Origin of the sequence: Mycoplasma sp. P36-A1, assembly GCF_049478495.1 — a bacterium.
In the GTDB taxonomy this organism is placed as follows: domain Bacteria; phylum Bacillota_I; class Bacilli_A; order JAJDGJ01; family JAJDGJ01; genus P36-A1.
The window spans coordinates 1095759-1211101 of sequence record NZ_CP168083.1 but is presented as its reverse complement, the minus strand read 5'-3'; the positions used below and the strand labels follow the sequence as shown (position 1 = coordinate 1211101).

119 protein-coding genes, 1 pseudogene and 2 other annotated features (1 of these 122 only partly in view) are annotated in these 115343 nt (G+C 28.4%); of the genes and pseudogenes, 100 read left to right on the top strand and 20 right to left on the bottom strand.

Annotation, left to right across the window (positions count from 1 at the left end):
* Together ACD762_RS05815 and ACD762_RS05810 are read right to left on the bottom strand one after the other, a co-directional pair.
* Positions 1-39, bottom strand: partial view of an undecaprenyl-diphosphatase gene (locus tag ACD762_RS05815; RefSeq protein ID WP_423363052.1) — the start only. 549 nt of this gene lie to the left of the window's left edge; 39 of the gene's 588 nt are visible here — the first part of the coding sequence; the start codon lies at positions 37-39; its stop codon lies beyond the left edge, outside the window.
* A 64-nt stretch (positions 40-103) separates the two neighbouring features.
* Positions 104-607 (bottom strand): hypothetical protein, encoded by a 504-nt coding sequence (locus ACD762_RS05810; RefSeq protein ID WP_423363051.1) that lies wholly within the window; start codon positions 605-607, stop codon positions 104-106.
* 160 nt (positions 608-767) lie between these two features.
* Between ACD762_RS05810 and ACD762_RS05805 the strand changes: the two genes are divergently transcribed.
* From ACD762_RS05805 to ACD762_RS05760, 10 genes are all read left to right on the top strand, one after another.
* Complete coding sequence (locus tag ACD762_RS05805) at positions 768-1988, top strand: MFS transporter (protein WP_423363050.1); 1221 nt, start codon at positions 768-770, stop codon at positions 1986-1988.
* Positions 1989-2519: 531 nt separating this feature from the next.
* Positions 2520-3986 carry a DEAD/DEAH box helicase gene (locus ACD762_RS05800; protein ID WP_423363049.1) on the top strand — a complete coding sequence of 489 codons (1467 nt, stop codon included), beginning with the start codon at positions 2520-2522 and terminating at the stop codon, positions 3984-3986.
* 27 nt (positions 3987-4013) lie between these two features.
* Positions 4014-4208: a YwbE family protein gene (locus ACD762_RS05795; RefSeq protein ID WP_423363048.1), complete on the top strand. Its 195-nt coding sequence runs from the start codon at positions 4014-4016 to the stop codon at positions 4206-4208.
* A gap of 28 nt (positions 4209-4236) precedes the next feature.
* Entirely contained in the window at positions 4237-5592 is a 1356-nt protein-coding gene (gene rlmD, locus ACD762_RS05790; protein ID WP_423363047.1) for a 23S rRNA (uracil(1939)-C(5))-methyltransferase RlmD, read from the top strand.
* 613 nt (positions 5593-6205) lie between these two features.
* The gene (locus tag ACD762_RS05785) at positions 6206-8038 is read left to right on the top strand and encodes an N-6 DNA methylase (RefSeq protein WP_423363046.1); all 1833 of its coding nucleotides are present in this window, start codon (positions 6206-6208) and stop codon (positions 8036-8038) included.
* A gap of 5 nt (positions 8039-8043) precedes the next feature.
* Complete coding sequence (locus ACD762_RS05780; protein WP_423363045.1) at positions 8044-9546, top strand: type I restriction-modification system subunit M; 1503 nt, start codon at positions 8044-8046, stop codon at positions 9544-9546.
* Positions 9536-9808: a hypothetical protein gene (locus tag ACD762_RS05775; protein WP_423363044.1), complete on the top strand. Its 273-nt coding sequence runs from the start codon at positions 9536-9538 to the stop codon at positions 9806-9808. The genes ACD762_RS05780 and ACD762_RS05775 overlap by 11 nt, the downstream gene beginning before the upstream one ends.
* Complete coding sequence (locus ACD762_RS05770) at positions 9792-10502, top strand: helix-turn-helix domain-containing protein (RefSeq protein WP_423363043.1); 711 nt, start codon at positions 9792-9794, stop codon at positions 10500-10502. The genes ACD762_RS05775 and ACD762_RS05770 overlap by 17 nt, the downstream gene beginning before the upstream one ends.
* Complete coding sequence (locus ACD762_RS05765) at positions 10499-11479, top strand: IS3 family transposase (RefSeq protein WP_423364714.1); 981 nt, start codon at positions 10499-10501, stop codon at positions 11477-11479. The genes ACD762_RS05770 and ACD762_RS05765 overlap by 4 nt, the downstream gene beginning before the upstream one ends.
* Entirely contained in the window at positions 11472-11864 is a 393-nt protein-coding gene (locus tag ACD762_RS05760; RefSeq protein WP_423363042.1) for a restriction endonuclease subunit S, read from the top strand. The genes ACD762_RS05765 and ACD762_RS05760 overlap by 8 nt, the downstream gene beginning before the upstream one ends.
* Here the strand turns inward: ACD762_RS05760 and ACD762_RS05755 are convergent.
* Positions 11861-12481, bottom strand: a complete 621-nt coding sequence (locus tag ACD762_RS05755) for a restriction endonuclease subunit S (protein WP_423363041.1) — start codon at positions 12479-12481, stop codon at positions 11861-11863. The two genes, ACD762_RS05760 and ACD762_RS05755, sit on opposite strands and share 4 nt — an antisense overlap.
* Positions 12482-12556: 75 nt before the next feature.
* Here ACD762_RS05755 and xerA point away from each other — a divergent pair, with 75 nt between their 5' ends.
* From xerA to ACD762_RS05695, 12 genes are all read left to right on the top strand, one after another.
* Entirely contained in the window at positions 12557-13546 is a 990-nt protein-coding gene (gene xerA / locus ACD762_RS05750) for a site-specific tyrosine recombinase/integron integrase (RefSeq protein ID WP_423363040.1), read from the top strand.
* A gap of 9 nt (positions 13547-13555) precedes the next feature.
* Positions 13556-14827: a restriction endonuclease subunit S gene (locus tag ACD762_RS05745; RefSeq protein ID WP_423363039.1), complete on the top strand. Its 1272-nt coding sequence runs from the start codon at positions 13556-13558 to the stop codon at positions 14825-14827.
* Positions 14794-15381, top strand: a complete 588-nt coding sequence (locus ACD762_RS05740; RefSeq protein WP_423363038.1) for a hypothetical protein — start codon at positions 14794-14796, stop codon at positions 15379-15381. Before ACD762_RS05745 ends, ACD762_RS05740 begins: the two co-directional genes overlap by 34 nt.
* The gene (locus ACD762_RS05735) at positions 15362-18376 is read left to right on the top strand and encodes a type I restriction endonuclease subunit R (RefSeq protein ID WP_423363037.1); all 3015 of its coding nucleotides are present in this window, start codon (positions 15362-15364) and stop codon (positions 18374-18376) included. Before ACD762_RS05740 ends, ACD762_RS05735 begins: the two co-directional genes overlap by 20 nt.
* A 47-nt stretch (positions 18377-18423) precedes the next feature.
* Positions 18424-18921, top strand: a complete 498-nt coding sequence (locus ACD762_RS05730) for a hypothetical protein (protein ID WP_423363036.1) — start codon at positions 18424-18426, stop codon at positions 18919-18921.
* Between the two features lie 40 nt (positions 18922-18961).
* Entirely contained in the window at positions 18962-19798 is an 837-nt protein-coding gene (locus ACD762_RS05725; RefSeq protein ID WP_423363035.1) for an ImmA/IrrE family metallo-endopeptidase, read from the top strand.
* Positions 19799-20651: 853 nt separating this feature from the next.
* Positions 20652-21080, top strand: a complete 429-nt coding sequence (locus ACD762_RS05720; RefSeq protein WP_423363034.1) for a hypothetical protein — start codon at positions 20652-20654, stop codon at positions 21078-21080.
* Positions 21081-21233: 153 nt separating this feature from the next.
* On the top strand, positions 21234-21563 hold the full coding sequence (locus ACD762_RS05715; protein WP_423363033.1) for a hypothetical protein: 330 nt from the start codon (positions 21234-21236) through the stop codon (positions 21561-21563).
* Between the two features lie 30 nt (positions 21564-21593).
* Positions 21594-21779: a hypothetical protein gene (locus ACD762_RS05710; RefSeq protein ID WP_423363032.1), complete on the top strand. Its 186-nt coding sequence runs from the start codon at positions 21594-21596 to the stop codon at positions 21777-21779.
* Between the two features lie 125 nt (positions 21780-21904).
* Positions 21905-22129: a helix-turn-helix domain-containing protein gene (locus ACD762_RS05705; RefSeq protein ID WP_423363031.1), complete on the top strand. Its 225-nt coding sequence runs from the start codon at positions 21905-21907 to the stop codon at positions 22127-22129.
* A 12-nt stretch (positions 22130-22141) separates the two neighbouring features.
* Entirely contained in the window at positions 22142-23761 is a 1620-nt protein-coding gene (locus ACD762_RS05700; RefSeq protein ID WP_423363030.1) for a PD-(D/E)XK nuclease family protein, read from the top strand.
* The gene (locus tag ACD762_RS05695; RefSeq protein ID WP_423363029.1) at positions 23761-24573 is read left to right on the top strand and encodes a hypothetical protein; all 813 of its coding nucleotides are present in this window, start codon (positions 23761-23763) and stop codon (positions 24571-24573) included. Before ACD762_RS05700 ends, ACD762_RS05695 begins: the two co-directional genes overlap by 1 nt.
* A gap of 218 nt (positions 24574-24791) precedes the next feature.
* Here ACD762_RS05695 and ACD762_RS05690 read toward each other — a convergent pair whose 3' ends face one another.
* Positions 24792-25517: a TetR/AcrR family transcriptional regulator gene (locus ACD762_RS05690; protein WP_423363028.1), complete on the bottom strand. Its 726-nt coding sequence runs from the start codon at positions 25515-25517 to the stop codon at positions 24792-24794.
* 177 nt (positions 25518-25694) lie between these two features.
* Between ACD762_RS05690 and ACD762_RS05685 the strand changes: the two genes are divergently transcribed.
* From ACD762_RS05685 to ACD762_RS05630, 12 genes and pseudogenes are all read left to right on the top strand, one after another.
* Positions 25695-26108, top strand: a complete 414-nt coding sequence (locus ACD762_RS05685) for an SDR family NAD(P)-dependent oxidoreductase (protein WP_423363027.1) — start codon at positions 25695-25697, stop codon at positions 26106-26108.
* 383 nt (positions 26109-26491) lie between these two features.
* On the top strand, positions 26492-27259 hold the full coding sequence (locus ACD762_RS05680; protein WP_423363026.1) for an EFR1 family ferrodoxin: 768 nt from the start codon (positions 26492-26494) through the stop codon (positions 27257-27259).
* A gap of 154 nt (positions 27260-27413) precedes the next feature.
* Positions 27414-27560: a hypothetical protein gene (locus ACD762_RS05675; protein ID WP_423363025.1), complete on the top strand. Its 147-nt coding sequence runs from the start codon at positions 27414-27416 to the stop codon at positions 27558-27560.
* Between the two features lie 75 nt (positions 27561-27635).
* Positions 27636-27812, top strand: a complete 177-nt coding sequence (locus tag ACD762_RS05670; RefSeq protein ID WP_423363024.1) for a hypothetical protein — start codon at positions 27636-27638, stop codon at positions 27810-27812.
* 115 nt (positions 27813-27927) lie between these two features.
* Positions 27928-28131: pseudogene (locus tag ACD762_RS05665) on the top strand (terminase TerL endonuclease subunit); the annotation flags it as partial.
* 86 nt (positions 28132-28217) lie between these two features.
* Entirely contained in the window at positions 28218-28547 is a 330-nt protein-coding gene (locus ACD762_RS05660; RefSeq protein ID WP_423363023.1) for a hypothetical protein, read from the top strand.
* Between the two features lie 30 nt (positions 28548-28577).
* Positions 28578-28796 (top strand): hypothetical protein, encoded by a 219-nt coding sequence (locus ACD762_RS05655; protein ID WP_423363022.1) that lies wholly within the window; start codon positions 28578-28580, stop codon positions 28794-28796.
* Positions 28797-28952: 156 nt separating this feature from the next.
* Complete coding sequence (locus tag ACD762_RS05650; protein WP_423363021.1) at positions 28953-29348, top strand: hypothetical protein; 396 nt, start codon at positions 28953-28955, stop codon at positions 29346-29348.
* Positions 29349-29755: 407 nt separating this feature from the next.
* The gene (locus ACD762_RS05645; protein WP_423363020.1) at positions 29756-30235 is read left to right on the top strand and encodes a DUF7000 family protein; all 480 of its coding nucleotides are present in this window, start codon (positions 29756-29758) and stop codon (positions 30233-30235) included.
* Positions 30236-30402: 167 nt separating this feature from the next.
* A complete protein-coding gene (locus ACD762_RS05640; protein ID WP_423363019.1) occupies positions 30403-30849 on the top strand; it encodes a helix-turn-helix transcriptional regulator in 447 nt (148 codons plus the stop codon).
* A 16-nt stretch (positions 30850-30865) separates the two neighbouring features.
* Positions 30866-31627 carry a CPBP family intramembrane glutamic endopeptidase gene (locus ACD762_RS05635; protein WP_423363018.1) on the top strand — a complete coding sequence of 254 codons (762 nt, stop codon included), beginning with the start codon at positions 30866-30868 and terminating at the stop codon, positions 31625-31627.
* Positions 31628-32241: 614 nt separating this feature from the next.
* Positions 32242-32919 carry a GNAT family N-acetyltransferase gene (locus ACD762_RS05630; RefSeq protein ID WP_423363017.1) on the top strand — a complete coding sequence of 226 codons (678 nt, stop codon included), beginning with the start codon at positions 32242-32244 and terminating at the stop codon, positions 32917-32919.
* 48 nt (positions 32920-32967) lie between these two features.
* Here the strand turns inward: ACD762_RS05630 and ACD762_RS05625 are convergent, their stop codons facing one another.
* Both ACD762_RS05625 and ACD762_RS05620 read right to left on the bottom strand, forming a co-directional pair.
* Positions 32968-34110 carry a hypothetical protein gene (locus ACD762_RS05625; protein ID WP_423363016.1) on the bottom strand — a complete coding sequence of 381 codons (1143 nt, stop codon included), beginning with the start codon at positions 34108-34110 and terminating at the stop codon, positions 32968-32970.
* The gene (locus ACD762_RS05620) at positions 34095-34322 is read right to left on the bottom strand and encodes a hypothetical protein (RefSeq protein ID WP_423363015.1); all 228 of its coding nucleotides are present in this window, start codon (positions 34320-34322) and stop codon (positions 34095-34097) included. Before ACD762_RS05620 ends, ACD762_RS05625 begins: the two co-directional genes overlap by 16 nt.
* Before the next feature lie 302 nt (positions 34323-34624).
* Here ACD762_RS05620 and ACD762_RS05615 point away from each other — a divergent pair, with 302 nt between their 5' ends.
* From ACD762_RS05615 to ACD762_RS05595, 5 genes are all read left to right on the top strand, one after another.
* Positions 34625-35110, top strand: a complete 486-nt coding sequence (locus tag ACD762_RS05615) for a hypothetical protein (RefSeq protein WP_423363014.1) — start codon at positions 34625-34627, stop codon at positions 35108-35110.
* 108 nt (positions 35111-35218) lie between these two features.
* Entirely contained in the window at positions 35219-35938 is a 720-nt protein-coding gene (locus ACD762_RS05610) for a dihydrofolate reductase family protein (RefSeq protein ID WP_423363013.1), read from the top strand.
* Positions 35939-36036: 98 nt separating this feature from the next.
* The gene (gene ybaK, locus ACD762_RS05605) at positions 36037-36504 is read left to right on the top strand and encodes a Cys-tRNA(Pro) deacylase (RefSeq protein ID WP_423363012.1); all 468 of its coding nucleotides are present in this window, start codon (positions 36037-36039) and stop codon (positions 36502-36504) included.
* A gap of 158 nt (positions 36505-36662) precedes the next feature.
* A complete protein-coding gene (locus ACD762_RS05600; RefSeq protein WP_423363011.1) occupies positions 36663-37037 on the top strand; it encodes a DUF134 domain-containing protein in 375 nt (124 codons plus the stop codon).
* Between the two features lie 21 nt (positions 37038-37058).
* Positions 37059-37895 carry a P-loop NTPase gene (locus tag ACD762_RS05595; protein ID WP_423363010.1) on the top strand — a complete coding sequence of 279 codons (837 nt, stop codon included), beginning with the start codon at positions 37059-37061 and terminating at the stop codon, positions 37893-37895.
* Positions 37896-38050: 155 nt separating this feature from the next.
* On the opposite strand, the gene ACD762_RS05590 is transcribed toward ACD762_RS05595, so the two are convergent.
* Positions 38051-39094, bottom strand: a complete 1044-nt coding sequence (locus tag ACD762_RS05590; protein ID WP_423363009.1) for an FUSC family protein — start codon at positions 39092-39094, stop codon at positions 38051-38053.
* Positions 39095-39249: 155 nt separating this feature from the next.
* Here ACD762_RS05590 and ACD762_RS05585 point away from each other — a divergent pair, with 155 nt between their 5' ends.
* The gene (locus ACD762_RS05585) at positions 39250-39693 is read left to right on the top strand and encodes a GNAT family N-acetyltransferase (protein WP_423363008.1); all 444 of its coding nucleotides are present in this window, start codon (positions 39250-39252) and stop codon (positions 39691-39693) included.
* A 42-nt stretch (positions 39694-39735) separates the two neighbouring features.
* Here the strand turns inward: ACD762_RS05585 and ACD762_RS05580 are convergent, their stop codons facing one another.
* From ACD762_RS05580 to ACD762_RS05560, 5 genes are all read right to left on the bottom strand, one after another.
* Positions 39736-40095 (bottom strand): glyoxalase, encoded by a 360-nt coding sequence (locus tag ACD762_RS05580; protein WP_423363007.1) that lies wholly within the window; start codon positions 40093-40095, stop codon positions 39736-39738.
* A 73-nt stretch (positions 40096-40168) separates the two neighbouring features.
* Positions 40169-41362, bottom strand: coding sequence for a chorismate synthase (aroC, locus tag ACD762_RS05575; RefSeq protein WP_423363006.1), 1194 nt, complete (start codon positions 41360-41362; stop codon positions 40169-40171).
* Positions 41352-43637 (bottom strand): iron-containing alcohol dehydrogenase, encoded by a 2286-nt coding sequence (locus ACD762_RS05570; protein WP_423363005.1) that lies wholly within the window; start codon positions 43635-43637, stop codon positions 41352-41354. Before ACD762_RS05570 ends, aroC begins: the two co-directional genes overlap by 11 nt.
* A 12-nt stretch (positions 43638-43649) precedes the next feature.
* Positions 43650-44612, bottom strand: coding sequence for a 3-deoxy-7-phosphoheptulonate synthase (gene aroF / locus ACD762_RS05565; RefSeq protein WP_423363004.1), 963 nt, complete (start codon positions 44610-44612; stop codon positions 43650-43652).
* A 123-nt stretch (positions 44613-44735) separates the two neighbouring features.
* Positions 44736-45275: a hypothetical protein gene (locus ACD762_RS05560; protein WP_423363003.1), complete on the bottom strand. Its 540-nt coding sequence runs from the start codon at positions 45273-45275 to the stop codon at positions 44736-44738.
* 175 nt (positions 45276-45450) lie between these two features.
* Here ACD762_RS05560 and ACD762_RS05555 point away from each other — a divergent pair, with 175 nt between their 5' ends.
* The 5 genes from ACD762_RS05555 to ACD762_RS05535 all read left to right on the top strand — a co-directional run bounded on the left by ACD762_RS05555 (position 45451) and on the right by ACD762_RS05535 (position 49845).
* Entirely contained in the window at positions 45451-46302 is an 852-nt protein-coding gene (locus tag ACD762_RS05555; protein ID WP_423363002.1) for a patatin family protein, read from the top strand.
* A gap of 2 nt (positions 46303-46304) precedes the next feature.
* Complete coding sequence (gene proC / locus ACD762_RS05550) at positions 46305-47102, top strand: pyrroline-5-carboxylate reductase (RefSeq protein WP_423363001.1); 798 nt, start codon at positions 46305-46307, stop codon at positions 47100-47102.
* Positions 47086-47643: a DUF402 domain-containing protein gene (locus ACD762_RS05545; RefSeq protein ID WP_423363000.1), complete on the top strand. Its 558-nt coding sequence runs from the start codon at positions 47086-47088 to the stop codon at positions 47641-47643. Before proC ends, ACD762_RS05545 begins: the two co-directional genes overlap by 17 nt.
* A 74-nt stretch (positions 47644-47717) precedes the next feature.
* Complete coding sequence (locus ACD762_RS05540; protein WP_423362999.1) at positions 47718-48167, top strand: DUF523 domain-containing protein; 450 nt, start codon at positions 47718-47720, stop codon at positions 48165-48167.
* A gap of 22 nt (positions 48168-48189) precedes the next feature.
* Positions 48190-49845 (top strand): FAD-dependent oxidoreductase, encoded by a 1656-nt coding sequence (locus tag ACD762_RS05535; RefSeq protein WP_423362998.1) that lies wholly within the window; start codon positions 48190-48192, stop codon positions 49843-49845.
* Positions 49846-49928: 83 nt separating this feature from the next.
* Here the strand turns inward: ACD762_RS05535 and ACD762_RS05530 are convergent, their stop codons facing one another.
* A complete protein-coding gene (locus ACD762_RS05530; protein ID WP_423362997.1) occupies positions 49929-50717 on the bottom strand; it encodes a Cof-type HAD-IIB family hydrolase in 789 nt (262 codons plus the stop codon).
* Positions 50718-50866: 149 nt separating this feature from the next.
* On the opposite strand from ACD762_RS05530, the gene ACD762_RS05525 reads away from it, so the two are divergent.
* Positions 50867-51508, top strand: a complete 642-nt coding sequence (locus ACD762_RS05525; RefSeq protein WP_423362996.1) for a YggS family pyridoxal phosphate-dependent enzyme — start codon at positions 50867-50869, stop codon at positions 51506-51508.
* Between the two features lie 29 nt (positions 51509-51537).
* Positions 51538-52176, top strand: a complete 639-nt coding sequence (locus ACD762_RS05520; protein WP_423362995.1) for a CatB-related O-acetyltransferase — start codon at positions 51538-51540, stop codon at positions 52174-52176.
* A 58-nt stretch (positions 52177-52234) separates the two neighbouring features.
* Here the strand turns inward: ACD762_RS05520 and ACD762_RS05515 are convergent, their stop codons facing one another.
* From ACD762_RS05515 to ACD762_RS05505, 3 genes are read right to left on the bottom strand one after another with little or no spacing between them, the layout of a single operon-like run.
* Positions 52235-52576 carry a hypothetical protein gene (locus ACD762_RS05515; protein ID WP_423362994.1) on the bottom strand — a complete coding sequence of 114 codons (342 nt, stop codon included), beginning with the start codon at positions 52574-52576 and terminating at the stop codon, positions 52235-52237.
* Between the two features lie 29 nt (positions 52577-52605).
* Complete coding sequence (locus ACD762_RS05510; RefSeq protein ID WP_423362993.1) at positions 52606-54054, bottom strand: sensor histidine kinase; 1449 nt, start codon at positions 54052-54054, stop codon at positions 52606-52608.
* Positions 54038-54724, bottom strand: a complete 687-nt coding sequence (locus tag ACD762_RS05505; protein WP_423362991.1) for a response regulator transcription factor — start codon at positions 54722-54724, stop codon at positions 54038-54040. The genes ACD762_RS05510 and ACD762_RS05505 overlap by 17 nt, the downstream gene beginning before the upstream one ends.
* A 359-nt stretch (positions 54725-55083) precedes the next feature.
* On the opposite strand from ACD762_RS05505, the gene ACD762_RS05500 reads away from it, so the two are divergent.
* Positions 55084-55794: a YebC/PmpR family DNA-binding transcriptional regulator gene (locus tag ACD762_RS05500; protein ID WP_423362990.1), complete on the top strand. Its 711-nt coding sequence runs from the start codon at positions 55084-55086 to the stop codon at positions 55792-55794.
* Between the two features lie 117 nt (positions 55795-55911).
* Here ACD762_RS05500 and ACD762_RS05495 read toward each other — a convergent pair whose 3' ends face one another.
* The gene (locus ACD762_RS05495) at positions 55912-56643 is read right to left on the bottom strand and encodes a pirin family protein (protein WP_423362989.1); all 732 of its coding nucleotides are present in this window, start codon (positions 56641-56643) and stop codon (positions 55912-55914) included.
* A 96-nt stretch (positions 56644-56739) separates the two neighbouring features.
* The gene (locus tag ACD762_RS05490; RefSeq protein WP_423362988.1) at positions 56740-57441 is read right to left on the bottom strand and encodes a pirin family protein; all 702 of its coding nucleotides are present in this window, start codon (positions 57439-57441) and stop codon (positions 56740-56742) included.
* A gap of 206 nt (positions 57442-57647) precedes the next feature.
* Between ACD762_RS05490 and ACD762_RS05485 the strand changes: the two genes are divergently transcribed.
* The 5 genes from ACD762_RS05485 to ACD762_RS05465 all read left to right on the top strand — a co-directional run bounded on the left by ACD762_RS05485 (position 57648) and on the right by ACD762_RS05465 (position 62657).
* Positions 57648-59126 (top strand): potassium/proton antiporter, encoded by a 1479-nt coding sequence (locus ACD762_RS05485; protein WP_423362987.1) that lies wholly within the window; start codon positions 57648-57650, stop codon positions 59124-59126.
* 121 nt (positions 59127-59247) lie between these two features.
* Positions 59248-59514: a 30S ribosomal protein S15 gene (gene rpsO / locus ACD762_RS05480; protein WP_423362986.1), complete on the top strand. Its 267-nt coding sequence runs from the start codon at positions 59248-59250 to the stop codon at positions 59512-59514.
* 52 nt (positions 59515-59566) lie between these two features.
* The gene (locus ACD762_RS05475) at positions 59567-60553 is read left to right on the top strand and encodes an NAD(P)/FAD-dependent oxidoreductase (RefSeq protein WP_423362985.1); all 987 of its coding nucleotides are present in this window, start codon (positions 59567-59569) and stop codon (positions 60551-60553) included.
* Positions 60554-60681: 128 nt separating this feature from the next.
* The gene (locus ACD762_RS05470; RefSeq protein ID WP_423362984.1) at positions 60682-61704 is read left to right on the top strand and encodes a BMP family lipoprotein; all 1023 of its coding nucleotides are present in this window, start codon (positions 60682-60684) and stop codon (positions 61702-61704) included.
* A 92-nt stretch (positions 61705-61796) separates the two neighbouring features.
* Entirely contained in the window at positions 61797-62657 is an 861-nt protein-coding gene (locus tag ACD762_RS05465; RefSeq protein WP_423362983.1) for a DUF1963 domain-containing protein, read from the top strand.
* 81 nt (positions 62658-62738) lie between these two features.
* On the opposite strand, the gene ACD762_RS05460 is transcribed toward ACD762_RS05465, so the two are convergent.
* Positions 62739-64412 (bottom strand): ribonuclease J, encoded by a 1674-nt coding sequence (locus ACD762_RS05460; RefSeq protein ID WP_423362981.1) that lies wholly within the window; start codon positions 64410-64412, stop codon positions 62739-62741.
* Positions 64413-64693: 281 nt separating this feature from the next.
* Between ACD762_RS05460 and ACD762_RS05455 the strand changes: the two genes are divergently transcribed.
* The 7 genes from ACD762_RS05455 to pfkA all read left to right on the top strand — a co-directional run bounded on the left by ACD762_RS05455 (position 64694) and on the right by pfkA (position 75834).
* Positions 64694-65485, top strand: coding sequence for an HAD family hydrolase (locus ACD762_RS05455; protein WP_423362980.1), 792 nt, complete (start codon positions 64694-64696; stop codon positions 65483-65485).
* Between the two features lie 114 nt (positions 65486-65599).
* Positions 65600-65947 (top strand): ArsR/SmtB family transcription factor, encoded by a 348-nt coding sequence (locus tag ACD762_RS05450; protein ID WP_423362979.1) that lies wholly within the window; start codon positions 65600-65602, stop codon positions 65945-65947.
* Between the two features lie 12 nt (positions 65948-65959).
* Positions 65960-68599 carry a heavy metal translocating P-type ATPase gene (locus tag ACD762_RS05445; RefSeq protein ID WP_423362978.1) on the top strand — a complete coding sequence of 880 codons (2640 nt, stop codon included), beginning with the start codon at positions 65960-65962 and terminating at the stop codon, positions 68597-68599.
* Positions 68600-68858: 259 nt separating this feature from the next.
* Complete coding sequence (locus ACD762_RS05440; RefSeq protein WP_423362977.1) at positions 68859-71183, top strand: MSCRAMM family protein; 2325 nt, start codon at positions 68859-68861, stop codon at positions 71181-71183.
* A 66-nt stretch (positions 71184-71249) separates the two neighbouring features.
* Positions 71250-72665 carry a pyruvate kinase gene (pyk, locus tag ACD762_RS05435; RefSeq protein ID WP_423362976.1) on the top strand — a complete coding sequence of 472 codons (1416 nt, stop codon included), beginning with the start codon at positions 71250-71252 and terminating at the stop codon, positions 72663-72665.
* A 309-nt stretch (positions 72666-72974) separates the two neighbouring features.
* On the top strand, positions 72975-74876 hold the full coding sequence (gene thrS / locus ACD762_RS05430; protein ID WP_423362975.1) for a threonine--tRNA ligase: 1902 nt from the start codon (positions 72975-72977) through the stop codon (positions 74874-74876).
* 1 nt (position 74877) lies between these two features.
* Positions 74878-75834 carry a 6-phosphofructokinase gene (gene pfkA / locus ACD762_RS05425; protein WP_423362974.1) on the top strand — a complete coding sequence of 319 codons (957 nt, stop codon included), beginning with the start codon at positions 74878-74880 and terminating at the stop codon, positions 75832-75834.
* Positions 75835-75875: 41 nt separating this feature from the next.
* On the opposite strand, the gene ACD762_RS05420 is transcribed toward pfkA, so the two are convergent.
* The gene (locus ACD762_RS05420; RefSeq protein ID WP_423362973.1) at positions 75876-76208 is read right to left on the bottom strand and encodes a hypothetical protein; all 333 of its coding nucleotides are present in this window, start codon (positions 76206-76208) and stop codon (positions 75876-75878) included.
* 271 nt (positions 76209-76479) lie between these two features.
* On the opposite strand from ACD762_RS05420, the gene ACD762_RS05415 reads away from it, so the two are divergent.
* The 40 genes from ACD762_RS05415 (at position 76480) to ACD762_RS05220 (ending at position 115083) form a co-directional block, all read left to right on the top strand.
* Positions 76480-77037 carry a cob(I)yrinic acid a,c-diamide adenosyltransferase gene (locus tag ACD762_RS05415; RefSeq protein WP_423362972.1) on the top strand — a complete coding sequence of 186 codons (558 nt, stop codon included), beginning with the start codon at positions 76480-76482 and terminating at the stop codon, positions 77035-77037.
* Positions 77038-77303: 266 nt separating this feature from the next.
* Positions 77304-79229: an OPT/YSL family transporter gene (locus ACD762_RS05410; RefSeq protein WP_423362971.1), complete on the top strand. Its 1926-nt coding sequence runs from the start codon at positions 77304-77306 to the stop codon at positions 79227-79229.
* A gap of 3 nt (positions 79230-79232) precedes the next feature.
* Entirely contained in the window at positions 79233-79598 is a 366-nt protein-coding gene (locus ACD762_RS05405) for a PqqD family peptide modification chaperone (protein WP_423362970.1), read from the top strand.
* A gap of 168 nt (positions 79599-79766) precedes the next feature.
* Positions 79767-80144, top strand: coding sequence for an HsmA family protein (locus ACD762_RS05400; protein WP_423362969.1), 378 nt, complete (start codon positions 79767-79769; stop codon positions 80142-80144).
* Positions 80145-80315: 171 nt separating this feature from the next.
* Positions 80316-80531 (top strand) — a binding site (T-box leader).
* Between the two features lie 36 nt (positions 80532-80567).
* Positions 80568-83147: a valine--tRNA ligase gene (locus tag ACD762_RS05395; protein WP_423362968.1), complete on the top strand. Its 2580-nt coding sequence runs from the start codon at positions 80568-80570 to the stop codon at positions 83145-83147.
* A gap of 48 nt (positions 83148-83195) precedes the next feature.
* Positions 83196-83395: a binding site (T-box leader), on the top strand.
* Positions 83396-83436: 41 nt separating this feature from the next.
* Positions 83437-86046, top strand: a complete 2610-nt coding sequence (gene alaS, locus ACD762_RS05390; protein ID WP_423362967.1) for an alanine--tRNA ligase — start codon at positions 83437-83439, stop codon at positions 86044-86046.
* Between the two features lie 62 nt (positions 86047-86108).
* Complete coding sequence (locus ACD762_RS05385; RefSeq protein ID WP_423362966.1) at positions 86109-86372, top strand: IreB family regulatory phosphoprotein; 264 nt, start codon at positions 86109-86111, stop codon at positions 86370-86372.
* On the top strand, positions 86369-86803 hold the full coding sequence (gene ruvX, locus ACD762_RS05380) for a Holliday junction resolvase RuvX (RefSeq protein ID WP_423364713.1): 435 nt from the start codon (positions 86369-86371) through the stop codon (positions 86801-86803). The genes ACD762_RS05385 and ruvX overlap by 4 nt, the downstream gene beginning before the upstream one ends.
* Positions 86804-86814: 11 nt before the next feature.
* On the top strand, positions 86815-87126 hold the full coding sequence (locus ACD762_RS05375) for a DUF1292 domain-containing protein (protein WP_423362965.1): 312 nt from the start codon (positions 86815-86817) through the stop codon (positions 87124-87126).
* Positions 87119-88177: an endolytic transglycosylase MltG gene (gene mltG / locus ACD762_RS05370; protein ID WP_423362964.1), complete on the top strand. Its 1059-nt coding sequence runs from the start codon at positions 87119-87121 to the stop codon at positions 88175-88177. The genes ACD762_RS05375 and mltG overlap by 8 nt, the downstream gene beginning before the upstream one ends.
* Positions 88178-88302: 125 nt before the next feature.
* Positions 88303-88887 (top strand): O-methyltransferase, encoded by a 585-nt coding sequence (locus ACD762_RS05365; RefSeq protein ID WP_423362963.1) that lies wholly within the window; start codon positions 88303-88305, stop codon positions 88885-88887.
* A gap of 4 nt (positions 88888-88891) precedes the next feature.
* The gene (locus ACD762_RS05360; protein WP_423362962.1) at positions 88892-89815 is read left to right on the top strand and encodes a U32 family peptidase; all 924 of its coding nucleotides are present in this window, start codon (positions 88892-88894) and stop codon (positions 89813-89815) included.
* 2 nt (positions 89816-89817) lie between these two features.
* Positions 89818-91026 (top strand): peptidase U32 family protein, encoded by a 1209-nt coding sequence (locus ACD762_RS05355; protein ID WP_423362961.1) that lies wholly within the window; start codon positions 89818-89820, stop codon positions 91024-91026.
* Between the two features lie 2 nt (positions 91027-91028).
* Complete coding sequence (udk, locus tag ACD762_RS05350) at positions 91029-91664, top strand: uridine kinase (RefSeq protein ID WP_423362960.1); 636 nt, start codon at positions 91029-91031, stop codon at positions 91662-91664.
* Positions 91665-91698: 34 nt separating this feature from the next.
* Positions 91699-92181, top strand: coding sequence for a transcription elongation factor GreA (greA, locus tag ACD762_RS05345; RefSeq protein ID WP_423362959.1), 483 nt, complete (start codon positions 91699-91701; stop codon positions 92179-92181).
* Between the two features lie 71 nt (positions 92182-92252).
* The gene (locus ACD762_RS05340; RefSeq protein ID WP_423362958.1) at positions 92253-92714 is read left to right on the top strand and encodes a helix-hairpin-helix domain-containing protein; all 462 of its coding nucleotides are present in this window, start codon (positions 92253-92255) and stop codon (positions 92712-92714) included.
* 74 nt (positions 92715-92788) lie between these two features.
* Positions 92789-94690, top strand: a complete 1902-nt coding sequence (locus tag ACD762_RS05335) for a ComEC/Rec2 family competence protein (RefSeq protein ID WP_423362957.1) — start codon at positions 92789-92791, stop codon at positions 94688-94690.
* Between the two features lie 248 nt (positions 94691-94938).
* The gene (gene holA, locus ACD762_RS05330; protein WP_423362955.1) at positions 94939-95892 is read left to right on the top strand and encodes a DNA polymerase III subunit delta; all 954 of its coding nucleotides are present in this window, start codon (positions 94939-94941) and stop codon (positions 95890-95892) included.
* A gap of 21 nt (positions 95893-95913) precedes the next feature.
* On the top strand, positions 95914-97140 hold the full coding sequence (locus ACD762_RS05325; protein WP_423362953.1) for an L-serine ammonia-lyase, iron-sulfur-dependent, subunit alpha: 1227 nt from the start codon (positions 95914-95916) through the stop codon (positions 97138-97140).
* A 38-nt stretch (positions 97141-97178) separates the two neighbouring features.
* Positions 97179-97973 (top strand): DMP19 family protein, encoded by a 795-nt coding sequence (locus ACD762_RS05320; protein ID WP_423362951.1) that lies wholly within the window; start codon positions 97179-97181, stop codon positions 97971-97973.
* The gene (locus ACD762_RS05315) at positions 97966-98655 is read left to right on the top strand and encodes a hypothetical protein (protein ID WP_423362949.1); all 690 of its coding nucleotides are present in this window, start codon (positions 97966-97968) and stop codon (positions 98653-98655) included. Before ACD762_RS05320 ends, ACD762_RS05315 begins: the two co-directional genes overlap by 8 nt.
* A gap of 2 nt (positions 98656-98657) precedes the next feature.
* On the top strand, positions 98658-99155 hold the full coding sequence (locus ACD762_RS05310) for a hypothetical protein (protein ID WP_423362947.1): 498 nt from the start codon (positions 98658-98660) through the stop codon (positions 99153-99155).
* Positions 99156-99731: 576 nt separating this feature from the next.
* The gene (locus ACD762_RS05305) at positions 99732-99953 is read left to right on the top strand and encodes a FeoA family protein (RefSeq protein WP_423362945.1); all 222 of its coding nucleotides are present in this window, start codon (positions 99732-99734) and stop codon (positions 99951-99953) included.
* Complete coding sequence (feoB, locus tag ACD762_RS05300) at positions 99953-102112, top strand: ferrous iron transport protein B (protein WP_423362943.1); 2160 nt, start codon at positions 99953-99955, stop codon at positions 102110-102112. Before ACD762_RS05305 ends, feoB begins: the two co-directional genes overlap by 1 nt.
* A gap of 273 nt (positions 102113-102385) precedes the next feature.
* The gene (locus ACD762_RS05295) at positions 102386-103291 is read left to right on the top strand and encodes a LacI family DNA-binding transcriptional regulator (protein ID WP_423362941.1); all 906 of its coding nucleotides are present in this window, start codon (positions 102386-102388) and stop codon (positions 103289-103291) included.
* A gap of 12 nt (positions 103292-103303) precedes the next feature.
* Entirely contained in the window at positions 103304-104191 is an 888-nt protein-coding gene (locus ACD762_RS05290) for a ribokinase (protein ID WP_423362940.1), read from the top strand.
* Positions 104166-104555 (top strand): D-ribose pyranase, encoded by a 390-nt coding sequence (gene rbsD, locus ACD762_RS05285; protein ID WP_423362938.1) that lies wholly within the window; start codon positions 104166-104168, stop codon positions 104553-104555. Before ACD762_RS05290 ends, rbsD begins: the two co-directional genes overlap by 26 nt.
* Positions 104555-106033 carry a sugar ABC transporter ATP-binding protein gene (locus ACD762_RS05280; protein WP_423362936.1) on the top strand — a complete coding sequence of 493 codons (1479 nt, stop codon included), beginning with the start codon at positions 104555-104557 and terminating at the stop codon, positions 106031-106033. The genes rbsD and ACD762_RS05280 overlap by 1 nt, the downstream gene beginning before the upstream one ends.
* Complete coding sequence (locus ACD762_RS05275; RefSeq protein WP_423362934.1) at positions 106033-106965, top strand: ABC transporter permease; 933 nt, start codon at positions 106033-106035, stop codon at positions 106963-106965. The genes ACD762_RS05280 and ACD762_RS05275 overlap by 1 nt, the downstream gene beginning before the upstream one ends.
* 26 nt (positions 106966-106991) lie before the next feature.
* Positions 106992-107915, top strand: a complete 924-nt coding sequence (locus ACD762_RS05270) for a substrate-binding domain-containing protein (RefSeq protein ID WP_423362933.1) — start codon at positions 106992-106994, stop codon at positions 107913-107915.
* A 241-nt stretch (positions 107916-108156) separates the two neighbouring features.
* Complete coding sequence (locus tag ACD762_RS05265; RefSeq protein WP_423362931.1) at positions 108157-108888, top strand: segregation/condensation protein A; 732 nt, start codon at positions 108157-108159, stop codon at positions 108886-108888.
* Positions 108889-109449, top strand: coding sequence for an SMC-Scp complex subunit ScpB (gene scpB / locus ACD762_RS05260; RefSeq protein WP_423362929.1), 561 nt, complete (start codon positions 108889-108891; stop codon positions 109447-109449).
* Between the two features lie 3 nt (positions 109450-109452).
* A complete protein-coding gene (locus tag ACD762_RS05255; RefSeq protein ID WP_423362927.1) occupies positions 109453-110193 on the top strand; it encodes a pseudouridine synthase in 741 nt (246 codons plus the stop codon).
* A gap of 185 nt (positions 110194-110378) precedes the next feature.
* The gene (locus tag ACD762_RS05250; RefSeq protein WP_423362926.1) at positions 110379-111680 is read left to right on the top strand and encodes an RnfABCDGE type electron transport complex subunit C; all 1302 of its coding nucleotides are present in this window, start codon (positions 110379-110381) and stop codon (positions 111678-111680) included.
* A 12-nt stretch (positions 111681-111692) separates the two neighbouring features.
* The gene (locus ACD762_RS05245; protein WP_423362924.1) at positions 111693-112766 is read left to right on the top strand and encodes an RnfABCDGE type electron transport complex subunit D; all 1074 of its coding nucleotides are present in this window, start codon (positions 111693-111695) and stop codon (positions 112764-112766) included.
* A gap of 15 nt (positions 112767-112781) precedes the next feature.
* Positions 112782-113294: an FMN-binding protein gene (locus ACD762_RS05240; RefSeq protein WP_423362922.1), complete on the top strand. Its 513-nt coding sequence runs from the start codon at positions 112782-112784 to the stop codon at positions 113292-113294.
* Positions 113295-113309: 15 nt separating this feature from the next.
* Positions 113310-114014 carry an electron transport complex subunit RsxE gene (rsxE, locus tag ACD762_RS05235; RefSeq protein WP_423362920.1) on the top strand — a complete coding sequence of 235 codons (705 nt, stop codon included), beginning with the start codon at positions 113310-113312 and terminating at the stop codon, positions 114012-114014.
* Between the two features lies 1 nt (position 114015).
* Complete coding sequence (locus ACD762_RS05230; RefSeq protein ID WP_423362918.1) at positions 114016-114588, top strand: electron transport complex protein RnfA; 573 nt, start codon at positions 114016-114018, stop codon at positions 114586-114588.
* Positions 114575-114772 (top strand): hypothetical protein, encoded by a 198-nt coding sequence (locus ACD762_RS05225; protein WP_423362916.1) that lies wholly within the window; start codon positions 114575-114577, stop codon positions 114770-114772. Before ACD762_RS05230 ends, ACD762_RS05225 begins: the two co-directional genes overlap by 14 nt.
* A gap of 2 nt (positions 114773-114774) precedes the next feature.
* Positions 114775-115083, top strand: a complete 309-nt coding sequence (locus ACD762_RS05220) for an RnfABCDGE type electron transport complex subunit B (protein ID WP_423362914.1) — start codon at positions 114775-114777, stop codon at positions 115081-115083.
* Positions 115084-115343: the final 260 nt, after the last annotated feature.

Below are 115343 nucleotides of genomic sequence, written 5' to 3'. Positions count from 1 at the left end.
ATTAATTGCTCTAAATATACTAATATCAATACTATTCATAATTTCACCTCTATTTATAAAATACATCTTTTATTCTAACAAAAAAGACACATCTAACTTGTGTCTATTTGATAACTTTTTTAGCTAAAAGATTACCTTTGTAGTTACCATCTACTACAGTATCAATATATTCAAATCCTAAATCATGATAATAACTATTTAATTTATCATTACCAACAATTGCATCTAACCTAATATATGATTTATGTTTAGTAACAGCTTCATTCAAAGCATAGTTAAGTAACATCTTACCACCATTTTTTAATTCTTTTTTGGTAACTAGATTATGAACAAATAAAGCATCACTGTAACCAGGCCAACGTGCATCTAACTCTAATAGAGTCATAGCTCCCCATATAACATTAGCTTCATCTTTTAAAACATAAAGTAACTTATCATCTACTAAATCTTCAAAATAACTATAAGTATATTTAGCTAAATAACCACTCTTATTCCATTGATCAATTCCAACTTCATCCATCCAATCAATTCGATGTTTTATTAAATCTATTATAGGATAAATATCTCTTTTTCTAGCATACTTTAACTTATATAAAACTTCACTCATTATCATCACCTCTTAAAATAATAATAGCATAATTATTTACACTAGAGATAGCTAAAATACGTTTTAATAGAACAATAACTATAAATAAACAATCTTAAATAAAAAAAGATTAGTAGCTATAAATAAAATAATAATTTATAATATAAAAAGGAGTGATAACATGCAAAATTTCAAAAAAACATTCATTAAAGTATATAGTGGACAAGCTTTTTCAATCGTATCAAGCTCAGTAGTTCAGTTTGCTTTAATATGGTATATAACATTACAAACAAAATCAGGATTATATGTCTCATTAGCAACCTTAGCTGCCTTTTTACCACAAGGTATTATTGGTATATATGCTGGAAGTGTAGTTGATAAATACAATCGTAAAAACATAATGATATATGCTGATATGTTTGTAGCAATTATGAGTTTATTATTACTAATCTTATCTAATATTTACACACTAAGCATTCCAATGATACTAATTTTTTTAATGTTAAGATCTATAGGAACCGCTTTTCATGAACCAGCCTTACAAGCGAGTGTTCCATTAATAGTACCAACAGAGAAACTATTAAAATATAACAGCTATGTTAATATGATTAACTCAACATCAAATATTATAAGTCCAATGATAGCATCTTTTTTATTAGCAGTAGCTAATATCAACTTCATTATAGCTTTTGATATACTAGGAGCCATTATAGCAATAAGTATGATAAAAATAAGTGACATACCTAATGTAGTACATGAGCACTTTAAAAAAGAATCATACATAGACAGTATGAAACAAGGATTAAGTATAGTAAAAAACAACAAAGTATTAAAAGTAATCTTTATAAATGGATTATGTTTTACAATCCTATACATGCCAATTACATCATTATTTCCATTACTTATTAATCAACAATTTTTAAAAGATGAATCAGGTATTGCAATTGTTCAAGCAAGTTATGGTATAGGGATGTTACTAGGAGCTATAGTAGTGACAAAGTTAAAAATATTTAGAATATTACTAAGAAACTTAAGTATTGCTACAATACTAATAAGTATTTCTTTATTTATAAGTTATTTCTTGAATGTAGATCAATTTTATATTTTTATAGTAGTGTGTCTACTACTTGGTATGGGTGCTCCTATTATAAATACCTCAGTAGTAACAATGATTGCAAAAAATGTTAATAAAGAATATTTAGGTAGAATATATGCTAATTTAAGTACTATTACTATAATAGTAATGCCAATTGGTTTATTAATATCAGGTAATGTAGCTGATATTATTGGAGTAAGTAATTGGTATTTAATATCTAGTATATTATTTTTAGGATTAGTAATCTTTCAGTATACGGCTTATAAAATTATTTCAAAAGATAAAACTAGTAAAATATATAAATAAATTACAAGTTAGCTATATAGAATAGCATTAATAAAATTATTGATGGAGTGATTTATATCGCTTCATTTTTATTTTATTTATAAATATAAAGTGCTATAAGCATTACTTTAGTGTATTTACTAATAAATATAATAATATATTATACGTTTTATGTGTAATATTAAAATAATAATAAACATAGTTTACCATTTGTGCTATAATATAAATTGTATAATATTGAAGTTATTTCAATACATACAATAAATAAGAAAGACATGATTATAGATAATAAAGTAATAATACTTAAATATCTAAACAACTAATAGGTTGCATCAAGTAAAGAATCTTGATAAAACCTTGTTTTTATGTTTAATAAAAACACATGATCACTTACTTACAATACAAAATTACAGTTAGATATAAATATTTAACTATCTATATATTAGAGATAATAACAAAAAACCTATTTGTTACAAGAGTATTTTATTGTGAGTAAACTATTTATACTAAATAAAAGTAGAATAAAATACAAGTAAAAGATAAGGAAACTCTATGAAATTTGAACAACTTGGGATTAGTGCGCCTATACTAAAAGTACTAGCAGAAGAACATTATGAAAAGCCAACACCAATACAAGAAAAAACAATACCAAGTGCTCTTGAGAAAAGAGATATACTAGGTTTGGCACAAACAGGAACAGGTAAAACAGCTGCCTTTTCAGTACCAACATTACAAATTTTAGCAAATCAAGATATTAATTTTGATAAAAGAAAATTAAAAGCCTTAATATTAACACCAACAAGAGAATTAGCAATCCAAATACAAGAAAGTATGTCAACTTATGGTAAATACTTGCCATTAAAATCAACTGTTATTTTTGGTGGTGTGAAACAAGGTAGACAAGTAACAGCTTTAAAAAAAGGTGTTGAAATATTAATCGCAACACCTGGAAGATTGATGGATTTAATGAATCAAGGTTATGTAAAATTAAATGATATTGAAATATTTATATTAGATGAAGCTGATAGAATGTTAGACATGGGCTTTATAAATGATATAAAAAAAGTCATGGCAAAATTACCTAAAAAGAAACAAACTATGTTATTTTCAGCAACAATGCCAAAAGAAATAAGAGGAATAACTGATAAATTATTAAACAATCCAGTAGAAGTATCAGTTACACCTGTTTCATCAACAGTAGATACTATAGATCAATCAATAATCTATGTAGACAATAATAATAAAATAAATGTTTTAAACAAAATATTAAATGAACATCCAAGTTCACCATTCTTAATATTTACAAGAACAAAACATGGTGCTAATAAAGTAGAAAAAGATTTAGCAAAAAGAAAATTTAAAGTAGAAGCAATACATGGAAACAAATCTCAAAATGCAAGAGTTAGAGCATTAGATAAGTTTAAAAATTATCAATTAGATGCATTAGTTGCAACAGATATTGCAGCTAGAGGAATTGATATAAACGAACTTAAATATGTAATCAACTTTGATTTACCAGAAGTACCAGAAACATATGTACATCGAATTGGAAGATCTGGACGTGCAGGTAAAGAAGGTTTTGCGATATCATTATGTAGTTTTCAAGATAAGCCATTACTTAAAGACATTGAAAAAGTAATTAAGAAACAAATAGATGTAATAGATAATGAAGAATATCCAATGGAAGACTTTACGCCTAAAGCTAAAAAGAAACCTAATAATACACCTAGAAGAAAACCTAGTCATAAAAATGATAAACCTAAGGTTAAAAAGGCATATAAAATAGATAAGAATGATAAAAAAGCAGTTGCTAAAGATGAAAGAAATAAAGAAGCTAGAAAAGAAATAAAAAGAAAAATTACTGATAAGAAAAAACGCAACAAAACAAGTGATGAAAAAGTAAGTCTTAGCAGTAATAAAAGATATAAAAGAAAAGATGATAAAACTAATTCATCAGATAGAAATAAGAAATTTAAAACTAAAGGTGAGAAAAAACCTCGCCCAAGTAAAAATAAATAAAAATTACTATGAAAAAAGGATAATAATATGAAAAATACTATTAGAAAAGACATAACAATAGGTAGTAGTGTAAGAGTAGTTCAAAAACAAGATCAAAGAACAGGTAAACTAACAGAAGGTGTTGTTAAAAGACTACTTACAAATTCAGCGCAACATCCACGTGGTATTAAGGTCATGTTAGAAAGTGGAATTGTAGGCAGAGTACAAGAAATAATCGAATAACATAAGCTAAAAAGAAAGAGGTATTTAGATGGAAAATAACACATTAAGAAAAAATGAAAAAATTAAAGTAGATATAATAGATTTAACATTTGAAGGATTAGGAGTAGCAAAGCATAATGGTCTAGCAATATTTGTTAAAGGAGCTTTAGTAAATGAAGAAGCATTAATAAGAATTACTAAAGTAGAAAAAAGATATGCATTAGCAGATGTAATAAGTTTAGATGTTATATCAAAAGATAGAGTAAAAGTTGAAAATAAGCTATTAGATAGTACTATTCCTTTACAACATTTAAGATATGATAAACAATTAGCATTTAAAACAAAAATAATAAAAGATATATTTGCAAAAAGCAAAACAATTAATGATGTAAGAATAAACAAAACAGATGGTTCTGCTAAAGAATGGCATTATCGTAATAAAACACAAGTACCAGTAAGAGATGAAAATGGTAAAATGGTAACAGGAGTTTTCTCAAATAAATCTCATCAAGTATTACCAGTAGATGATTTTAAGATTAATTTAGAAGGTATAGATGAAACAGTCTCAAAAGTAAGAGATATATTAATGGAATTTGGTGAAAAACCATATAATGAAAAAAGACATACAGGAAATATAAGACATATAATAGTAAGAAAAAGTGAAAAAACTAATGAACAAATGATTATTATTGTAACAAGATCAAAAAGTTTATTCCCAACTTCTAAAATAATACCTGCAATAACTGAAAAATTTCCTAATACAGTAAGTATTATTCAAAATATTAATAATAAAAAATCATCTGCAATATTTGGAAATGAATCAAAAACATTATTTGGTACAGACTCATATAAAGAAGAAATACTAAACAAAAAATTTATTGTGACACCACAATCATTTTTACAAGTAAATACACCACAAGCCGAAAAGTTATATACTAAAGCTATCGACTTATTACAACTAACAGGTGAAGAAATAGTTGTAGATGCATATAGTGGAATAGGAACAATATCATTAAGTTTAGCAGACAAAGCAAAACAAGTAATAGGAATAGAAGTTATTCAAGAAGCAGTAGATGTAGCAAATGAAAATGCGAAACTAAATAATATAAACAATGTAAGTTTTAAATGTGGACTAGTAGAAGAAGTAATAGACTCATTAGAAGTAAAACCAAATGTAATTGTTGTAGATCCACCAAGAAAAGGATTAGATCCAGACTTTGTGAATTCAGTAATAAATATTAATCCAGATAAAATAGCTTATATAAGTTGTAATCCTGCAACACTAGTAAGAGATTTAGAAAAATTTAAAGAAGCTGGTTATGCATTTAATGAAGTATTCCCAATTGATTTATTCCCACAAACAGTACATGTAGAGACAGTGGCGTTGCTTACTAGGAAGAAGTAGAAACATAGTTGAAAAGCCTTTATTTCAAGGGGTTTTAAAGAAAATCGAGATTTTAGGAGAGATGAAAATCATACTTGAAGTCTCGATTTTTGTTTGTTCAGAAACATATCAACTGATTTGAATTTTGTGGGGTTGACACTACCAGATTACTTTTTGGGTAGGTTGACACTACAAGAAAGATGACACAAATATTATTATCAGTACCTATGTGGGGGAAATGAAAGTAGCTTAATTGATACAATGGAAAATTGAATAACTGCCTTGATTTCAAGGACTTTGTAGGGAGTTGGATTTTTGGGACTCTTTTTTATTTTGCATTTTTTCATAGAGAAAGTTGATTTGACTAGATTTGCTGTGGTAGGTGTGTTTTTACCCCCTTTTGAGTCTGATTTTCCCCGCTACAAAAAGAATGTTTTAATAGCATTTATATATAGTATAGACAATACTAATTAATAATATAATCAATTCATGTTTGACATCCTGAATATATTATGATATACTGGTATCAAGTTAGAAATTGTATTAGATTTTATAGACAAGAAAATACCAATATTTTTTTAATCACAAATACTTAGTACAAACAATACTAAGTATAAGTAGAACGGAGGATTACATGACAAACGAAATAGAATGGAAAATTGCCAATGAGTGGCGTGGGAGTATGACACCTTATGATATGCCTTTTATTTTAATAGCAAGTGCATATCTTAAATATAAGAACAAAGATGTAATAAAAAATCTGATGCTTCAAAATAAAGAATCATTTAATGGCCACTTAGAGCAAGACTTAATTCAAGAAAAACATATTCCGAATGTAACTGGGTTTCTTAAAAGGGTAGACGAAGTTATCACAAGACTTCCAGACGGTAAATATCGTGAAACTTTAAAATTATTAAATGAATGCAGTTCAAAGATGTTGATTGACGCAGGTTTTGATGTGATGAGAAATCAAGGAATAAACAATTCAAACACTGTTAATTCTTCAAGTTTGAACACGTTAATTGTAGCCTTGGCTGAGATAGAACAAGGGGATAGTGTTTTGGATGCGACAGTTGGTTCGGCAGGTACTCTTATTGAAGCCATTCAATACCATCCATCGATATTAGTTGGGCAAGAAATAAATGAAGAGGTTGGAGTATTTGCTGCTATTAATTTGATTGTGAATGGAGCACAAGAATCAGAAATATTAATAGGCGATACCTTAAAAAAACCTGAGTATCTTCATTATGGAAAATTTGATAAAGTTATTCAAGTTCCGCCCTTCGGTCTGAGGATAGAAAGTGATTTGTCAAATGACGACCGCTTTAAGTTTGGTCCGTTATCTAAGTCTGTAGGAGATTGGGCTTTTGTTAGTAATGCTTTGTCAGCTATCAAAACTGATGGAGGACGAGCAGTTATTGTCGTGCCGAATGGAGCGTTATTTAGAAGTGGACCAGATAGAATTATTCGCCAATCCATCCTAAACTTTGATTTCATTGAAGCTGTCATTTCATTACCTAATGGGATATTTAATAACACAATGATTCCAACGGCAATTTTAGTCTTGAACACAAATAAAAAAGATAATGTGAGGGAGCAAGTTCAATTTATAAAAGTGTCCGAAGAAATGGTTACAGTTATAAATAGACGAGAACGCATATTACCGAGTGAACTAATAGGTAAAATCATGGCAGTCTTTGAAAGTAAAGATTCGATTAAAGGATTTTCTTCATTGGTTTCATTAAAAGAAATTCGCAATGGAGATCTTACTGTAGATTCCTATGTGGTGCAAGACAGCTATCAATTTGATGGACTAGAAATAAAAGCTAACTTCAATAGACTAGAAAATATTGAAACAATAAAGTTAACTGATGTTGCCACTTTAAGTAGAGGATTTAATAACACTCGCTCATCAGAAGATGAAAATGGAAAATATCAAGTCATCAGAATCTCTGATATCACAGAGAAAGGTATTAATTATGATGAATTAGTCAGCGTTTCATCAGATATAAAAAATATTGATGACTATAGTGTTTTTAAAGGAGACTTGCTTCTTAGTATACGTGGTACAACAAATAAAGTTGGATATGTAGATATTGATGATGAGTCATTACTTTTCAATGCTAACTTAATTAGGATTAGAACACATAAAGACTGCGACTCAGAGTGGTTAAAAATTTATTTGGAAAGTCCAATGGCTAAAGTACTTTTAGAGCGAATTTCTAGAGGAACTACCATTCGCCAAATTAGTCTTCAGGATTTGAGAGAGCTCCCGATTCCTAGGCTCACTCTTGAAGAACAAACGAAATCTAAGTTAGAGTACAAGCAGGGCATAGAAGAGATAGAAAAAGAATTAGAGATGTTACGTTTAAAGGAATATAATATAAAGAGAGCATTTTATCAATCATTACCTATAACAGAGGCTTTTGAAATCACATCTGATAAATATCATAGAGTAGGAGAGTAGTAAAAATGGCAAAACAAACAAATGCAAAAATCGGTTTTGAAAAAGAGTTGTGGGCAGCAGCAGATGCAATGAGAAATCATGTGTCATCCTCAGAGTATCGAAAAGTAGTGGTAGGATTAATCTTTTTGAAATACGTATCAGATGCTTTTGAGTATCGTCATCAAGAGTTAATCGAAGAAGGATATGGAGATGAAGAAGATCGTGATGCTTATCTAGAAAAAAATGTCTTCTTTGTTCCAGAAGATGCACGTTGGAAATTAATTGCAGAAAAAGCATTTACACCAGAAATTGGAATTGTGCTTGATAATGCGATGCGTGCTATTGAAAAAGAAAACAAAACATTGAAGAATGTCCTTCCTATTATATATGCGAACCCTGACCTCGATAAAAGAGTGCTTGGGAATGTGGTTGATATTTTCACAAATATTAACATGCATGATGAAAATGAAGAAAAAGATTTGCTTGGACGTGCCTATGAATATTTCATCGAACAATTTGCAACTCAAGAAGGAAAAGGGGGAGGCGAGTTCTACACGCCAACTTCTATTGTTAAGACAATCGTTGAGATATTGAAACCTTATAAGGGCAGAGTATACGATCCTGCATGTGGTTCTGGTGGCATGTTCGTACAATCTGCCAAATTTATCAAAGAACATAGTGGAAATATTAATGATCTCTCAATTTATGGAGAAGAGTCTAATCCAGATACATGGAAAATGGCCAAAATGAACATGGCTATTCGTGGACTTGAGGCAGATTTTGGTCCTTATCAGGCGAATACATTTTTAAATGATTTGCATCCAACTTTGAAGGCAGATTACATTATGGCAAATCCTCCATTCAATATTTCTGATTGGTGGGATCAATCTCTCGAAGATGATAGACGTTGGGCTTATGGAACACCACCAAAGGGAAATGCCAACTATGCCTGGATTCAACACATGATTTCTCACTTGGCACCGGGAGGAAAGATAGGATTGGTATTAGCCAACGGTTCCCTTTCGACTTCGACAGGTGGAGAAGGGGAAATCCGTAAGAAAATTATTGAAGCAGACTTAATTGAAGGTATTGTGGCTTTACCATCAAATCTCTTTTATAGTGTTACGATTCCAGCTTGTTTATGGTTTATTTCTCGTGATAAAAAACAATCTGGGAAGACAGTATTTATTGATGCTCGTAAAATGGGAGAACTGATTGACCGTAAGCACCGTGATTTAAATAACGAGGAAATTAAAAAGATTGCCGATACTTTTGAGTCCTTTCAAAATGGAGAACTAGAAGATATCAAAGGTTTCTGCGCTGTGGTTGGAATAGCAGACATTGCAAAGCAAGATTATGTTTTAACTCCAGGCCGTTATGTAGGGCTTGAAGAGCAAGAAGATGATGGAGAACCATTTGAGGAGAAAATGGAACGCTTGACATCAGAATTAGCAGAGATGTTTGTTCGTTCACATGAATTGGAAACAGAGATAAAAGAACGATTGGGGGCGATTGGATTTGAAATATAAAATGCTCTCGGAAACGAGTAATTACATGAATGGGAGAGTTGAGGTTGCAAGTTTAAACTTGGATAATTATATTTCCACAGAGAATATGATGCCAAACAAAGGTGGAGTAATTGAGGCCAATAAGCTACCAATGGGGAAAACCACTACTTCGTATAAAAAAGGTGATGTTCTTATGTGATATGATACCTCTAAAGTGGACAGTGTAAAAAAACAAATTACACTAAATATTTTGGAGGTGTTTTATTATGGGAAGAAAAGCTAAATTCAGTTTTGAGATAAAGATGAAAACTGTATTAGACATAGTTGGTGGGGTCGAATCAGTTAGTAATGCTGCGTATAGATTAACTGTAAATGAATCCACTATAAGAAGATGGTTAAATAAATATATAAGCAATGGTGAACAAGCATTGATAACCAATAAATTTAATAAGTCTTATTCAACTGATTTGAAAAATTATGCAATTAATGATTATATTAATGGATTAGGTTCTTTAAATGATATCATCGGTAAATATAATATAAGCTCAATCAGTATTTTACAATCTTGGATTAATAAGTATAATAATCATATAGAAACAAAGGCTCATAAGCCTTTAGAAAGTAATGGTGTCTATATGAAAGACAATAATAAATATACTTATGATCAAAAGTTAGCTATTGCAAAATATTGTATTGAAAATAGCTTAAATTATATCGATACTGCTAGTAAGTATAAAACTAGTTATTCTAACGTTTACAATTGGACTAGAAAATATTTAAAGGATGGAGTTGATGGTTTAAAAGATAATCGTGGTCGCAAGAAAGATGATAGTGAATTAGATGAAATTGAACTACTTCAGCGTGATAATTCAAGACTAAAAAGAGAATTGGAATTGAAAGAACTAGAGAATAAAATTCTAAAAAAGCTAGAAGAGAAAGAAAGGAGCGTGTTACTTTCACGCCGAAAAATGAAATAGAATATGAATTAGTAAAGGCATTTTATAGTGAAGGAATTAGTATTAAATTTACTTGTAAAATATTAAAACTAAATAGAAGTAGTTATTACAAATGGTTAAAAAGATCAGAATCAAAGCAAGATATAGAAAATATAGAAATCTATAAGTTTATTAAGCAAAAACAAGAGGAATATAAATATATATTTGGTTATAGAATAATGTGTGCAATGGTTAATAGAGAATTTTGCGCAAATTATAATCCTAAAAGAATATATCGTATTATGAAAATATCAAACCTTCAGGCAAAAATTAGAAAGAGCTCTAAACCAAAATATATTAGAAGTACTCCTGAAGTAGTTGCACAAAATATTATGAACAGAGATTTTAGCACTAATTTACCAAATGAAAAATGGTGTTGTGATGTTACTGAGTTTAAAATATCATCAACAGGATTAAAACTATATTTGGCAGCTATTATAGATTTGTTTGATAATACAATAGTTGGATATCAAATATCCGAAAGAAACGATAATATATTAGTATTCGATGCATATAGAGAAGCAATAAATAATAACCCTAATTCTAAAGCTATGTTTCATAGCGATAGAGGTTATCAGTTCACATCAAAAGCATTTAAAAGAATGTTGGAAGATCAAAACATGGTACAAAGTATGTCACGAGTTGGAAGGTGTATAGATAATGGTCCAATCGAGAAATTCTGGGCAATACTAAAAACTGAAATGGTAGATTACAATAAAGCAAATAGTATATCTGAGTTAAAAGATTATATTATTGAACACATATACTTCTATAATAATATAAGATTACAACCTAGATTTAACTATAAAACACCAATAGAAGTTAGAAATGAAGCTTTAGATCAGATTAAAAATAATTTAGTGGTTGTAACTTATCCAATCGTTCCAAATCCTAAAGTGGTTAAATACTGGGAAAATATAGATAGAAAAAACAATATAACTCAAACAACTTGTGTTTAAGCTATATTGCAATGTTAAGAATTTAATTATTTACACTGTCTACTTGACGGGTGTCAGTTCAATTTCCAATATCCGACCTTATTTTAAAAAAATTTGGTATGCAGAAAATGAAGGTGGTTGTTCAAATGATGTTCTTGTGATTCGTGCAAATAAAGATGTTGATTCGAAATTTCTTTATTATGTTTTGTCTGATGATGCATTCTTTGAGTACGATACAGCGACATCGAAAGGCACGAAAATGCCTCGTGGTGATAAATCTGCCATTATGCAATATCAAGTGCCAGATTTGAGTATTGAAAGTCAAAGAGAGATTGCTAGTACTTTAACTGCTTTAGATAATAGAATTGATGAAAACAAAAAGATAAATCATCATTTAGCGGCTTAGTCAGTTACTGATAGCTCGCCAGACATGAGTTTTGGCAATAATGTATCACGTAATTCAACCAGACGTTCAATCTCAAAACAGTTATTACTAATTGCATTAAATAATGGATTGACTAATTTATTGTACTCTTCAATTACTTCAGAATCGTATATCGGAAGCTCTAGTTCTTCAACGTTGCCTTTGTTGATATGTTGTTGGGCTCCACCAGTTTGTTTTGCAATTAACTGATGAATACGTTCGATAATAAATGGATAAATATAGGTGTAAGGAATCTTTTTGCTCCCCTGTACGCCAACAACCGATTGATTGGTGCAACTTGCTATTTCTAATAAGCTAACTTGTCCAAGTGTAGCCCCAGTTATGGCTAATACAGTAGTATGTGCAGGCAACAGTTTTGTGGAAGATTTTGCAAGTCCCAGTTCGGAGATTTTTTCTGTTGGCTCAATAATTCGGAACTTGTTTATTTCACCAGAATTTATCCATGGAATTGTTCCGCTCCAATATTCTGGTTTTGAGCGACTAGGAGTTCCTCCAAGAGAAATGATGCATTCATCACCTAATCTTGATTGCCGAAAGGATTTATCTACAAAATAGTTGCTGAAATTTAGAAATATCATCTGCTCTAAATGATGATTTATCTTCTTCCTACCTCCGATTCTTGCTAGAATTTAGAAGAAACGAGGTAGGGAAGTATGAAAGATAAATTAATTACAAAAATTCAAATGGAGATGGCAAGTTGCCTGACACAATCGCAGATGGAGGAATTAAAAAGAGTTCTGACTAATAGCTTTCATTCATTCGAAGTGACAATGGCAGCGACATCAGGACAAGATGAAATTGATAATCAGAAAATGCTTGAAATCTTTATTTCAGCAAAGCGAGTAGAGGGATGTTCAGAAAAATCTTTGAAGTATTACGAAATGATAGTTCACAGAATGATTGAACAAGTGAATCAGCCTATTAGAGATATTACGACAGATAATTTGCGAGGATACCTTGCAGACTATCAGAAAAAGAGAAATTCTAGCAAGGTGACAATTGATAATATGCGAAGAATATTTAGTAGTTTCTTTGGTTGGTTGGAAGATGAAGATTATATTTTGAAAAGTCCTGTAAGAAGGATTCATAAAATAAAAACAGATAAACCTATCAAAGAAACAATCTCTGACGAAGGACTTGAATTACTACGTGATGCAAGTGATGAAATTCGAGACCTAGCGATGATAGATTTACTTGCTTCAACAGGGATGCGAGTTGGTGAGCTGGTTGGACTAAACAGAGAAGTTATCAATTTTTTTGAAAGAGAGTGTGTCGTCTTAGGAAAAGGTGGTAGTGAGCGTATGGTTTATTTTGATGCAAGGACGAAGATTCACCTGCTTAATTATCTTGAAAGTCGTGTAGATGATAACCCAGCACTGTTTGTTACCTTAGCCAATCCTTTCAATCGATTGATGATTGGTGGAGTCGAGACAAGACTTCGAGATATTGGGAAAAAAGCAGACTTGAATAAAATTCATCCTCATAAGTTTAGAAGAACATTGGCTACAAGAGCGATAGATAAAGGAATGCCCATAGAGCAAGTTCAACATTTGTTAGGGCATGTAAAAATTGATACGACCATGAATTATGCAATGGTCAACCAAACGAATGTGAAGAACTCACATCGAAAATTTATTAGTTAGGAGACCTCTATGAAATTGAGTGAAGTATGTGAATTTCAAAACGGATATGCCTTTAAATCAAAGGACTTCGTAGAAAACGGTGATTACAAAGTCATTAAGATAAAAGAATTAAAAAATGGACTGACTCAATTTTTTAATGACAGTGCATCAATTGAAACTATAAGTAGCAATCAAGAAAAGTACGTTGTACACAAGGATGATGTGTTGTTTGCACTTACAGGTGACCCTGTTAGTAAATCTAATCCGTTAACTTGGGTTGGACGAGTTTCCAGATATCAGTTTGATGAACCAGCATTATTGAATCAAAGGGTATGCAAAATTATACCTTATGAAGATCAAGTGGATAAAGATTACTTATATTACTTTTTTCGTGAATTTAGTAATTTTTATGACTTAGCCCAAAGAGCAACAGGAAGTGCTTCTCAAGTTAACATATCCACAAAGCAAATTGGAGAGGTTGAGATTGACTTACCAAGTTTAGATGAACAGAAAAAAATTTCAATAACGCTACGCTCATTAGATGAAAAGATTGAAAATAATAAAAAGATAAATCATCATTTAGCAGAGATGGCTCAGTCAATTTTTACATCTTGGTTTATTGATTATGAACCTTTTGGTGGAGTAAAACCTTCTAACTGGACTAATGGTAAGTTATCGGACATATTAATGCAAGTTAAGAATACGATAAAGTCAGGGGAAGAACCAGATCTACCATATGTTCCGATTGATGAATTACCGATGAATTCATTGGGTCTAAATACGTTCCGACCAAACGATGAAGCAAAAAGTAGTTTGATAACATTTGACAAGAATGACATCTTAATCGGTGCGATGAGGGTTTACTTCCACAGAGTTTGTGTTGCTCCATTTAGAGGAATAACTCGTTCTACGTGTTTTGTTCTACGACCAACCTATGCTGAATATTTGGAATTTGCATTATTGATCTGTAATCAAAATTCTTCTATTAATTTTGCCAATAGTACGTCCAAAGGATCTACTATGCCCTATGCTGTATGGGAGAATGGACTAGCTGATTTAAGTATTGATATACCGCCAATGGATGTTATTTCAGATTTTTCAAAAATAGTAAACCCGATGATTGAAAAAATTAGAGACTCTTTATTCGAGCAGCATCAGCTAAAGGCTACCCGAGATACATTGCTTCCAAAACTGATGACTGGTGAGATTACTGTAACTGACGAAGAAACTAAATGATGATTTACCACTAAAATAAAAGGAAGAAAATTATGGTCAATCAAAGTAGTTACTACAGAAATTTAATACAAAATGTTATTGATAAATCCGTCTCAAAAATCTGGGATTCAGCTGTAATGGAGTGGGTTATCTATGATGTAGAAGAAGATGAACAACAATTAGAATCCTGTATTTGTGGTAAAGAAAGTCTGAAATATCTTTATACAATTAGGAACAACGAAAATGGAGTTATGGTTTACCCTATTGGAAGCTCTTGTATCAAGAAGTTTGAATGTAGTGATTTGAATGAAGGAATTAACGTCAAGGAACAACTGTTCAAACTCCTTCATGCAGTAGAAGAAAATGCTTTTCTTACTTTGTCCCTTGAGTATTTTTCTAGGAAATTACTCGGATATTTATATCAAGAAGGAGCTTTTTTAGAAACATCCTATAATAAATACGATGGTATTAACGATTACCAGTTTATGCTAGATATGTTTAATAAAAGAAGCAGGACTACAAGTCAAGATAAAAAAGCTACAGCAATCATTCTTAATTCAATAAAACCTTTCTTAGTTAACAGGTTAAAGGATAAAGTAAGAAACACAGGAGGTGTAGACGATGGCGTTTGCAGAAGATAATTATGAAAATGCAGTAATACAGCTGTTAGAGGAGTTGGGTTATACCCACGTTTATGGACCTGATGTCGCTAGAGACTATTCAGAATCACTTTATTTGGGTGAATTAGAGTCTGCGGTCTCTCGTATTAATCCATCTTTGCCATCACTAGCCATCACAGAAGCAATCAATAAACTAGTGAAATTTGAGAATGGATCACTAGTCCAAAAAAACGAAGTGTTTATGAGGTATTTGCAAAATGGAATTGAAGTTTCTTATTACTATAATGAAGAACAGCAAAATGATATTGTAAAGTTGGTTGACTATGAGCATGTAGATAAAAATACTTTCACGGTAGTTAACCAATGGACAATTGTTGAAAATAGCGAAAAACGTCCAGATGTTCTTGTTTTCTTGAACGGAATTCCTGTGGTTGTTTTTGAACTGAAAAGCCCTTCACGTGAAGAGACAGATGCATCAGATGCTTATCTGCAACTAAAGACTTATCAGAAAGAAATTCCAAGTCTTTTCAATTATAATGCATTTAATGTCATGAGTGATTTGGCTACCTCAAAAGCAGGGACGATTACTGCAGGTGAAGACCGTTACATGGAATGGAAAACTACAGATGGCAGTTATGAGAACACTCAGTATGCCCAGTGGGATACTTTTATCGAAGGAATCTTTGAGAGAAGTAGATTCTTAGATATCTTAAAAAACTTCATCTGTTTTTCGGGTGAGGCAAAAATTCTTGCAGCTTATCATCAGTATTTTGCAGTCAGAAAGGCTATTGCCACAACATTTACAGCAACTCAAGGTGATGGACGAGGAGGTGTTTTTTGGCACACACAAGGTAGTGGTAAATCCCTATCTATGGTATTTTATGCCCATTTACTACAAAAAGCATTGAACTCACCAACAATTGTAGTGTTAACTGATAGAAATGATTTGGATGATCAGCTGTTTGGTCAATTTGCAAAATGTCAAGAGTTTCTACGTCAAACACCTGTACAAGCAACAGACCGTGCTAATTTGATAGAACTGCTAGATGGTCGTGAAGCAAATGGTATTATTTTTACTACCATGCAGAAATTCGAAGAATCTGATGAACCTTTATCAGAGCGCAGAAACATTATTGTAATGGCAGATGAAGCACATCGTGGACAATATGGACTTGAAGAAAAGGTAGATGCAACGAGTGGTCAAGTGAAAATAGGTGCTGCACGAAAAATTCGGGATAGTTTGCCAAATGCTACCTACATTGGATTCACTGGAACTCCAATTTCTAGTAAAGATAAATCTACTACAGAAGTTTTTGGTAACTACATCGATGTTTATGATATGACTCAAGCAGTAGAAGATGGGGCAACTCGTCCAGTTTACTATGAAAGTCGTGTCATTCATTTGAAACTTGATGACAACATTCTAAAAGAAATTGATGAAGAATATGATGTGATGGCAGAAAATGCTGAAGGGTATGCTATCGAAAAGAGTAAGAATGAACTTGGTCGCATGGAATCTATTCTTGGTGCAGACCAAACACTTGAAGCTTTGGTAGATGATATCATTCAACATTATGAAGAAAATCGTGAACAAGAACTAACAGGAAAAGCTATGATTGTAGCCTATTCTCGAGCAATTGCTATGAAGATTTATCGCAAAATTCTTGTGAAACGACCAATGTGGACAGAAAAGCTAGGCGTTGTAATGACATCTGGAAATAATGACCCGGAAGATTGGCATGATATCATAGGAAATAAACGCCATAAAGATGAAATGGCAAAAAAATTCAAAGATAACCAAGATCCATTCAAGATTGCAATAGTTGTTGACATGTGGCTAACAGGATTCGATGTTCCAAGTCTTGCTACAATGTACGTTTACAAGCCAATGAGTGGTCATAATCTAATGCAAGCTATTGCGAGAGTTAATCGTGTCTATAAAAATAAAGAAGGTGGACTAGTTGTAGATTATGTTGGTATTGCTGGTGCATTGCGTCAAGCAATGAACGACTATACAAAGCGTGACAAAGGGAATTTTGGAGACCCTAATATTGCTGAAACTGCATTACCTAAATTTATCGAAAAACTAGAGGTTTGTAGAGACATTTTCCATGGGTTCGACTACTCAGCATTCATGGCTGAAAATGCTACAGATTTAGTCCGTGCAAAAACTATTAGTGCTGGAGTAAACTTCTTATCTGGAATTGATAAAAAAAAGGAAAAAGAAGAGTATATTAAGCAAGTATTATTACTTCGCCAAGCACTCACACTTTGCCGTTCTTTACTAAATCCAGAGCAGCGATTTGAAGCAGCTTATTTTGAAGCTGTAAGAACACTACTTACCAGAATAACTGAAGCAGGAAAACCTTTGTCATTAAAAGAGATAAATCAACGCATCAACGATTTACTCAAATCCAGTATTAAAAGTGAAGGAGTTATTAACCTATTTTCTGATATAGATACAGGATTTTCTCTTTTTGATCCAAAATTTCTGGAAGAAATCGCTAAGATGAAGGAGAAAAATCTTGCTGTTGAGCTATTGAAAAAACTGATTGCTGAGCAAGTATCGTTGTACAGAAGAACAAACCTTGTGAAATCTCAAAAATTCTCAGATTTGCTTTCAAATGCAATGAAAGCCTATTTAAATGGGATGCTTTCAAATGAAGAAGTTATTCAAGAATTGATGAAAATGGCAAAGGAAATGTCAACTGCAAGTGAAGAAGGAAATGCTTTGGGACTGACTGAGGAAGAATTGGCCTTCTATGATGCATTAACAAAACCAGCTGCAATCCAAGATGTTTATGAAAACGACCAATTAGTAGCATTGGCACATGAGCTTACGGAAATGCTTCGTAAAAGTAGAACAGTTGATTGGCAGAAAAAGGAATCAGCTCGTGCAGGTATGAGACGAATGGTAAAACAATTGTTAAGAAAATACAAATATCCACCTGAAGGCGTGGAAGATGCTATTACTACTGTAATTGGACAGTGTGAGATGTGGACAGATGCAGGATAAACCTGTTTATTACGTTAAAATTATTTAGATAAGGGGTTAGGTCGTTTATGTCAAAAGAGTATTCATTCAAGGGATTCATTCATAAAAAATTATACAATCAGATATTTGAATCGATAGAAGAATACATTCCAGATCATAGGTCTGAATTCCAATTTTATTCCAACTCAATTGATGTAGAGTACTTAAATGGTGACGACTTGTCTCTTGAAGATACTACTATTGAACAAGTCTATGTTAATGGAGATACTCAAACAAATCAGATAGAATTTGATGTAATTACCTCTGCTAAAATCTCTTTTAGTGAATATAGCAATCGATATGGAGATAGTGAAGACACTTCTACTGTTTTGTTTCACATTATTTGTAATGCAGTACTTAATGTGAAAAAGCGTTTGTTTGCACTTGAGTATGTAGAAATTTATAATAAAGCCACTAAAAATAGATTTAAGAGAAGCTATCGGATGCACTTGTGCCAATTATATCTAAGGATGATTTGGATTTTGAAGCAGAGTTGTTTTTGAGAAAGTATTGTCCTATGGTACTAGAATTCCCTCATGCAGTAAAACCATTTGAGATTGCTAAAAAATGGGACTTACAGTTATTTACAAGGAAATTATCGACGACTGTAGTATTTTTGATCAAATATTCTTTCAAGTTACGGAAGTAGACGGTAAAGAAGTAAAAGCAGGAACAATGTTTGTTGATTCGAGAGTTGCTGAGATTAGAAATATTGAGGCGTTAAATAATACTGTTATTCACGAATGCGTACATTGACATAAACACCGACTTGCTTTTGAATTGGTAAGATTGTATGAACCAGAACTATCTAATATTGTCGCAACTGTTGAAGAGTTTGATGGAATTAAATCGAGTCATCTAATGGCAATTGACTGGATGGAATGGCATGCTCGAGCACTAGCACCTAAAATATTGCTTCCTAACAAAATGTTCAAGCAACATGTAGATTTTATCCAACGTGAATATAACCTTAGAAATAATGGCAAGCAAAAGTCTTATGAAGAACTAATTGACCAACTATCGACATCTTTTGAGGTGTCAAAACTTGCTGCTAAAATTCGTTTGGTGGAGTGTGGATTTGAACAAGCTATCGTGGCTTATAACTGGATAGATGGCCACTATGTTCAAGCACACACTTGGAAAACAGAAACGCTGAATCCAAAACAAACATTCACAACCGATACGTTAAATGCTGCTCTCCAGTCTGTAATTGATCCAGAATTGCGTGAAAAGCTAAATTCTGGTAAATATATTTATATTGATTCCCATTTTGTTTTGAATACACCTAAATATGTTGAAATAGAGATATTTGGTGATATAGTTTTGACAGAGTATGCGCTACGAAATATGCATGAATGTGCTTTGGTCTTTGATGTAGCCCTTAAAAATAAAAATATTTCGTAAACGTTTAAATTATCCTGTGTACTAAATCGTGACCAAGAATCTCCTTATGAATTAGAATTGAAATTACATAAGGGATATGAAAACTCGACACCAGATAAACAATCAGCCTATATAGAAAAAATAATGCTTGAAGAAGCTGAAAATGCTTAATAGCCTTCCCAAAAGATTACTGCAAATGCTTAGAAATGGTTCGTGAGTGGCGAGGAATGAGCTATAAATCAATTGCTGAAAAAGTACTTATGAGTAATAAGCAGGTGAGAAGAATTTTCAAAGGTGAATCGGATGGTTCAACACAAGCATTGGTGTCAATCTGTTTTGTGCTTTATCTTCCACCAGAAATTAGCAATCACATTATCTCAAATTCTGCATATCCATTTAAACCGGGAAATAAGGATCATTAATGGTATCAATTTGCACTAAAATCTCAGTGTGGTAAAAAAAGGATGAAGTTCGAAAGTTTCTATTTGACAAAAATGTAAATTTATAAAAATAATTTTTCATAAATTGGACATGATAATGTCCTCCATAATTATCCTTATTCTAGGATTAAGCCTTTTTTTGTGCATTGAAATGGACAAGAACATGTCTGTTTTGCTACTTGGAATCTACTTTATAATTTAGTTAGTCAGAAATAGTTCTGATGAAAACAATGTCTAATAAGGTGGCCACCAAAAAGGACGGATTGAAACGAATATGAAAAAAGAGCTGTAGTTAGCTACAACTCTCATGATTTCATTGTTTCTCCGTGATTTTGGCGAGCCTATTTTTTATGCCCATTTTTCGGTAAGCAATTATCAATTTCTAACTTCTTTCGATTCGTCCAATGGACCACAATCGAAGGGAGTCAGGGAAAATGACTAGATTTTTTAAGACAAGCAAGAAGAAATGTACTAACTATATTTATTTTCATGCAGATGGTACTAAAACTGCAATTGAGCCAAATGGTGACATGGAAGTATTTATTGAACTATTACATGGTGAAGATGATGAAGCAGTAAATAAGAACAGTCACCACGAATATTATGTTAATCAATCATTACACCAAACCGTCAATAATGATAATGGTAAGGATATTTCACTTGGTGATATTGTTATGGCTGATGCACTAAATCCATTAGAAGAATTACTGACGTGGGAATCCACCAAAGAGCAGGAACAGTTAATTTCAAAACTTCATATGGCGATGACAGAATTAACTCCACTTCAACAAGAAACTTTAAAACTATTTTTTCTTTGATGGCATGACAAAGGTTGCGATTGCTACGATCATGGCTCTAGATAGAGCAATACGAAATGGGAATGTGAATTCTGCATCTGTTTATGATGAGAGAGGGTTGTTTGTACTTTAGAATACCTCACTATTGTAATTCTAAAAAAAAGGTGTATAATAGACTTGTGAACAGAAGTCTGAACAAAAATCTAAAGGAGGAATATAATGGGATATAGAGTACAGTTTACAGTGAGTGATTCTGAAAAGCTAATGCTTGAGAAAGAAGCCAAAATGAATGGTTTCCCCAATATTTCAGAGCTATGCAAACATCGTTCTTTACAGGGTAAGAGTACTTATGCCGAGCTTTACAAAGAAATGGTAATAAAAATCAATGAGCTGAGGAGTGGAGAAAGATTTAAGCTTCGAGAATTGATTGATACCCCTCCTGCTCTATTAGGAAGGTGGCTCTTTGATAATGTTGAAAACGGTACAATAAGTGGTGTAAAGCATTTAGGAAACAATGGAAGTGATGCAGAAGAATATGAAAAAATTTAGTGCAATACAACACAGGAGAAATAATAAACAATGAGTGAAAATAAAGAAACGAAAAGGACAGTTAATTACCTTAATGGTTCTGAGCCAAATTACATATTACCAGAAGAGTATCAACCATATCGTTTTGCTCTAGGTAAATTAGGAAAGAATCCATTTGTTGCTATTTCCATGAACCCTTCAGCTGAAGCGAATATTCTCGCTTCTTTAAAAGTCTAACTTTTGGGGTGCATTACATAGTTGTGGGATTTCTTTGTTTGCTGATTATAATAATATTTTAATAACTATTGTGTCTATCAACCAAATGGTTAATAATATTCTTAGCGTGAACTTGGAGGTGCTGAATGACTGTGGCAGAAATGATTAAAGAACTATGTGAACAAATGAATATAAGTGTTTCTGAACATGCTAGGCGTATTGGGCAGACTCCACAGAATTTCAATAAGAAATTACAACGAGAAACGGTAACCTTGGATGAGCTGAAAGCCATCGCTGATGTGCTGGGGGTCAGGTTTGAGCAGGCATTTATTTTTACTGAAGGAAATGTAATAAAGATAGGTAATGAGTAAAGGAGGTATATTTTGGATCTAAATAGTATGAGAGCTCTTTCGTATGATGAGCTACGTTCTTTATACAGAAAATTCTTACATAACCAGAGGATTTCAAAAGCAACAATTAATACTGCTTATGTGGACACCTTTTACCTTTGGAGAAAAGAGAGTAAAGAGCTATTTTGGGATGTTTTAGCAACTACTAATTTTGAGAAAGAGGCAAGAAATGCATTATTAAAAGCTCTTTCTGAGAACTCGTCAGGTAATGTTAATTCACTGGTTAGCGGCTATATGTCTCATCTTAGAAGATTCCGCTTGTTTCTATCGTCTAATGAAGCTATTGAACCTATTGAATATAAACAACAAATCACTGCAAAGCCAAAACCTGCGAGCCGTGAGATAATAATTAATAAAATGTATGTTGGGACCTATTTGTCTGAGGGTGAAAATATAGGACATGAAATCATTAACCTTTATAAGGCAGATGATGGAAAAAATTATGTTTATCTCAATTCACAAGGATCGATAGATTTGTCTCATAAAGAATATGAAATCACTGTTTTGTTGGTTAGGAAATTTGCTCAAAAAACTTATAAAGTACTAGCGAAAGCAGAGGGTATTACGATTCTTGATTTTGCTGACAGCAAATTTCCACGAAAAGAGAGGTATAAAGGACAAGTTACATTAGGATTGACCTATGGTGGAGTAAGTCTAGTTGATTTATTTGAAGAAAATTTATATCGTGGTAGTCTTGAAGGAAACAAAAATGTTTATACTACCTTTGTTGCAGACAGTGTTGTCAAACCCAAAAGTCCTGTTTACATTACAGATGATGAATCTGTAAGTGATGATAACGTATTTTTTGTTCGCACAAATAAAGGGTTTGGCAAGCAAACATTAAGGGAGTTCTACAACGAAAATAAAAAGCCAGAGTCCTTCACTGATTTGAATCAAATAATAGAAAACAAAGAACTTTGGGAAGAAGCGAATACGACACAAGCAATATCTGAATTACCAGAACCTCAAAAAGATCCCAATTTCAATTTCCTAAAAATAATTAGGCAAGAAGATAATGAACTCGCATTTTCAAATATGTTTACTTACTTTTTTGATATAAATAGAGATGCTTTTTCCAGGTTTGCACAGGAAGTTTTATCTGTAGATGTACAAACTGATTTTACCATTGAGAGAGAAAAGAAAAATATTGACCTACTAATTTCTGATAAAAATAATGCTGTTGTAATAGAGAATAAAATCAAATCTAGCATTAATGGCATTAATGAAAGTCATGATATCTACAGCAATCAAGTACAGTCTCAGCTAAATAAATACTATCAATTTGTTACAACTGATGATGAGTACTGCAAGAAAACTGTGAGTTGTTTTATTTTTTCACCAAATTACAACCGCATTGATTTGAGTAAGTTTTCATGCGGCGAAAAATACACTGTGGTTTATTACAGAGAAATCTATAATTTCTTCGTTGAAAATAGAAACCTGTATGATGAGATGCCTTATTTTGAAGATTTTATTAATGCATTGCATAAGCATACAAAGGACTATGATAATGAGCTAGAGGAAGAAATGCAAAGAAGATTCCAAAGTACTATTTACAAAGCGAAAAAGAGAGAAAATGTGGGGTTAAAATAATGAGTTTAGATCAAAACAGTATCATTGAAATACTGGATGATTATTTGGTATGGGAAGAGAAAAAAGCAGAAAAGAAATATGACCAACTTTCTAGTAAAGAAAAAGATGAGCTTAAGCTGAAATATGATAATGATGCAAAATACTATAAAAGCCAAATCAATAAAGAAACAGGTTTAAAATATACTGATGAAGAAGCGATATATGCAGATACAATTATTTCTTTCTGGACTCCATATATAAGACTGCTTGAATTAGAGGCAGGATGGAGTACCTTTAAAACAGAAAAAAGTCTTAATGAACTATTATGGCAAATAAGAACAAATAAAGAAACTGCATATTCTCAGAGAATCAAAGACGTTAATTTAAAATTATATGTGTTTGCAAAATTATGCTATACACCAGGAAACTTTATGCTTCTTCCTAATCGCCAAATGAATAATGAAAGATATAAAATTACAAACGATCGAATAGATATGACTCTGTATGAATGTTTTGGAAAAGGGAAATTATCTGAATTTTTTGAGAATGAGGAAGAATTAGTAGATTGGATAGTGAGTCAGAATCTTAGTTTGGTTTTTAGTGGCAGAGATATATGTAGAGAGAAGATTGAATGGTTTGTTAGAGAGGATAAATCCAAATTAATTTCACAAATGAATGCTGATGAAATTTTTGAATACATAGATAACTCAATTAGTTTTATAGAAAGTAGAAACACGTTGCTAGCTAATTTCTGATATGTTCCCGCATATGAAAGGCCTAAGTGGATATATTCCCCAAAAGAGAAATTTCCCTTAAAATATTCAAGTGACTAATTTTTGACAGCTATGAATTCATCTCAAAACATGTTGAGTGTGTAGTGTTGTTAACAAAGAAAAATAACTAAAAGGATATTTTAGTGCAGTTTCTATAAAAATGATAAAAAGGCAAGACTGGTTAGAAAATCAGTCTTGCCATTTTTTTGTTGCTTGAAAACATATTCTTTTGTGAAAAACACAGTCATTTCAACATTTGGAAGTGTGTGAGAACACATCTACTGTTTGAATTGGGTGTTTGTGAGAGCAATTTTAGCGTTTTTTTTGCTTTCTCTAATGCACTCAAAATACAAATGGTGAATTTGTTTATTTTCAAAATCTTGTTGTCCACCTGGTTCTATCAAAGCTCAGCTAGTTTTTTTGTCTGTTTGTATACTTAATCCATCAAGCAGATATTTCAAATACTTGTGGGCACTCTCCTTGTCACAATGCTCTTTTTTCCAAAACACCCATTCCAAAATTAAGAGCAAGGTGTTGCTGTAATGATCTGAAACAATTTCGCTTGGAATTTGATAATGTGGTGTTAAAGAACATTTTTGAAATGTTTCTCTGACTTTTGCATTCATATAAATCTTGAAACTATTAAACATATATCCCGATTCCGTGTTGTTACTTAAAATCTTTTTAATAATTTCATTACTACTTTCAACCACATCATATATACGGTCAAAATATATGTAGAGACTTTCTCTAGGATCCATTTTTTCATATTCTTCAAGATGAATCTGTTGATCCAAAATATGCCAACAATAATTCAGTAAATCGAATTTGTCATCAAAATAATTATAAAAGGTGGCTCTTGGATAGCTTGTCATATCGCATATCTCATTTACTGTTATGTCCTCAAAGCCTTTTTTTGATAGCAAAGTAAACATTGCGCAAGATAGTGCATCTAGTGTTCGCATAGCTCCTTTTGTTGGCTTCTTTGATAAATCATATTTCATAATACTACTCCTTTTTTTGCAGATTCAAAGTTCTGTCCAAATTTAGACAAATCCGCAGTTTTATCACTTGACTCTTCTTGATATTCACTTTATCTTAAGGATAAGCATTTTGTAAGTGTCAAAATCCTTACATATGTAAATTCTACAAAACAAGGATATAAGAATAGAAGATATATTATGAAAGTTGCTATTACAACCAGAACAACATCTTGTCTTGGAAAAGAATTTGTTAAAACAATAATAGGCAAGATGCCAGAAATTAATGAGATATGGCTGATTGCCTGCTGAAAAGAAATGCTAGAGAAAATCGCTGAGGATAGTCAAAGTATTAGTTTTAAGTTACTACCCTTTGATTTATCGGATGATGAAATTCTGAACAACTTTAAAGAAATATTGGTTCATGAAAAGTCAAACATTAAATTACTAATTATCAATGCAGGCATTGTTAGAAGTGGAGAATTCAAAAAGGTAGATCTTAAAAGGCAGAAAATGGTGTTTTCATTAAATTCTAAAGTGCCAATAATTTTGACTTATATGGCACTCATTATATGAAATCAGAAAGTATGATTATCAACTGTGCTCTGTTGCTAGCTTTGTTCCTTACTCAATATAATTGTTTATAGCTCAACAAAGGCGTACACATTCAATTTTAAAAAAGGTCTTTTTGAAGAGTTAAAAAAAGAGGGAATCAATGGTCTAGCACTTTGTCCTGGGAATATGCAGATAGAGATGTTTTCTTCTCCTACAAGCCCTTCAGAACATAAGAGCTTCGTAAACATGTTACCTTTTCTTAACGTTGAAAAAGTGGCAAGGAAAACTTTACGCCTATCACAAAGAAAAAGAGGGGTTTATACACCACTTTTATTTTATAAGAGTTATAGGTTGTTTGCAAAAAACCATTCCTCACGAAATTTTGATGAAGTTTTCTAAAGTATAATACCCAATCGTTGGGTAAAAGAAAGGAGTAGATTAATATGATTTTTTATTTTTCGGCAACAGAAAACTGTAAATATGTGGCTGAAAAAATAGTCATTGCAACAAATGATAATATTTTTTCTATCACAGAGTGTGTCAATAATGATAAATTAGAGTTTGATCTAAAAAATGATGAGTTGCTAGGTTTTGTAACGCCTACTTATTTTTGGGGACTGCCGTTGATTGTACGTGAATTTATCAAGAAGTTGAAGCTGAACACATCCGATTCGGGCTCACACTATTGCTATAGTATAGCTACTTATGATACGACTACTGGACAAGTTGGACGTATGTTGAATGATCATCTGAAAGAAAGAGGGTTTGCACTTGATGGATATTTTAGCGTTAAAACACCAGATACGTGGACTCCAATGTATGATTTATCAGATAAAGATGCAGTAAAACGCACTCTTGAAATATCAAGGGTACAGACTGAAAAGGTTGCTACAAAAGTTGCTCAAAATCTTTGTGGAGATTTTCAGGATAGTAAAATGCCATCACTTGCGGTGAAATTATTTTATCCAACGTATGAACGACAAAGAAAAACTGAAAAATTCACTGTACTTGAAAACTGTATCGGATGCGGACTTTGTGCTAAGAAATGCCCTTCAAAAGCAATTCATATGCAAGAAAATAGACCAATATGGGTAAAAGACAAATGCAATCTTTGCCTTGGATGTCTTCATCGTTGCCCTAAATTTTCTATTCAATATGGAAAGAAGACCCAAAAGCATGGGCAATATGTCAACCCAAACACGAAGATTTAAAATGATCAAAATAAAGATATCACTACGGCACTCTGCGCTTGATGATAGCAGAATATAAATGGTTAAATAAGAATACTCAAAAGTGTGAATGTAACTTTCTGCAGTTATGCATACGAGTATTCTTTTTTGTTATAATCATTTTGAGGTGATTATAATGACAGATATAGTATTTCAAAGTATAGAATCAGTAGAAGATTTAGCTTTATTCTCTAAAGTTTATAAGAAAGGCATGATTAAATTAAACATTAAAACTGATAAATTAAACAATCCATCTTTTAATTTTACATTGATTGTTATATAATTTTGTTAAAGAAAATAGCAGTTTTGCACTCAAAAAAAATATTCAATTAAAATTTAGAAAAAGGAATGAAGAAATATGAAAAAGAAAATAATAAGTTTATGTATTATATTTACATTTATTTTTATCATATTTGGTATGAAATCAAATGTAAATGCTAGAACTATTCAGCCTAGAAAAGAGCTTAAATTTGACTGTCCTACAAAATATAAATTAGTGACTAATTGGAAAGATGGGTATGTTTATGTCAAATAGAAAATTTGTAGCAATTTGTTTATTTATATTTTTTATATGTGTTTTGAGTGGTTGTGCAAAAAACAATAATCTTGTAATAGAAACTGGAAATGTTCCATCTTCTATTGCTATATTTGGTGGTCATCCAGTTCTTAATTGGAACATGGATAACATCTTTATTCGGACTGGTCCTGCTGGAAATATCAAAGCTGAAAAGGAAAAATCAACTGAGAAGATTGATGGAGCTATTGCTACGATCATGTCTCTAGATAGAGCAATACGAAATGGGAATGTGAATTCTGCATCTGTTTATGATGAGAGAGGGTTGTTTGTACTTTAGAATAACTTACTATTGTAATTCTAAAAAAAAGGTGTATAATAGACTTGTGAACAGAAATGTGAACAAAAACCTAAAGGAGGAATATAATGGGATATAGAGTGCAGTTTACAGTAAGTGATTCAGAAAAGCTAATGCTTGAGAAAGAAGTCAAAGCGAATGGTTTCCCCAATATTTCAGAGCTTTGCAAACATCGTTCTTTACAGGGGAAGAGTACTTATGCCGAGCTTTACAAAGAAATGGTAATTAAAATAAATAAACTGAAGAGTGGAGAAAGATTTAAGCTTCGAGAATTGATTGATACCCCTCCTGCTTTATTAGGAAGATGGCTCTTTGATAATGTTGATAACGGAACAATAAGTGGCGTAAGGCATTTAGGAAACAATGGAAGTGATGCAGAAGAATACGAAAAAATTTAGTGCAATACAACACAGGAGAAATAATAAACAATGGGTGAAAATAAAGTAACTCAAAGGACAGTTAATTACCCTAATGGTTCTGAACCAAATTTCATATTACCAGAAGAGTATCAACCATATCGTTTTGCTCTAGGTAAATTAGGAAAGAATCCATTAGTTGCCATTTGCATGAACCCTTCAGCTACAAGCGAATATTCTCGCTTCTTTAAAAGTCTAACTTTTGGGGTGCATTACAAAAAGAGAAAATAAAGTATTATATAAAATTGTATTTGTTAATATAAAAGTAACAACCTGTTATAGAATTTACAAATAATACATTTATAATGAATATGTATTATTCTTTATGATAGTAATAGAATATTCTTTAAATTAGTAAAAATTATAAACATAGAAAGAGGAATGAATATGATAATAAGTGATTTGATTAAAATAATAGAAAATGATGAAATGCCAGCAGATACAATTAATTCTAAAAAAATATTTGATGTAGAAGAAGGAAGTCATTTTAAGTATGATAATAGATTATGGATAATTGAGGCAGGTGGGTTAGCTAAAGCAAGTCAAAAGTTTCATATAATTAATTTTCTTAAAACAAAACATGAAGAAAATTATACTGGTTTGTATTTGAAAAATCCAGCATTAATAGTTTATTTAAGAGAAGTTATTAATAAAGAAGATATGAGTGAAATAACAAATAAAATTTTAGATGTTTATTCAAAAAGAAGTAAGAATAATAAGAAGTATAAAATTAATGATTCAGAAGTAATTAGTCTTGCTAAAAAAGGTTGGAAAGGATTATAGAAAACTTTCAATAATATAAAAAGTATTAGTGATATGCTAATACTTTTTTGTTGCATAAAATATTATAATTAACTAGATGATATTTTATTAGATTTTGACATGTCTGATTAAGAAGTAGAACTTTATCAAATTATATTTAAGGATATTCTTAGCAATCATTCTGTATTGAAAGAACTTAATGATTTGTCTAATAATGAATTTGCTATTGATACTATTTACAGTTTTAATAATATTGAAAACTACTATTAGAAAACATATGAAAAGTATGTACGATCTAAATTATATTTACAAAATAAAGAATTTTCTTTTACATATAAGTATCTTTAACTTAATAATGAATATAACATTTCTATATTATAATTTACTAATATGCTATTATAATAGAAAATATATATAGGAGATAAACAATGGAAAAAGATATTAATAAAAGTATTAAAATATACAAAGATTATCTAAAAGAAGGTTATATTCAAGATGCATATAAAGCATTAACTAAATATATTGCTTTATTAAAAGCTGATTTTTGTACAAAATATAAAACAGGAAATATTTCTTTTGGTTACTTAGATTATACTTATTTTGCTTTTTATAATGACTATTTAAGAAATAAAGGACTTAGATTTGGAATTGTTTTAAATCATAAAGAAATGCAAATTGAATTGTGGTTAATGGCAAGAAATGAAGTGCTACATCAAGAATATTGGAATATTCTTAAAGATACAAAATGGAATAAAAATGTAACAAATATTCCTAAATATTCAGTTTTAGAAGTAGTTTTAGAAAATAATATAAATTTTAATAACAAAGAGCTAATGACAAAAAATATAATTGATAGCGCAGTTGATCTTACACAAGAAATAGAAGAGTATATAAAAAATAATGTATAAATCATGCTAAAATAATGCTAAAATAGTATATAGTAGTAAAAAATTACGATTAGAAAAAAACAATCAGAATGCCCTTATACTTAACATAACTTCCTATTTGAGTTGCTAGAATAGTAGCTTAATAAAAGTTATAATTATTACATAAAATATATAAGGAGATTATACTAATGAGACTTGGAAATAATTTAATAAAAGCAAGAAAGAAAAGTGCATTATCACAAGAAGAAGTTGCAGAAAAATTAGGAGTTAGTAGACAAACTATCTCAAAATGGGAATTAGAAGAAACAATACCAGATATTAGACAAGCAAAAAAATTAGCTAGTATATATCATATATCTTTAGATGAATTAATAGATATTGATCTAGATGTTCAAGAGATACAAAAAGTAATTACTGAAACAAATGATAAAGTAACAAATAAAATAGATTGGAATAAAGCATGGTCTAAAAAATATCCAATTCTTTCAGAATACAAGCAACAAGTGAACAGTGAATATTATGCTAAGCAATTAAAAATACTACTTAATGATCTAAAAAAACAGTATAACTACAGTGATTTAGATGCATTATTAGTACTTAAAGATATCCTAGTAACAGTATGGAAAACAAAATAGAAATAGGAGTTAATTAATGAAAGAAGTAATGAAACAAGCAGCAATATTTGTTTTAAAGTTTTTACCAGTTATGATAGTTGCAGGTGCATTTGTAGGAATATATTCATTTGATACCTTTGATAAAGAAGTACAAAATCAAATAATTGATCAAATAGGTAGTTATAAATTACTAATAGTAGTAGCATCAGTACAAACAGTGATATTTAGTTCAGTTTGTGGCTTTATAGGTTATATTTTATCAGTTAAAGTAAACTTAATGAGAAAACTTAAGTTTAAAAAAGAAGCTTTAACTAAAACACTTATTATAACTTTAATATGTGGAATACTATTCAGCTTAGACTACTGGATCTTTGGAGCTTTTATACCTAAGGTCGCAACATTATATGAAACAAATACAACAATTGCAAGTTTAATAGGTTCTGCATTATATGGTGGAATAATAGAAGAAATCCTAATGAGATTATTTTTAATGTCTTTATTTGTTTATATTATTTGGAAAGTAATATATAGAAATAAAACAAAAGAAGAAATACCTATGAGTGTATACATAATAGCTAACATCATAACAGCATTATTATTTGCAGCTGGTCATCTTCCAGCTACAATTAATATCTTTGGTCAGTTAACACCATTACTAATCATAAGATGTTTTGTATTAAACGGTGGATTTGGACTAGTCTTTGGATGGCTCTACACAAAATATGGTATTCAGTATGCCATGGTATCACATATGGGTCTTCATATTATCTCAAAATTAATTTGGACAATCTTTATTTAAAATATAAACTTAAAAGACATCTTATTTCTAACTAAATTAAAGCATTTAGAAATATAGAAGTCTTTTTATATATATAATGCTATAACAAATTTTATAAAATTAATTAAACAATTATTACATTTAATAGGAATTATATATAATAATTCTTTAATAGTCTTTATAGAAGATCATCAAAAATGTCAAATAGATATTAAATAATTAAAAAAGAACTCAATAAAAAAAGAAAGTAAAATAAACAATGAGAATAATCTAATATGGATGAAATTTACTAAATAAGTATATCAGGTTAGCTAGCGATGAATATTAATTTTTCAATATACAACACAAAAGACCTAATTCTAGATTATTTAAAAATTATAGAGCAATGAACACCATCTATTTTGTTGTTTCTACTCTCAGGTATCTTAGATGGTCTTAGAAAAGATATTGAAAGAGGCTTTGATAACTATTTAATAGCTATTAGTGTTCAAATTTTAGAGTTATATTAACTTAGATTTCAATAAGTACTATTTTGTTCTAAATCTGTAATGCACAATTATTATCAATAAAATGATTTATCATTTATATATATGTTATTGTAATAGCACTAACATTAAAAGATTGAAGGTAAAAATATGATTAAATATAGAAAGATAAAGAAAGAAGAAATAGAACAAGTTGCTACATTATTTAGTAATGCATTTTATGAAGATGTTTTGTTTAACACTTTTTTGAATAAACATAAAAACAATAAGAATGCATTTTATGACTTATTTTTAATTCAAACAAAAGTTTTTTATAAAAAACAAACTTGTTTAGTAGGTATTTATAATAATGAAGTAATTGCTGCATCTTTTTTAAGACAAGGAGATAAGACAAACTTAAAACTTATTGATTATCTAAAGGCAGGAGGTTTTTCCTATATTAAAAAGTATGGTATCAAAACCGTCTTTAATCTTTTATCAGTCTCAAAAAAGATAGAAAAATCATTTGAACCAGAAAATCCTTTATTTTGGTTTTTAGAGTTATATGCAGTTTCTTCAAAAATGCAACAAGAGGGAATAGGTAGTAAAATGATGGAAAGAGCTATTATACCTTATATTATAAAACACAATGGTAATATTTTAAATCTTACTACTAACACACCAAAAAATAGATACTTTTATGAAAAAAATGGCTTTAAAGAAATCGCTAATACAACAATTAAAAAGAATAGAAATGTAATTAATAACTGGTGCTATGAAATAAAAATATCTAAAAAAAATGCTACAATAATTTCTAGATTAGCAGATTATATATTACCTATTAAATAAAATAAATAAACCGCAAACTATATAACTAAGGTTTGCGGTTTGTCTATTTTATTTAATTTTATATACTATTGTTTTATATTTACTATTATCAGAACCAGCATTCTTTTCATCATAAACACTTAAGGTTATAATTTTATCATTCATATTAGGAATTAAAAATGTTGCAAAATCAAGTATTTTTTGCTTTCTATTAGTATTTAGTTCAACTAAATATAATGGATTTTTTTCCTCTATATCATTAACTGTTACTAATAACATGTTATTAGTACCAACTTGAGTAATATAATCATAACGAGAACAGTGTTGATATTCTAAATCACATATTAGTGAATTACTGTTATAAAATATTATATAATTTAAATCTACATTTACTTCAACAGTATTATAAGAAGATTGATTATTTTTAATTTCTACTTTACTTAGAGGATTACCATTAATATTATCAAAAACACTCTCTAAAGAAAATTCACTAATTATATGATGTGTCAACTCAGCTTCTTTATCAACAATTACTTCACTAATAAAAAATATTTTATCATCCTTTATATACAAATTCATATAATCATTATCATTAAAATCTACTTCATCTAATAATTGATTATTTTTATTATATTTTCTAAACCAGGCAGTATCTGCAGTGAATTCTATAGTATATAGATCACCATTTGTATAATCTAAAGCATAATCACTAGACATAGAATAAAATTTACTAACACGTACTGTTTTACTTTCAGATACTCTCCATAATCCAGAGTTATTATCAGAATCATGATTATTTATTATATTAAAATAAGCAGTATTGTAATAGAAAATATAATTTATAGAAAAAGCATTTACATTTTCAAAAAGATGAATAAACTTACAAGAATTCTTATCATTTGCTATATAAATACTATAATTAGTACCATATTGTCCCTCTTTATCAGTACTATAAAATCTAACGCCTGTATTAGAAGATCCTAGATAACTATTATTATTACAAATTTTGTCTTGTTTTGCATATTCAAAATTTTTATTGACTACTTGATATTTCTTTGAAATTTTAGCTTTTTCTGGCTTATTTTCAATAAAGTCATAATCTTTTAAACTAGCTAAATCAAACTCTTTAACATCTACATAAGTTGTTTTAGGACTGCTTGCACAACTAGTAGTCACTAATAATACAATAATTAAAACTAAACTTTTAATCATGCTAAGATATTTTTAGTGCTACTAGGTTGTAATTCTATTAACTTTTTAGCAATAGTGGTAGAGACACTTACTTCACCGTTAGAATTTGTTTTTGTTTCTTCTAGTGTTTGCTGTACATTTTCTTCTATAACACCACTTAATGCTTTAACATCATTTTGCCCATATGCTAATACACATATTAATAACAGTATTAGGTATTTAATTGTTTTCATAATATATCCCTTTCAAATTTTATTGAACTGGCCAGCTCTTAGACATATTATATCTAAAAATGTACACTATGTGTTATATCTTCAGAATATCTTCAGTGTATAAATTGTGTATTAAATATATTTATAGTGCTATGCATATGTATATATTAAAATATTTTGCGATGTACACAAATAGTTAACATACACCTATAATTAGTAATATGATATAATAAATTAGTAATATGTGCGTATAATTGATCAGCACAGGAATTTTTTCCTGTGCTGTTTTTTTTGCTCATATGCAACAGAAAGGAAGATTTGATTTGAAATTTAAACAACGATTACCACATTCATTAAAAGAAACAGTATTATTTATGGCTATTATTTCTATTCTATCGGTTAATACCATTGCTCCTATAATAACAGGATTAGAAATAGGCTTTAGTTTTGATAATTATAAAGCTGTATTACATCAAATACCTTTATTATGGATATTTGTCATAATAATGGTTATTTTAACACAGAAACCAACTCAGTTTTTAGTAAGTAAAATATTAAAGGATCATGATAATAGTTTTGAAGCTACAATGATAATAACAGCATTATGTAATGTTTTTTTAATGTCACTAGTACTAAGTGTAGTAGGTACTTGGATTGGTACTAGTAGTATTAGTATAGACCCAATAGTTCATTTCTTTGAAAAGTGGCCAAGAAATTTCACTATTGCATTTATTATAGAGGCTTTTTTTGCTCAACCAATAGCTCGAAGTGTAATGGCAAGATATCATGCAGCAAATGAACTAGCATAAAAATCATTTAATAATATTTCTTTTTTAAAATATTAAGTTATTACTTAATATTATCTAGTATCTTTGTGTTATATTAAATAGGTAATTATGAAAAAAAGGAGTGTAAAAATGAATAGACCATATATATTTTGTCATATGTTGACTTCATTAGATGGAAAGATAATGGGCAATTATATGAATACTAAAGAAGCTGAAAGTGCAAGTAATGATTTTTATAACATTGCATTTGGAAAAAATGCCTATTATAAACACCAAGGATGGTTATCAGGTCGTATTACAACTGATGATAATTTTACTTTTTATGAAAAACCTCTTTTAGATTTAAATGCAAAAGAAGTTGTAAAAGGGGATTTTATAGCAACAACAGCTGCATCTATGTATTATGTTTCAATAGACATACATGGAAAATTAGGTTGGAAAAGCAATATTTTAACATATAATGATACTAAAGCTCATATAATAGAATTATTATGTGAAACAACTAGTAATGAATATAAAGACTTTCTTAGAAAATTAAATATTTCATATATTATTGCTGGAGAAGATACTTTAGATATTGAACAGGCAATGATTAAACTAAAAGATTTATTTAAGATTGAAACTTTAATGCTAGGTGGTGGTGGTGTTTTGAACTATACTTTTATGGATGCTGGTATGTGTGATGAACTAAGTATAGTAATGTGTGCTGCTGCAGATGGTAATTCAACAACTCCACCACTATTTCTAGATAAAAGTAATAATGATAATCAAGCCTTTACATTTAGCTTAAAAGAAGTAAAAATGCTAAATAATAGTAATATTTGGCTAAGATATCTAGTAAATAAGTAATAAAAGTGATTATAGTGTTTACTAATCTTGAACTATATCATTAAGAGGTCTATAATTTAATAAGATAAGTAATGATGTAAAGTGTTAGGAGAATAATAATGGAAAAAACAAATGTGATGAGAATGTTAGAACAAAAAAAGATACAATACAAAAGCTATAGTTATGCTGATACTGATGCAATAAGTGGTATGGAAGTAGCTATGACTTTGCATCAAGATCCGGAACAAGTTTTTAAGACTCTAGTAGCAAAAGCATCTTCTAAAAAGAATTATGTTTTTCTAATACCAGTAAATAAAGAACTAAATCTTAAAAAGGCTGCCAAAGCAGTTAAAGAAAAGAAAATAGAAATGCTTAAAGCTAAAGAACTATTACCATTAACTGGTTATATTCATGGAGGTTGTTCGATAATAGGAATGAAAAAGTTTTTTAATACAACAATAGATGAAAGTGCAATTTTACAAGATACAATTATCTTTAGTGGAGGTAAAATAGGCTATCAAGTAGAAGTATCTTTAAATGATTTAGAAAAAATTATTACATTTGAATGTGCTGATTTAACAGATTAATTATATATAAAACAGTAGGGTTATTAATAACCTTACTGTTTTGTTTATATATGCTAGAATAAATTATCTTATTGTTGACATATGCCATTAATGGAGTATAATTTATATTTGTGGCATATGTCATTAATTAAAATAATTAAAGATAGAAGGTGCAAGTTTTGGCAAGGCCAATAAAAGGAAGAAAAGTTTGTACATTACCTAAGTGTAATACATATGGTCCTTTAGATACTTTAGATGAGTCAAATAAAAAAATTACGATGACAATTGATGAGTATGAAAGTATAAGGTTAATTGATTTAGAAAATATGAGTCAAGAAGAGTGTTCAAAAAAGATGAATATTGCTAGAAGTACTGTGCAAGGTATTTATAATGAAGCTAGAAAAAAATTAGCTCAATCGTTGGTAAATGGTAATACCTTACTAATCAATGGTGGTAAATATCATTTGTGCAATGGATTAGATAATAGTTGTGAATCAATATGTAATAGTAAAGAGAAAAAACCATGTTGTCAAAATAGAGAAAATATTAAATAATTAGAATAGAGGAGTTATATTATGAGTGAAAAATGTGATCAAAGCTGTAGTAGTTGTGCAGAAAATTGTTCAGACAGAAAAGAAGAACAAAATGAATTTGTAGAAAAATTACATGAATTAAGCAATGTAAAAAAAGTAATTGGAATTGTAAGTGGTAAAGGTGGAGTTGGTAAATCATTAGTAACATCAATGCTTGCTGTTACTATGAATCGTAAAGGTTATCATACAGCAATCTTAGATGCTGATATAACTGGTCCATCAATACCTAAAACATTTGGAATTAGTACAAAAGCAAAAGCTAATAAACTAGGGTGGCTTCCAGTAAGTACTAAAACTGGAATTGAAATAATGTCAGTTAATTTATTATTAGAAAACGATACTGATCCAGTTGTTTGGAGAGGACCAGTAATCGCTAATACTGTAAAACAATTTTGGTCTGAAGTTATTTGGGATGATATTGATTATATGTTTATCGATATGCCTCCTGGTACAGGAGATGTACCATTAACTGTTTTTCAATCAATTGCAATTGATGGAATTATAATTGTAACATCACCACAAGAATTAGTATCAATGATAGTTGCTAAAGCAGTAAAAATGGCCGAAATGATGAATGTGCCAATAATTGGACTTGTAGAAAACATGTCATACTTTAAATGTCCAGATAACGATAAAGAATACCAAATATTTGGAGAAAGTCATATAGATGAGATAGCTAATAAACATAATCTAAAAGTACTTGCTAAACTACCAATAAACCCAGAAATTGCCAAAGCATGCGATAATGGAATGCTAGAAGATTTAGACTTTTTACTATTTGATTCAGTAGCAAAAACTTTAATTGATTTAAAAAAATAAATAAAGAAAAAAATAAGAAAAATAGATAAATAAATATAAACAAAGCCGTAAAACTATTAATTAGTTTTACGGCTTTGTTGTATTTAATTTAATTAATATTTAGTTACATAATAATCATTTCTACTATGGTATAAAATGTCTAAAACACTTTAAAATTATGTAGTTTCTAAAATATTTTTAGGTGTTAATAAAGTTAAAAGAAAGACAAAAATAACAGCGAATAAAATTCCAAATAAGTTATTTTCTATTCTAAATAAGATTGATGAATCAATTCCATATAGACTGCTTGCTAATAATAATGCTCCAAAACAATTAAAAACACTATGCCAAAAATAGGTTACTGAAAAGCCAATACACAAACCAGCAATTGGGCCAATCAATGAATAGTAATCAGCAGGTATAACACTCGAAATAAGACCAAATGTAAGGCTGCCAACAACTACTCCACTAAAGCGATGAAAAGCTCTAGTTTTTAAATTGTTTTGATAAGGTAGCAATATTGACATACATGCATAACCAATCCACACAGCTCTTTCAAATTGTAGTAAATGTCCAATGAATAAGGCTAGACTGACACCAGTAGCCAATCTTAATTGCCAAAGTGATTTAAAATCAAACTTTAAAAATTGCTTTAAAAGTTCAGAGGTATGTTTGTTTTTATCTTTTTTATAATGTTTTTTGTATAAGATTAAACCGCATGTAATAAAAGAAAATAGTAAGGCATAAAATCTCATTGATAACAATGAAGTAGCTACAGGTGTCTCTACGATGAAAATATAACTAAAAACATAAATACCTGCATTACCCATTATTGGTTTTGCAGTAACTAAGATTATAATCAAAAGTAAAAATAAGAAATTACTTATTAGGCTAAAATACAAATTATTTGTTAAAGAAACTAAGTTAGCTACAAAAGTAAGAATAAAATACAATGCTAGAATAGCAATGCTTTCCTTTATATTAATATTGTATGATATAAAGCGAATACCTAACAATATACAAAAACTACCGACTGCAATACTACTATTTTCAATACCAAAAACTACTGTATAAAAACTTATGTAGACTATAGCAAATAAAATAAGCAAGAAATTTCTTAATGTAATAGCAATAAGACAACGCTTTTTTTCTTTACTAGAATCTGAGTCTTTAATCATTTCTTTTAATGTCTTTGGACTTAGTTGTAATAATTGATACATTATAATCATTCCTTTATAATATTTAACTCAAATTAAATATAAATACATATCTAAATTTTAGCGACAATAAACATTTTAGCATGAAAAAGAACAATTTTCAACATATAGTAAATGTATAATGTATAATTATATTAAGATTAAAATGAGGTGTGAGTATGATAATTAGAAAGTATTTAGATTTAGATTTTGAAGAAGTGAATAGCTTGTTTTATGAGTGCATTAATACAATAAATGCCAAAGATTATAATAATAATCAAGTATTGTTATGGTCACAAGCTTTAAAAAACAATAAAGATAGCAAAAGTGTACTATTAAGAAACAATACAGTTGTAGCAGTAAAAAATGATACTATTGTTGGCTTTGGCAGTTTAGACAAGAATTATTTACAATATCTCTTTGTACATAAATGCTATCAAAAACAAGCTATAGCAACAGCGATATGTGATGTGTTAGAAGCTAGCATAAAAAATAATGTTATAGAAACTCAAGCATCTATTACTGCCTATAATTTCTTTTTAAAAAGACAATATGTATTAATTAAAAAGCAAACCGTTTTTATAGATAATACTTCATATATTAACTATTTAATGCAAAAATAACGATAAAAAACCGAGTCTGTATACAATACAAACCCGGTTTTATTATGAATTTTTAGCAATTACAAAATAATTGTCTTCTGGATCAGGAAAATTAAAAGTTAATAGACCATTATTATCAAATACATCACCAACATTGCACAAACTATCATGTAGCTCATAAAAATTATTAACAAATAACATAATAGATGGAGTGCCTATTGTTAGTTCAGGTGAATGCATTTTAATAAATTCTTTTGGAAATAAACCTAATTCTACTTGTTCATTAATACTAATTACACTACCTGAATAGTTAGCTGATAAAAATATTTCTTCGATTTCTTTTGCATCAAAATTATCAATCCAAAATTTCTTGATGTTAGCAACATCATCAACATATAACATAACTCTTGTTTTATTAATCATATTTAATCCACCTTTCTTTGAAAATTAAATATAACATTAATTATTATTTACTTCAAAAATAATGAACTAAAACTTAAAAAAGAGTATTTTTTTTGTTTTCTAAATATAAATCATAAAGTGTAATATAAGACATTGCATCAATAACAGGAATGATACGATTAATTATTGTTTTATCATGTCTACCTTCAATTATTAAAGATTCTATTGTCTTAGTTTCAAGATTAAAAGTCTTCTGTTCACCCATAATTGATGCAATAGGTTTTATAATAGTGCTAAAGACAATGTCTTCACCATTAGTAATTCCACCATTAATACCACCATTATGATTCATTAATGTTGTAACTTTATGAGTGTTAGCAAAAATAATTTCATCCTTTAATTCACTACCTAAATAATGAGAATTACCTTCAATACTACCAAAACGGACTCCTTTAACACTTGGAATTGAATATAGTAAACTTGATAAAACACTTTCTACTGAATAAAAGAAAGGTTCACCAATCCAACTTGGTGGATTAATAATAATAGTTTCTATTAATCCACCAAGAGTATCACATTTTAATCCTTTAGCTTCATTTAACATAACATCATAAGCTTCTTTAGAAAAGGTTGGGAAATTGACATCTTTAATAGAGTTAGTTAATTTAGCATGTAATTTTAAATTAATATCTAAAGCTAACATAGCTAAAGAAGATGTGTTTAACTCTTCTAATTTATCAAGGGTAGATAATCTTTTATCGACCACTTCTTTTCGATAATCATAATAAGAAATATCATGATGAATCCCTAATCTTTTAATATGAGAAACAATTTTCATCTCAGAAAATAATTCTTGCATTATTTGTTTTATAATACTACCTAAAAAGACAATAGGTGTTGTCATACGTCCAGAAAAATGACCACCACCTCTAAAATCATTTGCTTCTTGATACTTTTTTGCAGCAACAATATCAGCATGTCCAGGTCTTGGTTGTTTTAAAAATGGGAAATAATCATCCTCAATCATATCTTTATTATGGAACAAAACAGTCATAGGCTGTCCTGTAGTTTTTTTCTTAAAAAATCCTGAAACAATATCATACTCTACATTTTCTTGCCTTTTTGTATTAAAAGCAGCATTACCTTGTCTTAAAATCAAATCATTATCAATAATATTAAAATCAATTTCAAAGTTAGCTGGTAAATTATTTATTGTAATTCCAATAGCTTTACCATGCGATTCACCAAATAAAGTAAAATTAATATTGTGACCATAATTACTGTTCATCAATAATACCTCCTAAATTTTTAAACTGTTCCACAAATGATGGAAACGATTTATTTATACTTAATATTTCATTAAGATATATATCTTTATTAGCTATACTACTAGCAATTAATAAGCTCATACAAACTCGATGATCTTTAAATGTATTATAAAAGCCACCATTAAAAATACCTTTTTTAATGAGTAAATTATCATTGATAATTGAATAATCAATCTTAGCAGTTTCTAACATATCAATAATTGCTTTTAAACGATCAGATTCTTTATACTTTAATCTTTCAGTATTTAACAAAGTACCTGAGTATTGAGAATAATATAATGCCATGATATTAGCACAATCAGGTCTATGCATTAAATCAAAGGTAACTTCTTTTTTAAAAAGAGCATTAATTAAATAAGCATCTGCTTGTAAAGAATCATTAACATTATTTTTTATATCAATTTTATTATTTGTAAAAGAATTAGCAACTTCAAAAAAAGTACGTGCTGAATAATCTTGTTCAATATCAAAAGATGCTTTTAATACTTTAGCACTATTATTATTAATTGTATATTGTGTATAATCTTCATTTACTTTTACTTTAATATTAAATTTATTTAAAACATCAATACTCATTAAAATATATGGTAATGATTGTGGCTTTTCTTGTAAATAAAGCGTACTTTCAAAAGGCTGAATAGACATTAATAATAAAAGACCACTGATAAATTGAGAACTTACATTACTGTTAATAAAATAACTATCTGAACTAATTCTATCACTAATATTCATAGGTAGATAATGATTTGCAACAGTACTAATAGTAAACTTTACTTTATTATCTTCCATAATATTAAGATACTCATCTAATGGTCTTAAAGGAAGTCTATTACTACCAGTAATATTAACTTGTTTAGCATAATAATTTAAAATAGGTAATAACAATCTTAAAGAAGTACCAGATTCTTGCATATTTGCATTTAAATTATCTAATTTTTTAATATTACTATTATCTATAAATAACTTATTGTTACTATAAACAATTTTACTATTAAAACTTGTCAAAATATTAATTGTAACTTGAACATCATCACTTATTTCATAAACATTATTTAAAGTGATATTAACACCATGTAAAAAACTAACTATTAAATATCGATGTAAATAACTTTTACTTGGTGGAATTATAACTTCTCCAACTAAATTATTATTACTAATTTTGTAACATATAGGAATAGTTTTAACTTTTTGTTGTATACTTTCATATAGTTCTTGATACATTAAGATTAATTGATCAATAGGTAATAAAGTAATTTCAAATTCACCAAGATTATTTAATAACACTTCTTTAATACCTTTATCATTATTTTTCTTGTCATACAATATTTTAGAAAAGTCGACATTTGCTAAAGGTTTTAAACATTCAAACTTTTCTAGAATATTCTTTATATATTGATAATAAGTATTATTTAAACCATTGTTGTTCAAAGCACTACTTAATAACATACCAATTGCAACACATTCACCATGAAAGTATTTATGATTACTCATTTCAATAGCATGTGCAAAAGTATGTCCAAAATTTAGAGCATGCCTAATATTTTTATCATAAGGATCTAATAATACAAAGTATTTTTTCACAGATAGGGACTTATATATTAAATTAATTATTAGTTGTTTATTACTAATAAGCTCTTGAATATTAGAAACTAAGCTTAAATCATCTAAGATACTTAAATCTTTAATAAAACCATGTTTTAATAGTTCCACAAAACCTTCTTTAAAAAGTCTAGTCGATAAAGTAGTTAAAAAACTAATATCTATAATAACTTTATTAGGATCATAAAAAGTACCAATTGTATTTTTAACATTATTATAATTAATAGCAACTTTTCCACCTATTGAACTATCAACCATAGATAGTAAAGTAGTAGGAACACTTACAAAATCAAGACCTCTATTATAAGTTGCTGCTGCATATCCTGCAATGTCACAGATTAAACCACCACCAATTACTAATACAGTTTGTGATCTATTAGCTTTGTTAGTAAACAACATTTCATATATTTTATTTAAACTTTTAAAAGTTTTATTATCTTCTAAAGCTTCAATAATAACAATATCAACACTGTTGTTAATTATCAAAGCAAGTTTATCTTGGTATAATTGAAAGACATTTTTATCAATACATAAAAAATATTCCTTATCATGAAAATATGAATCAAGTTCATGACTTAGAATATTATTACCAATAGTTATATTATATTTATTTAATTCAAGTTGTAGAGTATTCATTAAATAGTCTCCTTATTTATTAAAACAGTTATTAAGTTTATTAACATCTTCTACTAATTTAATATATTGTTTACTAGTTAATGTTTGATCTTTATCACTTAATGCTTGTTCTTTATTTGTATGAACTTCAATTATAGCGCCATCACACCCAGCAGCAAGTCCAGCCAAGGTTGCTTTATTAACCATCCAATCAACACCAGTACCATGTGAAGGATCAATTAACACAGGAAGGTGTGTCATTTGTTTCAAATAAATTATAGCATTAATATCGATCATATTACGATAAGATGATTCAAAACTTCTAACACCACGTTCACATAAAACAACATTAGGATTACCTTCAGCCATAATGTATTCAGCACTATATAAAAACTCTTTAATAGTAGCTTGAAAACCACGTTTTAATAATACAGGTTTGTTAGTTTTACCAACTGCTTTTAAAAGCTCAAAATTTTGCATATTTCGCGATCCAATTTGAATCATATCAACCAAATCAGCATAATCTATAACCTGCTGAGCACTAGTTAGTTCTACAACAACAGGTAAATCAAAATCATTTCTGATCTTTTGTAAGTAGTCTAAACCAGCAACTTGAACTCCTTGAAAAGAAAAAGGACTAGTTCTTGGTTTAAAGACACCTGCACGCATTAAAGGTGTTTTAGTATTTTTTAAAAGTTGAGCAGTGTCAATTAGATTATTCTCTGTATCTACTGAACAAGGGCCACCAATTAAAGTGAAATCATCTCCACCAATAGCAATATCATTAACATAAACAATACTATTATCTGCTTTAAAGGCTCTTGAAGTAAAAGCAAAGCCATCATTAGTTTCTATAGTTTTAACAATATTGTTTTTAATCATAGTTGTATCTATATTTTTATCAAAAGGTATTATGTAAATATTATTGTTTAAAATAGTTAATTTATACTCAAAAGGTAAAGCTATTCTAGGTAATTTATTAAGTTGTATTATCATTGTTATTTAACTCCTTCATATCATAACTATTTATCATAAAAAATATGACATCTAATATAATATTATACGATTATTAGCATGTTTATGCAAATAAATATTTAAGACAACTAAATAATGAACATATTAAATAAAGGCAAAAGCAAGCACTGTTATTAAAGTAACAAAAATAGTGATGATAATCATTTTTTTAGCAAAAGGTCGAGCTAAATTTAAGATAGTACTACCAACCATACCATCAATATAATCTTCTTTATCATCTTTATTATAATAATATAAGCCTCCAAGTTTAACCTTAGAGGTATTATCATTTAAATCTAATTTTAGATTTTTAATTTTTCGAACACTTTTTTCAACTATAACAGTGCATATAATCATAAATAAGAAAAGTATTATAAACATAATAGCACTTGCCATATAAGTAGGTAAAGAAGCACTTATTGCAATAAAAACAGCACTAACATAAAAAGTATTTTTAATATTTGTATAAGTTTTTTCTTTTAATTCCTTGATAGTTTTATTACTAGTTTTTAAATTTAAATATAAGAATTTATTTTGATAGTCCTTACTAAAAAAAGAACTTTTATATATCTTTAAAATAATAAAGATTACTATTAAAATAATTAGTGCAATTACACCATTTAGTAATTGATCTGATAGTAGCATATTAAAACTCCTTTTTTCTTTTAATTATAACAAGTATTGGTTGTAGATTATATAGTTTACAAATAAAAATTGTTAGAGATAGTAAATGAGTATTGTAATGTCTAGAAGAATGAAGATAAAAATGGTATAATTTTATAGTAAGAACCTAGAAATAAGGTTAAAAGGAGAAAGAAATATGAAATATAATTGTGCCTTGGTTTTAGAAGGTGGTGGCATGCGTGCGGCATACACTAATGGTGTCTTAGATTATTTTATTACTAATGATATTGATTTCAACTATGTTGTAAGTGTAAGTGCAGGTGTTGGTTGTGCAATGAACTTTATTGCTAAAAACAAAGGAAGAGCACAGTTCTTATCAACTGAATATGCTAGTGATAAAAGAATTATGTCAGCAACAAATTTAGTATCAAAAGGTAGTTATTTTGATTTAAATATTATATATAATGTTTTAGATAAAGAAGTACCATTTGACTATAAAACCTTTTATGAAAGTAGTACTGAGTTAATGGTAGGATGTTTTAATTTAAAAACGGGAAATGTTGATTATTTTAATAAAGAATATATTAAAAAAGATAATAGTGTTGTAATAGCTTCAAGTTCATTACCATTGTTATCTAAAGTAATAAAAGTAAACAATACACCTTACATGGATGGTGGTATGCGTGATTCAATACCATTAAATAAAGCTATAGAAGATGGATATCAAAAGCAGGTTATTATCTTAACTAATCCTGCTGATTATGTTAGAAGTAAAGAATCAAGTTTATTTCTAATGAAAATGGCATATCGTAAATATCCAAAATTAATAGAAGCCATGGAAAGAAGACATACAGTATACAATGAAATGATTGAAAGAATAAATAAATTAGAAGCAGAGAATAAGGTTTTTGTTATTAGACCAACTATTAAATTAGAAGTAGGTCGTTACACTAAAGATGCTTTAACCTTAACTAATGCTTATAATCAAGGAGCAACTGATGTTGCTTTTATGAAAGATAAATTATTAGAATACTTAAAGGAGGACTAAAAATGAGAGTAGGATTTATTGGCGCAGGTAATATGGGTGGCGCACTAATTAAAGGTTTAATTGAAAATAAAAAGTATGAAATTAATATTTGTGATCATAATTTAAAAGCACTAACAAAATACGAAAAAGACGTTAATATTACAACTGATGATGCAAGCAAGGTGATTAATGAATCAGATATAATTATTCTAGCAATCAAACCTCATATGTATAAAAATTTCTTAATCGAAAATAAAAATATCATAGGAAATAAATTAATTGTTTCAATAGCAGCAGGTATTTCAAGTAATTTTATGAGTAACTTAGTAAGTAAATACTTAATAGTGATGCCAAATACACCAGCTAGTGTTAATTTAGGAATGACTTCAATAGTAGATAATGATTTATTAAATACAGCTGAAAAAGAAGCAATTGCCGATATCTTTGGATCAATTGGAGAAATAACTCATATTGAAGAAAAAGATTTAGAACTAATGATTACTATAGCAGGTTCTTCTCCAGCTTATTTTGAATTAGTTATAGAAGCAATGTCTAAATTTGCAGTTAAACAAGGTATGGATGAAAAAAGTGCTTATATGATAGCAGCACAAGTAATGAATGCTACTTCAATGATGCAATTAAAAAGTGATTTAAGTCCAAGAGAATTAACTACTAATGTTTGTTCACCAAATGGAACAACTGAAAAAGCTGTTAAATACTTTGATAATAATGGCCTAGCAGATATGTTTGATAAAGCAATGCAAGCATGTTTTGATCGTGCTAAAGAAATGAAAAGAGAAAATGATGAGTCACTTAAATAAGTTAAGTGTTGGACAAAGAATAGAAATTCATAGTTATAAACATGATGAAAAAATCCATCGTGTTTGGAAGTATGGAACAGTAGTTGATATAAACAAAGATTATTTAGTAGTAGTAAATAATAAAACAAGAGTAATTGAAAGTAGTGGTCGTGTATGGTATACCAAAGAACCAGCAGTTTGTTTCTTTTTTAAAGATCACTGGTACAACATTATAAGTATGTTAAGAACTAATGGTATACATTACTATTGTAATATTGCCTCACCCTTTGTATGGGATGGAGAAGCTATCAAATATATTGATTATGATTTAGATTTAAAAGTATTCCCAAACAACTCTATGAGAGTGCTTGATGAAAAAGAATATGCTCAACATGCAAAGCAAATGAACTATTCTAAAAAACTAGATTTTATCTTAAATACTGAATTAGATTATCTAAAAGATGATATATTAAAAAAGGATTCTGTTTTTAGTAGAGAAAAGGTATATCAATACTATGAAGAGTTTTTACATCTTAAAGATATGAACAATTCTTATAAGTAAGTCAAAAAGCTTAATTAAATGATTTCATTTAATAAGCTTTTTTATAAAATAATTATAATAAATGAGGTATTAACATGGAAAATGAAATGATAGCAATGAGTGCATGTTTAAAAGATATCAAAGTTAAATACAATGGTGAAAGTAACAATAATCATAAAGTAGACAGTGCTAAAATATTATTGATATGTCCAGAGGTTTATGGAGGATTAAGCACTCCAAGAAATCCTGTAGAAATAGTTGCTACTTGTAAAAGAAGCAATACTTTTGAACAATTGAAAAAACAAGAAATAAAAATATTAGATAAACAAGGAAATGATTATTCAAAACAATTTTTAGAAGGTGCTTTGAAAACTTTAGAGTTATTAGAAAATAACAATATTAAAAGAGTAATTTTGAAAACTAAAAGTCCAAGTTGTGGTATAAATAAGGTATATGATGGAACCTTTAGTAATCAATTAGTAAACGGTAGTGGTATTTTAGCATCACTACTTAAAGAAAAAGGTTATCAAATAGAAGAGAAATAGTGTCTGAAAGGGAAATAGAGATATGAAAAATATAGTTATAATTGGTGGAAATGCAACGGGGATGAGTGCAGCTACTAGATTAAGTAGAATAAATAATGAAGATAATATTATATTATATGAAAAAAGTGGTATTGTATCTTATTCAACATGTTCAATGCCATTTGTTTTAGGTAAAGTAATTAAAGATCGTAATGCTTTAATAATTAATACTGCAAAGGATATTCAAAATAAGTATGGAGTTCAAGTTAATATTAACCATGAAGTCATCGAAATAGATAAAGCAAGAAAAATAATAACGGTTAAAAATAGAGAAACATTAGAAGAGTTTGAACAAGAGTATGATATCTTAGTATTAGCATTAGGAACTAATCCAACAATCATACCTTTTGAAGGAATAGAAACAGCTAAAAACATATTTACCTTAAATAAAATGGATGATTTAGATAAAATAAATGATTTTATTTTAACAAATAATCCTAAAAAAGTAGCTATTGTTGGAGCAGGTCCAATTGGAATTGAATGTGCAGAAAACTTAAATCGTATAGGAGTAGAAGCAACAGTATTAGATTTAAGTAAGCAAATATTGAATGCCTTTGATGTAGATATAGCACAAATAGCTGAAAAAGAAATAATCAAACATGGAGTAATAATCAATAAAACAATCTCAATTAAAGAAATTTTAGATGAAGGTAAAAGATTACTTCTTACAAATGGAGAATACTTAGAAACTGACATGATTATTTTAGCTATTGGAGTTAAGCCTAATGTTCAACTTGCTAAAGAAGCCGGTTTAAATATTAGTGAAAAGGGTGGTGTCATTGTTGATGAATACCTTTTAACATCTGATAGTAGTATCTATGCAGGTGGAGATATGATTGAAGTTACTAACAGAGTTAATTTAGAACCTACTAATGTTTCATTTGGTGGTGTAGCTAACAGACAAGGAAGAATGATTGCAAATTCAATTATGGGTGATGGTCGACCTTACTTAGGAACACTTGCTACAGGAGTAGTAAAAGTTGGTGATTTAATTATTGCTTCAACAGGTCTTTCTCATAAACAAGCAATTAAAGAAGGTTATGATGCTTTAGTTTGTCATGTTATTGCTAATAACCATAGTGAAAACTTTGAAAATAGTGGAGAAATAACTTATAAATTAGTATTTGATCGCAATACTAGAAGAATACTAGGAGCTCAAGCAATAGGTAAAGAAGGTACAGAAAAAAGAATTGATGTAACTGCAACTGCGTTGTACTATAATGGATTAGTAGATGATTTAATCAACTTAGATTTATGTTATGCTCCACAAGTAAACTACACTAAAGATCATGTAAACATAGCAGGACAAATTGCACAAAATATTCTTGATGAAGTATTCATTCCTTTTTATCCAAAAGATATAAAAAGAATTGTACAAACAGGAACTAATATTATTGATGTCAGACCAGCCTTTATGTATAATCAATGCAAATGTAATATACCTAATAGTATTAATATTCCATATACTGAAATAGAAGATAGTCTAGAAATGATTAACTTTGATCATGATATCTATATTACTTGTAATGAAGGAACAACAGGTTATAAAACGGCACTATTTTTGAAAAGAAATGGTTTTACAAATGATATTTATAACTTAAGTGGTGGTATGAAATTCTTTGAACATGTAAAGAAATAAACAATAAAAAATAACTAATTAAAATAGCCTACAAATTCATCGAATTGTAGGCTATTTATTATATTTAAGTGTTTAATACTTTATTATTTTTTATAAATTAATCCTAAATGAAAACAAGCATTATAAATGCCTTGTTCATTTACAAAATCAGTAATATAAGTTGCATGTTTTTTTAATAAAGGATCAGCATTACCTAAAGCAACACTAGTGTTTGCTAAATCAAACATACCAATGTCATTTAAACCATCTCCAAAAACAACCAAATCATCAGCAGTATAGTCACTATTATCAAGTAAGGCCTTTATACCTTTTTCTTTTAAACCACCACCAGGGTTGACATTTAAGCCATATAAATTCATTCTTGCAAAGATCATCTCAGGAAAGAAAGGTAAAATTTCTTTTTCTCTTTCTTTTGTAATACAAATAGTCATTTGCATGATATCATCAAGATTATCAATTGATTCAACTAGTCGTGGATAATCCATATTGAAGCCATTATAATAATTTAAAATGCTTTGATTATTTTCCCATAATGTTTTAGTACCATCAATATCCCCAACAGAAAAAGGAATATCTTTTTCTATACAAAAATTAACAAACTTTGCAGCTAAATCTTTATCAAAAACATCTTTATAAATTAATTTTCCTTCTAACATTACATAATTCCCATTTAAAGCTATATAAGTATCAAATTTAATATCTGGTATGAAATTCTCAATATAGACAGGCCCTTTACCTGAAGCAATACCAATTATATGATTGTTTTGTCTCAACATTGTTAAAGCTAAGTGAGCACTCTTAGGTAAAATACCGCCATTAAAGTGATCTAGTAGAGTCCCATCTATATCAAATAAACATATTTTTCTTTTCATAATTTTTACTCTCCTTTAAATACTATAATATATATCTATTATTATACTCTTATATTTATAGTAGTAAAACATATTGTTCTATGATTATTAACAAGTATGTTTTAAAGTCTAATAATGTTTGGTATAATGAAAAAAAGGGAGTGGTAATAATGATTAAACAACTTGAAGAAGTAAGAAAGAATATTGAATTATATAAAACAGTAGATGATGTTGTCTTAGTTGGAGTAACTAAAAGACAGAGTATGGATGATATTAAAAAATTAGTTTCATTAGGTGTAAGTAACCTTGGGGAAAATCGTCCACAAGAATTAAGAGATAAGTATGATTTAAATGAAGTAGATGCAAATTGGCATATGATTGGTCGTTTGCAGGCTAATAAAATAAAGTATGTCATTGATCGATGTGTTTTAATACATTCAGTAGATGATGAAAAACTAATGAAAGCAATAAACGATGAAGCTTTTAAAAAAAATAAGATAATGGATATCTTAATACAGATAAATCCAAGTGAAGAAGAATCAAAGCAAGGTGTTGATAAACAAGGTTTAGCAGACTTAGTAGCCTTTAGTAAAACATTAGATAATGTAAATGTTGTTGGCTGCATGTGTATGGCACCATTAACTGATGATAAAACAATTGTAAATAATACTTTTGCTCTAGCTAAGCAATGGTTTGATGATTATGTTGATTTTAAATATCTATCTATGGGAATGTCACATGATTATATATTAGCTTTGCAAAATGGTTCTAACATGCTTAGAATTGGTTCTTTATTATTTTTAGAAGACTAAAATAATATTACAAAAGAAAGAATGATAATATGAAAAATGAACAAAAACCTAATCCGATGACTATCTATCCACTAAAAAATAATGAATCAGTAACCTATGTAAAACCAACGATTACTAATCCTAATATAATTGTTGGTGATTTTACATATTTTAGTGATAAAGACATTGAAAGTCATGTTAGTCATCACTATGATTTTTATAATGATAAATTAATAATAGGTAAGTTTACCCAAATTGCTGCAGGAGTAAATTTTGTAATGAATGGAGCTAATCATCAAATGAATGCTGTATCAACTTATCCATTTTATATTTTTGATGGATGGAAGCAAGAAATACCTAGTTTAGATGATTTAGTAAATAAGGGTGATACTATTATTGGTAATGATGTTTGGATTGGACAAAATGTCACTATATTAGCAGGTGTTAAAATAGGAGATGGAGCAATAATTGGTTTGAACAGTGTTGTAGCAAGTGATGTAGAAGCATATAGTATAGTTGTTGGAAACCCTGCAAGAATGATTAAAAAAAGATTCGATGATGAACTGATTGAATTAATGCTAGAATTAAAATGGTGGGATAAAAGCATTGAAGAAATAGACAAACTTATTCCATTACTAACTTCAAATGACCTTGAAAATACTAAAATTAAAATAAAAAAAATGCTTTAATCAATTTTGATACTTAATATAAAAAAGCCTAAAACATAAATGTTTAAGGCTTTTTTGATTAGGCTGACCAATTATTAGTATTATTAACTTCACTTTCATTTTTAATTTTAAACGACATTAATGCACCTACGACAATTAAGATAATAGCAATCATAACTAAACTTGCTGTAGTTACAAAGATATAAGAGTATGCAATAGTTGCAACAACAATAATCCATAACAGAATTAAACGAAATACTTTGTTAAAACCATTTAAGAGATTTATTATCATTATACCTGTTAGTAACCCTAACAAAGTGAAATAAAAGGCATCTTTTAAAAATATTCCTAAGATAAATGCATAGGTAAATGAAGCTATCATAATAATAGCAAGTAAAACTGTTCGTAATCCATTGTTCATAATAATCTCCTTAAGAAAAAGGAAGTATTTTATACTTCCTTAGATTTTGATTTTGGTAAGATAAATTCAAAACAAACAGCATATTCTTCATCATTATTTATATTATAAATATTAGGTGTTGAATGGTGTTGTTCTAATATTTGTTTAACAATAGTTAAACCTAAACCAGTACCATTTTTATATTTAATTCTTGAATCATCAGCACGATAGAAAGGTTCAAATAAATGAATAATTCTTTCAGGATCAATATTTGTGCCATGATTATATACTTGTACTAAAACATGATCAGAAAAAGATGAGGCAAATATCTCAATCTTAGCTCCTTTATCAGAATATCTAATAGCATTTTCAATAATATTTTTAAAGACCATTGACATACTTGATAAATCAATATCAACTATTGCATCGGTAACAACTATTTCTAAATCAATCTTATTTTCTCTAAATAAATATTCTAAACGATTTACTGTATCATATATTAATTTTTCCAAGTGATAAGGTTTCAATGTTAATTTCATATCACTAACTGAAAACTTAGCATAACTAAGTAAGCTCATAACTAAATTTTCCATATTATCGACTTCTTCCATCATTGAATCAATATGATCAAAAGGATTTTTATATGGGCCTATTTGTTCTTTAATACCTTCTAAAGTACCTTTTAAAATAGTAATAGGAGTTTTCAATTCATGAGACATACTTGCAAATAATTGCACTTGTTTTTCTCTAGATTCTTTTTCTACAATTACATTTTCTTTTAATTTATTAATAGAATGTTGTAATTTATCAGATAAAATATTAATATTAATAGCTAAATCACCAATTTCATCATTTCCAACAACTTCTACTTTATTAGAAAAATCTAAATTACTTATCTGTTTAGTAACATAGCTTATCTTTTGTAAAGGAGTTGAAATATAACGTGCTAATATATAAGATAAAATTGCTGAAACAACAACAGTTGCAACAAATATTAATAAATAAGATTGTTGTAATAATCTTATAGCACTACCATATTGCACATAGTGTGTAGTCATGATATATAAAGTATCATTTAAACAAAACTCTTGAATTAAATAATCAGATTCAAAATTAGTTGGAGTACTAATGCTGACATCATTTTCTTTAGCATTAATGACTTTGCAAGTATCTGCAATATCTTGTTTAGTATTTTGTTCTTGTGTAAAAAAGTTAGAAAATTCAGAATTAGCTGAACTAATTGTATCAACTCTTACTTCATTATTAGCATTATCATAGTAAACTTTTTTTAAATCAATTTGATTTTCGTATAAGTAGTCAATAATATCATTTTCATCAGATTTTAATCCTTCACGTACATTTGATAATTGTTGAGTTATACGACTATCTTCACGTCCTTGGTTATGTTGGAACAAGGAATCTTGAGCTAGATAGCTAGAAAAAGCAAAGAATAAGGCAAAGCAGAAGAAAGTTATGAAAAATCTAGTATGTATTTTCATCTATTTGGAATTTATATCCTGTTCCAAAAACTGTTTTAATATATACTGAAGCTAATCCAATTTTTTTACGTAACTTCTTAATGTGTGTATCGACAACTCTTTCATCACCATCATAATCTAATCCCCAGATAGTATTAAGGATATAATCTCTATCTAAAGCTTCGTTTTGATTTTCTAAAAAGAATAATAATAAATCATACTCTTTAGGCATTAAATGAGTTTCTTCACCATCAACATAAACACTTTTTCCTACAGTATCTACTCTTAGAATACCTGCTTCGATAACACCTTTATTTTCAAAGGCTACAGAATCACGTCTAAACACTGCATCTACTTTCTTTCTTAAAACATTTAATGAGAAAGGTTTTGTAATATAATCATCAACAGTTAAATCATATCCTTTAATTTGAGATACTTCATCATCTAATGCAGTAAGTAAAATATATGGTACTGTTGAAGTTTTTCTAATTTCTTTTAATAGTTCCCAACCATCCATGTTAGGCATCATAATATCTGATATAACTAAATCAATATGTTCTTCTTTAAATATTTGATATGCTTCTTCACCATCTTGGGCTTCAAACACATTATATCTATCTGTTAGTATTGAAATAATAAGATCCCTTAATTTTTCTTCATCTTCAACTATAAGTATTGTCTTCTTAATCATTGTTAACACCTCTTTTATTGTATTTTAATTTATTATATAATACCTAAGGTAAAAAAACCATAATAATGGACATAATTTGAATATGGTCACATTTTGTAAAAAAATAAATCATATATTATTAAATAAGAAAATCATTAATAATTATAACAATAAGTGATAAAAAGATTAATTATAACTTATATTAATATGAATATTAAATAAAAAATTATTATTTAGCTTAAAATATTTAAGATATACGGACTATTAGTATAAAAAAATATGTTTAAAAAACAATAAGATATTTAACTAACTTGTATTAAACATAAAATTATAATAAAATTATAGTATATGAAAAAAATAAGAAAGAGTTGAAATATAATATGGGTAGAAAATGGAATAACATTAAATATGCAAAAGCTGCAAAGGATGCTAATAGATCTAAAATCTATGCAAAGTTTGGAAAAGAAATATATATGGCAGCAAAACCAGATCCAGATCCAGAAAGTAATCGTAATTTAAGACAAGTATTAGATAAAGCTAAAACTTATAAAGTGCCAAGAGAAATTATAGATAGAGCAATAACAAAAGCTAAATCTGGTGTTGATGAATCTTATACAGATATTAGATATGAAGGATATGGTCCAAGTGGTTCTGCTATTATAGTAGATACATTAACAGACAATGTTAATAGAACAGTTGCTGAAGTAAGATCTGCTTTCAAAAAAGCAGATGGAAATTTAGGAGTAAATGGTTCAGTATCATTTATGTTTAGTCCTACAGCTGTATTTGGCGTACCTGAAACTGATGCAGATGAACTTTTAGAAAAATTATTAGAAGCTGAAGTTGATGTGAATGATGTTGAAAACGAAGATGGAAAAACTATGATTTATGGAAATTCAGAAGCATTTCATGAAATACAAGAAGCTTTAAAAGCTACAGGTATTGAAGAGTTTGAAGTTGCTGAAATTACAATGCTTGCAAATGATTTAATAGCATTAGATGAAGAAGCTGCTGAAGGATTTGAAAAATTAATAGATACTTTAGAAGATCTAGAAGATGTACAAGAAGTATATCACAATATAGATTTATAGAAAAAGGCCCTAATAAAGGGCTTTTTATTATTTTAACTACTATTTTATGATTAAATCTAGGTTGTATTTATCAAATATAATTATTATCTATTTAAAATGTTTTAGTATAGTTATATATTAATTAAAAAATTTATTTAGGTTTCTAATATCAATATCTTGTAACATCTCAATAATTAAAAATGAACAATTAGAAGTTGATTGAATAACAAGATTTTCTCTAATAACACTAGCAGCATCATGTTCAAACATAATCTTATTGTTTAGTAATATTTCACCACTTAAACATACTATGTAAGCTTGTCTATTATGTTTGATTTCTAAATTATACTCTTTATTCTTCTCACTTTCACAAACATATAAATTTATGTCTTGATCAATTTTAATAAAAGCATTTTTAGCACTACCAACCATATGTAATAAATTATTATGTCTTTCTTCCTTAGTAAAACTAATAGCATCATACTTTGGAATAGTATTTTTATGTTTAGGAGTAACAAACATAGTAATCATCTGTAAAGGAGTATCTTGTTTGTTTCTTTCACTGTGCATAATACCAGTCCCAGCATGGATAAATTGTAATGATCCTGCCTTTAAAACCGTTTTATTTTTTAAATTATCAATATGAGTTAAAGTTCCACTAACAACATAACTTAGTATTTCAATATTTTTATGAGCATGGGCATCAAAACCTTTCATCGGTAGAATTAAATCATCATTTAAAGCTTGTAATACACCATAATTCATTTTATTAGGTGCATAGTAATCAGCAAAACTAAAATGGTAATAAGTATCTAACCAAAAAGGTGCTTTATTTTTTTTGAATTTTTCTTTTGTATGTATCGTTATCATATATATCACCTCTTAATTGAATTATACTAAATAACAAAATAATTATAGAATGATTTGCATAACAAAACCACTTTTACAAGTGGTTTTAAGATTATATTAAGCTTTTGCCATTTCTAATATTACAAATAATGAATTTTCTTCTGCTTTAATTTCAATATTTTCTTCAACTATTTCTGCAGCATCACCATGATTTAAGACAACATCATTAACTTTGATAGAACCTTCAGCATTAACAATATAAGCTTGACGATCTTTGCCAATATTAAAGCTTAATGTATTATCCTTATCTAATTCAGAGTTATAAATATTCATGTCTTGGTTTATTTTTATTGGTGCATCACCACTTTTTGAAGATACCATTTGTAATAGTTTGTTATGACGATCTTCATAAGTAAATCGATAATCACCATAATTAGGTGTGTGTGAATCAGCATCAGGTAAAATCCATATTTGGAAAAAACGCAATATTTTATCACTATCATTCATTTCGCTGTGAACAACACCAGTACCAGCACTCATGTATTGTACATTACCACGAACTAAAGTATGTTTATTTCCCATACTATCAGCATGAGAAAGTTCCCCTTCAATTACATATGAGACAATTTCCATATTTTGATGAGGGTGAGGAGTAAAGCCACGCCCAGGTTGTACTAAATCATCATTAACAACTCTTAATGCACCAAAGTTGATATTTTGTGGATTATAATACTCTGCAAAGCTAAAATGAAAATGTGAATTTAGCCAAGATGGTTGTGTGTTTCTTCCTAAATTATTATACTCAATTTTTTTAATCATTTAAATTTCTCCTTTTTTTATTTTATAGATTAATAATAGCACTATTCAATTGTATATAATATATATTAGACTCAAAGTACACAAAAAGATAATATAAATCATTGTTTGTGTATAGTTAATGTCTTTAAAAGTATTTTAATAGATATATTGCCTTTATGTTTTATAGCATTAACTATATTTGTTATAATTATATAAGGAGGTATTAAATGAATATATTATTAGGAATAGGTTTGGTATTATTGTTTTGTTGTGTTTCAAGTAAAGTAATGTATAAATTTGGAATGCCTACACTTGTATTGTTTTTAGGATTAGGTATGTTTTTAGGAAGTGATATTTCAGGTTTAATATACTTTGATAATGCAGATTTAGCAGAACAAATTTGTAATGTTGCTTTAGTTTTTATAATGTTTTATGGTGGATTTGGACTAGACTGGAAAAAAGCTAAATCAACAGCTTTACCAGCAGGAGTACTTGCTAGTTTAGGTGTAGCATTAACAGCATTATTTCTAGGGTATTTAATTCATATTATTTTTGGATTAACTTTAGTTCAAGGATTAATATTAGGATCAATCCTTGGTTCAACAGATGCTGCTAGTATATTTTCTATTTTAAATTCACACAATTTAAATTTGAAAAATAATTTAAATTACTTATTAGAAATAGAAAGTGGATCAAATGACCCGACTGCTTATATGTTAACAACTATTTTTATTGCTATAGAACTAGCTAAGTCACAAAATATCTTTTTAACTTTAATAGTTCAAATAGTAGTAGCAATAATACTTGGATTAGGCATAGGTAAACTTGGAGTTTATTTAATCAATAAGATTAACTTAGAAATAGATGGTTTGTATTCTATTTTGTTAATATCAATTGCTTTATTATCTTATTCAATTACAAGTGCACTTGGGGGTAATGGCTTTTTAGCTGTTTACTTTACCGGTATTGTAATAGGTAATTCAAGAATTGTACACCGTTTTTCAATGATTAAATACTTTGATGGATTAACTTGGTTAATGCAAATATTACTGTTTATAACTCTAGGATTGTTATCATTTCCAAGTACTATGAAAGAACATCTATTAGATGGGGTAATAGTAGCTTTCTTTATGTTTTTTGTTGTAAGACCAATTGTAGTATTTCTAATCTTACATTTCTTTAAAAGATATGACTTTAAGCAAAAAATACTAATATCCTGGGCAGGATTTAGAGGTGCTGCCTCTATCGTATTTGCAACATACACTTTAACTGCAAACTTAGATAATGCTGATTGGTACTTTAATGTTGTATTTGTTGTAGCACTACTATCAGTCGTTTTTCAAGGTACACTATTTGTGCCATTAGCTAAAAAATTAGATTTAGTAAGTGATGATGTCAATAACTTAACAAACTTCTATGCAGAAGATGGAACAATTTCAGCTCAGTTACTAGAAGTAGATATTACACCAACATCACCAGCTTTAAATAAAAAGATTATTGATTTTGATATACCAGAAGAAGTATTAATTATAATGATAAGAAGAAACAATAAAATTATTACACCTAAAGGTAATACAAAATTATTACTAGGAGATAAAATATTAATAGGTGGACCACAGAAAAAATTAATTGCACTTGCAAAAGAATTAGAAAATAGAAAATTAAATACTTCTATTGATTTTGAACAAGAGATTGAACAAATATAAAATACATTGCTATTGTTCTAATATTTTAGTATAATATTAATGTCCTAGAACTTGGCCTTTAATAACTCCATATTACTTGCTAGGTCGTAGGCTTAAATTCAAAATTAAAGGAGAAACAAAAATGATTACTAAACAAAAAAAATCAGAACTAATCAAACAATTTGGTCAAGATGAAAAAGATACTGGAAGTGCAGAGGTGCAAATTGCAATTCTTACTGAAAGAATCAACAATCTTAACGTTCACTTTAAAGAGCACAAACATGATTTCCACTCAAACCGTGGATTATTAAAATTAGTAGGTAAAAGAAGAAATCTTCTTGCTTACTTAAAAAATAAAGATGTAGCTAGATATCGTGAATTAATCAAAGCATTAGGATTAAGAAGATAATTAAAAAAGTTAGGGTAATTCCTAACTTTTTTTTATAAAGGAGAAATTAAAAATGGAAATAAAAGATGTTAGTATAATAGGTGCAGGTCCAATTGGAATGTATGCTACTGTATATAGTTTAATTAGAGTAATGAGTGTAAATTTAATAGAATCAATGCCAGAGTATGGTGGACAACCAAACAGTTCATATCCACAAAAAGATATATATGATTTACCAATGTTTACAAATATTAAAGCTGAAGATGTAATAGCTAGACTAGAATCACAAATAGAGTATAATCGTAAAGACTTATTAGATGTAACATTCAATGAAGAAATTGTTAAAATAGAAAAAGAACAAGATTATTTTAAAATAACAGGAAAAGATAATAAAGAATACTATTCAAAAACAATTCTTTTAACAACAGGTAGCGGAATTCTTACTCCAAGAAAAATAGGAATTGAAAACGAAGACAAATTACCAAATATATTTTATACTGTAAAAGATCTAGCTGTTTTTGATAACAAAACAGTAAGTATTTTAGGTGGTGGAGACAGTGCATTAGATTGGGCATTAATCTTAAAAGATAGTGCTAAAAAAGTAAACATTGTCCATCGAAGAAATGAATATCGTGCTAAAGAAGATAGTATAGAAAAACTTAACAATTCAAATGTAAATCAATATATGAACTATTTAGTTGAAGAAGTTAATGAAGTAGCTAATCATACAGAAATAACACTACAGGAAAAAGACACAAAAAATGAAGTTAAACTTGAACAAGATATCATCTTAGTAAACTATGGAAATGTTTCTAAAGTATCCGATTTTGGTGGTTTAAAAGTAGCTTCAAATGTCTTTGGATATGAAACAAATAGACTATTTGAAACAAATATTGAAGGATTGTATGCATGTGGAAATGCAGCCCATTATGAAGGTAAACCTAAGCTAATAAGCGTTGGTTTTGGAGAGGTTCCTGTAGTAATAAATACTATAAAAGGCTATGTAGATCCAAGTTCAAAAGGTAAAGTTTTTTACTCTAGTGTTAGCGCATCCAAATAATTGTTAAGATATCAACTCATTAAATGTAAATACTTGATAAAATTTAAATATAAAATTGATTTTTTAATGTAGATAATGTATATTAAAATTGTAAATAAAATACATATATTCATAGGAGGATATACATTATGAAAAAAATTGCAGGTTTAGCAACTGCTTTTGCTTTAGCAATCGGTTTAACTGCTTGTGGTGGTTCATCAACTGCTGATTGTAAAGCGACAAGTGTTATCGTAACTGATACGGGTGGAGTAGACGATAAGTCATTTAACCAATCAACATATGAAGGATTAAAAAGATATGCTGATGAATTAGGTAAAGAGGGTGCTTGTAATGCATCACCAATCCAATCTGCATCAGCTGCTGATTATGTTCCAAATCTAGAATCAGTATCAGGTAAAGACAACGCATTAGTAGTTGCTGCTGGATACTTATTTGAAGATTCAATGAACGATGTTGCATCTAAAAATCCAGATCAAAAATATTTAATTGTTGATACTGTTGTAGAACAAAAAAATGTTGTTTCTGCTGTATTCTCAGCTGAACAAGGTTCATTCTTAGCTGGTGTTGCTGCTGCTGAAAAAGCTGTAGAAGCTGGTAAAGATACTGTTGGTTTTGTTGGTGGAGCTGAAGGTCCTATCATCGGTGCTTTTGAAGCTGGATACATTCAAGGTGTTAAAGCTGTAGACAAAAACATCAAAGTTTTATCTCAATATGTTGGTGCTTTTGATAAAGCCGACGTTGGTAAAACTATAGCTGCTAAAATGTATGATCAAGGTGCATATATTATTTTCCAAGCTGCTGGACAATCAGGAAACGGTGTTATCAATGCTGCAAAAGAATTAGTACAAGCTGACAAAGATGTATGGGTTATCGGTGTAGACAGAGACCAATACGAAGATGGAAAAGTTGGAGACAAATCAGTAATTTTAACTTCAATGGTTAAAAAAGTAGATGTTGCTGCATATAATGTTTCTAAATCAGTTTTAGAAGGTAAATTTGAAGGTGGAAAAACAATTACATTTGATTTAACAAATGATGGTGTTGGTCTTCCAGATGAAAATCCTAACTTAGAAAAATCAGTTATGGACAAAGTAAACGAACTTAAAGCTAAAGTTATTAGTGGAGAAATCGTAGTTAGTCCTAAAAAATAATAATTTAATTTTAAGCTAGTCATATAAGACTAGCTTTTTTATTGCTTGACTATCAAATTGCTAATGGTATAATATTCAAAGGTGATGAAATAATGGAAGATGTTATATCGAGGATATACAAAAAATTAAATAGTAGTAAAGAGACTTTTCTACTACTAGAATCAAATGATATACCACTAATATGGGAAAGTAAGTTTGGTGGTATGCCTTATATGTTAGAAAAAGATATGTATCCAGTTACTCTTGATGAAGGAGAACCATACGAATTTTTATTGCAAATAAACTTTGCAGATCTACCAAAAAATGATTTATTTCCCTCAACAGGTTTAATTCAATTTTTCTTAAATCATAACTATAATTATGATAAAGAAGATAAACCTTTTATAGTGAAATACATAGATAATATAGAATATGATGAAAAGAAAATAGACTTTGATATTGATGATGAATATGAAATAAATGATTTTGAATCAGATCTTGAACAAGAAGAAGATGAAGATGAAAATGATCATATGATTGATGAAGAATACAAAATAATATTTGAAAAAGCACTAGATGAAGTTAATCCATCATCATTAGAATGGAAATCATTCTCTTTACAACTAAGTAAACAATTAGAACCCTTCAAAAATAAATTAGAAGATTATGATAAAGTGGTTAGTAGTGATGGTTACATTCGAGACTTATCATTTATTTTTGAAAATGAAGATGTCGAAGAAGTAATGTATGCAAACAAGTTACTAGGTTATCCAGCAAATCCAGGTAAAGATATTCGTTTTATTAATAAAAAGTATCAAGATTATATTTTATTACTACAATTAAATCCTGATACAGAAGCTTATGATAATGATGATGAAATAAGTATTGAATGGTTTATCCATCCAAATGATTTAAAAAATAAAAATTTTGATAATGTTATTTGTTCATATTTTTATGACATAGATAAAATATAATAATACTAAATCGACACTAGTCGATTTTTTTTATACAAAAAAAAGACTAAATCAATATAAATTAATTTAGTCTATAAATATTTATTTAGAATGCGTTTTATTAATAATTAAAGGAACAATAATTGGGTTACGTGTTGTTTGTTGGTATAAATAAGGACCAACATTATTTTTCAATGCCTCTTTAATTTCTTTAAAAGTAGGCTTTGTTTTCATAACCTTAATCATAGTCTCATGTGCTAGACGTTGTGTTTCTTTAATTAGTTCCGTATTTTCTTTCATGTAAATGAATCCTCTAGAAATAACTTGAGGTTTTGCTACTAATTTATTAGCTTTAGAATCAATAGCAACCATAATAGCAATAACACCATTATTAGCTAAGTGAACTCTATCTCGAATAACTTTAGTAGATAAACCAGAGATATCATTTCCATCAACATAGATATCATCACTATGAACACGACCACCTAATCTGATTTTATGTTTATTTAATAATAAAACATCTCCATTAGATAGTACACTAATGTTTTCTTTAGGAATTCCAACTTCTTCAGCCGTTTTAGCATGAGCTTTTAACATTCTGTATTCACCATGAACAGGGAAGAAATAGGTTGGAGTCATTAATTGAAACATTAATTTTTGTTCTTCTTGAGAAGCATGCCCAGAAGTATGGATATTATTTAAAACTGATTTAGTAATAACTTTAGCACCAGCTTTAGATAACTTATTAATAATATGATTAATACTCATTTGATTTCCAGGGATAGGTGAACTAGAGAAGACAACCGTATCATTAGGAATAATCTTAACTTTGTGAATACCATTTGCAATTCTACTTAAAGCAGCAAGAGGTTCACCTTGAGATCCAGTACATAAAATTAGCGTTTGATTAGGGGGTAGCTTTAAACCAATATTAGGCTTAACAAATAAATTATCTTTAACCTTGATAATACCACTAGCTCTTCCAACATCAATAACATTTTCCATACTTCTACCAAATACAATAACTTTTCGATGGAACTTATCAGCTGCCTCTAAAATTTGTTGTACTCTTGAAACATTAGAAGCAAAAGTTGCAATTATTAGTCTATTAGGAGTATTTCTAAAAATATTATTGATAGATTCAGATACTTTCTTTTCTGACATAGTGAAATCTTCAACTTCAGAGTTAGTGCTATCTGAAAGAAGTAAATCAACACCTTCACTACCAATTTTAGCCATTTTTTGAATATCGGCTTTATCACCAACAGGTGTTAAATCAAACTTAAAGTCTCCTGTTGTAACAATTCGACCATTTGGAGTTGAAAATACAACACCATATGCATCAGGAATTGAGTGGTTTTGTCTGAAAAAATCCACCTTTATCTTTCCAAACTTATATTGAGAGTCACTAGTAAACTCAATTATTTTAATATTCTGTTTTTTCTCACTTAATTTTTTTCTAATTAAAGCTGCCGCTAATGGCGGAGCGTATATTTCTTTAATATCAAGTATTTGGAGAAGGAATGTTATTCCACCAATATGGTCCTCATGTCCATGAGTGATAATTAGTGCTTTAAACTTATCATTATTTTCCTTTAAATACGAATAATCAGGAATTACATAATCAATCCCAGGTAAGGCATTATCCCCAGCAAACTTGACACCAGCATCAACCAAAACGATTGAATCCTCGTGTTCGATGCAGTATGAATTTTTACCAACTTCACCTAAACCACCAAGACAAAATATTGCTGTATCATTTTTACGTTTTTTCATCTATGAATGTATGATAGCAATCTATCATACCCTCCTTTCATTTTTTATTATCAATCTTTTATAGTATATAAATATGACTATGTAATTATATCACATTTGTTATATTTATTAAAGTTAATACATATATAGTAGAAAAGAATAACATATATGAATTATCTAAATAAAATTAGACACTTTTATACTATTAAGCGATTATACATTATATAACATTATATATATGAACATATTATTACATATAATTAATAAAATAGATATGCTATAATTAGTGTCAGGGTGATAAAATGATAAATAAAATTAAAATAGCATTTTTTGATATGGATGGAACACTTTTTGACCATTCAAGAAAAATAGTTTCAAAAGAAGTAATAGAAGGTTTGAAAAAGCTAAAAGAAAATGGTGTAATACTTTGTATTGCAACAGGTAGACCATATGAAATGTTAAATCAAGTAAATAGTTATATTGATGAAATTGATTTTGATTATTTAATAACAAGTAATGGACAATCAATTTATGAAAAGAGAAAATTAGTATATCGTAACTTTTTAGATAAAGAAGATGTAAAAACAATAATAAAGATTGCAAAAAAACATAATTTAACATTAAACTTAGTAGGAGATAATACTAATATAGTAACTAAGAAAAACGATTTATTAAATATTTCATGTGAATCTGTAGGTTTTGAATGCCCAACAGTTACTCAAATAGGAAATGATTTTGATAGAAATGTTGATCATGCTGTTATTTATGAACCATTAACATATCGAAAATACTTTGTAAACAAACTAAAAAATTCAGTTATAACATATTGGTCAAGTGATGTTTTTGAATTTACACCAGATAATGGCGTAAAAATACATGGTATAAAAATATTATTAAAACAACTAGAAATTGATAAAGATAATGCCATCGCTTTTGGAGACGGAGCTAATGATGTAGAAATGCTAGAATATGTAGGTTTTGGTGTTGCTATGAAAAATGCTACTGATTATGTTAAAGAACATGCTGATTATATAACAGATGATGTTCAAGAAGATGGTGTTTTAACAGCATTACAAAAAACAAATTTAATATAATAAATTGATCTTAATATTAATGTATTAAGATTTTTTTATAATTTATCTATATTACTAAGCAGTAATACTTGCATTCTATTTTACTGTGTGGTAATATAGATACGAGGTGATACAATGGAAAGCCAAATCTTTAAATTACTTGGGGATGAGAATAGATTAAGAGTAGTTGTTTTACTTTTAAATAGAGAGTTATGTATGTCACATATATCTTTAGGTTTAAAATTAAAACAGGCAAATACATCAAAAATATTAAAAACATTAAATGAAGAAGGCATTGTTAGTATAAGAGCAAAAAAGAATAATAGATATTATTCTATTAATGAGCAGTGCATCAACAAATATCCAGATATCTTTGAGTATATAAGAAAACTACAAAGTAATAAAATATACTTAGAAGATTTAGAATATGCTAAATCAATAGAAAACTGCGGTTGTCAAGATAACTGTGAATGTCGTTTTTAAGGGAGAAAAATAATGAAAGATATAATTAAAGTAGAAGGAATGAGTTGTGCATCATGTAGTGCAACTTTAGAAAAAAAATTAAATCAAACAAAAGGAATCAACAGTGCTGTAGTTAATTTAAATAATAATAGTGCACTAGTTGATTATGATCAAAATATTTTAAAGATAGAAGATATTTATCAGATAGTAAATAACACAGGTTATCAAGCTGTTGTTAATAATTATAAAAAATTAGAATTTATCGTAAATAATATGACATGCTCAAGTTGTAGTGCAGCTATTAATAAAGAATTGAGTAATTTAGCTGGTGTAAATGATGTCAATGTTAATTTAGTAAGTAAAAAAGTGAGTGTTTTATACAATGAAGTATTAGTAACACCACAACAAATAAAAGATTCAGTAACTAAAATTGGTTATGAAATAGCATCATCAGATAGTGTTTATACTGCTAATATTCAAGGTATGACTTGTTCATCATGCGCAGCAGCAATAGAGAAAAATGTAGCTAAATTAACAGGAGTTAAAGAAGTTAATGTTAATTTAGCAACAGAAACAATGAATGTTATTTATAATGAAGAATTAGTTAAAAAAAGAGATATAAAAAATGCAGTTACAGCATTAGGATATACTGCTAATAATGTAACAGTAGAAGAAAAAGAAGACAACTCTAAAAAAGAACGTCAAACCTTAAAAAAGAAAGTTATTTTAGCACTAGGTGCAACAATAATATTAATGTTCTTTTCAATGGGACATATGTTTAATATAACATTACCAAATATAATTAATCCTGAACATAATGCTTTGAATTTTGCTCTATTACAATTATTTTTTACAATGATAGCTTTATATGCAGGTAGAAATTTTTATAAAGTTGGTTACAAAGCATTATTACACCATGTACCTAACATGGATAGTCTAGTTGCCCTTAGTACAAGTGTAGCTTTAGGTTATAGCTTATATGCTACCTATGAAATAGCAATAGGAAATCATGGATATGTACATCAATTATATTATGAATCAGCAGCTATGATTGTTGCCTTAATATTATTAGGTAAATATTTAGAAAGTCGTAGTAAAGTAGCAACTAATGATGCTTTAAAAAAATTAATAGATCTTAGTCCTAAAAAAGCTATTATTTTAAAAGATAATCAACCAATTGAAGTAGATGTAGATGATATAGAACTAGATGATATATTAATAATAAAACCTGGTATGTCAATTCCAGTAGATGGAATTGTTATAAAAGGTGAAGGAAGTATTGATGAATCAATGGTTAGTGGTGAAAGTATGCCTGTTGATAAATTACTAAACGATAAAGTATTATCAGGAACAATCAATCAAAATGGTTATTTAGAAGTAAAAGCAACTAAAACAGTTGAAAATTCAACACTAGCACAAATAATAAAACTTGTAGAAAATGCTCAATCAACAAAAGCACCAATTGCAAGATTAGCTGATAAAGTAAGTGGTGTATTTGTACCAATAGTAATTGTTTTGGCAATCGTATCAGGTTTAGGTTGGTACTTTTTAGGACACGAAACACTAAACTTCTCATTAACAGTAGTAACAGCAGTATTAATTATTGCTTGTCCTTGTGCACTTGGATTAGCAACACCAACAGCAATTATGGTTGGTACTGGAAAAGGAGCAAGTGAAGGTATATTAATTAAGAGTGGTGAAGCATTAGAACATACACATCAAGTTGATACAATAATTTTTGATAAGACAGGAACTATTACCAAAGGAATGCCACAAGTTGAAGAATTTATCTTTTTTACCAAGGAAAATCAAAAAGACATTTTAGATAAAGTATATACATTAGAAATGCAAAGTGAACATGTTTTAGCAAAAGCCATTTCTAAATATACAAATGATCAAAATGCTAAAGCACAAAACCTTGAAAATTTTGTAAATACGATTGGTAAAGGTGTCTTTGCTACAATAAATGGCAGCTTAGTAGAAATAGGTAATGAAAAACTAGTAGGTGATATAGAAGATACTAAAATTAAAGATACTTACAAAAAACTTGCAGATCAAGCAATGACTATAATGTATGTAAAGATTGATAATGAAATAGTAGCAATGATAGGTATAAAAGATCCTATAAAAGAGTCTTCTGCAAAAGCTATTGAAAAGCTAAAAGCAATGAATTTAGATATTTATATGATTACAGGTGATAATGAAGCAACAGCTAAAGCAATAGCTTCATCTGCCAATATAGATAATGTTATAGCATCAGTTTTACCAGAAGATAAAATAAATAAAGTAAAACAATTACAAAAAGAAGGTAAAATAGTAGCTATGGTAGGAGATGGTATTAACGATGCTCCAGCCTTAGTTCAAGCAGATGTTGGAATCGCTATAGGATCAGGTAGTGATGTAACTTTAGAATCTGGAGATATTATCCTAGTAAAAAATGATTTACTAGATGTAGTAAAAGCAATAAAACTATCAAAAAATACAATTAAAAATATCAAGCAAAATCTATTTTGGGCTTTTTGTTACAACATAATTTGTATTCCAATTGCAATGGGATTACTACACCTTTTTGGTGGACCATTACTTAATCCAATGCTAGCAGCTGGAGCAATGAGCTTTTCTTCAATTTCTGTATTACTTAACTCTTTAAGATTAAAAAGAATGAGTATTTAAACAAGTTATAGAAAAATATAAAATAATACCTTAATATTGTAATGCACCCCAAAAGTTAGACTTTTGAAGAAGCGAGTTTATTCGCTTCTTTTTTGATTTTCAAAATATTATTTTTTAAAAATAGACATCACTATTAGTATTATCACTCATAATTATAAAAAATTAAAATATCTACTAATGCTTTTATAAAAATTCAAAAAAAAATAAAAATTTTTTAGGTAAATATAATTTAAATGTAAAAGACAAGTGAGGTGATAATATGAAAAAGCTTACAATGCTAATACTCTTGTTATTTTATTTAATAACAGGCAGTAAAATTCAAGCATCAATTAAAACTACAGATGATGGTTTTAAAACAACAAATGGTTGGAGTATTAAAAGAATAGTTATAAATAACAAACTAGCCTTTTGTATACAACCAGGATTAAATGCAGGTACTAGTAGTTATTCAAGAAGAAACTTTGCTAGTAATTACAGTGGTATATCTAATGCTAAAAAAAGACGTATAGAAGTAATAGGATTAAGTGCTACAAAGCTATATAATGAAGCAAAGGCTAATAATAATTCAAATTATATACGAATATATTATGCTGCCCAAGAATTAATATGGGATGAAATAAGTAATAAACAGTATCGATTCACAATCAATCTTACATCACATCGAAATAATATAAATAATAGAGTAAATGAATTTAATAAAAACTTAGAATTTTCAAATAAAACTTATAATATTAGAGCAGGTAGTAATTTAGTCTTAAATGATTCAAACTTAAAAGACTGGGTTATAACTAATCTAAGTAATTTTCAAAATCAAAGTGGATTAAAAATTACTAAAACAAATAACAGTATTAGAATAGAAAATCCAATAAATAATAATAAAAATATCACAACTAATTTGAATTTAATGAAACATAATGAACTAGATAAAGACTATACTTTTGTTTATTTACATAATGTATTACAAGATTATGTTTTAGTAAATTATGAAAATGTATTAACAAATAATGTAACATTCACCACCCAGAAAGGACAAGGTAAAATTGCAGGTTACAAAATAAATGAAAGTGAAGAAAAATTAGAAAATGCTCACTTTGGTGTCTATTTAAACAATGCTTTAATTGATACTATGATCAGTAATAAAGAAGGCTATTTTGAATCAAAATTACTTGATCAAAATACATATATTATTAAAGAAATTAAAGCTCCAACTAATCATTATTTAGATACAACGGAATATACAGTTAATATAAAAATAAATGAAACAGTTTATATAAATGAGAATAAACCTATAGTAAATCAATTTTATAAAGGATTAATAAAAGTAGTTAAGTATGGACAAAAGCAATCAAAATATGGCTTTTTGAACGAAAAAAATGAATTTAACTTACAAAAAAGTCAATATAATAAACAGGAACAAGAAAAACTTGAACCTAAACCAGAACCATTAGCAAAAGTAAAATATGAAATATATCAAGATACAAAGCTAATTCAGACTTTGACTACTAATGAAGAAGGAATAGCAATATCACAAAAGTTAAGAACAGGTATTTATCAAGTAAAGGAAATAAAAACTTTAGAAAATTATCTTTTAGATGATACTGTTTATGAAGTTGAAGTCTTAAAAGATAAAATTGTTCAAATAAACAATGATAAGCCAATAGTAAATGTTTTAGAACAAGGGGGGTTTAAACTAATAAAAAAAGATGAACATAACACACTGCTTAATAATATTGAATTTAGTTTATTTAATAGTGAAGATATTTTAATTGCTAAATATTATACTGATAAAAATGGAGTCATTGAAGTTGATAATTTATTACTTGGAAAATATTATCTACAAGAGAGCAATCAAAATCCAATATACATAAGCAACAATAACAAATACCCAATAAATATTGAGAAACATCAACAAATAATAGCTCTAGAAGATATAATAAATTATTATCAAAAACATATATTAGTAATAAATAAATTAGACATAGAAACTGAAGTTGGTTTAGAAAATGCTGTTTTTAAAGTTATTGATAAGCATCAAAATGAACAAATACTAAAAAGTGATAAACAGGGTAAAATAATAATAGAAGCTTTGAAAAATGATTGTTTTAGTGTAAGTGAAATAACACCACCACCAAATTACTTACTTAATGAAAATAATACGCAAGAAGTCTGTCTTGAAAATGATAATAATATTAAATTTTTAAATAGTAAAATTACCGATGCAAATCTAATATTAAAAAAGGTAGATTTTGATAATAATAAGCCAATACCTAATACGCAGTTTACAATTATTGATAAAAAGAAAAAGGAATCAATTCATAATACAGATGAAAATGGGATGATTCAATTAAAGCTTGAACAAGAGTGCTTTGTAGTCAAAGAAACTAAAGCAGCAGTAGGATATTTTTTAGAAGAAAAAGAAGAAAAAATCTGTATTGAAAACAAACCTATTGAGAAAACTTATACTAACAAACAGTTGAAAATCCTAGAAACAGGGACTAAAACAAAGAAAGCGCTTTTTGGTTACGCTTTCATTTTAATAAGTCTTACTTATACACTTTTTAAACGAATATTTCGTTGCTTTTAAGATTTTATTTAATTTTTTTTGTGCTATACTAAGACAATAAATTGAAACAAAGGAGAGTTTTACTAAATGAAAAATTCTAAAATTATTGCAACAATGGGTCCAGCTACAAACACAAAGGAAAAAATAGCAGCACTTGTTGACAGTGGATTAAATGTTGTACGAATCAACTTCTCACATGCTACAGGAGAAACAGCTATACCGATTCTTAAAATGGTAAAAGAAATTAATGAAGAAAAGAAAAAATATGTAGCTTGGCTTGCAGATACTAAAGGCCCTGAAATTAGAACGCATATGATAAAAGATAATAAAGCAGTCTTAACTACTGGTGAAATAGTTGAGATATATATGCATGAAATTGAAGGAGATAATAAAAAGTTTTCAATTACATACTCAGACTTATATAAAGAAGTAGTACCAGGAGACAGAATTTTAATTGATGATGGTTTAATTGAATTAGAAGTAATGGCAACAGATGAAGAAAAAATTACTGTAAAAGTTTTAAACTCTGGAAATATTTCATCTAAAAAAGGTGTAAATGTTCCAAACAAATCTTTAGATATGGAATATATTTCAGAGAAAGATAAAGCAGATATTGAATTTGCTTGTAATAATGGTGCAAGTTTTATTGCAGCTAGTTTCACAAGAAAAAAAGAAGATGTATTACAAGTAAGAGCAATAACAGATGCATGTGGTAGAAAAGATATACAAATTATTTGTAAGATAGAAAACCAAGAGGGTGTTGATAATATTGATGATATTATCGATGCTGCAGATGGAATAATGGTAGCACGTGGAGATTTAGGAACAGAAATACCAATGGAAGATGTTCCAGTTGCACAACGTATGATTTGTGAAAAATGTAATAACAAAGGTAAAATTGTTGTTATAGCAACACAAATGTTAGATTCAATGGAAAGAAATCCAAGACCAACAAGAGCTGAGGTTGGAGATGTTGCTAGAGCAATTAGTGATGGAGCTGATGCTGTAATGCTTTCTGGAGAAACAGCAAAAGGAGAATATCCAGTTCAGGCAGTTCAAGCAATGGCAAAAATAGCTGAAAAAAGTGAAATAGCATTACTAGATCGTTCTCGATTTGTTGAAAATAGTATTGGAGATATTGAAGTTAATCCATATGATGGAATTGGAATTAGTGCTGTAGAATTAGCTGCCAAAATTGGTGCAAAAGGGATTTTTACATTTACAGATTCAGGTTCAACAGCAAGACAAATATCTAAATACAGACCAATTTGTCCAATCTATGCATTATCACATCATGATCAAACATTATATAATTTAGCACTTAATTGGGGAGTATATGGTGTTGCTAAAGGTGCATACACAAGTTTAGAATCAAAATATGGAATTGTAAATGAAAAAGCTAAAAGTGTTGGGTTACAAATTGGTGATTATGTTATAATCACAGGTGGTCATCCAGATGGAACTCCAATTACAAATTTCTTAAAAATAATGCAAATAAATTAATATTTTGTGAATATTACTTGCAATAATTAATTTATGGTGCTAGAATAGAGAAAATCACAAATGCAATGAACAAGACAAGATTGTTAAGGCACTCAAACAGCGAGTTTGGAAATGGTGTAAGCCAAGCATTGAACCAGTTAACAATTACTACTTGCAAGCAGCCCTTGAAAAAGTGAGCCGGAAACTTTTACGTTACAAAAGATAGAGGTTAGATTAATTCTAACAAACTAAGGTGGTACCACGAACGTTTCGTCCTTTATGGATGAAGCGTTTTTTTTATTAAAATAGAAAGTTGAAAGGAAGATTAAAATGATTAAAATTGAATTCTTAGATGGTATGGTAAAGGAATATGAACAAGGAATTACATTAGATAAAATTGCATCAGAAATATCTAAATCACTTAGAAAAAAAGTAATAGCAGGAGAAGTTAATGGGAAAATGGTTGATTTATTAACTCCGATAAATGAAGATGCTAAAATAAAATTAATTGAAATTACAGATCCAGAAGCATTTGAAATATTAAATCATTCTGCAGCACATTTAATGGCACATGCAATTAAAAGATTATATCCAGATGCACAATTTGGAGTAGGACCTGCAATAGAAAATGGTTTCTATTATGATTTTGTATCAGAAGCACATATTAATGATGAAGATTTGAAAAAAATTGAAAAAGAGATGCAAAAGATAGTTTCAGCAGCAATTCAAATAGAAAGAAAAGAAGTAAGTAAAGAAGAAGCTTTAGAATTATTTAGTAATGATAGTTATAAAAAACAAATAATTGAAGATATTTGTGAATATCCAATATCAGTTTATACTCAAGGAGATTGGGCTGATGTATGTAGAGGACCTCATGTAGACAATACTAAAGTATTAAAAAGCTTTAAATTATTATCAATTGCTGGAGCATATTGGAAAGGTGATTCAGATAATGAAATGATGCAAAGAATTTATGGTATTGCTATGAGTTCAAAAGAAGAATTAGAAGAACACTTAAACATGTTAGAAGAAGCTAAAAAAAGAGATCACCGTAAATTAGGTAAAGAGTTAGATTTATTCATGATTAGTGAATATGGACCAGGATTTCCATTCTGGTTACCTGCAGGTATGACATTAAGAGAAAATCTTTTAAATTACTGGATGAGTGTTCATAAAAGAGAAAACTACACTTTTATTAATACACCAATAATGTTAAATAAAGAATTATGGGAAGTATCAGGACACTGGTTTAACTATAGAGAAAACATGTATACTTCTGAAATAGATAAACATGAATTTGCTATTAAACCAATGAACTGTCCAGGAGCTATGTTAGTTTATGATTACCAAATTCATTCATATAAAGAATTCCCAATGAGAGTTGGAGAATTAGGATTAGTACATAGACATGAAGCAAGTGGAGCATTACATGGTCTATTTAGAGTTAGAGCATTTACTCAAGATGATGCTCATATCTTTATGACTCCAGATCAAATTGAAAGTGAAATTGTAAGCTTAATTGATTTATATGCAGAAATCTATAACACATTTGGATTAAGTTTCCATATTGAAATTTCTACTAGACCAGAAAATGCCATTGGTTCAGAAGAAATATGGGAAAAATCAGAAGCAGCTTTAATGAAGGCAGTAAAAGCAGCTGGATATGATTATATAATTAATGAAGGTGATGGAGCATTCTATGGTCCAAAAATCGACTTTAAATTAAGAGATTCAATTGGTCGAGTATGGCAATGTGGTACAATCCAATTAGATCAAAACTTACCAGAAAGATTTAATTTATCTTATATTGATAAAGATGGTAGTAAACAAAGACCAGTAATGTTACACAGAGCATTATTAGGTTCAATAGAAAGATTTATTGGAATATTAATTGAACACTATGCTGGAGCTTTCCCAACTTGGTTAGCACCAGAACAAATTAAAATCATTCCAGTTAATGAAGTACATGAAGAGTATGCTGCAAAATTAAATGCTCAATTCAAAGGTTTAGATTTAAGATCAAGTATTGATTTAAGAGATGAAAAACTAGGTTATTTAATAAGAGATGCTCAAGTTAAAAAGATTCCATATCAATTAGTAATTGGAGATAAAGAAGTAGAAAGTAACTCAGTAACTTATCGTAAATATGGAAGTGAAGATCAAGTTAATGTATCAATAGAACAATTTATTGAAATGATTCAAGCAGAAATAGCAAGTAAAGGTAATCAATAGTATGAATAAAGTAGCAATATTGACATCAGGTGGCGATGCACCGGGAATGAACGCCGCAATTAGAGCTTTTGTCAGAACTGCTTTACACCATGGTATGGAAGTCTATGGAATCCGCGATGGATTTCATGGGCTTTACCATGATGATATTTTTGCAATGGATCGTTCTAGTGTTTCTGATACCTTAAATCGTGGAGGAACAATTTTAGGTACAGCAAGATTTTTAGAAATGTTAGAACCAGAAGTTCAAGTTGAGATTGCTAACAAGCTTAAAAAAATGGGAATTGAAGGATTAGTAGTGATTGGTGGAGATGGTTCTTATAGGGGGGCCTTAGCTTTAGCAAGACATGGAATTAAAGTTATAGGAGTCCCAGGAACTATTGATAATGATATACCATCAACAAAACTAACAATAGGCTATGATACAGCAGTAAATACAGTAGTAGAAGCAATAGATAAATTAAGAGATACATCAACTTCACATAGAAGATGTTCAATAGTAGAAGTAATGGGCCGAAACTGTGGCGATATTGCTTTAAAAGCGGGTATATCAACAGGAGCTGAAGCCATTATAACTTCAGATTTTGAGTATTCTTTTGAACAGTTAGTGAATCTAGCAAAAGAAGCATTTGCTTCAGGAAAACAGCACTTTTTAATAGTAATAACTGAAAATATTACTAATGTTTTAGAACTTGCAAAGGCAATAGAAAAATGCACAAAATTTAACAGTCGAGCAACAATATTAGGTTACATTCAAAGAGGGGGTACACCTAGTGCTATAGACCGTTATATCGCATCATTGTTTGGGGCAAAAGCTGCAGATTATTTAGTAGCGGGAAAATCAAAAATATGTTTAGGAACAGATGGTTTTAAAATATATGCAACACCAATAGAAGAAGCCTTAAAACTAGACAGAGAAATAGATTATGAAACATATAAAATAGCTGAAATAATAAAATAAAATAAAAACACCATTTTTGAAATGGTGTTTTCGTGTGCCTATTAATATTTGTTTGATAACTCATATTCATATGATTCATTCTTTTTATATAATGCAATCGCAATAGGTAATACATCATAAGAATAGGGTGTATCAATATAATCAGAAACAGAAAGAAATAAACGACAAGTATGATCAGCATTTCTTTCAATCATTTTTATATGATCAATAAAAACGGTAATTGATGATCCATCTTCATAATTTAACACCAAACGATGATCTTCATAAAGTTTATCTAAAGTTGCTTCTATCATCATATTAATGTTATCTAATTGAAGATACAATTGTTTTTCAAATTTCTTTTCTTCTCTTCTTTGAATTAATCTATTTAACATTTCACTTCACCAACCTTTTAGACTAAAAATAATATAACATACATCAACTAAAAAGTATATTGTAGACAAAAACAAAAAAATAAAAACATTTAAAAAGTATAGGTTATTAAGTCATAAATAATTCACAAATAAATAAAACGTATATCTATATATAATATAGTAGTTATTTAAGCACACCAATTAAAAACAAAAGTTAACATTTTCATTTTAAAATAACAAAGAGCATGAGATAATAATTGTAAAGAAGATAATAATTAAGGAGGTATACATAATGAGTGTATATACTAAAACAGGAGATAAAAAAACTACTGGTGTAATTGGTGGTCGTATATCAAAAGGAAGCGAAAGATTAGAATCATATGGGACAACAGATGAAGCATCTGCACATATAGGAAAACTATATGGTTTAATTAAAGAAGAAGAATTGATTAAACAATTAGAAGATATCATGACATTATTTTTCTATATTGGATCAGATTTAGCAAATCCAACTGAAACAATTCCATTTTCAATTACTGAAGAAGATGCAACTAGAATAGAATCATATATTGATGGCTTAGAAAAACAATTAGAGCCATTAAAAACTTTTACTTATCCTACAGGTTCACAAAGATCTTGTGAAGCAGGAGTAATAAGAACAATTACAAGAAGATCTGAAAGAAGAATAGTAACACTAGTAGAAAATTTAAATGAAGATGAAAAATTTAATTCTAACATATTACCACTTATAAATAGAATGAGTGATTATTTCTATGTTTTATCTAGATATTTAAATAAACTAGACAATGTTGTTGATCATCCAATGATTTTTGAAAGAAATAATAAGTAATTACAAATAAAAGAAACTAAACACAACAAACAACATAGATATTTCTAATAATTATATTAATACTCAAATATAATGAATGTGAAATTATTGTTAAAATTAGAGAAAAGTATTTATTATTTATAAATTAAATATTAACACAAGAGAAGTGTTAAATATACACAAGTATAATGTTAACGCGCATTATACTTTTTTAGTGTATATTTAATAAAATTATGTTTTTCTTGTGATATAATACGTATGTAAATATAAAAGGAGATGAATTATTCATGGAGAAAAAATTACCAAAAGAAGCCTATGGAGGCGTTGCCGGTAAAGATTATGTTCCTTACATCAGCGAAGGAAACCAAACTGGTGGAAACACAATCGTCCTAATTATCGGTATTTTACTTGCTGCATTGTTTGCCGCGTCAACAGCATATTCAGGTATGAAAGCTGGGTTAACAGTAGCTGCAGGTATTCCTGGATCTATTCTAGGAGCTGCCCTTGTAACAGCATTAGCTAAAAACAAAGGTATTTTAGGAACTAACTTAGTTCAAGGGATGTCATCTGGTGGAGAATCAGTTGCATCAGGAATTATCTTTGTTTTACCAGCTGTATTATTAGTTGGTGGGCAAATCAGCTTTATTGAAGGTGTTCTAGTAGGATTTGGTGGAGTACTATTCGGTATCGGAGTTGCATCATTAGTTTACAACTACTTAATTATTGAAGAACATGGTAAATTAATGTATCCAGAATCAATGGCCATTTCAGAAACACTTGTAGCATCAGATACAGGTGGAGAATCATTGAAATATATGGGAATTGGATTTGGTATTGGTGGAATTATTACTTTAGTTACAGGATCTGTTTTAGGTTTATGTAATAATGTAATGAGCTGGGTAGGTTCAGAAGCTTACAAATGGAAATTCGACCTTGAAGTTAACCCATTACTATTAGGTATTGGATTTATCGTAGGTATGGAAGTTTCATTAACAATGTTTGCTGGATCAATCTTAGCAAACTTTGCAGTTAATCCATTAATTGGTTACTTCTCTCAAATGGCTGATGCATCAGCTATTACATGGAATACAATTGGTTCAGATGCACCTATGTTAGTAAAAGATATGGGAGCTGCAGACATTGCAGGTTCATATACTAAATATATTGGTGCTGGTATGATGTTATTTGGTGGTATTATTGGAGCATTAAAATTAATCCCAACAATTATAACTTCATTAAAAGAAACAATGAAAGGTTCTAAAGGAGAAGGAGCTGAAAAAGGTTCTAACTTAGGAATAATCATTTTAGTTGTTGGTGCAGTAGTTGCTTTAATTGCTGGATTTGTAATTTCAAGTATGAACGTTGGAATGGCTATCTTAATTACATTAGTTTCATTAGTATTAATGTTCTTATTCGTAATCGTTGCAGGTAGATTAACAGGTACTATCGGTACTTCTAACTTACCAGTTTCAGGTATGACAATTGCATCACTAGTTATTGTAACTTTACTATTCTTAATCTCAGGATGGACTAGTCCAGAAAACAACCACTCTTTATTAATGTTTGGTACATTAATAGTAACAGCTATAGCAATGGCTGGTGGGTTCTCTCAATCACAAAAAGTTACATATGTAATTGGTGGTAACAAAAATGAAATGACAAGATACTTTACAATTGCTGGTTTAGTAGGAGTTGTAATCGTAGTTGGAATTATCGTTTTATTAAAAGATCAATTAGTAGATCCAAATCAATTCGCATTACCACAAGCTAACTTAATGGGAACATTAACAAAAGGTATTATTCAAGGTGACTTACCATGGGGTATGATCATTGCTGGTATCTTTATGGCAGTAGTATTATGGATGTTAGATTTACCAATTATGACTGTTGCAATCGGATTCTATTTACCAATCGCAACAACTTCAATCATTCTTGCTGGTGCTTTAATTAAACTATTCGTTGAATTAAAAACTAAAAAAGATGAAGCAGAAAGAGACGCTAGACTTGCAAATGGTGTATCATTATCATCTGGACTTGTTGCTGGTGGATCAATCATTGGTTTAATCGGTATTATTTTACAAGTATCAGGTATAATTACAGCTGGAACTCCAGCAGGATTTGCAGCTGGTAATGGAATGGCAATAATATTATTTGTAATAGCTGTTGTTTTAGTAACATTACCAATAGCATTTGGAAAACTTAAAAAGGACTAATATATGAAAAAAAAGCAAACCATAATTAAAACAAATGAAGATGTCTTAAAAGTTGTATATCAACATAAAGATGGACTTGAATATGAAGTTGATGAAAATGGCATTGTAACAATTTTAATTAAACAAGATCATAGAATTCAAAAAATACTTAGAAAAATAAAAGTAAAAATACCTGAATATTCAAGAATGTCCTTAGATAAACATGCTAGTACAGTTTTTCAATTAATCGATGGTAACAGAACCGTTGATGACATTGCTAAAGTGTTAAAAGATCAATATGGTTTTAAAGATGAAGGTTTGTATGAAAATTTATTATTATTCCTAAACCATATTGAAGCAAACTTTAAGTATATTCATAAAGTTAATTAAACCTTTTATTAGTAAATACTAATAAATACAATAAAAACCTAGACTATAAATTATAGCCTAGGTTTTTTTTTGAATAAATTATCAAAAAGTAAAAAGGCTTTATTTTTGCATACCTAATACATTAAGCATATAATAAATAAGGAAATTTAAAATAAAGGAAGATTTAATATGAACACTACATTAATATTTGCGATAATTGCAATAACATTAGCATTAGTATTTTATACAACAGCCGTATTTGCAGAAAGAAAGAAAAAGACACTAACATTCAAACATTTGATACTGTTTGCATTAGGTTTAGTATTTGATACTATTGGAACTACTTTAATGAGTACAATAGCTTCAGCAACAACAACTAATTCATTACACATGATTACAGGAACAATAGCTATTGTTCTGATGGCAATTCATTTAGTTTGGGCAATAGTAGTTTACTATAAAGGTAATGAAAACATGAAAGCAAACTTTCATAAATTCAGCTTATTAGTATGGATTATTTGGCTAATTCCATATGGAATTGGCATGGTTATGGGAATGTCTAGATAAAAAATGACAACTGTTTAAACAATTACATCTTTAATTTTAATGTTTTTATAGTAATCTTTTGCAATAAATATAAATTATTTTAAGACATAATCATAATAGAATTACATTTATACAATAAAAACAATAACATCATTGTAAAAATTATAAACTTATGATAATATAATAAATATATTAAAAGCAAAGAATAGAAGGAGTAAATTAATTAATCATTAAAGAGAGTAATCGTTTGGTGTAAGATTACATGATATTAATTGAAGGTAGTCTAGGAGCTAGAAATGTGAAATAGTAGTAACATTATCTCGTTTAATCTCGTTATCGATTTCTAAGTGCATAAATATTTTTAATATTTATGAATTAAGGTGGTACCGCGTATATAACGTCCTTATTATAGGGCGTTTTTTTTATTTTGAAAGGAGCATAAACATGAGAAAAATTAATGATAAATATAATCATCTTCAAGTTGAAGAGCACAAAAATCAAAATTGGATAGATAAAAAATATTTTTCAACAAATGATTTAAGCAAGGAGCCATTTACTATTGTAATTCCTCCACCAAATGTAACTGGAAAATTACACTTAGGACATGCATGGGATACAACACTACAAGATGTCTTAATAAGATATAAGAAAATGAAAGGCTTTGATACTGTTTGGGTATCTGGAATGGATCATGCTGGAATATCAACACAAGCAAAAGTAGATCAAAGACTAAGACAACAAGGAACTTCTTTTAGAGAATTAGGTCGTGAAAAATTCTTAGAAAAAGCATGGGAATGGAAAGATGAATATGCTGCAACAATAAAAGAGCAATGGGGTAAGTTAGGATTAGGTCTAGATTATCAAAGAGAAAGATTTACATTAGATTCTGGACTAAATGATGCTGTAACTAAAGTATTTGTAGATTTATATAATAAAGGCTATATTTATCGTGGCAAAAGAATCATTAACTGGGATCCTGCAGCTCAAACAGCCTTATCTAACATTGAGGTTATTCATGAAGATGTAGCAGGATTTGAACATTACTTTAAATATGAATTTAGTGATGGTAGTGGTAAGTTTTTAGAAGTAATGACTACAAGACCAGAAACAATCTTTGGAGATGGTGCTATTGCAGTACACCCAAAAGATGAAAGATACACAAACTATATTGGTAAAGAAGTATATACACCAGTTTCACATATAGCAATACCAATAATTACTGATGAATATGTTGATATGGAAGTAGGTAGTGGTTGTGTTAAGATTACCCCAGCCCATGATCCAAATGACTTTGAAGTAGGAAAAAGACATGATGTACCAATAAAAATTATTTTAAATGATGATGCAAGTATGGCAAGCAATGAATGGGTTCCTAAAAAGTTTCAAGGATTAGATCGATTTGAATGTCGTAAACAATTTATTGAAGCATCAAAAGAAGAAGGTACATTTATCAAAATGGATTCAATTATTCACAGTGTAGGACATTCTGAAAGATCAGGAGCAGTTGTTGAACCACTTTTATCATTGCAGTGGTTTGTTGCCATGGATAAATTATCACAAGCTGCAACAGATTATCAAAGTACATCTGATAAAATTAACTTTGTACCAGAACGTTTTGAAAAAACCTTCCTTCAATGGATGGAAAAAGTAGAGGATTGGACAATTTCTCGTCAATTATGGTGGGGACATAGAATACCTGCTTGGTACCACAATGAAACCAAAGAAGTTTATGTTGGAATCAACCCACCTCAAGATATAGAAAACTATTCACAAGATGAAGATGTCTTAGATACATGGTTTTCATCAGGACTTTGGCCATTTTCAACACTAGGTTGGCCAGAAAAAACACCAGATCTTGATAGATATTTTCCAACAAGTGTTTTAGTAACAGGTTATGATATTATCTTTTTCTGGGTATCAAGAATGATTTTCATGTCACATGAATTTCTTGATGATAAACCATTTGAAGATGTATTAATACATGGACTAGTAAGAGATTCAGAAGGTAGAAAAATGTCAAAATCATTAGGTAATGGTGTTGATCCAATGGACGTAATAGATAAATATGGTGCCGATTCACTTAGATTTTTCTTAACAACTAATTCATCACCAGGACAAGATTTAAGATATACAGAAGAAAAAGTTGAAGCAACAAAAAACTTCATAAATAAATTATGGAATGCAGCAAGATTTGTAATGATGAACATTGAAGATACAACAACAGATGTATTTGCAATAAGTGATTTATTACCAGCTGATAAATGGATCTTAAAAAGATTAAATGAAACAATTCAAGAAGTAACATTAAACATGGAAAAATATGAATTTACAATAGTAGGTAGCTCACTTTATAGTTTCATCTGGGACGATTATTGTTCATGGTATATTGAAATGTCTAAAGCAACAATGGAATTAGAAACAACAAAATCAGTACATAAATATGTACTAGAAGCAATTTTAAAAATGTTAAATCCATTTATGCCATTTGTAACAGAAGAAATATATACTGCATTAACAGGCGAAGAAACAATAGTAACAACAAATTATCCAGAAGAAAATAATGATTATAACTTTGATACTACAAGTGCTCAAGATGCAATGGAATTAATTACAATGTTTAGAGAAATTAGAAAAGAGTATGAAATAAAAAGAGCTATTAAGATTAACTATGAAATTGATAAAGACTTATCACAAGCTAATGAATACATTGAAAAAATGATAAACTTTACTAAAGGAATAAGTGATCAAGCTTCAAGAATAGAAACATATATTACAAAAGATGGAACAACAGTAGCAGTAGATTTAAGCATGGTAGAAGAAAAATCTAATGAAGAAGTAATAGCAGAATATCAAGTAGAACTTGAGCAACTAACAAAAGAAATATCAAGAGCAAAAGGAATGCTAAGCAATGAAAAATTCATTTCAAAAGCACCAGCTGCAAAAGTTGCTGAAGAAAAAGACAAGCTTGCTACTTATCAAGCTAAGTATGATAGTATTCAAGCAATTGTAGATCAACTTAAATAACTAAATAGATAGTTTACAAAGTAGTGAAATTTTGCTATAATGATAAAATAAAATACCAAGATGAAAGATAAGTAATTATCATATAGTTTTATAAGAGAACAGATGTTTGGTGAAAATCTGTAATTATATATAATGAAGCTCCTTTCTAGTATATTGTGAAAACAATACGTAAAACTGCGTTAAAGTTAAATTAAGAGCATTGAAGACAATGAATCAGGATGGTACCGCGAAGATATTTCGTTCCTGAATTTATTGTCTTTTTATATTATTTAAATACAGGAGGATATATATGAAATATCAAACAAGTGCTGAAATAAGAAAAATGTTTCTAGACTTTTTCAAAGAAAAGAATCATATGATAGAACCAGGAGCTCCTTTAATACCAAATAATGATCCATCATTACTTTGGATAAATTCAGGAGTAAGTGCATTAAAAAAATACTTTGATGGAAGTGTAACACTAGAAGTGCCTAGAATAGCAAATTCACAAAGATCATTAAGAACAAATGATATAGAAAATGTTGGTTTAACTGCAAGACATCATACAATGTTTGAAATGTTAGGTAATTTTTCAATAGGAGACTATTTTAAAAAAGAAGCAATCGCTTTTGCTTGGGAGTTTTTAACAAGTGAAAATTGGATTAATTTTGATATAGATAAATTATATGTAACAATATATACAGATGATGATGAAGCATATAAAATATGGCATGAAGAAATTGGTTTAGATGATTCAAGAATATTTAGATTAGAAGGAAACTTCTGGGAAATTGGAGCTGGACCATCAGGACCAAATTCGGAAATATTTTATGATAGAGGAATTGAATATGATCCAGAAAACATTGGAATAGAACTGCTTGCAAAAGATATGGACAATGATCGTTATATTGAAATATGGAATATCGTATTTTCACAATATAATGCAGTAGAAGGTGTTGATAGAAAAGACTATAAACAACTTCCACAAAAAAACATTGATACAGGAATGGGTCTAGAAAGATTAACTTCAATAGTACAACATGCTGAAACAAATTTTGAAACAGACTTGTTTATGCCAATAATAAAAGAAATTGAAATAATGTCAAATCAATCATATACAGGTGCTCACAAAAGAGCGTTTAAAGTAATTGCAGACCATATTAGAGCATTAACATTTGCTTTAGCAGATGGAGCAATGTTTTCAAATGAAGGTAGAGGATATGTCTTAAAAAGACTTTTAAGAAGAGCTTCTAGATTTGGTTTAGAACTTGGAATTAAAGATCCATTTTTATATAAATTAGTAGATGTTGTCACAACTACAATGGAAGATTACTATCCATATCTTAATGATAAAAAAGATTTAGTAAAAAAAGTAATTAAATTAGATGAAGAAAGATTTCAAAAAACACTATCTTCTGGATTGAAATTATATGAAGAAGTTAAACAAAATAGTAGTGATACAAAAATAATAAATGGTGAAGATGCTTTTAAATTATATGATACATATGGTTTTCCAATAGAATTAGTCTTAGAATTAAGTGAAGAATCATCATATGAAGTAGATATTGAAGGATTTAAAAAACATATGCTAAACCAACAAGAGATGGCAAGAGCAAGCTTTAAAGACTCTTCAAATATGAGTTCACAATCAGCTGATTTATTGGATTTTAAAAAACAATCAGACTTTATAGGATATTGTGCTAATAAAGTTCAATCAAAAATAATAGGATTGTTTCAAGATGGTGTATCAGTACAAGAATTAAAAGGTAGTGGAGAAATTATCTTTGATAAAACAGTGTTCTATGCTGAAAGTGGAGGACAAATATCAGATAAAGGAACAATAACAGTAGATAATAAAGTATTACAAGTTATCAAAGTTAGAAAAGCTCCTAATGGACAACATCTTCATTTAGTAGAAAAAGCAGATTTAAGTATTAATCAGGAATGTTTATTACAATTAGATATTGAATTTAGAAAATTAGTTCAAAGAAATCATACTGCTACACACTTATTACACCAAGCACTTAAAGATGTAGTTGGTAAACATGCAAATCAAGCAGGTTCATATGTAACTGAAGAATACTTAAGATTTGACTTTAGTCATTATGAAAAAATAAATAAAGAACAATTAACTGAAATTGAAAATATTGTTAACGAAGCTATATTTAGTGGAAGTAATGTTAGTATAGAAAGCATGAACATTCAAGATGCCAAAGATAAAGGTGCAATGGCTTTATTTTCAGATAAATACGATGATGAAGTTAGAGTAGTTGAAGTTGCAGGAATATCAATTGAGCTATGTGGAGGAACACATGTTTCATCAACAAGTGAAATAGGACTATTTAAAATAGAAAAAGAAGAATCAGTAGGTTCTGGAATAAGAAGAATAATTGCTAAAACATCAAAAGCAGCATATCAACTATTAAAAGATGAAGAAGATATATTGAATAATATAACTCATAAACTAGGTGAAAATGATTCTTTTAAAGCATTAAAAAAACTTGATAATTTATTACAAGAACAAAAACATAATAAACAAGAAATAACAATGTTAAAAGAACAGTTATTAAATGGAAATATGAACAATGATTCTTTAATTGAAAAAAACATAAATGGAATAAATTATATCATAAATAACTTAGCAACAGAGGATGTAAAAGACTTAAAAGCATATGTTGATAAAATTAAAAATGAAAAAGAAAACACTATTAGTGTAATATATTCTGATCTAGGTAAAAAACCATATGTTGTAGGTGTTACTAATGATTTAGTATTAAAAGGTAAGAAAGCTAAAGATATTGCACAAATAATTAACCAAGAATTCAATGGAAAAGGTGGCGGAAAGCCAGATATGGCTCAAGGCGGCGTATCAGAAAGCATAAATTGTGAGAAAATAATAGTTCTTTTTGAACAAATTTAGTTATTAATAGATATTTTATGTTAATTATAGTAAAATATTATTAGATAGGATGGTGGTAGTTTATGTCAAGCACAAATTACAAAGATGAACAAACAATGCTTTTTGATGCTTCTGAAATACAAGACCAAAGAGTTCGTAGTATTTTAGAACACGTAGTAAAAGCATTAGATGAAAAAGGTTATAATTCTATAAACCAAATAGTAGGTTACTTAATCTCAAATGACCCTGCTTATATTTCAAGTTATAACGATTCAAGAAAGATGATTCAAAAAGTTACTCGTGATGAAATAATCGAAGAACTAGTAAAATCATATCTAGGTAAATAATTATAGCAAAAATAAAAAGAATCATTGGATTAGACTTAGGAAGTAAAACTTGCGGGATTGCAGTATCAGATCCACTTGGATATACAGCACAAGGTTTGAAAACTATCCGCTTTGAAGAAGATTCATATAAAAAAGCTATAAGACTACTAAAAGAAGAACTTGCTAAATATGATATAGACAAGTTCATTTTAGGTAATCCTAAACATATGAATGGTGATTTATCAGAATCTTCACAACGATCAATCAATTTTAAAAAAAGACTTGAAGATAACTTTAAAGTAGAAGTTATTTTATGGGATGAAAGATTAACTAGTGTTATTGCAGACAACTTTATGATCTCAATAAACATGTCTAGAGAAAAAAGAAAACAATCAATTGATAAGCTAGCTGCAGTAAGTATACTGCAAGCTTATCTTGATTCAATTAAATAGGAGGAAAAATGATGAACACAGCAAATATTACAAACGATGAACAAGCAGAAATCATTACATTAATAGATGATGAGGGGAATGAAAAAGACTATGCAATCCTTTTTACATTTGAAAGCCCAGAAACAGAAAAAAGCTATGTTTTCTATTATGATGCAGATTTAGAAGATGCTGATGAAAATGAAGAAATAGAATTTGAAGTATATGTATCTTCATATGATGATGATAATAATATCTATCCAGTAACAGATGAAACTGAATTAGATATGATAGAAGAAGTATATAATACAATGGTAGATGAACAAGGATTAGGTATTGATGAGTAGTAGGAAGTTAAAAGTTTTTTTAATTTTTATCTTAGTAATCGTATCAGCAGCATTAACATCAGTTGTCTTATTTGTAACACCAGTAGATCAAGAAGATAAAACAACAAGTAACTTTTCAATAACTACTGGACAATCAACTGATGAAATATTAAATGATTTATTAGAAGATAATTTAATAAAAAATACTTTAGCAGCTAAACTATACATTAGAATAAGTAACAACTCCGATTTTAAAAGTGGAGTTTTTACCTTGTCTAAATCTTTAAGTATGCCTGAAATAATCCAAAAACTAAATACTCAAAGTATGACTGAAGAAGTAACAGTTACCTTTAATGAAGGTATAAGAGTAATAGATTATGCTAGCATAGCAAAAAAGAACCTAGGAATTGATGAAGAAGAGTTCAAAAAAGCTTGTAATGATACCACTTTTATAAATGAACTTAAATCAAAATATCAATTAATAAAAGATTATAAATTTAATGATAAAGAAATATATCAATTAGAAGGATTACTAGCACCCAACACTTACAATTTCTCAGTAGGTTCAGATGCTAAAACAGTAATAGATAGATTAGTTTCACAAAGCAATACAGTCTATTTGGAAGAAAAAGCTAAAATAGATAAAAGCCAATTTAACACTAATGAAATATATACACTAGCAAGTATAGTTGAATCTGAAGCTAAAACATATGAAGATAGACAACTTGTTGCTTCAATATTTGCTAATAGATTAGATAAAAAAATAACATTAGGAAGTGATGTTACTACTTATTATGGTTTACAACTAAACATGTCAGATAGAGACTTAACAGAAGCAGAACTAACTCAAGTAAATGGATACAATACAAGAGCAGACATGTTAGGTTTACCAATAGGACCAATTAACTCACCTTCACTAGAAGCAATAGATGCAGTGCTAACATATAAAGCTAACGATTATTTATATTTTGTAAGTGATAAAAATGGAAAAATATATGCTACAAAAACTTTAAGTGAACATGAAAATAAAATCCAAGAACTTAAAGATCAAGGATTATGGTTTACATATTAAAACAATAAGAGGAATACCTCTTTTTGTTTTTTTTTAAGTAAGCTAAGTGAAAGCACTATAAAAAGTTAACAATATGTTCTATAATATTAAAGTAAACTAAATAAAGTTTTAAGGAGCAATATAAAGTGATATTAGAAGAAATAGAAAAATATGCCAAAGAAAATTCCATACCTATAATACAAGAAGAAGGAAAAGAATTTTTATTAAACACAATTAAAGAAGAAAAAATCAAAAGTATTTTAGAAATAGGAAGTGCAATAGGCTACTCAGCTATTGTTATGGCAAACTTAGATAAAGACATTAACATAGATACCATTGAACGAGATGATAGCCGTTATCAAATAGCAGTAGAAAACATCAAAAATACCAAGTTAGAAAAACAAATAAAGCTAATAAAAACAGATGCTCTAACATTTGATATAACTAACTTAAAACATACTTATGATTTACTTTTTGTTGATGGAGCCAAAGCACAATCACAAAAATTCATCGAAAAATACGAAGAACTATTAAATAAAAATGCCATTATTTTAATAGACAACATTAATTTTCATGGATTTGCTAACGACACTAAAATTACAACCAACAGAAACACCAAACAATTAGTTAGAAAAATAAAAGAATTTAAAAAATGGATGCTAAACAACAACCAATACGATGCAAAGCTTTATGAAGTAGGCGATGGAATAATACTAGCAAGAAAGAAGTAGAGAAATGAAGACAAAATTACTAGCAGAATTTTCTAGTTTAGAACAAGCACTAAAACTAATAGAAAATAACATAGATGCTTTAGTTATAAATATAAAAGGGATATCATTAACAAAACAGTTTAACTTATACACAAACGAACTAATAATAATATGTGAAAAAGCAAAAGAAAAAAATGTAGAACTATTTGTTAATATAGATAGAATATATCACCAAAGTGATTTAATAGGCTTAAAAGTAATACTTAAAAAAATAAAAGAATACGGGATATCAAATATCATAATTACCGATGTAGGAGTTATAGAATATTGCAAGCATAATAATTTAGAGTTTAACTATTATAATGGTAACTCAATATTAAACACAAACTATGCAACAATGAATTACTTATCATTGTACTATCAAGGATATATCCTTTCTAATGAAATAAATATTAATGAAATAGCCAAAATACTAGAAAACAATAATAGTCAAAATATCGTACAAGTATTTGGAAAAGCAAGAACCTTCTATTCAAAAAGAAAGTTATTAACAAGCTATTTTGAATATACAGAACAAGAAGAAATAGATTTTAGTAAAAATAATAAAATAATCTTTGATGAAGAAAGTGAAAAAGATAATCGAACATATGTATATGAAGATGATTTTGGTACTTATGCATATACATATTACAACTTAGATGAAACATCATATTTAAAAAAATTACAAGATTTAAATTTACAATATGCATACATTAACAATATGTTTATTGAAGATAGCAATTATGAAAAAATAGTAATAGCCTTTAATAACTATTTTAAAGATAAAGTAACCTTAGAAAGATTACAAAAAGTTATAAAAGAAAATGCAAATAATCTTTCAACATCATTTTTTGAAGATAAGACAGTATATACCATAGAAGAAGCTAAATTATTAGAAAGGGGCTTATAATAGTGAAAAAACCAGAATTATTAGCACCTGCTGGAAATTTAGAAAAGCTAAAAATAGCAATATTATACGGAGCAAATGCAGTATATATTGGCGGAAAAGAATTTTCATTACGTTCAAATGCCTCAAACTTTGATATAGACGATATCAAAGAAGGTGTAATATTTGCTCATGCAAACAATGCAAGAGTATATGTAGTTGTAAATATTATATTTCATAATGATAATCTTGAGGGCTTAGCAGAATACCTAATTAAATTAGAAGAAATTGAAGTTGATGGTATAATTTGTGCCGATCCTTATGTAATAGATGTAGCAAAACAAAACACAACAAATATCGAAATTCATATATCAACTCAACAATCAATAGCTAATACATATGCAATAGAATTCTATGAAAAATTAGGAGCTAATAGAGTAGTACTAGCTCGTGAAATTGATAAAGAAGATTTATTAGACATAATGCATGAAACAGATGTTGAAATAGAATATTTTGTTCATGGAGCTATGTGTGTAGCCTATTCAGGAAGATGCATGCTATCAAATTATTATTCAAGAAGAGATAGCAATCGTGGTGGTTGTTCACAAAGTTGTCGCTGGAATTATAACCTATATTTAGATGATGAAGAAAAAACATCATTAACTAAAGAAGGTGTTCCATTTACAATGTCTAGTAAAGATTTGAATTTAAGTTATTCAATTCCAGAACTAATGGAAATGGGAGTAGACTCATTAAAAATAGAAGGACGTATGAAATCAATCTACTATTTAGCTACCATTGTTTCAACATATCGAAAATTAATAGATGACTATGCTGATAAAAAATACAATGTCGAAAATTATGATAGTTATCTAGAAGCTTTAAATAGTGCTGCAAATAGAGAAGTTTCAACTGGCTTTTATGAAGGTGCAATAGATAGTAGTAAACAATTATATGCAAACAGAGAAGAACATCCAACTAAAGAATTTATAGGTTATGTTTTAGACTATGATGAAAAGACTAAATTAGTAAAAGTAGAACAAAGAAATTATTTTGAAATTAATGACAAAGTTATATTATTTGGTCCTGATAAACAAAATATCAAGTTTAAAATAACTAAGATGTATGATGAACAAATGCAACCATTAGATATTGCAAGACATCCACAACAAATAATCTATATAGAACTAGAACAAAAAGTTGCTAAACACAGTATGATAAGAAAGGTAAAATAAAGATGGATAATAGACCACTACTAATTGGAATAGCTGGAGGAAGTGCTAGTGGAAAAACAAGCGTTTCTCAGTCTATATATAAACAATTTGCTAAGACAAATCGTGTATTTATTTTAAAGATGGATGATTATTACAATGATCAAAGTAATTTATTAATGGAAGATCGTATAAAACAAAACTATGACCATCCAATGGCATTTGATAATGAATTAATGATTGAACAAGTGCATAATCTAGTATTAAGAAAATCTATAAACAAACCTACATATGATTATACTAATCACACAAGATCAGATATAGTTGAAATAGTAGAACCAGCAGATGTAATTATTATTGAAGGATTGTTTGCATTAGAAAACGCTTGTTTAAGAGAATTATATGATTTAAAAGTATTTGTAGACACAGATGCAGATATTAGATTTATAAGAAGACTTAAAAGAGATGTAACTGAAAGAGGTCGTTCTTATGAATCAGTTATAAATCAATATATGGCAACAGCAAGACCAATGCATAATCAATTTGTTGAACCATCTAAAATGTATGCTGATATCATCATACCAGAAGGTGGAAGCAATCATGTTGCCATAGATTTAATAAATACAAAGGTGTCTAGTATTTTAACAGATTATTTGATATAATAATATAGATATAGTGAAATAGAGGTGCAAATAAATGGAAGAAAAAATATTACTAACCAAAGATGGAGTTACCAAATTAGAAGCAGAAAGAGATGAATTACTTAATGTCACAAGACCACAAGTAATTGAAGAATTACAAGCTGCTCGTGCACAAGGGGACTTAAGTGAAAATGCAGACTACGATGCTGCTCGTGATAAACAAGCACAATTAGAAGAAAGAATTAAACAACTTAATTACATGTTAGATCATTACACTTTAATAGATGAAACTAAAGGTGGAATATCAAAAGTATCATTAGGAGCTACAGTTACAATTTTAGACATGGATGATAATAAAGAAAAAGCCTACACAATTGTAGGATCAATAGAATCAGATCCAGATCAAAATAAAATTTCAAATGAAGCACCCTTATCAAAAAAGATTGATGGAAAAAAAGTAGGAGATACAGTAACAATTGATACTCCAGAACATACTTACAAAATTCAAATTTTAAAAATAGAACGTGGATTAAACTAATAAAACGACAATTATGTCGTTTTTTTTTAGGAATAAATAAATACAAAGCATAAATAATAATAGGTGATAAAATGAAATTAATCAAAATAATTACTATAATATTATTATGCGGATGTACTAATAATGATACAGTATCTCAAATAAGATATAGACAGCATAATTTACTTGTTATTGGAATATATGGAGAAGTAACAAATCCAGGTATTTATAATATCGAAAAAAATAAAAGCTTCAATGATTTAGTAATATTAGCAAGTGGCTATTCAAAAAATGCTATTAAACAACAAAATATTAAACTAACAAAAGATAATACATACTTTATAAATTCAAATAAAATAAAAGATAAAATAAATCTAAATACAGCAAGTTCAAAACAATTACAAAGCATCAAAGGAATTGGACCTGCAATGTCAAAAGCAATCATAGACTACAAAGTAGAAATTAACAATTATAAAATACTAATTCAATTATTAGAAGTAAAAGGAATAGGAGAAATAGTATTTTCAAAAATATATCATTATCTTTACATATAAACGAAATAATAATATATACAAGTATTCAATTTTTAAGTCTATTCTATACATACTACTATCAAACACAAGAATACATGCTAATTACATTACTAATAAATATATTTATAATATATAAAATAAAAAAACAATATGTATTAATAACAATAATCACGATATTTCTACTTATAATTACATCAATAAATATTAAAATTGACCCACCTAAATCAAGTAAATATCATGTAATAAAAGTAAATAATTATGATTATACAATTAAAAGTAAAGAAAGTACTATAATCTTAAAAACAAAAAAACAATTATTTATAAATGATGAAATTATAATAAAAGGTAATTATACAAAAATAAACAGTATTTCAAATTCAGGATTATTCAATTATAGTGAATATCTAAAAACTAAAAAAATTTTCTATGAAATCAGAACAGATGATATAACAATAGTAAAAAGTAATCAAAATAAAATGACAAAAACAAGTAGTCAAAATAAAGTAAATAGCTACTTTGATTATTTATATTTTGCAGATAAAACAAATATCGATAAAGAAATAGTAAAGAGTCTTTCAAGTTTAGGAATAATACATATATTTGTAGTTTCAGGTATGCACTTCAACACCTTTTATACAATTCTTAGTTACTTACTAATTTTTATTAAAAATCAAAAACTACATCAAATAATAATCTTTGTAATACTATTTTATTATTGTTACAAGTTAGAATTTCCAATACCAGCATTTAAAGCTTTATTTGTATTATTATTAAACAATATAAAATTAACCAAAAACCTATACAGCTTAACTAAAGCATTTTTATTTATTGTAGTCTTGATATTAGTAAATCCATATTTATTAATAGGAAATAGTTTTATTCTAAGTGGAGTTGCAACAATAGCTATAGAAGTGCTTAAGAAGTATCAAATAAAAAATAAACTATACCAAAACTTTGTAACAATGTTAATAATGATACCCATTATTTCAAATATGAATTATCATATATCAATATTTTCATTCATATTAAACTATCTATTTAGTTATTTCATAATAATAGTTTATCTAATAATTGCACTAGCAAAGATAATAGAACCAATACAAGAATATGTCATAATACTGATACAACAATTAGAAAAAGTATTAATAAACTTAAACGATTATAATTTTTTAATAAATAGTGGCTATTTAACTTTAACTAGCATACTAGGTTATTATGTATTATTAAACAGCTCATTAAAAAAGAAAAATTTAAGAATAAAACTAATATTCATCATCTATACCATTATACTATTATCAGGGATTAAACCATATTTAAAAATTACATACTTAAATATAGGACAAGGAGATACCATAATCATACAAGCACCATTTACTAAATGTGCTTTAATGATAGATCCTGGACAACCATATAAAGCTTCTACAATAAAAAACATTACATACCCATATTTACAATCACAAAGTATTTCTTGTATTGAAAAAATTGTTATTAGCCATGATGATTTAGATCATTCTGGTGGCTTAGAAGATTTAAAGAAACTTATAGAAGTAAAGAAAGTAGTCAGTAAGAAGCAAGAAATTATTAAATATGCTCAATATACATTTGTAGATGTTTTGCATAATGATAAATTTAAAGATAAGAATGCAAACTCTATAACTATGTATTCAAGAATGCACAACTATAACTTTATGTTTACAGGAGATATAGATGCTAAAGCAGAGGCAAAAATATACACTAAAGTAGTAAACTTACCAATCGACATATTAAAAGTAGCACACCATGGTTCTAAAACTAGTACAAGTAATGAATTTTTAAATCTAACTAAACCAGCATATGCAATTATTAGTTCAGGATTAAACAATAGATATAAACATCCTCATGAAACAGTAATTGATAGTCTAAACAAGCATAACATTAAAATATATAACACAGCATACAATGGAAATATTGATATTTATATGTTTTTTAAATGGAAATATATTAAAACATATAAATAAAAAAATACATAATTATAATATATTTAAATTAATTAACAATATTAAATGTCTTTCTATTCAATGATTGTTAAATTAACACAATAATAACATAACAAAGGTGTTCAAAGTGTTAAAAATTAGTTATAATACATAATGACAGTTTAAGTGTTACACATAGTGTAAACGAAAGTTGATACAAGGTTGTATAAAAACATTAATATCCTTTAATAAAAAAAATATTAATGTTATAATTATTATGGTGATATAAGATGATATATACAATACAAGCAAACGATGAAGTGTTAGGAAAAGAAGAACTTCAAAAAATACTAAATAAAGACAGTGTAAAATCTGACATGATGAACACAGTTGAATTTGACTGTGAAAATGCAGATATAGATAACATTATAGAATATTGTTATACTAGTCCTTTCTTTGCGCAAAGAAAAATAGCTATACTAAAAAATCCTATTTTCATGAGCACAGAAAAAAGTAAAAAGGATTACACAGAATTTGTTGAGAAATTAATAGAATATTCTAAAAAACAAAATGAATCTACAATAATGATTATATATGCAGTATATGATAAAGTAGATGCAAAGAAGAAAATAGTGAAGTATTTAAGAGATGAAACTAAATACACACTAGTTACAACACCCAATACAATGCAAATAAACGAGACTGTTAAACACATGGTAAATAAAAAAGGTGCTAAAATTTCTAATGAAGCAGTATCAATGTTGATTGAAAAAGTAGGTCCAGCTTTTCTAGACTTAGCAAGTGAAGTAGATAAGCTAACAACATTCAAACCAAAGGGTACAATTGAAAAACAAGATGTAATAGATTTTGCAACAGTAAATGTAGAATCAAATATATTTGATCTTTCAAATGCTATATTAGAAAAAAGCATTCCCAAATCAATTACATTATTTGAAGATTTGATTAAAAATGGTATGGAACCAATCGTTTTAACAAGTGTTCTAGCCAATCAATTTAGACTAGCTTTAGTATCTAAAAGCTATAAAAGAGAAGGAAAGAATAATGAAGAAATAGCAAAGATATTGAAAGTGCATCCTTATAGAATAAAACTAGCATCTAGACTTATGTTTAGTGATAAGGACTTAAAAAATATTTTGCTTAAATTAGCTGATTTAGATTATCATGTAAAAACTGGAAAAATAAACAAATTTCATGGAATGAAATTATTAATTTTAAGTATCTAATTTAACTAGGAGGAATTACAAATGCAATCGCTAAAAGAATTTTACAAAGAAGGACCAGGTCCTTCCTCATCCCACACAATGGGACCACAAAGAGCTGCAAAACAGTTTAAAGAAGAATTTCCAAATGCCAAGAAATTCATCGTAACATTATATGGTTCATTATCTTTAACAGGAAAAGGACATTTAACTGACTGGATAATTGAACAAACATTAACAGGTTACGAGCTAGAAATAATCTGGGAAGATAAATCATTACCAAGACATCCAAATGGGATGAAATTTGTAGCATTAGATGACAAAGGTGAAGTAATGGGAGAATGGACTGTTTACTCTGTAGGTGGAGGAACAATAGAAATTGCAGGACAAGGTGGACAAGGAAATGTTCCAAGTATATATCCACATAATACATTAGATGAGATATATAATTATATTAGAGAAAATAACATTACATTAGTTGATTACATCAAAGAAGTAGAAGGCGATGACATTTTAGAATTTATATCTGACATCTTAGATGCAATGATGAAAAACACAAATAGAGGTTTAGTAGCAGAAGGTTTAATACCTGGAAAATTAAAATTAGAAAGAGTAGGAAAAAGACTACTTGAACAAGCTAATAACACAACAGATTTAATCTTAAAAGATCGTTTATCATTACAAGCATATGCATATGCAATGTCAGAAGAAAATGCATCAGGTGGATTTGTAGTAACAGCACCAACATGTGGGGCTGCAGGAATAATACCTGCATTGTGGTATTATTATATGCATGATAAAAAAACTGATAGACAAACATTACTAGAAGGACTAGCAGTAGCAGGTCTATTTGGAAACTTAATAAAACAAAATGCAACTATATCAGGAGCAGAAGGTGGATGTCAAGCAGAGTGTGGAACAGCAACAGCAATGGGAGCTGCAGGAATGGCCTACATGGAAAAACTTGACTTAACTCAAATAGAGTATGCTGCAGAAAATGCCATAGAACATTTATTAGGACTTACATGTGATCCAGTATTTGGATATGTTCAAATACCTTGTATTGAAAGAAATGCACTTTGTGCACTTAGAGCAAGAGATTCATTAATGGTTGCAGCAACAGTTGGAGCAATTAAACTAGACTCAGTTTCATTTGATACAGTAGTTAGAACAATGAAAGAAACAGGACAAGATTTAAAAGTAGAATATCGTGAAACAGCCTTAGGTGGATTAGCAACAAACTACTTTAAGAACAATAAATTAGAAAAATAAATAATTATAAAATGGGGATAATTAAAGGAGGAATAATTATGGAAAAAATAGTACTATCAATAAACGTCAAAGAGCCAACTGAGCTCTTTGACGTTGTTGTTTCTAATGAGGAATTTATAAAAAAAGCATTTGCAAGTTACATGTTACCACAAGATATTAATCAAGATTCTTTAGCAATCTATTATTTAGATCAATTTGATGAAATAGTATCAATCAATGGTTTCAAAGCATTCTTCTTCAAAACAAGAAACTCTAAAACAATAAAAAACATGGTAAATAAGGCAATGCAGAAATTGCAATTAGATGAACATTTGCAAATTTATGAAAAATATCTAGATAGAATAAAAATATATGATAATGAAGATATCTATGATTTAGAAGGAAAAATGGATGTTTCATTTCATGATTTAGATTTAGAATATCGAGACTTAGATGAAGAAAATTTAGAAAACGTAAATGCTAGTTTTTTACTTAATCATATAGATACAGTGTTTTTTAATGATGCAGAACAAGATAAGTATATAACAGATTATGTAAAAACAATCAAAACAGCAGATATGAAAGAAAGAAGAATGGAAAAACTAGATTCACTTCCATCTTATTTAAAACATATAACACTAATATGTAGTGCTATGAATAAACAATTAGCACAAGTTAACGATGCATATTTTAAGATGTTTGACTTTAATAATAGATTAATAATAAGCTTTAGCACAACAGATAAAAAAGATTACTCATACATAGATTTAGGACAAGAACTAGTCTTGTGTAATAGATATGATGAAGAAATAAGAAGATATTCAAAAAAAGGATTAGGTGATTCATATGAATAAAGATAACTTAATGTTACAAAAAAATATAACAAGAGATTTCTTATTATTAGATCTATATAAAGAAGATCTAGTATTCTATTTTGCACCAAGTTCAGTATTTTTAAGTACAATTTCAACATCAATTATTTTAAATTTATATTTAAATGATAAAATCTCAATTAATTCAGAAACAAAAGATTTTAAAATAATAGATCAAACTAGTATAAGAACCTATAATAAAACAATGATGGAATATATCGAAAAAAATAAAATAACTAATTTACATAAATTAGCACAACAACTTTTTTTAGATACTGATTTTGTTATGGATTTATTTGAATATGTCATAAAAGAATTTGAAAAAGATGATATTATTGAAGTTAAATCAGAAAAAAGACTAGTTTTACATAAAAATATAGTAAAATTAAAAGACAAAGATTCTGTAAAAAAGGCATATCAAGGATTATATGAATCATTATTTTTAGATGATGAAGCAAATGAATTTGTTGCTTTAGCGTTATTAATAGATACATTTTATTCAGTGGATGATTATTTTTCTGAAGATGAACATGGTCAAATTAAAGAACGACTTAAAGAATTACAAGAAACACAGTTATACTCTGACATAAAAGTATTTAAAGATGTTATTGAGGATTTCTTTAGCCTAATAGCATCAAGAAACACTAATTACTTTGGTATATAATAATGAAAAAAATACTATTATTACTAACAGTATTCATACTATCAATTACGATTGTAGGGTGTTCACAAGATAATTCACTAGGGTATGAAACATTAAAAAATCAAGACCACATTATTAAAGAAATAGATTATAATCAACTAAAAGAAAAACAAGACAACAAAGAATCATTTTATCTAATGATAGGTAGACCAAGTTGTAGTCATTGTGTAGATACAATATTAGAATATTCTAACATTGCTAAAGAGCACAATATTAAAGAAGTATACTATTACTCATTTGAAGAAATAGCTCAAAAAACCATGAATAACCAAGCTCTTTCAGAAGATGAAAACAAACAGTATGACTATTTAAAAGAACAACTTAAATTTGAAGGTGCAACTCCAGCATTTTATTACATAAAAGAAGGCAAACTAGCACTTTCAACTGATGATATTGACACATCAAATCTAACTACATGGTCAGAAGTGTTGAACAAATTCTTTGATGAAACAATTAAGTAACCAAAAAACCAATTAATTTTGGTTTTTTTTAAGCCTTAAGGTATATAAACACATTATATACAAATCTATGTTCTATTATTAAATTAGTAATATGTCTAAATAGAACATTAAACTTAGTAATTTGTATATAGTTGTAAAATGAAACTAATAATAATATTAATTTTATAATTATTATATGATTTTGAAAATAAAATATAAAAAAGTTTATTTTATTAACTGATATTGCAAATATAAACAATTGTATAATATATTTTCACATTTTACTTTTTTACATAAAAAGCAAATTAATAAGTTATTTTTAATAAACTTAAGCTAAAATTTACTGATTATTACTAAATTTATATTATTAGTCAAAAAACATAAAATATGCTTTTTTTCGTTTAATTATAGTCATTATACTTAAACTGTGATAATATAATAATATAGAATTAATATAAATAGAGAATAACTAATAGATAATTTTATACTTGTTCAAATAAATGTTTTTTATGACTGAATAAAGTATATTTTATGTGCAATATTAACTATATGAAATCTAGTTTATATTTGCTATAATTAATGAAGAGGTGAAGCAAGATGAAATTAAGCGATTTGAAACGCGGAGAATCCGCAAAAATACTTTGTATTAACTTGGAAGAAAGAGCAGTTAGAAGATTAGTATCTGTTGGCTTTTCATATGGTAATACAATTTTATTTGAAAGAAATGCCCCATTAGGAGACCCACAACAATATTATGTTGCTGGTAACTATATTGCTATAAGAAAAAAAGATGCACAACGAATAGAGGTAGAGAAATAATGAAGAAAGTAGTTTTTTTAGGAAATCCAAACGTCGGTAAATCGGCTTTAATAAATGCCATTAGTGGTTCTAAAATAAAAGTAGGAAACTGGCCCGGTGTTACAATAGAAAAAAATCATGCTAATTATACATATAATAATGAAGAAATTAGTTTAATAGATTTACCAGGAGCATATCAATTAGATAATGTTTCAACTGAAGAAAGAATTACATCTGAAGTATTATTAGAAGGAGATTATGATTTAATAATCAATGTACTTGATACTACAAATTTAGAACGTAATTTATATATGACTTTATTAGCTAGAGAACTACAAAAGCCAATGTTAATTCTTTTAAACTTTGAAGATCAAATAACTAAAAAGGGTGTAGTAATAGATACTGTAAAATTACAAAGATATTTACAAGCACCTATTATTAGAACAAGTGCTATGAAAGCTACTGGAATAGATGCTGTTAAAGACTTTATTGCTAATTTTGATCCAAATGAAAAAGTTAAATATAATATCTATTACAGTTCTGAAATTGATATTGCAGTAAATAGAGTACAGGAAATATTAACAGAAGATAATATTAAAGCTCCATCATATGGCTTAAGTTATTTATCATATCGTTTATTTGAAAAGAATGCTACATTCACTAATGCTGTTCCTGAAAGTACATTAGTTAAAATAAATGAAACTTTAAACTCTGATAAAGATATTTCTTTACAATCGTCTAATTATAATCAACTTCAACAAAAACGTTATGATCAAATACATAAAGTGTTAAAAGAAGTAGTCGATAATAAAGGAGTATCAAGATATAACATTACTAGAAAAATAGATAATATAGTTTTAAATAAATGGTTAGGATTACCAATATTATTACTATTTACAATTTATTTTTTATCACTTATATTTAATGTTGCCAATCCTTTTGTTGATTGGATAGATGGATTTATAGGTGGCTATGTTACTTATTATGTTGGATTATTAGTTGCCGGTGCACCAGATTGGTTCCAATCAATGATTTTAGATGGAATCATAGGTGGAATAGGTGGGGTATTAGTCTTTACGCCTCTAATGTACTTTATTTACTTATTAATGGGTATATTAGAAGAAAGTGGAATAATGTCTCGTATTGCTTTTTTAATGGACCGAATAATGACATCTTTTGGGTTAAATGGTAAATCATTTATTTCAATGGTAATTGGTTTTGGTTGTACAGTACCAGCAATAACATCAACCAAAGCATTAGAAACAGAAGCAGCAAGAAAGAAAACAGCCTTAATGTTACCATTTATAAGTTGTGGTGCAAGATTACCAGTGTACGCACTATTTGCTACAACTTTCTTTTCAAGAAGTGTCGGACTTGTAGTAGCTAGTTTATATGTACTAGGTATAGTTGTTGCAGTAATAATTGGACTATTAATGAAAGCATTTCATATTTATGATTCAGAAGAACAAGATGCTTTTACAATTGAATTACCTCCATACAGAATTCCAGAAAGAAGAATATTATTCAAAAATGTTAACAGTAGAATTGCAGGATTCTTAAGAAAAGTTACAACTTTAATAATGGCAGTATTATTCATAGTATGGGCTGCAAACTACTTTCCAACAGGAGAAGCTAAAGATAGCTATCTAACAAAAGCAACACATATAATTAAACCAATATTTGCTCCAACAGGATTTGGAGATTCAGATATTGCTATTGCAGCATTACCAACTTCAATAGCAGCAAAAGAAGCTGTAGTTGGTACAATTAAAGCATTAGCAGCAGAAGATCTTGCAGCTGATGAAGAAGAAGTAGAAGGAGTACCAGAAGAAGCAACAATAAGCTATCAAGCAATTGCGCTTAAAGATGCAGCAGTATCAAGTGTTAAATCAATCTTCTTGCCAGATGTTGCAGGATTATTTGCAGCACCAACAGATGATGAAGAAGTAGAAGATACTGTAAATGCCGCTAATCATATGTTTACTGGTGAAAATGCACCATTAAAAGCCTATTCATACATGGTATTCATATTATTATTATTACCATGTGTAGTAGCCATTGCTACTATTAAAAAAGAATTTGGTTGGAAATTTATGTGGCAAGTTGTTGCAGTTACTCTAATAGTTCCTTATATTGTTTCAACAATAGTCTTTCAACTAGGTAACATCTTATTTTATTAATTTAATCTTGAAACAGTACAATTTTATTTGTACTGTTTTTTTTTAGAAATTTTAATATTAAAGTATTATTGTATAATTATCGATAGAAAATAAATAAATAATTCAATAAGTTTTATAGAAGTATAATATTAATTAATAATCGAAGATAAGCTTTTATATATGCTACTTATAGAAGTATAAATAGATAATAATAATATAGTGAAAGCGCTTGCTCTTCAAAAAAAAATATGTTAAACTTTAGGTGTAAAACCGGTTTCAAGAAAGAGGTGCATTATGAGTAATATTAATGATGTTGCAAAAAAAGCAAAAGTTAGTAAAGCTACAGTTTCTAGATACATTAATAACAAATCTGTTAGTAGTGAACTATCTAATAGAATAGAGAAAGCTATTTCTGAGTTGAATTTTACTCCAAACAAAATTGCTCAAGGATTATCGACTCAGCAAAGTGCACTTATTGGATTAATAGTACCAGATTTATTAAATCCATTTTTTAATGAATTAGTAAATAAGATAGAAGAGTATGCTCAAGATTGTGGCATAAACTGTCTGATCTTTTCATCAAAAGGCTCAATTCATAAAGAAAAAGAATCTTTACAAATTGCCTCATTATTTAAAGTAAAAGGAGTAATTTTAATCACAAATGATAATAACATTGATTTAAGTAATTATAATATACCTATTGTTGCTTTAGATAGAAAAGTAGAAAGTGCTTTAAAAAATGTAATAATTGACAATGAACAAGTTGGAAAAAAAGTTGCTGATTATTTGTACGAACAAAATTCTACTTATATACTGTATCTAGAAGGAGACCCTTCTTTAGATACAACAATATTAAGAAGAGAAGGTTTTATCAAAAGAGCTTTAAAATATAATTTAAAGTATGATATAGTCTCAACATCTTATGACAATTTAAAACAAGTAGATCAAGATGTAAAAAAAATAGATAATAAAGATAAATATGATGGAATATATATGGGTAATGAAACGATAGCCTTTTCTGTTATAAATAGTGGATTAAAAAAAGAAATACCTAAGATAACTATTGATAAGACTTATTTAAATGATTATTTATTAGATGAAGTATATACAATAGTTCAACCAATAAATCAATTAGCTAAAGTTTCTTTTGAAAAGTTAATTAATTGGGATGAAAATAAAGAAACAATAATCTTAGAATAATAGGAGATAAATATGTCAAAAGTACTAGTAATAGGAAGTTCAAACATAGATATAGTATACAACGTTGATAGATTGCCTAAATTAGGCGAAACAATTGCAGGTAGTAATATCAATAAACTACCTGGTGGAAAGGGCTTAAATCAAGCTGTTGCAGCAAGTAGGGTTTTTAATAATACATACTTTCTTGGCTGCTTTGGTAATGAAAGCTCAAAAGCTTTTTTTAAAGACATTTTAGATAAAGAAAATTTAAATATTGAAAATGTAAAGCAAGGCAATTTAGAAGCTGGAACTGCCATAATTACAGTGTGTGATAATGATAATACAATAATAGTAATTCCAAGTGCTAATAATGAAGTTGATATAGACTATATTATTAAAAATATTTCTTTATTTGAAAAAGATACAATAGTAGTTTTACAAAATGAGATAAAACAGGAAGTAAATGAGTTTATAATTAACTACTGTTATGAAAATAATATTAAGACAATTTATAATCCAGCACCTGCTCGTAAAATAAACCTTGATTTAATAGATAAAGTAACATATTTTACACCAAATGAAACAGAAGCAGAATTTATATTTGAAAATATGAATTACAATCAAATAATTGAAAAATATCCAAATAAAGTAATTATCACTATAGGTAAAGATGGAGTTATGTATTATGATAAAGAGCTAATAAATATTAAACCATCTAAAGTAAAAGTAGTGGATACCACTGGAGCAGGAGATACTTTAAATGGAATTCTAGCTGCATGTATTGCAGAAAATATAAATTTGAATACAGCTCTTGAAATTGCAGTTAAAGGAGCTACTAAATCAGTTACTAAATTTGGAGCTCAAGGTGGAATGCCATATAGAAAGGATCAACAAGATGAAAAAACATGGGATTTTGAATAGAGAAATTAATTCTGTTTTAGGTTGTTTAGGGCATACAGATCAAATAACAATTGCTGATTGTGGACTTCCTTTTCCAGATGGAGTTAAAGTTATTGATTTAACTCTTAAAATTGGAACACCTAGCTTTTTAGAAGTACTAGAGTTGATAAATGATGAGATGAAAATAGAAAAAATTATTTATGCTAAAGAAATTGAAGATCACAATCATATAATACATAAAGAAATAAATAAGAAGTTTACTAATATTGAAGTTATTAGTCATGAACAATTAAAAAAACAAACAGCAAAATCTAAAGTAATAATTAGAACAGGTGAAGCAACACCATATGCCAATATCATATTACAAAGTGGGGTGATTTTTTAATGAAAGTAGAATTTAAACATATTGAAAAGTCATTCAATAAAGTACATGTTTTAAAAGATGTTAATTTAGTAATTGATGGACAAGTACAAGCCATTATGGGTGAAAATGGGGCTGGTAAATCAACTCTTATGAAAATACTTACTGGTGTTTATCAACCAACTTCTGGAGAGATATTTATAGATGGAGTACAAAAACATTATAAACATCCAAAAGAAGCTGAAAAAGATGGTATTGTTTTTATACATCAAGAGTTGACTATTTTACCAGAAATGAGTGTTACTGAAAATATCTTTTTAAATAAAGAGTATAAAAAAGGCTTTATAGTAGATAGTAAAAAAATGAATGCTGAGGCTAAAACCTTATTGGAAAGTTTAGGATCAAATATTGATGTAACTAAAAGAGCGGGCTCATATTCAGTAGGACAACAACAAATAATTGAAATTGCAAAAGCTATAAGAGAAGATGCTAAACTATTGATAATGGATGAACCTACAGCAGCATTATCAGAAAAAGAATGCGAAAAATTATTTAAAATAATAAATGATTTAAAAGATAAAGGAATTACAATTGTATACATATCTCATAGAATGGAAGAAGTCTTTTTATTATCAGATAAAATATCAGTTTTAAGAGATGGAATGTTCATTGCTACAATGCCAACTAAAGAAACAAGTTTTAATGAAGTAATAAAACTAATGGTTGGTCGAGAATTAAAAGATATATTTCCTAAAAAGCCAATGTATAGTGAAAAAGTAATTTTAAAAGTTGATAACATTTCTAAAAAGAATCATTATCATAATATAAGTTTTGAATTGCATGAAGGTGAAATATTAGGAATTGCTGGTTTAATGGGAGCAGGTAGAACAGAAATAATGCATGGTATTTTTGGTAGTCAACCTGTAGATTCAGGTAGTATATACATGAATAATCATAAACTAAAAAATAATATTGAAAATAGTATCAAGCATAAAATAGCTTTCATTACAGAAGATCGAAAATCTGAAGGAATAATTACTAGCTTTGATATAAAAAATAATATACCATTAACTAATTTAGAATCTATATCAAATAATAGTATTATTTCATTAAAAAAAGAAAAAGCAATCTCTGATGAATTTATGGAAAAATTACATATAAAAGCATCAGGAATAAACCATAAATTAGAAAAAATGAGTGGTGGTAATCAACAAAAAGTTGTAATATCAAAATGGCTTAATATTCATCCTAAAGTATTAATTATGGATGAACCTACAAGAGGTGTTGATATTGGTGCTAAAAAAGAAATATATGATATTATGACAGACTTATGTGAACAAAAAAATAATGCCATTATTTTAGTATCAAGTGAACTTGGAGAAGTTATTGGAATGTCAGATAGAATACTAGTATTGCGTGAAGGTGAAATGATGGGGATTTTAGATAAAAAAGATGCAACCCAAGAAAATATCATGACACTTGCAACAGGAGGAAGCATATAATGTTAAAAAAAATAGATTTTAGTAAATACACGGCACTTATAGCCTTTATAATCTTATTTGTAGCGTTATCATTGTTATCAAAAGATTTCTTAACAAGTGATAATTTATTACAAGTTTTAAGACAAATTGCAGTAAATGGATTAATAGCTGGAGGAATGACCTTTGTCATTTTAACAGGTGGAATAGATTTATCAGTAGGATCAATATTAGGCTTTAGTGCAATGAGTACTGTTATCATAATTAACTCTGGTATTCCTTCAACAATAGCTATTATCTTAGGAATGATTATCGGTGGAGTAATTGGAATGTTCAATGGATTCTTAGTAGCAAAAGCTAAACTACAACCATTTATTGTAACATTAGCTTCAATGACAATTATGCGTGGTGCCACTTTAGTAATATCAAAAAGTATGCCAATAACAGCATCACCTGATGCTACTTTATTTAGAGCAATAGGTAATTCGTGGTTTTTAGGAATACCTCTACCAGTAATTATCTTAGTAATTGTTTTTATATTATTATGGTTCTTATTAGAAAAGACTACTTTTGGGAAAAAAGTATATAGTATTGGTGGAAATGAAGAAGTTGCAAGACTTTCAGGAATTAAAACAGATCGAGTAATAATTGCAATTTATGCAATAGTTGGCGTTGCTTGTGCACTAGCAGGAGTAATTTTAGCATCAAGACTAAATTCAGCACAACCACAACTAGGTAGTGGCTATGAATTAGATGCCATTGCAGCAGTAGTTATAGGTGGAACATCACTTTCAGGTGGTAAAGGTAAAATATCAGGAACAGTAATCGGAGTATTATTAATTGGAGTTTTAAGTAATGGTTTAAACTTATTAGGGGTACAATCAGATTATCAACAAATAGTAAAGGGGGCGGTTATTTTATTAGCAGTATTGGTTGATAGAATAAAAAAAGATTAAAATATATTATAACAAGGAGAATAATTATGAGAAAAAAAATTATTGGAGTCGCGTTTGCTTTCTTATTAGCAATCGGATTAACAGGATGTGGTGGATCTTCAAGTTCAACTAATGAAGATGCAGAAACTATTGGATTTTCAATTTCAACTTTAACAAACCCTTTCTTTGTAACAATGAAAGAAGCAGCTGAAGCTAAAGCAAAAGAAGTTGGAGTAAATCTTGAAGTACTAGATGCAAAAGATGATTCAGCAACACAAACATCTGATATTGAAAATTTAGTAAACAAAGGTATTAAAGTAATTATAGTAAACCCTACTGATTCAGCAGCTGTAGCACCAACAATTAAAACAGCAATTGAAAAAGGGGTAAAAATTATTTCAGTTGATAGATCAGTAGATGGTGCTGATGTAACTGCACACATAGCTTCTGATAATGTAGCTGGTGGAAAAATCGCTGGAGACTACATCGTAGATAAATTAGGTGGATCTGGTGGCGTTATTGAATTAGAAGGTAAACCAGGAGCATCAGCTGCAATTGAACGTGGTAAAGGATTTGAAGATGCAATTGCTGGTAAATTAGATTTAATAGCAAAACAAGCAGCAGACTTTGAAAGAGCAAAAGGATTAACAGTAATGGAAAACTTAGCTCAAGCACACTCAGGTAAATTTAAAGCAGTTTATGCTCAAAATGATGAAATGATTTTAGGAGCTTTACCTGCATTAGAAGGTATTGAAGGATTAATAACTGTTGGATTTGATGGTGGAGCTGATGCTTTACAATCAATTAAAGATGGTAAATTAACTGCAACAATTATGCAACAACCAAATATAATGGGAGAAAAAGGTGTTGAAACTGCCTTTGCTGTAGTAAGTGGAAAAGATGTTGATAAAACAATTCCAGTAGATACTGTTTTAGTAACAAGCGACAATGTTGCTGAATATTTAAAATAAGATTATATTTACAAAATGAAATAACATTATTTCATTAGAAATTAAACCTCTAAAGAATGCCTTTAGAGGTTTTTTATGTAAACTAAAAATCTTTCATATATAATATTTGAAGAAATCTTATTTAGTCTATTATTTAAAAAATACAACAGACATATCGCTTATATATAGAAATTCAACTTAAGAGGAATAGTATATTTTACAAAAGATTGTGTTATAATATTTTATGAGGTGATATGCATAAATGAAACAACTTTTCATAATTAATGATTTTGAAGGACCACTTGATTTACTTCTTCACTTAATAAAAGAAAATAAGATGGATATAATGGATTTTGAAATAACTACAATCATTAATCAATTTCTTGAAATGATAGATGCTGCTAAAAATATAAATTTAGAAATTGCTAGTGAATTCCTTGTTATGGCATCAACTCTAGTAGAGGTTAAATCAAAATTATTATTACCAAAGCCTGAAATAGAAATTGATTTAGAATATGAAGAAGAATCAAAAGAGGCTTTAGTAGAAAGACTTTTAGAATACAAAAGATATAAAGAATTAACTAGTGTCTTCAAACAATATAATGAAGAAAGAAGCTTGATTTATACTAAACCAGTTGAAAATCTAAACCAATTTGTTAAAACAGAAAAAAAAGTAGATCTTCCTAATAATTTAGACTTATATGACTTAATAAAATCTCTAGATAAGATGATGAAAAGAGTATCAAAAACACAGTCGATTAATTCAATTATGAAAAATGATGAAATTAGTGTAGAGGCTAGAAGCTTAGAAGTATTAAACCTTGTTAAAAGATATAATAAAGCTAAAATACCTTTTATAAACCTAATTAATATTAATACTAAAAGTTACTTAATTGTAACCTTCTTAGCAGTGCTAGATTTAGCTAAAAAACAAAAAATTATAATAATACAAGATAAAATTCTTGATGAAATATATGTTGAAGAGGTGATATAATTGAATGATAAGAAAGCCGTCTTAGAAGGACTATTATTCTTAGCAGGTGAAGAAGGAATTGATTTTATAACGATTCAAAAAGTGCTTGATATTGATGGAGAAACACTTACTATTTTAATAAATGAATTTGATCAATCATTAAAAGCAGCTGATCGTGGACTGATGCTAGTAGAGTTAGGCAATAAATATAAATTAAGTACTAAATCAATTCATCATAATTATTATGAAAAGCTAGTTGAAAATAATAGTTCATTTAATTTTACAAATGCTACACTTGAAACATTAGCAATTATTGCATATAAACAACCTGTAACAAGGGTTGATGTAGAACAAGTTAGAGGTGTAAACAGCGATAGTATTATAAGAAGATTATTAGCTAATTCACTTATAAAAGAGGTTGGTCGAAAAGAAACTTTAGGTAGACCTTTAATGTATGAAGTAACAAGTGAATTCTTAGATGTTTTTAATTTACAAAGTATTGAAGAATTACCTAAAATCGATTTGGAAAATGAAAACTTACAACAACAAAATATATTTAACACAAAGTTTAATGAGGAGTAGAAAATGGAAAGATTACAAAAATTTATTGCAGAAGCTGGAATAGCTTCTAGGCGTAAAGCAGAAGAAATGATAGCTCAAGGTAGAGTTAAAGTAAATAATGATATTGTTACTGAACAAGGAATAAAAGTGTCTGATAGTGATATTGTTTCAGTAGATGGGAAAAGAATAAAAAAGAAAGAAAAAAAAGAGTATTATTTATTATTCAAGCCAAGAGGGGTAATTTCTTCATCTAGTGATGAAAAAGAAAGAACGACTGTAATAGATCTAATTGATGAAAGTAATGCAAGATTATATCCTGTAGGTAGATTAGACTATGATACTAGTGGTGTGATTATAATTACCAATGATGGTGAGTTTGCAAACTTATTAATGCATCCTTCAAACAAGATTAAAAAGACATATGTTGCTATGGTAGATGGTCTTATTGATGCTCAAGCAATGAAAAATCTTGAACAAGGAATTATTTTAGATGGTAAAAAAACAGCAAAAGCAAAAGCTAAAATAATGAATAAAGACAGCAAGCATAACAATTCAAAGGTAAGGCTAACAATTACTGAAGGAATGTATCATCAGGTTAAAAGAATGTTTGAAGCTGTAGGATTTCCAGTAAAAAAACTACATAGAGAAATGTATGGACTAATAAATTTAAATGGATTAGAACCTGGACAATACCGTAAATTAAAGACAGATGAAATAAATGATTTAAAAAATCTAGCTACAGGAAAGCCTTTAGAATACAAGTAATCTAAAGTTTAAAGAAGTAAACGTTTTCAGTTCTAAATAACTATAAATAATTAATATCATGTTAGATAGTTTCCAATTAATGTATTTTTTAATTATTTTTATCTATAGTTACTTTAATTTACTTCGAATATCTTGTATAATGGATATGTACTAAAAATGTATACTATATTATAAGGAGTGTTTTGATGATTTTTAGCGGAAAAGGTAGAATTCATCTGAATGGTCATAAAGACCTAACAGATAAAGCAAAACCTATCGTAATTAATGATTTCGAATACGTTTACATTCCAATGATGAATATGAACAATACTAATATTGAAATACTTGTAAAAGAAGGGGATTATGTTAAAGTTGGACAATTAATTGGACAACGTAACGATCACTTTAATGTGCCAATCTTTTCAAGTGTATCAGGAGAAGTAGTAGGAATCGAAAAAATGATGAGTGCTAGTTTAATTTATGCTCAACATGTCAAAATTAAAAATGACATGAAATTTGATGCTATTGAACAAACTAGTAAACTTGATGTTTCAAGCGCTGGTAGAAAAGAGATTGTAGAAGCAATAAAAGCAGCTGGTATTACAGGTTGTGGGGGATCAGGATTCCCAACTTATGTTAAATACAACTCAGAAGCTATCATAGACACTGTTTTAATTAACGGTGTAGAATGTGAGCCATACATTACTATCGACTATAAAATGATGATAACGTATGCAGAAGATTTAGTTCTTGGTGTTAAATATTTACTAAAAGCTTCAAATGCTAAAAAAGCTATTATTGCTTTCAAAACTGGTAAAACAGCTTTAAAAGAAGCAGTAGCTAAAGCATTAGAAAATGTTAGTGAAGATATCACATTTAAAGAAGTTCCAGATGTATATCCAATGGGATGGGAACGTACTTTAATAAAAGAATTATTCCAAAAAAGATACAAGACTTTACCTTCAGAAATTGGTGTTATTGTTAATAACTCAACTACTGCAATTAAAGTTGCTCAAGCATTACAAGGAAGATTACAATATACAACAGGACTTACACTTTCTGGTGAAGCATTAAATACACCAACAAATGTAATTGTACCTACTGGTGCTAAAATTGCTGATATTGTAGAAAAAATTGGAGGATACAAATCTGATTTAACTCCAGGTACTGCTAAATTAGTTATGGGTGGACCAATGATGGGTAAAGCTGTTGTTACTGATGAAGTAGCTACAAACACTTATACAAATGCTGTAAACGTTCTATATGATGAAGGTCTTGAAGATGTTGCCTGCCTTAGATGTAGTCGCTGTGTTGAATACTGCCCAGCAGGATTACAACCAGTTCAAATCAAAGATGCTGAATTAGCTCAAGATGTTAAACAACTTGAAAAATTAGCAGCAGACACATGTATTTCATGTGGTTTGTGTAGTTATATCTGTCCAAGTAGAATTCAGGTAACTGACTACACATCTAAAGGTAAGAACAGACTTTTAGGTTCAAAAAAATAGGAGGCGTATTTAATGAAATTCAAATATAGTCTATCTCCAAATTATCATCATCCATTAAGCACTAAACAAATGATGAAAGATTTAATGATAGCGTTAGTATTTATTAGTATTTGTAGTTTAATACTACAATTCAACTTATATGGAATGACAGGAGCAATAAGAGCTTTCTTAATCATGGTAGTTGCAGTAATAGGTTGTGTAGGAACAGACTTTTTATATTTTAAAGCTGTTAAAATTACTGGTAATAAAATGAAAGCTAAAGTAAATGAAAATGTTCCTTTTATAACAGGTTTAATTTTAGCTTTATGTCTTCCATTAGGAGATTTATCAAGCAACATGATTTTATATGTAACATTAATATCTGCAATTATTGCAGAATTATTTGGTAAATTAATTTATGGTGGATTTGGTTACAACATCTTTAACCCAGCTGCAGTTGGTCGTGCATTTGCATTACTTGCATTTGGTGCTTTATTAGTTGTACCACAAATAGATGGTCTTGCTTCAGCTACACCATTAGCTTCTTTAGCTAGTAGTGGTGGAATCAATGCAGTAAAAGGATCAGTAACTGATTTTACTTCATTCTTAATTGGTACACATGGTGGATCAATAGGTGAAACAATGGTTATCCCATTAATCATAGCAGGAATCTTCCTTGCTTATAGAAGAGTAATTGACTGGGTTTTACCAGTAGTTGCCGTTTTATTTGTAGGATTACTTGCATTTATTATTGGATCTTTTGATGGACATGCATTAAATTATGTATATGTTCATATGTTTGCAGGTGGATTAATGTTAGGAGCTGTATTAATGATTACAGATCCAGTTACAAATCCAATTTCTCGTCAAGGTAAAATTATATATGCAATTTTATTTGCAACTATTACATTCTTAATTAGACTTTTTGCAAGTTTACCAGAAGGTGTAGTATTCTCAATTTTAATTTGTAATATGTTTGTGCCAATGATTGATAAATTTACTGCAAATGTTACAGATGTTAATACAGGTAAAAAAGCATTATCAGTAGCTGTAGTAGCAATTGTCTGCATTTTACTAACAATTTTATTCAAAATTGCACAAGGTTAGGCGAGGTAATATAATATGAAAAAAATAGTTAAATTAGCCGTATTTCTAAGCGCAATTTGTATATTAGCATCAGCTGCATTATACTTTGTAAACGATATTACATCAGTAATTATTCAAAGAAATACACAAGCAGAAACAAATAAACTTTTAGCTGAACTTTATCCAGATGCTGAAGATTTTGAAGCTCAAGAAGCAGCAGAAAAACCAATCACTGGTATTTATAAAGCTGTAAAAGGTAAAGAAGCTCAAGGAACTGTTTATGAAATAAAAACAAACGGATTCCAAAGTGAAATTGCGATGTTACTTGCAATTAACACTGATGGAAGCCTTGGAGGAATGAAAGTTATTTCTCAAGCTGAGACTCCAGGTTATGGAACTCAAATCACAACAAATCAAGATTACATTAATCAGTATACTGAAAAAACTGTTAATGATGAAATCGACACTATTACAGGTTCAACTGTTACAACTTCAGCTGTAAAAACAGCAGTAGATGCAGCAATTGCAAACTGGAAAAGTAATAATTAAGGGAGGCTTTTAGAAATGAAATCAAATGAGTTAATGAAAATCTTTTCAGCTGGTATTTTCAAAGAAAATCCTGTATTCGTATTATTCCTTGGAATGTGTCCATCATTAGGTGTTACAACTACTGTTGTTAATGCTCTTGGTATGGGAGTAGGTGTACTTGCAGTATTACTACTTTCAAACATCATTATTTCATTAGTTAGAAATATTGTACCAGATGAAATTCGTATACCGGTTTTCATCGTAATTATCGCAACATTAGTTACTATTTTACAAATGTTTATGCAAGCATATACACCATCATTATACGATTCAATGAAAGTATTTATACCACTTATCGTTGTTAACTGTATCATTTTAGGTCGTGCTGAAGCATTTGCATCACAAAATGGACCTGGTAAATCAGCACTAGATGCATTAGGAATGGGATTAGGGTTTACTTTAGCACTATTCGTAATTGCATTTTGTAGAGAATTACTTGGAACAGGAGCTATTGCAGGAATTCAAATTTTCCCTGCAGACTTTGCAATCGGAGCATTTACTACAGCAGTAGGAGCATTCCTAACTTTAGGAACTCTAGCTGGTATTACAATGATCTATTCAAATAGTAAACAAGATAAAAAAGATGCTGCTGAAAAAGCTCGTATTGCTGAGCTTAAAAAAATCGCAGCAGAAAAAAAAGCTGCAGCTGCTAAAGCTGCAACACAAGGGGAGGTAGCTTAATATGGAATTATTCCTATTGTTCATGGGTTCTGCCCTAGTTCATAATATTATCCTTACTCAATTCTTAGGTATTTGTCCATTCCTTGGAGTATCAAAGAAAAGTGAATCAGCTATAGGTATGGGTGCAGCCGTAACATTTGTTATTTTCATAGCATCTATCCTTGCTTATGTAGTATACAATATGTTACTAGTACCTTTAAAAATAGAATATATGCAAACAATTGCATTTATTTTAGTTATCGCATCACTAGTACAATTTGTTGAGATGTTTATTAAAAAATTCTCACCATCATTATATAAATCTTTAGGAGTTTTCCTTCCATTAATTACTACAAACTGTGCCGTATTAGGTACTGCAAATGCAGTAATTACTAATGAATATGGATTTGCTGAAACATTAGTTTATTCAATCGGTATCTCATTAGGATTTACATTAATAATGTATGTATTCTCTACTATTCGTGAAAGATTAGAGATAGCTCCAATAACTAGATCATTCAAAGGAAATCCAATTGCACTTGTAACAGCTGCAATCATGGCACTTGCTTTCTTTGGCCTAGGTGGATTGGTTTAAGATCATGCAATTCTTAGTGTTACTTGGCTTTGTGGCAATTATTGTATCAATGTTTTTCCTAACTTATTATTTAAATAATAATACAGAAAAACCATTAGATATTGATATGGCAGATTGTGGTGGATGTCACAACATAAGTTGTGGTCATTACAAAGCTGAAAGAAAAAATAAGGAGGAAAACTAATAATGTATGCAGTACTTACACTTGCTATTATGGGTATTGTTCTAGGAGTTATCCTAGGATTAGCTGACAAATTTCTTCAAGTTGAAATTGATGAAAGAGTTAAAACAATTAATGATATGCTACCTCAATTTAACTGTGGAGCATGTGGATTTCCAGGATGTATGGGTTTAGCTGAAGCAATCGTCGAAGAAACTGGTAGAGTTTCAAATTGTAAACCAATTAAAGAAGATGCTAAAGAAGAAATCTATAAATATATGGAAACAGCCGAAGGACCAAATGGCGAAAAATTTAATATAGCAAAAGTTAAATAATTATTATAAAAAGCTATAATGTATTGATTATTAATCAAACATTATAGCTTTTTTTGTGCTTTTTTACATTAGATTATACTATAAATAATGTTGCTAATAAAATAAATATAGAGAAGTTTAATCTCATTTACTTTAATTATATTAAGATCATTAATAATAATATAATCATAAAAAAGGATATTTTACATATATCATATAAGATAGATTAACATTAGTTATAAGATTTAAACTTATATTCTTTTTATATGTATTGTTAAAAT